Origin of the sequence: Rossellomorea sp. GCM10028870 (genome assembly GCF_042666755.1) — a bacterium.
Taxonomy (GTDB): Bacteria; Bacillota; Bacilli; order Bacillales; family Bacillaceae_B; genus Rossellomorea.
The window spans coordinates 57,672-168,347 of the sequence record NZ_JBHTGN010000003.1 but is presented as its reverse complement, the minus strand read 5'-3'; the positions used below and the strand labels follow the sequence as shown (position 1 = coordinate 168,347).

The following is a 110,676-nucleotide window of genomic DNA, read 5'->3' as shown; positions in this document are numbered from 1 at the left end:
CTTCATTTGGATTGTGTATTTACGATCATATCAGAGGGGTGGGCCCTTGTGTATCCACCTGCCTTTTCAAAAGAGGATCTTGAGAAGATCAAGTTGCATTACAATATCATCACTGTAACGGATGATGAACAATTTCAAATGGGACCCAATGTATTAGCAATCGGTGATGGGAAAATCATCAGTCTTACTCTAAATCAAGATTTGAATGAACGAATCAGATCAAAAGGTTTTGACGTGATTGAACTGGATTTATCCGAAATCATCAAGTCTGGGGGCTCATTCCGTTGTTGTACGCTTCCCCTGATTAGAGAATAGAAGTCTTATTGACTATGAACTGAATAGATTCATTAATGAAAAACAGGTGGCTTTATACCTGTTTTTCTTCATTTTACAGAAGCTTTACACTCCTGTAGTCCTTTTGCAAATGGTTCTTCATATTTCCCCTTTATTCTACATATGTAGTCGAACTTATAGGAGGTAGGGTAAATGAAGAAATCAATGAAGAAGATTCTTCCGTTAGCGGTTGTGTCAACATTAGCTCTTGGAAGTGTAATAGGAATGAATCAAGACAACACAGAAGCACAAGCGAAGGAATCCAAGAACGGCAAAGCCAAAAACGTCATCTTTATGATCGGTGATGGAATGGGCGTTCCTTATACAACGGCACTTCGCTATATGAATGACAATCCTGAAACAGTTGAGATGGAAAAAACGGCATTCGATCCTTACCTTGTCGGATTACAATCCACTTATCCAGAGGATGAGAAAGAAAACGTGACAGATTCAGCAGCTGCTGCGACAGCAATGAGCGGCGGAGTCAAAACTTACAATAATGCGATAGCAGTCGATAATGATAAAACAGATGTTAAAACGGTATTAGAGCAGGCGAAAGAAAACGGCATGTCTACAGGAATCGTAGCAACATCAGAAATCACCCATGCCACTCCGGCATCTTATGGTGCGCATGAAGAGCAGCGTAAAAGCGAAAATGCGATTGCGGATGACTACTATGATGAAATGATTAATGGAGAACATAAGATAGACGTCATGTTAGGTGGGGGGACGGACTTCTTCGAACGTGATGACCGTAACCTTGCTGAGGAGTTCCAAAAGGATGGCTACAGCTATGTAAAATCCGCCGAAGAACTGAAAAATGACGACAACAAACAAGTTCTTGGTCTTTTCTCTGAAGTGGGAATGGACAAGATGATCGACCGTGATAAAGAACAGCCAAGCTTAGCGGATATGACGACATCTGCACTCGACCGTTTAAAAGGGGACGAGGACGGATTCTTCCTTATGGTGGAAGGCAGCCAAATCGACTGGGCTGGTCACGATAATGATGTGGTCGGGGCTATGAGTGAAATGAGAGACTTTGAGAAGGCACTTGAAGCAGTAAGGGATTTTGCAAAAGAAAATGGTGAAACATTGGTAGTTGTTACAGCAGACCATTCTACAGGGGGAATCTCGATCGGGGCAGACGGTGAATATAATTGGGATCCGGCACCGATTCAAGCTGCAAAGAAAACACCAGACTTCATGGCTGAACAAATTGTGAACGGTGCTTCAGTGGAAGAAACATTAGCCGAAAACATCGACCTTGAGTTAACGGAAGAGGAAATCGCTTCTGTGAAAAAAGCAGCAGAAAAAGGCGATCAAACCGAAATCGATAATGCCATCGAGAAAATCTTCGACAAACGTTCAGGTACTGGCTGGACAACGGATGGACATACAGGAGATGACGTTCCTGTGTATGCATTTGGTCCTCAAAAAGAGAAGTTCTCGGGCATGATCGATAACACAGATCAAGCAAAAATGATTTTTGACCTTCTTAAAAACAAAGGGAAAATCAAAGACGATAAATAAGCTTAAGACAGATGATGAGACCATGCTTCTCCTTCCTTTTTGGGAGGGCTGCATGGTCTTTTCTACGATTATGCTTCTTCTAAATCTGAAACACTTACTTCGGAACGTTCTTCTAATGGTCCGCGAAGATGAACAACGGCTGTTTGACCGTCTTCATTAACAGAGTCGATCCAGACAGATGCATCTTTATATTTTACTTCAATATCAGCTGAAGAAGATAATATCTGTTTTGCACGATTATAATCCATTCTTCATTTCCTCCTTATAGTCTATTTTCATTGGTTAGTTTGTCCTTTTTTTAGAGAAAAATGAGCGTATATTTCATTTTGAATCCGATACGCTAATAGTGAAAGGGTGATGACATGAAGAAACAGGATGAAAGAACATCGACTACAGAAGCAAATATGGAATTGAATGAAAGATTTTATGGAAGTAATGAAAAAGAAGCTGATCCGGCGCCGCCCACTTATATTCAAAATAATACAGCCGCGGTAAAGATTACCGGTGATGATGAGTAAGAGTACCAGCTGAATCCTTTACCTATAAATAACAAAAACCTGCCCGATTTTCCATCGGACAGGTTTTTGTTAATTCGTTTTGTTACGCTGATCTTTATTATGTTTATTTCCCTTACTGTTGTCTCCACTCGTGATTTCAGTAGCAAACTCTGTTGTGCCACGCTTGGGTGAATTTTGATTTTCACTGCCTTTGTTGACCTTTTTCGTCATATGAATCCCCTCCAATCTATTCAATTCATCTTTAGTTTTTGAAGAATAACTTTAGGTTATGCAGAATTGAAATGTTAAAGAAAGATTAAAAATAATTTAGCATAGTTTTTTGGGACAAGAATAAGGTATAATGTAAAGCGAAATGATTACGATTAATAAATGCAGTCTAAAGAAAGGAAACGTAAACGAATGAATTCTTTGAGGAGCTTTAGTCAAGAGATGACAGGGATACTATTATTTTTGTTATTCATTGTTCTTTTTTTAGCGGGAGATTGGGTGAAAGTCTATGTCCCGGAAGAGTTTCTTACCTCTTCGATGGCGAATGTCATTACCATATTCTTGAGTATCCTCTTAGAAGCGATCCCTTTTATCTTAATCGGTGTCTTCGCATCAGCACTTATTCAAGTATTTGTGTCTGAGAGGTTATTACAAAAAATCATTCCGAAGAGGTTCCCCTACCTGGCTTTGTTTCCTGCAGCTGTAGTAGGGGCATTGCTTCCTGTATGTGAATGTGCGATTGTACCGGTGGCCAGGAGGTTAATTAAAAAAGGGATGCCTGCCCATCTTGCGATTGTCGTCATGGTTACAGCCCCTATTTTAAATCCGATTGTCTTCGCATCTACTTACTATGCGTTCCAAAATAATATGACGGTTGTCTGGGGGAGGATGGGTATTGCTTTAATAGCTGCCTTAATCATTGGGGCTCTATTGTACAGGTTTTATGGAAAGAGAAACCCGCTAATACAGAAAGCGCGTGTCCAAGAGCATCATCACGATCACTCATCCAATAAACTAATGCAGACAATTGTACATGCCAGTGATGAATTTTTTGACATGGGCAAATTCCTTATCATCGGAGCATTTGTTGCAGCGGGATTTCAGACATATCTTGATAGAGAATTGTTAGTGGGGATTGGGACGAATGAGGTTCTTGCACCGGCTGTTATGATGGGGTTTGCCTATATTATTTCACTATGTTCAGAAGCAGATGCATTCGTGGCTTCGTCTTTCGGCAGTATCTTTTCTGCATCATCCCTTTTGGCATTTTTAGTGTATGGGCCGATGATTGATTTCAAGAATACATTATTGATGCTTGCTTACTTTAATAAAAAATTCGTGTTGATCTTTATTGGAATCGTGACAATCGTAGTATATATTTGCACGCTTGTATTCCAAGTATTTGTGTAAAGGAGGCTAGAGGAGTGAAACAATCCATCCAATTCCATACATTCATCAGAGGGATCATCTTAATTGGTTATGCTCTCTTGGTATTGAAACTATTTTTAACGTTTAATTTGCAAAACTTTGTCGCACCCAAAATGCATGGTTATATGTATTTTGCTCTGGGGGTCTTCATTCTCCTGGGGGCGATTCAAATCATCCGGGGTACATCTTCAGCCTCTGCAAAAGAACACCATTGTGGTTGCGAAGGTCATGAACTGCCTAAAGGGTTCATCAGGTCCAGCATGGTATATGCTCTATTTATTTTTCCAATTGTGGTGGGATTCCTCCTGCCAGATAACTTATTGGATAGTTCCGTTGCGGCTAAGAGAGGGGTGAAAGTGGGGAATAGTCTATTCTCAACACCCCCATCCAGTGAACAAAACGGAGTAAATCAAGGTGAGAGTGCAGAAAAAAATTCGTTTGCAACTGAGCCTACCCTCGGACCGTATGATGAGTTTCCTGTGGAAAAGGATTTCGACAAGTTGAAAGAGATAGTAAATAAAAAAGAAAAAATATTCGTAAGAGATGAACAATATATTCAAACATTAAGTATTGTGGATGAAAATCTTGACAACTTCGTCGGTAAAGAAATTCAGCTTACAGGTTTTGTTTATAAAGATGAAGGATTTGCAGAGGAAGAATTGGTCATTTCCCGTTTCACCGTTACATGCTGCGTAGCCGATGCCTCGGTTTATGGTTTATTGGCACGTGATTCAGAACTGAGTAAACTGGAACCAGATACATGGATTAATGTGAGTGGCGTGATTGATAAGGTAGATTTTAATGGTCAGGAAATGCCTGTAATAAAGAATCCGGTGTTTGAAGTAATCGACCCGCCTGCTAATCCTTATGTAGAAGAGTTTTTTATTAAAATTGAATAAACGAAAGAATCCTTACTTTTATGTAAGTAAGGATTCTCTCATAATCAATAAATCGTAATTATTTCGTTTTAATAGGCATAATCAGGTGGTGAGAATATGTATGAATGGATCATAATCGGTGGAGGTATCCATGGATGCACCGTGGCTACGTATCTTGTGAAAAAGAAAAAGGTGCCAATTCATAAGATATGTGTAATTGATCCTTACCCAGGGCCATTATTTAAATGGAAAAGGCTGACTGGTTTAATTGACATGCCGTATTTGCGTTCACCTTTTGTCCACCATTTGGATACACATCCATTTAGTCTGAAATCCTTTAAGAAGGGTGGAGGAGAAAATTTCTACGGACCATATAAGCGGCCGGCTCTTACTCTATTCAATCAGCATAGTAACGCTGTCTTGGAAGGAATAAAAATATCTAAAGCCTGGTTTCAGGGAAAGGTGGACCACGTTGAGAAAGGAGATAACGGTTGGATAGTAAGAACCAGTAGTTTGGACCATTTTCATGGGAATAACATTGTGATTGCAACGGGAATGAATAATAAATTGGCTTATCCCTCTTGGGGAAGTGCTCTTGTTGCGTCACGCCCAAAACAAGTTGGACATTTATTTGCTGAGTCCCTTCTGAGAATAGAGCCACCAATCGTCGTGATAGGTGGAGGGATCTCCGCTGCCCACATGGTGGTTAAGCTAAGCAAACAATTCCCCGGACATGTATATCAAATAGCCCGTCACCCTTATAGAGTAAACGATTTTGATAGTGATCCAGGCTGGCTTGGACCTAAATACATGAATGGATTTGTAAATATTCACAGGTACGAACACAGAAGAGAGGTCATTGATCATGCCCGTCATAAAGGGTCTATGCCAAGTGAATTAGCTAATAAGTTGAGAAATTTGAAACGAAGCAACACGTTCACCTTTATCCAAGATGAAATCCAATCATGGGATGTATTAGGCGATGAGATTATACTGCATTTAACGAAGGCAGAGTCGAGTGTAAAAGCAAAGACGATACTATTTGCCACCGGATTTTCAAGAGAGGTCATGAAAGTGGACTGGCTGCAAAAACTCATTCAAAAAGAAAAGTTAGCGTGTGCGAAATGTGGTTTTCCGATAGTGAAAGAGGACTTGTCATGGTGTAATCATTTATTTGTTACGGGACCACTGGCTGAGTTAGAAATCGGGCCGCCCTCGCGTAATATTTCAGGTGCAAGGAAAGCAGCAGAAAGAATAGTGAACCATACAACTTAAATCGTAATGATTTCGAATTTAAAAGGAGATGAATGTTTATTATGAAAGTACCAGTAACAGTATTAAGCGGTTATTTAGGATCAGGCAAGACGACATTATTAAATCATATTTTACATAATCGGGAAGATAAGCGAATAGCGGTTATTGTGAATGATATGAGTGAAGTGAATATCGATGCGTCCCTCGTGAAGAGTGGCGGATTCACTAGAACAGAAGAAAAACTAGTCGAGCTTCAAAATGGTTGTATTTGCTGCACCTTAAGGGAAGATTTAATGATAGAAGTCCAGCGATTGGTCGATCAGGGGAATATCGATTATATTGTGATCGAGTCTACCGGGATCTCGGAACCGATTCCTGTAGCTCAAACATTCACATATATGGATGAGGAGATGGACATTGATTTAACAAGAAACACAAGACTGGATACAATGGTGACGGTTGTGGATGCCAATCGATTCTGGCATGATTTTGCAAGTGGTGAAACGTTGCTGGATTGCTCTGAGGCAACAGACGAAGGGGATACAAGGGAAGTAGTGGATTTGCTGATTGATCAAATAGAGTTTGCGAATGTGATTGTGTTAAATAAAATAGACTTAGTGGAAGAAGTGGATGTAATAGAATTAAAAGCTGTTCTTCATAAGTTGAACCCGGAAGCGAGAATCATCGAAACCTCACATTCTAAGATTTCATTAGATTACGTACTGAACACCCGACTATTCGATTTTGAAAAAGCAAGCCAGGCAGCCGGGTGGATAAAAGAATTACAAGAAGAACATACACCCGAGACTGAGGAATATGGAATTTCTTCTTTTGTCTATCGCCGTAACAAGCCTTTTCACCCAGAACGTTTCATGGCTTGGATGGAGGATTGGCCGGTAGACATCGTGCGTGCAAAGGGCTTCTTTTGGCTGCCGACCCGTAACGACATGACGGGCTTATTGTCCCAGGCAGGCCCATCGATCATCATCCAGGGAGCAGGGGAATGGGTAGCTGCTTATCCTGAAGATGAGAGAAAAGAAATCCTTGCTGAAGAAGTGGAATTAGCAGAGAAATGGGACCCTGTTTATGGGGATCGAATGAATGAAATCGTGTTTATCGGTCTTGAGATGAACAGGGAAGAAATCGAGCAGTCATTGGATAGCTGCTTGCTAACAGAAAAAGAAATGACAGAGGATTGGACTGGATTTAAAGACCCGATCCCTGCTTTTACAGTGGAAGTTTAATAGATGGAAAAATCCAGGCGCATGAACGCGCCTGGATTTTTTTTAGTTTATCGTATTGATGACAAATTATGAAACTGGACTTCTGGATAAGATGCACTGCGAACATGGAGCTTGTATCTATATGCCTATATTTAACATTCCTGCTGATATTTTGATTCTTCTAAACGATAATGAAGATAGGAATCTAGAGGGAGGTAATAGAATTGCATGAGAAAATGGAAGGGATGAAGAATGCGTCTGGAATACCGGGCAGGTGGTTTGTGGATGAAATGGCAGAAGGGTCGGAGGGCTATCCGATTTTATTTATTCATGGAATTCATGCCTCATCAGACACGTGGATTAGAGAAAACGATCTACAGGAATTCACACGGAAATATGGGCACCAAGCCGTTTTCATTGATTTGCATCCAGACGAAGATATGTGGAAAAATGGGCAGATTTTAGAGGGGAAGCTTCGTGAGATTTACGACTATTTTAAGAGGAAGGTAGTGGTTGTGGGGCATAGTAAGGGAGGGATCGATGTTCAAACCGCATTGGTTCATTATGGTGCCGGACCCTATGTAGAGAGAGTCATCACTCTTTCGTCTCCTCATCATGGATCAGAGCTTGCAGACCTTGCCTATAGTAAATGGGCCGGCTGGTTAACGGATGCTTTAAAGAGTAAAAATAATGCCGTGTTCTCCTTGCAAACGGGATATATGAAATCTTTTCGTTCCCAGACGGACGAACTTGATCTCGCCAAAGCCACCCCATTCTATACATTCGGTGGTACAGGATGGGGAGGGGTGAATTCTGAATTGTTTTGGGGCGGGTTATACTTAAGCCGATTTGGACAAAGTGATGGAGCGGTTCTGGTAACAAGTTCACGCCTTCCGTATGGGGGTGAGGTGCAGGTCCGGGATTGGTCTCATACGACGATAAAAGAGGGCGGGGAGATCTTCCCTTATTTAAAGGATCTCTTAACAGAAGAGGTGCAAGAGATATCCTATGCTGCCGTGAGCGAGCATGCAAAAGAGGGAGAAACATCGGTCCTCCATAGAGGCGGGGCATTTATGGGTATTGGAGTGGAGAAATTTTCTGTCGAGGAAGAGGTAGAGAAAATCTCGGTGGACTGGATCAGTGATCAACAGTTTACGCTCTATGAGCTCATTAGTCCGAACGGGCAAGTGTATAAACAGTTCATGATTACGGAAGATGCGACAGGCTTTTTCCCAGGCGCTTATCATCATTCCATTATCATTTCCAAGCCCCTTTTGGGACAGTGGGAAATGAGGGCACATAATAGTCAAAGTGAAAAATACATGCTGACCATTCTGTTTCAGAAAGGGGTTAGTAAAGGAGGGAATCAATTGACGGGTGATGGAGAATCTTTAATGGGTTCATGGAATATACTCGACAAACCTGTGAAGAAAACATATACCATTCACCATATCCCAATGAAGAGCGGAAACAAAAAGCAAACCACCCTCATTACAACTGAAGATCTATCTTCTTTGCCTTTAGCTGAATTTGAAGAAGGAGTCCATAACATCACCATCGATATAGAAGGAGAAACCCAGGAGGGAAACAAATTTCAGAGAACGATTATTCAAACCGTTTATGTAGATGGAAAGGGGAATATCAATTAATGGTTTGAGGTGACTTAAATGAAAGGTCCGTCCCTCTGCATAAACGGGGACGGACCTCTGGATTATAGTGCGCCAAGGAATTCTGTTACCTGTTCTGGTGTTTTGGCGTTGGCGCTGTGCAGGTGAGCGATTTTTTCGCCGTTTTTGTAAACCAGCAGGCTGGGGATGCCCATGACGTCATATTTTTCGGCGATTTCAGGAAATTCGTCTTTATTAATGTCGTACCATTTATATTGACCGAACTCTTCCATGATCTCATCAATGAACATATCCATACGACGGCAGTCAGGACACCAGTCTGCATGGAATTTCACGATCACCGGCTCTGCCGAAGTGATTAAATCTTCAAAGGTTTCTTTGTTTTTGATTGATTGCATGTTGTTAACCTCCCTTTCTACATTATTTTATACAAACAAACAATCAATTGTAAAACGAATCATTTTTCGTCTGAACTTGTACATGATAATATGGGAATACATTTTGAAAGAAAAAGGTGACATTATGCAACCGATCAAAGTTGGATTAGTAGGATACGGTTTTTCAGGACAAAGTTTTCATCGCCCGTTACTCTCACATTTGGAGGAGTTTCATATTGAAGCGGTGCTTTCATCTGATGAAGAGAAAGTGTTGAAAGACATTGAGGGTACAACAGTGGTGTCGTCCCTTGAAGATTTACTTCAACAAGACATCGAATTAGTGGTGATCACAACGCCGAACCATCTTCACTATGCCATGATTAAGCAGGCTTTACTAGCTGATAAACATGTCGTGGTAGAGAAGCCATTTGTGACGAATAGTGTCGAAGGAAAAGAGCTGATAGCTTTAGCGAAAGAGAGAGGCTTGCATCTTTCTGTCTTCCATAACCGACGATGGGATGCCGACTTTTTAACCATCCAAAAATTACTCCAAGAAGAAGCTCTAGGACAAATCTATACATATGAAGCCCACTTCGACCGTTTCCGCCCGACTATTAAAGACCGTTGGAAAGAAAATAAAATCGAGGGAGCCGGTGTGCTATATGACTTGGGCTCACACCTCCTGGATCAAGCACTGGCCCTGTTTGGTACACCACATTGGGTGCAGGCAGATGTGTTTCCACAAAGAAATCCGGAAAAAGCGGAAGATTATTTCCACATTACACTCGGGTATGACGTATTGAGGGTGCAGTTGTACTCTCGTTCTATCGTCCTTGATCCAGGACCGCGATATCAGGTTCATGGAGTAAAAGGAAGCTTCGTGAAGCACGGAATGGATCGTCAGGAAGATGATTTAAAAGCTGAGAAAAATCCTCTTATTGAAGATTGGGGTATGGAAGATGAAGAAAACTGGGGTACGTTGACAACCATTTCTGATGACGAAGTGACCTCAGAAGTCATTCCTTCTGAAAAGGGAGATTATACTCAATACTACAAAGGGATATATAAGACATTAAGAGAGAGCAAATCTCTTCCTGTAAAACCTGAAGATGCTTTAGGCGTGATAGAATTGATTGAAGCATGTAAAGATAGCGCGGAAAGTAAACGTGTTATTTATCTGAGTTAAAAAAGAAAGGCTCCCGCCCAGGGGAGCCTTTCTCTTGCTATTATTCCACAGTACCGGCCTCTAATATCTTTACATTTGCCTCCACATTGAATTTCACCCTGGGGTAGATGCTTCCTTCCCATTCCTTAATATCGAAGCCACGTACTCCATGTTTTTGATTTTGTCCGATGCCTACAGGGTCGATGCCTAATTCCTGAAACTCCTTCAGCATGGCTAAGCACGTTTCTTCTATATCCTTTTCCATTTTTTTCTCAACTTCTCCCACTTTATCAGGTGTCAATTTTTTTCCGGTATACTCTCTGACAATTCCCCTAACCTTGATTCTCATTGTCACTTCAACAGGATCAGCTTTATGTTTAATCATAATTTTGTGCTTAGTGATTAGACTCGTTACAGAAGCCTCAACCGTTTTTTCGGTAGCGCCAGGCTTTTTCCCCATTTTGATGACATGGCTTCCTTCAGCAAGTTTATCCACTAATAATTTAAAGAAGAACATTTCCTCAGCGGGAATCTTTTTGACCATTTTGTCTTTATCGAAGAGGGCAACACCTGTAATGGCTACACTTTCATTCGTTAGCTTCTTTAATATGGGGAGATACGGTGTCTGTCCTTCTTGAAAATAGTCGAATAGAAATAAATGTAGATTTGTTTCCGGCAATTCCCTTCGGGTGATATTGTGGGTGATCAAGTTAGAAAGATACGTTCCATTTCCTCTTAAGCCATAGTTCCCTTTGATGAGTTCCCCTGCTTCGCCTTCGGTTACCGTTATATATACCCTTGCCCCAACACTGGCGTCTCTTTGCAGGGAGTCTCCAATATCGATAATGCCTTTTTTGGCCAGTTTTTCTCCTATCAACACGACATCCAAGCTTCCTCTTACAAGGGGCTGTTGCGCCCTTCTTTCTAATTTCTCCAACACTTCCCGAGTGGATGATGCTTCTGCAGACAGCGTTCCGTTTTGGATGGATTTATCGGATAAATAAATGGGGAACAGGGCTGTCCCTCTTATTTTATTCTCTCCTCCATAATCATAGGCTTTTCCGGTTTCAACATATAAATCGTCAAGAATTTCCTTTTCTACACATCCAGATAGGAACATAGAACAAATGAGTAATATGATCAAGGAAAGTTGTTTCATTGTTTTTGTCTCACCTTCTTCATGATAGTCACCAGTACTAAGAGAGCAGGTATGTAAAAAAAGTTGAAATAAAAACCGATTTGTCCTGAAACCGTATTCAAGAAATTAACCTGTTTTCTGTCAGTGATAAAAGTTAAGACGCATAGACAGAGGATACAAATAATGATCAGTGCATGACGATGTCTCAAAGGAGTCATTCGCTTAATGATCCTGCTGGCACACCAGAGAGAGATGCACACGTTGGGCAGAATCACTAAGCACCAATTGGCGATACCGATATATTCAAAACGTTCAACAAAGGGCATTTCAACGATCTTCCACATGGAAAGGGTGGCCCAGACAGTCTTTTCTAATTGCTTTTGACTGAAAAATGCAAAAGAAATAATGGCAATCAGGGTGTATATTATCGTTGTTGTAATTAACCCCCAATGAGCATATTTTTGAGACTTTTTCGCATCTTTAATATAGGGATAGAGCATCAGTATGGATTCGTATCCCAGATAGGTAAGTGACATATTTTTTGTGGAAATCAATATATCTTTGATGGTGTGATCAAATACTGGTAAAATATTTCGGAAATCTGCGTATTTAAACGTAAACGCAAAGGTTAAAATCAGATAACTGGGCAGCACAGTTCCAAAAAATGCTGTACCTGCAATGGTACGGACTCCCCCATTCACAATATAGTAGACAAGAATCAAGAAGAACAACGCAAACATAAACGTACTTAATCGGGGATACATCCATACTTGCAACACCTCGATATACGTCCTCATAATCGTTATGACCAGCAGGCTAAAATAGAGAGCGAATAATAAATTAAATATATTACCAATCCACTTCCCGAAAACCAAAGTATGAGCAGATACAAGGTCCCCTCCAGATTTACCTAAAATAAGGTACATAAGGAACATGAGAACATGAGTAAGGATACCTGCCAGGATAACAGAAATCCATCCATCATACCCCGCATTCATGGAAATGATTCGTTGGAACCCAAGAACCCCTGCCCCGACTTGAATGGAATGAATGAGAAAGAAAACAAGGAAAGGGGATATTTTTCTTCTATCTGGAATGGTTTGCATCTGATCACCTCCGACCTTTATTCATCTATATCTAGCTTTTTCTTTCCTTCCGATGGACGGAACCTGTATGGTTTTTTTGTTCTTAAATATTCTGGACGACCTGCTTGTTTACTAAAAGGGAACCGGATCAGAGCGTCTTTCAGATCCTTCATTCTCGGTGGATAGAGTGGCTCCAGGAACGGTCTGCCCAGGGAGGTTAATTGTAAGAGATGTCCCATAAGCAAGCAGAAGCAGAAAACGATTCCTAATAATCCCCAAAGTTGTGCGAACAACAAGAAGGGGAATCGGAGCAAGCGGATCGTATTGCCCATGCGGTACACGGGAGTCGTAAAGGAAGCAAGCGCAGCAAGGGCAACTAAAATGAGCAGGACGTTACTCGTGATCCCTGCCTCAACGGATGCAGTCCCGATCACGATCCCCCCAACGATACCGATGGTTTGACCAACTTTGGTTGGAAGGCGCGCTCCTGCCTCGCGCAATAATTCAATCGTTAATTCGAGAAATAACGCCTCTAATATAGGAGGCAAAGGAATTTCTTGTCTGGATGTGACAAGAGTGGCCATTAAATCCTTTGGGATAAGTTCATAATGATACGTCAACGCAGCAACATATACGGGTGTAATCAATATCGAGAATGCTACTGCGAAAACACGCACTAGACGGAGGAATGAAGCAATCGAGAAATTCAGGAAGTAATCCTCATAGGCATTAAAGAACTCAACAAGGGTCGTGGGTCCAATCAATGCGTGAGGCGATCCATCCACCATCACGGCCACCTTCCCTTCCACCAGTACAGAAGCGACTCGATCTGGTCGTTCTGAATCCAATAACTGGGGGAAAGGGGAATTGCTATTATCGGCAATGAGCTGTTCAATAAATGAACTATCCATGATTTGATCAAAATCCACGGATCGCAAACGTTGACGCAACGTATTCACATTCGCTTCATCTACTAATCCATCAAGATAGACTAAAGCGACTCTCGTGTGTGTCAGTTTTCCAATGTTGAATTCTTCCACTAACAGCTCTTTAATCGGGAGACGTTTGCGGAGCAGGTTAAGGTTGTCACTGAGAGATTCAACAAAGGCTTCTTTCGGACCAACCACACTGAATTCCACTTCTGGTTGAGAAACTTTTCTACCCATTTCATTTTTCGTTGCAATGAAGGCAAATTTCCGGTTGGAGGCATCCATCGTTAATAATGTGTACCCATTAAAAAGCTTCTGTTCGATATCCGCTTCATCTTTTGAAATTTGAATATCCAATACAGGAACCAAGGTTTTTAGGTCATCAAAGGAGTGAAAATCTTTTGAAAGCAGGGAGGGGAGAACATCCTCCTGCAGAATCTTTCCATCAATCAGAGTGGTAATGAAATGCAAACTGAATTTGGTCCCTGTATAAGGGTTTTGATAAAAGGCTTGTTTATAGTCAGCCGATTTCTCAGCTTCTTGCTTAAAGTTTTCGTAGGTCTGTTTTTTCTTCGTGTTATCGGCGTTTTTCTTGTTCTTAAAGAATGGAAACATACTAATCCCTCATGTTCGATGTATGGTCTATCCTGTAGTGTTTCCGAAAATAGGAGAATTATGAAAAAGGATGGGGGAAGTGGGAAAAAAAGTTAAGGTCTGCTGGATATGAAAGGCGTTTTCGTAGACTTCGTTGCTTTTAAAAGGAAAGTGCTGGTTGATTTCCGCTCCAGGTGCTCGCTTTCCGCGGGGCGTGAGTTGAGCCTCCTCGGGCTTTGCCCTGTGGGGTCTCAACTTTCCCGCTATTCCCGCAGGAGTCGAGCACCTGCAGCGAGAATCAACACTATGCATGAGTTTCTTAATGAAGATAAATATACATACCTACACATTTTAACGGGAGCAGTTCCACTTCTCCTCACCATCCAGCGCATACTGGTTGACAGAGCTTTGGCAGCTTCTGTTTTTATAACAACAATCTCTGCGAAAGAACCATTAAAAAAGGTCAAAAAAAGACTGGAAAAGGAATGTCTCTTTTCCAGTCTCATTTGGTTATTCCTGCTCCAGGAAAAACTTCTCGATATCATCAAGCATGGCATTCGCTGCCATAACGCCACCTGCAGTGTTCCAAATAGCATCGCTTACTTCATACACTTTATCTTGTTTTGCTACTTCAAGGTTTTGGAATAGAGGATCGTTCAGCCACTCTTCAGCAAGCTTGTTCGCTTCCCCATCACCCGTTTCATATGTGAAGTAGAATAACACATCTCCATCCATCGCAGGGATTCGCTCTTTCGTCACACCTTTTTCAGCAAAGTCATCAACATCCTGACCTTCAGGACGGGCAAATCCTAATTGATCCAGGATCACACCTGAGAATGAATCTTTATGGTAGATACGTACGTCACCTGCTAAAAAGCGTACCATAGATACTTCCTGGTTAAGTTTATCTCCAAGTTTTCCTTTAAGATCTTCAATTCGTTGGTCATACTCGGCTAAGACTTCTTGACCTTTTTCTTCTTTGTTTACTGCTTTAGCGTATAATTCAAAGTTTTCTTTCCAGTTACCGCGAAGTGTTTCCGCCATGACCGTTGGAGCGATGTCCTTCAACTGATTGTATTGTTCCTCTTGACGCATTTTGTTCCCGATAATCAGGTCCGGTTGAAGTTTTGCAATGGCTTCCATATTTAATTCGCTTTCAGTTCCGACGACTTCAACATTTTTCATATCGTCGGCAATATGATCGTACCAAGGATCGCCTGTCCAGGATTGTACTGCACCAACAGGTGTCACGCCCATAGAGAGAAGAGCCTCTGTTCCTTCATTTGTAAGGATGACAACTTTCTTAGGAGTTCCTTCGATTTCAGTCGTACCCATTGCGTGTTCTACTGTATAGGTTTCTTCTTTCTTATCATCGTTACTTGCAGATTCTTCTTTTTCCTCTTCCTTATTCCCGCAAGCTGCTAAAAGTAGAAGGGAAGCGATGAGTAATAAAGACATAAAACTTCTTAATTTCATATGTATAAATCCTCCTGAAAAATAATTTGTGGTTGATAATGATTATCATTTATACTTTTTATATTAGTTGAGAAGGTTTTCATTGTCAACATCTAAATGATAATGATTTTCAAAGTCATTGACGGTTGTTTCATTCTTCTTTAAAATAGTAAAAGAAGAAAAGAACGTGAGCATTAATAGATTTTCCTTTCCTTATTGAATTTCAATAAGGGATAGAGAGGTTAACACATAATGAAAATTCAAAAACAATTTATTCTGTTTATAGGAACCATTCTATTTCTCGTATTGTGTATAGGAGTCAGCATTGTCTTCGGGTATACGGATACGTCATGGAGAGTAGCGTTTGAAGCGTTTATCAACCCGGATGGATCGACTGAGCATATTGTGCTCCAGACAATCCGCTTACCGCGGGCACTTATCGCTGCGACAGTAGGGGCATCCCTCGCAATTTCAGGAGTCCTGATGCAGACCTTGACGAAGAATCCGTTAGCATCTCCCGGTATTTTCGGGATCAATGCCGGTGGTGCCTTTATGGTGGTAGTGGCGGTTACGTTATTTGGGGTAACCAATCTTCAATCCTTTACGTGGCTGGCGTTTTTAGGGGCTGGTTTAGCCGCTGTCGGAGTGTATGTCATCAGCTCAGTCGGGAATAAAGGCTTGACTCCCATGAAGCTGACGTTAGCAGGAGCAGCCATCACTGCGATGTTTTCGTCATTCACACAAGGTTTGCTTGTACTGAATGAAGCAGCCTTAGAGCAGGTATTATTCTGGCTTGCAGGCTCTGTTCAAGGGAGAAGCCTTGATATTTTATCCGGAGTATTTCCTTATATTGTGGCAGGCTGGATCCTTGCGCTCATGTTAGCAGGTAAAATGAATATACTTGCCATGGGAGAAGATGTTGCCAAAGGGTTGGGCCTTAAAACAGCCTTGATTAAATTTATCGCATTACTTGTTGTCGTACTGCTGGCTGGAGGTTCTGTTGCCGTTGCCGGTCCAATAGGCTTTATCGGAATTGTCATCCCTCATCTTGCCAGGAAAATCATTGGTGTAGATCATCGCTGGTTAATCCCTTACTCAGGATTACTCGGAGCGATTTTACTATTAGCCGCTGACATTGGAGCCCGTTACATCATCATGCCCCAGGAGGTGCCGGTTGGTGTTATGACAGCCATTATTGGTGCACCATTCTTCGTGTACGTTGCAAGGAAGGGGTTTTAACCGATGAATAGATTTATAGGAAAACGTTGGCTTCAGGACCGGGTTTCTATGCTCGTTGATTTATCAGCCATGAAAAAAATCATGATATTAGGGGTCATCACTTTACTCGTCCTGATAATGAGTACTGGAATAGGCGATTTGAAAATAGCACCTTGGAAGGTCGTTAGCGTCTTCTTTGGAGGCGGAACAAGTTTAGAACAGCTTGTTGTTACGTCTTTTCGACTTCCAAGGATTATCATTGCCCTGCTGGCCGGGATGGCATTGGCCGTGGCAGGGGGGATTTTACAGGGGATGATCCGAAACCCTTTGGCATCTCCCGACATTATCGGGATAACTGGAGGGGCAGGAGCAGCTGTCGTCGCTTTTCTGACCGTTTTCAGCAATGATGATAATACATTGATGGTCAGTATTAAATGGCTTCCTGTTGCTGCTTTTATAGGGGCGGCAGTCATTGCCTTTTTAGTTTATTTCTTGGCATGGAGAAAAGGTGTATCTCCTGTCAGGCTCGTGTTGATCGGAATCGGGATATCAGCTCTGACACAAGCATTGACAACACTTCTTATGATACTTGGCCCTATTTATAGGGCAAGCCAGGCAAACATTTGGATTACAGGTACCGTGAACGGGTCGGATTGGCAGGACGTATGGATTCTGCTTCCGTGGAGCCTGGTCTTTATCCTGTTAAGCTTCTTTATAACCCGTCAATTGAATATCCAGGAACTTGGGGAAGAAATTGCTACAAGTGTTGGAGGGAACGTTCAGCGACAACGCTTTTTGCTTCTATTGATGTCAACGGCTTTAGTAGGGGGGGCGGTTGCCTTTGCAGGAGGAATTGGCTTTGTAGGCTTGATGGCTCCTCATATGGCAAGAAGAATGGTTGGATCTTCTTTCGGTGCGTTACTTCCGACTGCTGCCTTTATCGGTGGAATCCTCGTGATGGTAGCAGATCTGATAGGCAGAACTCTATTCCTGCCGCTGGAAGTTCCAGCCGGAGTATTTACAGCAGCAATCGGAGCACCATATTTTATCTATCTTTTATTTAAAACAAGAAATTCTTAAAGGAGTTGGCCATTAATGAGTGACATTTTACAAACGAAGGATTTGACTCTATCTTACGGGGAACGAACGATTATTGATGAATTGAATATTGACATTCCAAAAGGGGAGATTTCGGTCTTTATCGGTGGAAATGGCTGCGGGAAATCCACTCTTCTTCGTTCCATTGCCAGATTGCTTAAGCCGAAACAAGGATCGGTTCTGTTAGATGGGGAAGCAATCTCTCGTTTATCAACCAAAGAAGTCGCTCGTAAAATGGCCATTCTCCCTCAATCGCCAACGGCTCCTGAGGGGTTGACCGTCCTGCAGCTGGTAAAGCAAGGTCGTTATCCTCACCAAACCTGGCTGAAGCAGTGGTCCCATAAGGATGAAGAAATTGTCCAGGATGCACTGAAGGCAACGAAGATGGAAGAGCTGCAGCACCGGAAAGTGGATGAACTTTCAGGGGGACAGAGACAGCGTGCCTGGATCGCCCTGACATTAGCGCAAGACACAGACATCATTTTGTTGGATGAACCGACTACCTATCTCGATATGACCCATCAAATTGAAATTCTTGATTTACTATTCGAACTCAACGAGAAAGAACAGCGAACAATTGTCATGGTACTGCACGATCTGAATTTAGCCTGTCGCTATGCTCATAATATTGTTGCCATCCGTGATAAGCAAATTTATGCCCAAGGGAAGCCTGAAGATGTGATTAGTTGTGAGCTGGTGAAGAATGTGTTTGATATGGATTGTCAGGTATCCCGAGATCCTTTGTTTGGAACCCCGCTATGCATCCCATTTGGTAAAGGCCGTTGCATTCTGAATGCCGTGGGTGAGACGGGATGAATGCTCTCACCCAAGAACAGTGGGAGACCCTTAAGAAATATCGTTTTCATAAAGAGTGGTCACCTGCTTTTAAAGGGAAAGAAGCAAGCTCATTTTTAGATGAGGAAGGGATGAAGGCTTACCTTTCTGAAAGGGTTGCATTAATTGGAACAGAGGATCTCAAAGTAGCGGCTTCCTTATTCATGAAACGATATGCTTTCGTAGCGGCAATGGGCTTGATGGCGATGACATATTGGAATAAGAAATTAAACCTTAAACCGGAAAATCTTATTCTCATAGATGGAGACAAGAATGGTTTATGGATGCCCCAGTTTTATATAAAAGACGCATCCGTTACTGAATTTACTTCTCATAAGGAAAAAGAGGCATTTATTCAGTCGGTTTTTCGGGAGCATCTTGATAAAGTGATTCAGGTGTTAAAGAAAACGACGAAGCTATCTAATCTCATACTGTGGGAAAACATCGCCGTATATGTTTTCTGGATATACGAGAATGATGCCTTCCTTTTAAGTGAAGGAATGAGAAAGCAGAGGGATGAACAATTCCGTCAGTTGCTTTTGGATGAACACAGCCAATGGTTCGGTCGCTATCACAGAAATCCACTAGCCCGTTACTATAGTAGTAAAGTAAATGTAGAAGGTGTAACGGAAAACGTTCGTGTTCGCAAAACGTGCTGCTTCTCCTATAGACTGGAAAATGGAGAACAGTATCGCTGTAAAACATGTCCGCAAACCTGTCGAGTGAAAAGGACATAGCTCAATATTCACAAGGAGGTTTAAGATAATGAAAGAATTTCCTGAACAATTTGATGCATTGATTGAAAAGTACACTGAGCTATTAGTAGGTGAGACCGATTCGGACAAGAAAGAAATGGTCACCCAGTACGCTCTTTATTCATTCATCGCGAAAAACATGCCTGCTCTCGTGAAGCATTGGAATTCTTTATATCCTGAGGGGAAAGATGAGATGAAACGGATTGTTGGAGAGATAAAAGTGATGAATGAAGCTCATCGCGCTGAAATGAATAGGAAAAAGAATGAAGAGTAAAAATTTTAATGTGGAAGTACCCTTCCTTGTATAAGAGGGTGCTTTTTTATTTTATTTTGATCGGGACAGGGAGGCAGAGGGAGGTTTTAAACGAGTTTGTGGGATCTATTATTGACATTTGCTCGCTTATTATCGACTTTCAAACTTTTATTTTCAAAACTTTACTTTTATTTTCAATTTGCCAAAAATGCCCCGTCTCATCCCGATAAGCTACTAACTCGTAGCTATACCAGCCTCACCCCAAACGCACTTCCCAACAAAAAAGGCAGACCAGCGTCTGCCTTCTGCATTATTGAACCTGACCGCCATACCCATAGGGAAATTGAGAAGAATACTGCTGGTGCTGTTGATACGATTGTTGAATCTTTTGACTGTCGGCAGCCTCGAGCTTGTACCAGCCTTTGCGGAACATTTCATTGTAAAGCTCGCGTTGAGCATTTTGTGTTTCATTAAAAATTGTAAGTAGGTCTTGATATAGTGCTTGATGACTCGCTTCGTTCAGAGCTGTACAATAAGAAGCCGTCATATATTTCTCGTGAGACAGGACATCGGTGATGAAGTCACGATCATTCATCTGTGGTGTAGCCGGTACTTGAGTCTGGGGATTTTGGATTTTTTGCTGATTTTGTTGATTCATATAAGAGAACTCCTTTCTACATCATGTTTTGGTTTTGGTTAGTCGTGTTCAAATGTGCTAGTAGTTGTTGATAGTGACGCTGATGCATCTGCCCGCACTTATCCAGCTCAGCTTTAATCTCAGCATCCTGACAATGAGCTGCGGCGAAATGACACTTTTTCATAGCATTTAAATTCCAAGCAAGCATGTCATTTAAATATAATGAATCCTTTGTGGTAAGCATCTGTGGCGGCTCCGTATAGGCTTGTTGCTGGCTTCCTTGTTGAGGTTGTTGTTGCATATTCTTTTCCTCCTTTTCATTCCTTCAATTGACTTTCTTAATATGATCAATAGGTAATATTACCCTGTATACGACCCCTTAAGAAAGTTTTATAATCATAGGGCAAAGGTTATTTTTCCTAATGCTCAACATGATTATTCACGTGTATACAAATTTCGATAATATTCTACTAAGAACGTATTGAAAGTATATTCAAAACGCTTAAAAGGTGATAAAATGTTGGTAGATATATTATAGTACGAACATTTTCTTTTTTAGCAAAAAGAAAACGGTTTCATAGTATGATGTATATGTTTTTTCAGGGGGTAAGCAACATGGAGCAAGCAATGCGTAATTTCTTTTTATTCCTTTCAAAAAATAAGCCGATGACAAAGCTCGCTAAGAAATATGGCCTGCGTTTTGGAGCCGGCCGATTCGTTGCAGGGTCTTCGATTCTGCAGGCAGTTGAGGTTATTCGCGAACTGAATAGTCAGAATCTTGTTGTAACGATCGACTATTTAGGAGAGTTTGTGGACAATGAGCGTGAAGCAAACGAAATGGCACTAGAATGTGTAGAGGCTGTTCGTGCAATCGGGAGAGAAAACCTGAAATCTCAGCTGTCCCTAAAGATGACATCAATGGGGCTGGATATTTCCGAAGAGGTTGTCATGAAGAATATGCGATTGATTCTTGATGAAGCAACCAAGCATAATGTATTCGTGACCATTGATATGGAGGACTACTCCCGTTGTGGGAAGACCATTGATATCTTCAAGCGGTTAAAGTCTGAGTATGATAACATCGGCACGGTTATACAAGCCTATTTATATAGAACAGAAAAGGATATGGATGATCTGAATGCGTATTCCCCCAATCTGCGTCTAGTAAAAGGGGCCTATAAAGAGTCACCTGAAGTTGCGTTTCCCGAAAAGAAGGATGTAGACGATAATTTCAAAAAAATTATTAAAACTCATCTATTAAACGGCAATTATACAGCCATTGCCACACACGATGATGAGATGATCGAATATACGAAAAGACTCGTGGAAGAGTACAATATCCCACGTGATCAATTCGAGTTTCAAATGCTGTTTGGTATCCGTGTGGAACGGCAGCATGAACTGGTCAAAGAAGGCTACAAAATGCGCGTATACGTTCCGTACGGTACTGACTGGTATGGATACTTTATGAGAAGACTGGCTGAAAGACCAGCCAACGTCGCCTTTGTTTTAAAAGGTGTCATGAAGAAATAATTGCAATTAGTGATAAGACTCTGTGGATGTTCATGGAGTCTTATTTTTGTTTATAGGCGAAGCCAGCCATCCCTAGTTAAGAAGAGAAGGTATCCCTAAACGACTAATGGGAATATTATTGCTGAATAGAAGAGAGAAGAGGCTTTTTAATTGTTACGGTATTCACAATATAATATAATAAAAGTGAATAATCTTCATGAATAAGAGGCGATAAAATGGAAATCACCATTGATAATTTGACTTTACTGCTTGGCCTCTTGCTTTTAGTCGGTGTCATAACCGCCAAGTTCTCCACCAGATTAGGCGTCCCCTCACTTATATTATTTATCATCGTAGGTATGGTACTAAATACATATTTCTTCTTCGATAATGCTCCAATGACACAATTCATCGGAACACTTGCTTTAATCATCATTTTGTTTGAAGGTGGACTTCAGACAAAATGGAGCAATGTGAAAAGTGTCTATAAACCTTCATTATCACTGGCAACCATTGGAGTCATTGTGACCACACTTTCGATTGGGGTGGCAGCAAAGTTCATCCTCGATGTAAGCTGGCTGGAAGGGATGTTATTTGGGGCAATCGTTGGTTCGACGGACGCTGCAGCGGTTTTCTCCGTTTTAGGCAACAAAAACATCAAACCGAAAATTTCTTCTACACTGGAAGCTGAATCAGGCAGTAACGATCCGATGGCAATCTTTTTGACGGTAGCTTTTTTGCAATTGATCCAATTTCCCGGATTAAATCCTGCTACCTTGATTTTAAGCTTTTTTTGGCAAATGGGTATGGGCCTGGTACTTGGGCTGGCGCTTGGATGGGCATCTGTGTGGATCATTAATCGGATCAATCTTGATTCATCCGGTTTGTATCCTGTTCTGTCCATTTCACTGGCTATCTTCACTTACGCATTTACCAGCATTCTTGAAGCGAGTGGTCTATTAGCTGTCTATATCATGGCGATCGTAGTAGGGAATCAGGAATTGACCTATCGACATTCCATTGTCCGTTTTAATGAAGGGTTTGCGTGGATGATGCAAATCGTCATGTTTATCCTGCTCGGATTATTGGTTTTCCCTCAGCATTTGCCAAGCATTGCGTGGCAAGGGATCGTCCTATCGATTCTATTGATTGTAGTAGCGAGACCACTGGGAGTGTATCTAAGTCTTGCCCTGGCAAAGAGTTTCTCCATTAAAGAAAAGTTCTTCATCTCATGGGCAGGTTTGAAGGGCGCGGTACCAATCGTATTGGCAACGTATCCAATGGTTGCCAATATCGAAAACAATGAAGTCATCTTCAACGTCGTGTTTTTCGTTGTTCTTCTATCCGCTCTGATACAAGGAACGACCATCTCACCTTTAGCCAACTATCTGAATCTTGCTGGGGAAGAAAAACCGCCAATCGCTCACAGCATAGAACTCGTTTCAATCGGTAAAACAAACAATGAAATGCTCGAAGTTCTCATCAACGACGATGCCTATATTACAAACAAGGCGATCAAGGACATCAATCTGCCTGAGAAAACATTGATTTCAGCGGTTATCCGCAACAATGAACTGATCACTCCAATGGGTGACACTGTCATCAAAGCAAATGATACACTTTATGTGCTTGCAAATAAGAGCCAGAGAAAGCGTATCAATGAGCTCTTGAATTCTAAAGGGGGATTAAGTTCCACGTAAACAGAACAATTGGTGCCGGGCACGAGCCACCCTTCATTCAGGATGAGCCAAAATATATCAATAATAAAAAAGCAATCTTCCACTTGGAAGATTGCTTTTTTATTATTGATTAGTCAGCAGAGACGGCTGCTTTACCCAATGATTTTCTTTCAAAGAGCTGTTCGAACATTGGGAAGCTATATTGAACCACGAATCCTAATAGGAGCGTAACAATGATCGTACCGATTCCGATATCTCCCTTAAACAGGAATGCCAGTGACAGGGCAAATCCTTCACTGATGATTCGCGAATTACGAAGATTTAATCCGAAACGCGTATGGATGGCCACCATAAGTGTATCCATAGGGCTAGCAGGGAATTTAGCCTGTAAGTAAATCGCAATTCCAAGTCCCATTGTCAAAATACCTGAAGCAAGGGTGAACACCTGATTCATCAGCATCTCGGGAGCGTAATCATTAAAGACGACCAGTAACCAAAAATCAATCAAAAGGCCAATCACAAGAATGGACCCCGCAGCCAATACATCAGGCTTCTTCTTCATAATAAGAGCATTAAGGCCGATCAGTACAATCCCATTTATGAAAACAGCGGTTCCAACCGTAATCCCAAACATATTCGATTCCCCAACGGCCAGGGCATCCCAGGCAGAGGCACCTAAACCAGATTTAATAATCAGGGCAACACCCATTGTCAAAATAAAAAGTCCAATCGTAAAAAACAAAAGTCTGCGTTTCATTCACATAGTCTCCTTTACTGTAAACGTTATCATTACTGTACTTTAAAAAACAGACGAGCTACCTTAGGTTGTGATAGATAAAGTAGGAGGTCTGACAACTTAGAATTTATATTCTTAGTTTACTGTAAAAGTGGGGACAAGGCAAAGTTAATTTTTGTATGGGGAAGGGAAAAGTTTGGGGATTAGTGTGTGGTTAGGAAGGGAGGGGAATAGTGTTTGTGTTTAGCGGAATTTGTCGAACGGTCGATAATTCCGGATAACGGTTGATATATCGAAATTACGGTCGATAAATTTCCCAAAGCCTTTTAAATCCCCAACGAATCGCCAATCACACACCCCGATCCCATCAACCCACGAAAAAAAGCACCTGATCAGCAAAATCAGGCGCTATTTTTCCTAAAACACATTATGGTTGCTTCTTAAATTGGTTGTTTTGACTGTTTCTTTTTCCGCCGCCGTCCATATCAACGGTAGGACCAGCGTCCCCCTTCACACTTGCTGCACTCACTCCAGCCTTGGAAGGATTTTTCTTATGCTTAGCCATGTCGAACACCTCCATTACTAAGATTCCCGGATCTTTTAAATTTTATGATGTTCTATATGCAGAAGAGGGACGGACCTGCACGGAGGTCCGTCCCTCTTAATCGACAATAACCTTCCAATTGTGATTACAGGCAGCTTTTATCGTTTTATATTTGAGGAAGTGGTCAGCAATCAGCTCGGTCATGTCGATTTGTATTTCTTTGATAATCGGTTTGTTCTTGAACATGGTGTATTCCCCGCCGCCACCTGCCCGGTAATTGTTCATGACGACTTGGTAATGTTTATTTTCTTGCAGGGGCTCCCCGTTGAAAAGCAGGGAAGTAACCCGCTTTCCTATTGGATGGCTGATATTCAACACGTAGTCAATCCCTTCCCACATATCATAGTTATAATGCTGAGGTTTAGGAGTGGTGAAATTCGGATTCACACTAAGCGATCCTGCTTGGTTCACAGCGAAATAAGATGCCGAACGCTCAAGGGCAAGACGTATGTCTCTCCCTGTAATTTCAAGAACGGTTAACGTATTTGGATAGATATAATTAGACACGATATCCCTCATTGTGACCATATTCGGCAGCCCCCGTTGAGATTCACTGAATAGTGCGGTTGCTGAAATGGAAACATCAGCTGCCTCCATTTGTACGCGGTGAATGAACTCAATGAATGGATGTTCCCTGATACGAGCCTCGAATGTATCTTCTATCAGCATATTTCCTTCAATCGTACCTATGGGTTGGTCAAGCCAGGACTGTGTTTTGCTTTCAATCTCCCAGGCTAAGGAAAGGACATTTTTATCGGCCTCGATTCCCTCCATGGAAACGATCTGAGTCTCCTTGTTTAACACAGTCCATCCTTGCTTGTTTCGTTGTAACTCAATGGTTACTTGTCCGATAGTCCCACCATACATTCCCGGCTGTACGATTGAAATCCCATTGATGGTGCCGGCAAGTTTTCGGTGTTGATGACCAGTGAGCAGCACATCGATTCCTTTTACTTCCTGACAAATTTTATAGCCTTGGTTTTCACCAGTTTGTCTCTCAGTCGTTAAACCCGTTTGAATATCTCTTTCGAAACCTCCATGATACGACACAATCATCACATCAGGTTTTTCTACTTTGTGTATGTAGGAAATCCAACTCTGAGTTGAGGTAAAGGCATCTTTAAATTCCAGATCTGCTATGTGAGAGGGCTTTTCCCAGTTTGGAATATAATGTGTCGTCACGCCAAGCACGGCTGCTTTTACCCCGTTAGGTAGTACTTTGATGAAGTAAGGGAGCCCAAAGTAAGGTTTCTTCGTCCTATTATCAAGGATATTTGCTGATAAAAAAGGAAACTCTGCATCTTGTTGCGCTTTACGTAAGGGTTCCATCCCATAATTGAATTCATGGTTGCCAATCACGGCTGCATCATAATTCATTTCATGTAAAATTGAAACAAAAGGGTTTGGCAAATGACGAGCTTGTTTCATATAATAATAAGTAAGGGGAGTGCCTTGATAGAGATCTCCATTATCAATGACTAGAACATTCCCGGTTTGTTTTCGTACACTTTTAATAAAGGTTGCCAGTTTACCTAAACCAACAGTTGCCTTCTCCTTCGTTCCATATAAGTAAGGGAATATATGTCCATGAATATCACTGGTTTCAAGTATCGTTATAGATGTTGTATGGTTTTTCATTCGAACCTCCATATCCTGAAAAAGGCATTATAGTTTTATCAAGTCTACATTATGGAGGAAGAAGATGACAAAGTAAAAACATCAAAGTTTTTGTAAAATTTATCATTTTTAGTCTTTTAAATATTGCGATATTTTAGAAAATCAGATATATTAGATGTAACAGGAACTCATTCGAGTCTTTTTTTTGAGTAAAAAATGAATGAGTATTCATTCAAAGTGTGTAAAAGGGGGAAATACCATTGGTTCGTAGAATTCAGAAAGCCGCAGTGTTAGGATCAGGAGTCATGGGTTCAGGAATTGCCGCTCACCTTGCAAATATCGGCATCCCGACAATGTTATTAGATATCGTACCAAGAGAATTAACCGACGAACATAAAGCAAAGGGACTGACAGAAGAGAGCAAGGCGTTTCGCAATCAATTTAGTGAAAACGCTTTAAAAAAGCTCTTTAAACAAAAACCGGCGCCATTGACTTCAAAGCAAAACGCTTCACTCATTACAGCAGGCAACTTCGAGGATGACCTTCAAAATATCGGGGATTGTGACTGGGTCATTGAGGTAGTCGTTGAGAATTTAGATATCAAGAAAAAAGTGTTCGAACAAGTGGAACGATACCGTAAACCGGGAAGCATCATAAGTTCAAATACATCCGGGATTTCAATCGAGGCTATGTCAGAAGGGCGAAGCGATGATTTCCAAAAGAATTTCTTAGGCACGCATTTCTTCAATCCGCCTCGTTATTTAAAGCTTCTTGAAGTGATTCCGACGAAGAACACGGATCCGGAAGTAGTCAGCTTCATGAAGACATTTGGAGAAGATGTGCTCGGTAAGGGTGTCGTGATGGCGAAAGATACACCAAACTTCATTGCAAATCGCATCGGAACCTATGGATTGCTCATCACTGTTCAAGAAATGCTGAAAGGCGGCTACTCTGTAGGAGAAGTTGATTCCATCACGGGTCCAACGATCGGAAGACCGAAAAGTGCCACTTTCCGTACACTTGATGTGGTCGGACTTGATACATTCGCTCATGTTGCGAAGAATGTGTACGACCAAGTGGAAGGGGAAGAGCAGAAGGTGTTTGAAGTACCGGCCTTCATGCAGAAGATGCTTGAAAATGGCTGGCTTGGGAGCAAGAGCGGCCAGGGATTTTTCCTGAAACAAGGAAAAGAGATCCTGGAGCTTAATCCTGAAACGATGGATTATCAACCACGTCAAAAGCTGAAAACCGCTTCTCTTGAAATGGCGAAGAATGAAAAAGGATTAAAGAATAAAATAAAATCACTTGTCTATGCGAAAGATCAAGCAGGCATGCTCCTATGGAATATCGTGTCCCCGGTGTTAAATTATTCAGCCCGGCTGCATGGTGAAATCGCTGATGATATCGTAGGCATCGACCAGGCCATGAAATGGGGCTTCGGATGGGAAATGGGCCCATTTGAAACATGGGATGCAATCGGTGTTGAAAAATCTGTGACCCGCATGAAGGAAGAAGGCCTAAAGGTACCTGAGTGGGTAGAAACGATGCTCGCTGAAGGTCACTCCACTTTCTATAAAGAAGAAGATGGAGAGCGTTACTTCTATCACAATGGAGACTACCAACTTGTAGAGCGAAACCCGAAGGCACTCGACTTAAAGGCTCTTAAGAAGCAAGGAAAGCTGATCAAAAAGAATTCCGGAGCAAGCTTAATAGATATCGGAGATGGAATCGCGCTTCTTGAGTTCCATTCTCCAAATAACGCGATCGGATTAGACATAACGCAAATGATCAATTTTGCAGTGGATGAAGTAGAGAAGAATTATAAAGGACTCGTCATCGGAAACCAGGGCAAGAACTTCTGTGTAGGAGCAAATCTTGCCATGATCCTGATGGAAGCACAGGATGACAACGTATTTGAAATCGATATGGTCGTCAGGCACTTCCAGCAGGCGATGATGAAGATCAAATATTCATCCAAGCCAGTGGTAGCCGCACCATTCGGCATGACATTAGGCGGCGGGAGCGAAGTTTGCTTACCGGCTGCTCACATCCAGGCTTCCATGGAAACGTACATGGGCTTAGTCGAAGTCGGTGTTGGATTAATCCCTGGAGGCGGCGGAAACAAAGAACTTTATATGAAGCACTTAGCGAACCTTCCAAATGGAGTGGAATTCGATCTTCAAAAAGTAGCCAATAAAGTATTCGAATCAATTGCTATGGCGAAGGTTTCCACATCTGGTGATGAAGCAAGAGACAACAACTTCTTAAATAATGCGGATGGAGTAAGTGTAAACAATGATCATCTGTTATACGATGCAAAACAGGCTGCACTAAGCCTATACGAAGGTGGATACTCAGCTCCGATCCGCAAGAAGGTACCCGTTGTAGGTGAAACAGGATATGCAACCCTTCTTCTTGGAGCTCAATCCATGCTCCAATCAGGCTTCATTTCAGAACATGATCTGATGATCGCGAAAAAGCTTGCTTACGTGATCGCAGGCGGAAAAGTACCATATGGAACAGAAGTAGACGAACAGTACTTGTTGGATCTTGAAAGAGAAGCATTCCTGAGTCTTGTTGCTCAGCCTAAATCACAGCAAAGAATGCAGCACATGCTTGTAAAAGGAAAACCATTACGCAATTAATCAGCGTTTATATCATATTAGAAAGCGGGGGAATTTCATGCGCGAAGCAGTCATTGTTGCTGGTGCAAGAACACCAGTCGGAAAGTCAAGAAAAGGATCATTAGCACAGGTGCGGCCAGATGATCTTGGGGCACTTGTAGTTAAAGAAACCCTCAAACGTGCAGGAAACTATGAAGGCAACATCGATGATCTGATCATCGGATGCGCGATGCCTGAAGCAGAACAAGGGTTAAACATGGCTAGAAATATCGGTGGTCTTGCGGGCCTGCCTGATTCAGTACCGGCAATCACGATTAACCGATATTGTTCATCCGGGTTGCAATCCATTGCTTATGCTGCAGAAAAAATCATGCTTGGGCACTCTGATACAGCGATTGCAGGTGGAGCTGAATCCATGAGTCTTGTTCCGATGATGGGTCACGTAGTCCGCCCGAATGCCAAGCTTGCTGAAAATGCGCCTCAATACTATATGAGTATGGGGCATACAGCTGAGCAGGTGGCAAGAAAGTTCGGAGTATCCCGTGAAGATCAGGATGCATTTGCGGTAAGAAGTCACCAAAAAGCGGCAAAAGCTATTGCTGAAGGGAAATTCGACGATGAAATCGTACCGGTTGATGTGCTTCATCGTTCAGTAAGCAATGAAAATAAACTGGTGGAGAAATCATTCCAATTTTCAAAAGACGAAGGGGTACGTGCTGAAACAAGCTCGGAAGTTCTGGCTAAGTTACGCCCGGCTTTCAATGTGAAGGGCTCTGTAACGGCAGGGAACTCATCCCAGACGAGTGACGGAGCAGCTGCTGTCATGGTGATGGATAGAGAAAAGGCTGGTTCATTAGGACTGCAACCAATGGCGAAGTTCAGAAGCTTTGCAGTAGCCGGAGTTCCGCCGGAAATCATGGGAATCGGTCCAGTCGAGGCGATTCCACGGGCTTTGAAGATGGCGGGATTGGAGCTGTCGGATATCGGACTATTTGAACTGAACGAAGCATTCGCTTCTCAGTCCATCCAAGTCATTCGTCAGCTGGGTCTGGATGAAGAAAAAGTGAACGTAAACGGTGGAGCCATCGCTCTTGGTCATCCGCTGGGCTGTACAGGTGCGAAGCTGACCCTTTCCCTCGTACACGAAATGAAACGCAGAAACCAGCAATTCGGTATCGTCACCATGTGCATCGGAGGCGGAATGGGTGCAGCCGGCGTCTTTGAATTAATAGGTTAATAGGAGGGACGGACCTCGAATGCCGAGGCCCACTGCTCCTTCAAAATAATAATTTTTAGGGGGATTCGAAATGGCGAATCAAACAGAAAAGCTGATCAAGGGTGGAAGTTTTTTAATTGAAGATGTAAGCTGTGAGCAAGTTTTCACACCGGAGGAATACTCTGATGAACAAAAAATGATTGCCAAAACAACCGAGGATTATGTGTTGAATGAAGTTGTACCTGTCATCGATAATCTGGAAAACCATGAATTTGACCACTCCGTTCGCCTGTTAAAAGAAGCGGGGGATCTTGGCCTTTTGGGTGCTGACGTTCCTGAAGAGTACGGCGGATTGGGCCTGGATAAAGTGAGCTCGGCACTGATTGCTGAAAAAATGTCACGTGCAGGCGGATTCTCCATCTCTCACGGTGCACACGTTGGAATCGGGTCACTGCCAATCGTTCTGTTCGGAAACGAAGAACAAAAGCAAAAATACCTTCCTCCATTGGCGACTGGTGAAAAACTGGCAGCATACGCATTAACGGAGCCGGGTTCAGGTTCAGATGCACTGGGTGCTAAAACGACAGCTAAATTGAATGCAGAAGGTACTCACTACATTTTAAATGGTGAGAAGCAGTGGATCACAAACTCTGCATTTGCTGATGTATTCGTTGTGTATGCGAAAATCGATGGGGAGCATTTCTCGGCGTTCATCGTAGAAAAAGAGTTCCCAGGCGTTTCAACTGGGCCGGAAGAGAAGAAAATGGGTATCAAAAGCTCATCCACCCGTACATTAATCCTGGAAGATGCTGAAATTCCAGTGGAAAACCTTCTTGGTGATGCAGGGAAAGGCCATATCATTGCTTTCAATATCTTAAACATCGGCCGTTATAAATTAGGGGTAGGAGCTGTCGGAGCGAGTAAACGTGCATTAGAGGTAACGGTACAATACACGAATCAACGTCAGCAATTTAAAACCCCAATTTCTGCTTTCAACCTGACAAAAGAAAAACTGGCAACAATGGCGTCTAAATTATATGCAGCAGAAAGCTCCGTTTACCGTACAGTAGGATTGTTCGAGGATCGCATGAGCAAGCTTACGGATGAAGAAGTGAAGAACGGAACAGAAGTGGCAAAATCAATTGCAGAATACGCGATTGAGTGTTCACTGAATAAATTCTTCGCAACAGAAGTACTGGATTATGTAGTCGATGAAGGTGTTCAACTTCACGGAGGATACGGATTCATGCAGGAATATGAAATTGAAAGAATGTACCGTGACTCCCGTATCAACCGCATTTTTGAGGGAACAAACGAAATCAACCGCCTTCTGGTTCCTGGCACGTACCTTCGTAAAGCAATGAAAGGTGAACTTCCATTACTTCAAAAGGCACAGGCCCTTCAAGAGGAATTGATGATGCTTATGCCTGAAGAAGTAGGAGATGAGCCACTGGCTCAAGAAAAATACCTTGTGAAAAACGCGAAGAAAATCGGCTTGATGCTATCTGGTTTAGCGGCTCAAAAGTTCGGTAAAGCCCTTGAAAAAGAACAGGAAATTCTTGTGAACATTGCCGATATCGTTTCGAACGCATACGCGATGGAATCCGTTGTTCTTAGAACAGAAAAAGCCATTCAAAAAGGTGGAGTAGAGAAAGCTCAGCAAAAACTTCTTTACACACAAATCTTCTGTCAAGAAGCATTCAATGAAATCGAACAACATGCAAAAGAAACGCTGGTAGCAACTGAAACGGGTGACACACTGCGCATGATGCTATCCGCACTCCGTAAATTCACCCGCCATACACCGATCAACGTGATCGCAGTCAAACGAGCGGCATCTGAAAAGCTGATAGACGCACAAAAATATACAGTTTAATTAAGTAGTTTAAGGGACGGACCTCTGAAATGGAGGTCCGTCCCTTAATTTTGTTCATAACTTGACATCTACAACTCAATTAATTATTATATGTTTAAACACTTAAACGTTTAAGTGTTTAAACATTAAAGATAAGGTGGTAATCATAGATGAATAAAACAGTATTAATTACAGGGGCTTCAAGTGGTATAGGCTTGCACTTTAGTCATAAATTTGCAGGTTCAGGTCATGATGTGATTCTTGTAGCAAGAAGTGAGGAGAAGCTTCGTATTCTATCAAAAGAAATTAAAAGTAAGTACGGTGTGAAAGCATATGTCATACCATCAGACCTTTCCAAACCAGGAGCATCGGAAACGTTATATGAGGAAGTCAAAGCAAAAGGGATCCAGGTGGATTTCCTAATCAATAATGCAGGATTCGGATTGTTTGGGGAGTTTGAACGAACTGAACTATCCAAAGAACTGGACATGATTCAAGTGAATATCACTGCCCTTACAGAGCTAAGTAAGTATTTTGGAAAAGAAATGGTGGGCAGAAATAGTGGACAAATTCTGAATGTAGCATCAACAGCAGCATTCCAGCCGGGTCCGTTAATGGCCGTTTACTATGCAACAAAAGCGTATGTCCTTTCATTTTCAGAAGCCTTGGCGAATGAATGGGCACCGCACGGAGTGAAAGTAACCGCTTTGTGCCCAGGAGCTACCCAAACGGGGTTCAGTGATGCAGCTGACCTGAAGTCTTCAAAACTATTTCAGTCTGGTGTGATGAGTGTGGAAGAAGTGGTAGATGAGGGATATAACCAAATGATGACGAAGAACAAAACAGTTATCATCCCAGGTTTCAAAAATAGAATGCTGACCCAGTCCATCCGTTTTATGCCGAGGAAAATGGTCACAAATATTGTTCGCAAGGTGCAAGAACGGGTATAATTGAATGTGAATGAGTTTGAAGGGAGAAGACTATGGGTCAAAAAGCAATTGATACATTTCGTGCTTGCATTCCATTATTTCAAGCGCTAAGTGATCCTTATCGTCAGGACATAATATTACTTCTTGCCGAACAAGAACCTCTTACGGTTAATCAGATAACTGAAAATCTAACTTTATCCCGCCCTGCTGTTTCTCATCACTTAAAGATCCTGAGAGATCAACAATTAGTTTCTTTAGAGCAAAAAGGAACCCAGCGCTTCTATTCTCTTGAATTGGATAATGCAACTGTCCTACTAAAGGAACTGGTTGAAACGGTTGAAAAACAATGTGAGTAATGTTTCACAAAAGAAGGATAATAAAGAATATTGTCGAATGTAGAGATAGATTCGAGCAATGTGTATTCTGGATGGGGACTCCCCATCCAGATAAATGAAAGGTGGTGGAATGATGTCGTTGTCTTTTTATTCATATCCGAAGTGTGGTACGTGCCGGAAAGCAAAGAAGTGGCTGGAAGAAGAAAACATAGCATTTAATGAAATACATATCGTTGAAACCCCCCCTACAAAAGACGAGCTTAAAAACCTACATGAAAAGAGCGGATTACCTCTTAAGAAGTTCTTTAATACAAGTGGTAAAAAGTATCGGGAATTAGGCTTGAAAGATAAAGTAAACTCGGCTTCCGATGAGGAATTATTAGAAATACTTTCCACGGACGGGATGCTGATCAAGCGTCCAATCACTACGGATGGAAGTAAGGTGACAGTTGGTTTCAAGGAAGAAACCTTTGAAGAAACCTGGAAGTAAAAAGAGGTCTGGGATTACCAAATCATGGACAATGAAAAAGTTTCATTATTCATGCTAGGTTTTCTTGCTTTTTTAATGAAAAGTGTGTCAATATTAGGTTGTATAACTAGCATTTGGAGGGATAGAGAATGAGTACACCGAAAGAACTTCGTTATTCTGAAGAACATGAGTGGGTCAAAGTTGAAGGGGAAAATGTACGAGTGGGAATCACATCATTTGCACAATCTGAACTGGGCGATATCGTATTCGTTGAGTTACCAGAGGTTGGAGATGAGATCAAAGCGGACGAGCCGTTCGGTAGTGTTGAATCGGTTAAAACCGTTTCTGAGCTATATGCACCTGTATCCGGTAAGGTGGTAGAAGTGAATGAAGAGCTGTCTGATAGCCCTGAGTTCGTGAACGAATCACCTTATGAAAAAGCTTGGATGATCGTTGTTGAACCTTCAGACGTTGGAGAAGTAGACAAGCTTATGACAGCTGAACAGTATGACGAAATGATTAATGAAGGATAATTTCTACCATGCACCTTGAGAATTTCTCAAGGTGTTTTGTTTTTTATTTTGGGCACCATATGAGTAGACGTTTTTTATAAGAAAGCTCTTTTCGCAACAATTGTTGTTCTTAATATATAGACTGCCAGTGCTGTGTGATTCAGTGTGAACTAGGTGGTGAGGGGAAGTTCTCCTCTTTCAGCTAGTATTCGAACGAGCAACCCAGCTTAGCAGAACGGGGCCTCATGCTTAGAAGGTTGATTGGAGCGGAAGGTGCTCGACTCCTGCGGGAATAGCGGGAAAGTTGAGACCCCACAGGGCAAAGCCCGAGGAGGCTCAACTCACGCCCCGCGGAAAGCGAGCACCTGGAGCGGAAATCAACCACTGCACGCTTTATTAAAACAACAAAGTTTACGAAAAATGCCTTCTAAAAAGAAAGGATGAATACGTATGGTGCTCAAGCCTAAGAAATTAGATGTAACCAACAGGGTGACAGGAAAACTGAAAAATGGTGAAGTAGAACTATATTTGGATAATCAGCCAATCGGCAGAATGGCTTTACCTCTTGATGGATTAAGCATGGAGCCAAACTTTGAAGCAAAAGAAAATAAAATTTATCAAAGCTACACTTCCACGGAAGGCGATCAAGCAAGATACACAGATTGTGATGAGGGTGGCTGGTGTTAGAAATGCTCATGGTGCCAGATTCGACAATGAATCTGGCACCATTTGTATAAGCAGATAGGCAAACCACTTGCGCATTTTTTTATAAACATGAGAAAATATAAGTAGAAAGTGGACATCATCTCTTGTTATTTGAATATACTATCGTAATCTTATTTCTGAAAGATAAGGTGATGATCATGATGGAACTTGACGAAAAAGTAATCATTGTCGAAGGAACAACTGACAAACGAAAAGTGAAAGATATCATCAAAGAACCGATTGAAATTATTTGTACAAACGGGACCATTAGCATTACGAAAATGGACGAACTCATTGATGCATTATTGGAAAGGGATGTCTATATCCTCGTAGATGCTGATGATGCAGGTGAAAAATTACGAAAGCAATTTAAACGTGAGTTTCCTGAAGCTGAACATTTGTACATTGATCGTATGTACAAGGAAGTGGCAGCAGCTCCCGAGTATCACCTGGCGTCTGTCCTGATTGGAGCCAATATAGACGTTCATAAAGAATATTTAGGAAAAAGGATGATCTAGTTTTGATTGAGGTAAGTAATACCGAAGCATTAAACGATCTGATTGAAGGCCATACGCTTGAAGCCGTTTACCTTTATACACCGATGTGTGGCACCTGTCAGGTGGCAAGTAAAATGATTGACGTAGTGGAAAAGCTTCCGCAATCTTTTCATTTTGTGAAGGCCAACTTGAATTATTTGCCCCAATTTGCAGAAGAACAATCCATCGAAAGTGTACCCTGCTTGCTTTTATTTAAGGATGGAGTCGAGTGGGAGAGGATTTATGCCTTCCAATCCGTGCCATTTCTATATGAAACCTTAAACAAGATCACTGATCGTTAGAGGGATAAGAGACCTTTTGGGAGAAGGTCTTTTTTATATGTCTCTTTCTAAACGATTTTCTTTCTACAAACGAAGACATATTTCTCGGGAAATATTGCGAATGGCATCATTTTTTGACTAGTATCCATCCAAATTCTTACTGTTCGACAAATTAGATGAATACGTTCAAAACATGTCGAGAAAGTATAAAAGGGAAAAATACCTAAAAGTGGAATTGTAATAATATAGAAGTTTCACTGGGAGGGTATTCATGCGAATATATTTAGAGGAATTAGTAGATCAGTGTCATTCAAGATATCACTTACGACTCTTATTTCCAGACAGCCCATTTGTTCTTCATTTTGATTGTGGAAAAGATTTGTACGGTATTTCTATTTCGAGCAAGGGATGCGATGTATTAGATGATTTGAGTGAAGACGCTCATTTCGTAATTGAAGGAATGGAGGAAAAAGTGGTTTCCCTACTCACAGGGGAAGAACGGTTGTCTCAACTGATCGAAGCCGGGGTACTTGAAATCAGAGGAGGGTATCGACCGCTTCTATTTGTTGAATCTGTCCTTTGGCTTACGAGGTCAAGGGGAAAAGAGCCGGTAAAAGTTTAAAAAATAATTGACACACTCTATAACCGATGATAGAATCTCTCTTGTAGCAAATTTTCAGAGTCTTTAACTATTTAAAAAAATTTAATAATCGATACTTTACTCTTATTAAGAGAGGTGGAGGGACGTGCCCTATGAAGCCCGGCAACCGTCAATGAAAATTGAAATGGTGCCAATTCACTCAAAGCATATGCTTTGAAAGATGAGAGAAAGGATAGTCCTATATGATTATGCCTTTCTGCTTATCGCAGAGAGGCATTTTTTAATGATTTAGAAAAAGATGACGGGAAAATGCCAGCTATGTGCAACCATAATCTTGATTAAACAGGTCGTTTTACTCCGAAAGAAGGTGGAATACAACATGATTACCATTTCAGATGTGAAAAAAATCTATCAATCCAAATCGGGTCCAATTTCAGCCGTTGATGGCGTCAATATCGAGATTGCCCAAGGAGAAATTTTTGGAGTGATTGGCTATAGTGGAGCAGGTAAGAGTACGCTGATCCGCATGCTCAATGGTCTCGAAGTTCCTACAGAAGGAATAGTGGACGTGAATGGTCAAATCGTTTCCCGGGTAAAGGGTAAAAAACTGCGGGAAGCAAGACAGTCGATAGGCATGATTTTTCAACACTTTAATCTCCTCTGGTCTCGTACAGTATTAGAAAATATACAGTTCCCATTAGAAATTGCTGGAGTACCAAAGAAAGAGAGACTCCATAGAGCCAATGAATTATTGAAGCTTGTAGGATTGGAAGGCAGGGGAGATGCCTATCCTTCTCAACTGAGCGGCGGACAGAAACAACGAGTGGGGATTGCAAGATCCCTTGCTAACAATCCCGATGTCCTTCTATGTGATGAAGCTACTTCCGCTCTAGATCCACAAACAACTGATTCCATTCTTGATTTATTGGTGGATATTAATAAACGCTTAGGGCTGACGATTGTCCTGATCACTCATGAAATGCACGTGATTCAGAAGATCTGTCACCGTGTCGCAGTCATGGAACAAGGAAAAGTCGTGGAACTCGGGGATGTATTGGAAGTGTTCCGAAATCCACAAGAGCAAGTGACAAAGCGTTTCGTGAGAGAAGTCTCGCAAGTAAAAGAAACGGGTGAAACCATTGATCACCTATTGATGCAATATCCTAATGGGAAAGTGTTGAAATTTACTTTTGTCGGTGAATCAACTGAGCAACCGCTTATCACCACTCTGATAAGGAAGTTTGACTTAGACGTAAACATCCTTCAAGGACAAATCTCCCAAACTCAAAAAGGTGCCTATGGAACGTTATTTGTTCACCTTGATGGGGATGAACGGACCATTAAAGATGCATTGACGTTTGTTCAAACGCAACTGGTTCAAGTGGAGGTGTTAAGAGGATGATTGAAAATTTATTTCCAAATGTAGATTGGGAGAAGATGTGGGAAGCAACCCTCGAAACCCTGTATATGACCGGGATGTCTGTAGTGATTACCTTTGTACTCGGAATGATCCTTGGGATTTTGCTCTTCCTCACCTCTAAGGAAAATCTATGGGATAACAAACTGACATACACGATTACAAGTGCAGTCGTAAATGTGTTCAGATCGATTCCATTCATTATATTGATCGTGTTGTTAATTCCGTTCACCAAGTTTTTATTGGACACAATCCGTGGAGCGAATGCAGCTTTGCCGGCACTGATCATTGGAGCTGCTCCGTTTTACGCCCGTATGGTAGAAATTGCTTTAAGAGAAGTGAACAAAGGCGTCATCGAGGCCGCGAAAGCGATGGGGGCGAAAACGAGCACAATTATCTGGAAAGTCCTGATCCCGGAATCCATGCCGGCTTTGATTTCAGGAATTACAGTAACAGCGATTGCTCTCGTTGGATATACGGCAATGGCCGGGGTCATCGGAGCAGGCGGTTTAGGAAACCTGGCCTATTTAGATGGCTTTCAACGAAGCAGGGAAGACGTGACGCTCGCCGCAACCATTATGATCTTACTCATTGTGTTTGCGATTCAAATATTAGGTGATTTCTTTACAAATAAATTAGATAAACGGTAAAAGGAGAGAAATATCATGAAAAAATGGGTAGCAGGAGTTATTGCAGCAACAAGCATTTTTGGATTGGCAGCATGTGGGAGTAATTCAGAATCAGGAGGAGGCAGCGACGAGAAAGAATTAGTGGTTGGAGCTTCCAATATTCCTCACGCTGAAATTCTTGAACAAGTGAAGCCTTTATTAGAGGAGAAAGGTATCAATTTAGAAATTGAAACGTACCAAGACTATATCTTGCCAAATAAAGATCTGGATAATGGGGATATTGACGCAAACTATTTCCAACATGTACCGTACTTAGAATCTCAAAAAGCGGAACACGGTTATGATTTTGAAAATGCTGGCGGCATTCACATTGAGCCGATTGGCGTTTATTCTAAAAAGTACAAATCCCTTGAAGAGCTGCCTGAAGGTGCAACGATTCTAATGAGTAATTCTGTAGCAGATCACGGACGTATTCTTACGTTATTAGAAGAAAAAGGTCTTATTACATTGAATGATGGAGTAGACAAGACAAAAGCAACGCTGGAAGACATTAAAGAAAATCCAAAGAAACTAAAATTCGATTACGAATATGAAGCAGCTCTTCTTCCACAATTGTATGAAAATGAAGAGGGAGATGCTGTTCTGATCAATTCCAACTATGCGATCGATGCAGGTTTGAATCCTTTGGAAGATTCGATCGCCATTGAAGACAGTAATTCTCCATATGTGAATGTGATTGCTGTGAATAAAGGTGACGAAAACAAAGAGGAAGTGAAGGCGCTTGTTGAAGCTCTTCGTTCAAAAGAAATCCAGGACTTTATTAAAGAGGAATGGGACGGGGCAGTTGTTCCGGTGACCGAATAATTTCATATAGCGTAAATAAGAAACCCGATTCTGATTGATCAAAATCGGGTTTCTTTTCTGGATAAGTACTTACCGTATTTTTTTTAAACATAATCATTTCCATTATAGCTCATACTATTTTCGATGAATCTATTTCAGAAATGGAGCTGAATGAAATGCAGATAGAACCAAGAAATACAACAGAAGCTGCCCTTCATGATTATAAAATGGGACTTGGAATCTTCACTGAAAAAATGCCTGAGCTTGCCGAGCAGTATAATACGTTTACCGAGCACTGCTTTAGAGAAGGAGTTCTTTCAAAAAAAGAAAAGCAGTTGATCGCGTTAGGAATAAGTCTTTATTCCCAGGATGAATATTGCATCATCTATCACACAAAAGGATGCCTGGATCAGGGGTGTTCAGAAGAAGAAATCCTTGAAGCAATAGGAGTAACGGCTGCATTTGGCGGCGGAGCGGTCATGAGTCAGGCTGTGACTTTAGTACAGCAATCGATTCAGGACTTGAATCAATTGAAGCAATAAGTGAGTGATGATCGAGGGGGAGAAATCCTCCTTGATCTTTTTTGTTGAATTAGTGATCAAAAAATGTTTTTTACACAACTACATAAGACCTTCCTGGGCTTTGTCAATTAGTGGGTCTGGATGGAGAGGGGAACTACTTTGCTTGCAGCATCAAGCGTTTGGCAAGCCTACTCAACCTATACGGAACGCACTCTTGGCATACACGTAGTTTTGCAAGAGTCTAGGCAGTTTCCCTCACTATAAAGAAATTCCCTGAATACTAATATGCAGCCATAAAGTAGTAGCACAGAGTGGATTGTAGCAGAAGGCACTTGACTCCTGCGGGAAATAGAGGAAAAGTAGAAAAGCGGATGCGGCTCGCTCAGCCCCGACAAGCATAAGATGAATGGGCCTAAGAAGGCGTTCTTTGCCTTCTTGGACCATTTAGCTTATGACCTCGAGGGGCTAGCCGCCGGAGCTAGAAAGGTCGAGACCCCGCAGGGCAAAGCCCGAGGAGGCTCGACTTCCTCCCCGCGGAAAGCAAGTGCCTGGAACGAAAAGGAACGGTCTGTGTTTTTATGTACGTCTCTTCAGTGAAAGTGATCACCAAGCATTAAATACTTATTCAATAAAATGAATATATATTAAAAAAGCTATTAATTGGCAGTATAATGGCGGAATTTTGTGAAAACTTAATGGTAGCCCCTCGGAGTCAGGTTGAAAAGATGAATTTAAGAAAAAATGACCCTATACTGGTTTTGTCTTGTGAACGAGGGGGTAGTATAGTTGTAAAGTAATTAAAAACCTGAAAGGAATGATTCATTATCGACTCTCTTGAGAGTATCTCGTACACAAGTGAAATGGAAAAGGCAATGCATGGAGCCCATGGGATTGGTTATGAGGTGTACAAACGAAAGCATGATGTCAGAATGCAAGTAGAGAAAAGAAGAGAGCAGGACTATAAGGAAAGCAGAAGAATGATTGCTGCACTTGATCGTAAGGTGCACTCTAATATATAATAAGGAAGAAAAAAGGAAACCAGTGTAGACGATGCACTGGTTTTTTTATTGTTATGAATACAACGCCAAGTCTAATAACGGAAGAACAAAGCGGACGGTTTCATAGGTTTCAAATTATATCAGTATCGATATGTTCACCATGACAGGAAGCTGTATAAGAAACCCCTACATTTTTCCTGTATTTTAAGTTAACAATAGAAAAGGATTATCTTGTCAAGTTTACACTATCTGTATAGTTGAAAAAGTTGATAATAGCTTTTATTTGTTATAAGATTGTAATGAGAATAAATTGAGAATGATTAAAGAATTTAATTCTTAAATTCATTATAAAGTCACGGAGGTAAATACACATGGCAGGTTCTACTTTAACAATTAAAGATCTTCATGTTGAGATTGAAGGAAAGGAAATCCTGAAAGGGGTTAACCTTGAAATTAAAGGTGGAGAAATCCACGCAGTAATGGGACCAAATGGTACAGGTAAATCTACTTTATCTTCTGCTATCATGGGTCATCCAAAGTATGAAGTGACAAAAGGAAGCATTCACTTCGACGGTGAAGATGTGCTTGAAATGGAAGTTGATGAGCGTGCTCGCGTAGGTCTATTCCTTGCAATGCAGTATCCTAGTGAAATCAACGGTGTTACGAATGCGGACTTCTTACGTTCAGCAATCAACAGCCGTCGCGAAGAGGGCGAAGAAATTTCTCTAATGAAATTCATCCGCAAAATGGATTCTGAAATGGAATACCTGGAAATGGATCCAGATATGGCACAGCGTTACTTAAACGAAGGGTTCTCTGGTGGAGAGAAGAAGCGTAATGAAATCCTTCAATTAATGATGTTACAACCTAAGATCGCCATCCTGGACGAGATTGACTCTGGTCTTGATATCGATGCCCTTAAAGTTGTATCAAAGGGAATCAATAAAATGCGCGGTGAAGATTTTGGTTGCTTAATCATCACTCACTATCAGCGTCTTCTTAACTACATCACTCCTGATCATGTTCACGTCATGATGCAAGGACGCATTGTGAAATCTGGCGGAGAGGAATTAGCACAACGCCTGGAAGCTGAAGGATATGACTGGATTAAAGAAGAGTTAGGAATCAAAGACGAAACTGTTGGCCAAGAAGCGTAAGTGTTAGGGGGATGAAAATGACTGTAGAAACGAAACTACCAGTAGATCAGGACTATGTCAGCTCCTACTCAAAACAACTTGGAGAGCCAGAATGGTTAACAACCCTTCGTACAGATGCCTTTGATAAAGTAAAGGATCTAAGCCTTCCAGTTGCTGATAAAACAAAAATCACGAATTGGAATTTTACTCAATTCCAGAAGCATACTGTGGAAAGTGATGCGTTTTCATCATTGAGTGAGCTGCCGGATGAAGCTAAAGCATTAGTGGATTTGGAAAGCACAGACCAAAGTTTATATATTCAACGTAATAATACACCTGCTTTTCTTTCTCTTTCGAACGAATTAAAGGATAACGGTGTTATTTTCACGGATATTTTTACAGCAGTGAAGGATCATAGTGAACTTGTTCAAAAGTACTTCATGACTGAAGGCGTTAAAACGGATGAGCATAAGCTAACAGCACTTCATGCAGCGTTAATGAATGGAGGGGCATTCCTTTACATTCCGAAAAACGTAGAATTAACCCAACCGATTCAAGCGGTATACGTCCATGACAATGCTGAAGTGGCGATGTTTAACCACGTATTGGTTGTTGCTGAAGACAATAGCTCTGTCACGTATGTTGAAAACTATATTTCTACTACAGATGTAGAAGATGGCGTATACAACATCGTAACGGAAGTTGTGGCAAATAATAATGCGAAAGTGGCGTACGGTGCGGTGGATAATCTAGCAAGCGGATTAACGACTTACGTTAACCGTCGTGGAGTTGCACAAAGAGATGCACGCATCGAGTGGGCTCTTGGATTGATGAACGATGGAGACACCGTTTCTGAAAACGTAACAAACCTAATGGGCGATGGCTCATACGGAGATACAAAAACGGTTGTTGTTGGACGCGGAAAACAGAAACAAAACTTCACGACAAAGGTTGTTCACTTCGGTAAAAACTCTGAAGGATACATCCTTAAGCATGGAGTAATGAAAGACGAAGCATCTTCCATCTTTAATGGTATCGGTAAAATTGAACACGGTGCGTCTAAGTCGAATGCAGAGCAAGAGTCTCGCGTCTTGATGCTTAGCGAAAAAGCACGTGGAGATGCAAACCCGATTCTTCTTATCGATGAAGATGACGTAACGGCAGGTCATGCTGCGTCTGTGGGTCGAGTGGATCCATTGCAACTATACTACCTGATGAGTCGTGGTATCCCGCAGCATGAAGCGGAACGTCTGGTTATTCATGGTTTCTTGGCTCCAGTGGTGAAACAATTACCGATTGAAGGAGTTAAGAAACAACTTGTTGAGGTTATCGAAAGGAAAGTAAACTAATGGATGTAAAAGAGATTCGTAAACAATTTCCGATTCTCGACCAGGAAGTAAATGGCCATCCACTTGTTTATCTTGACAGTGCCGCAACATCACAAAAGCCAGTTTCAGTTATCGAAGCGATGAATGATTATTATCGTGGATATAACTCTAATGTTCACAGGGGTGTTCACACTCTTGGGACGAGAGCGACAGATGGATATGAAGGTGCCCGCGAAAAGGTCCGTAATTTCATTAACGCTTCCTCGACTCAAGAAGTAATCTTTACCCGTGGGACGACAACAGCAATCAACACAGTTGCAGCAAGCTACGGTCGCGCCAACCTTACCGAGGGTGACGAAATTGTGATTACTCACATGGAGCATCACAGTAATATCATTCCTTGGCAGCAGTTAGCCAAAGAAACCGGAGCGACTTTAAAATATGTACCTCTTCAAGAAGATGGAACGATAGCGATTGAAGATGTCAGAGCGACCGTCTCATCTCAAACGAAAATTGTTTCGATCATGATGGTTTCAAACGTGCTTGGTACGATGAACCCAATTAAGGAAATCACCAAGATTGCTCATGAAAATGGTGCAGTCATGGTCGTTGACGGAGCACAGGCCGCTCCACATATGAAGATCGACGTACAAGACTTGGACTGTGATTTCTTTGCCTTTTCAGGTCATAAAATGGTAGGTCCCACAGGAATCGGAGTGCTTTATGGTAAGAAAAAACACCTGAACAAAATGGAACCGGTCGAATTTGGTGGAGAAATGATTGACTTTGTCGGACTTCAAGAATCCACCTGGAAAGAGCTTCCGTGGAAGTTTGAAGGTGGTACACCGATCATTGCAGGTGCCATTGGACTTGGAGCTGCGATTGATTTCCTTGAAGAAGTAGGACTTCATAACATTGAAGAACATGAACATAAGCTTGCGGCTTATGCATTGGAGAAAATGAATGAAGTTGAAGGCATGAAAATTTTCGGACCAAGTGATCCCGGAAAACGCGCAGGTCTTGTTACGTTTAACATTGATGATGTTCATCCGCATGATGTGGCAACCGTACTTGATGCTGAAGGGATTGCCGTTCGCGCGGGTCATCACTGTGCACAACCTCTGATGAAGTGGTTGAACGTATCCGCAACAGCACGTGCCAGCTTCTACCTCTATAATACGGAAGAAGATATTGATAAACTTGTTGCAGGCCTATTGAAGACAAAGGAGTTTTTCAGCGATGTCTTTTAATAATTTAGATCAGTTATATCGACAAGTCATCATGGATCATTATAAGAATCCACGAAATAAAGGTTCTTTAGAAGATGGAAGCTTTACCATCGATATGAATAACCCTACTTGTGGAGATCGCATACACCTGACTTTAAAGGTGGAAGATGGTATCGTTCAGGATGCGAAGTTCGATGGAGAAGGTTGTTCGATCTCCATGGCTTCTGCTTCAATGATGACACAAGCGGTTAAAGGGAAAGAGATTGAGAAAGCATTGAAGCTTTCCAAGATCTTCTCTGATATGATGCAAGGCAATGACTATGACGACGATGTGGATTTAGGAGATATTGAAGCATTACAAGGAGTCGCGAAATTTCCTGCCCGTATCAAATGTGCGACATTGGCATGGAAAGCGATGGAAAAAGGAGTGTCAGAGGAAGAGCAGGAATAATGCTCTCCTTCGGCACTACCAAAGAATGGAGGAATCAACATGGCTAAGAAAGCGCCTGAGATTGGAGATTATAAATATGGATTCAGCGACAAAGACGTCTCAATTTTTCGTTCCAAACGTGGTTTGACGCGTGAAATCGTAGAAGAAATCTCCCGCATGAAAGAAGAACCTCAATGGATGCTTGATTTCCGTTTGAAGTCACTTGAGCATTTTTATAATATGTCTATGCCTCAATGGGGCGGTGACATGCAGGAACTGAACTTTGATGAGATCACTTACTATGTGAAGCCTTCTGAAAAGTCAGAACGCAGCTGGGATGAAGTACCTGAAGAAATCAAGCAGACGTTTGATAAATTAGGTATTCCGGAAGCAGAGCAAAAGTATCTTGCAGGGGTTTCTGCTCAATATGAGTCAGAAGTTGTATACCACAACATGCAATCAGATCTTGAAGACATGGGGATCGTTTTTAAAGATACAGATTCTGCTCTTAAAGAGAATGAAGAACTTTTCCGCGAGCACTGGGCAAAGGTTATTCCTCCAACGGATAACAAGTTCGCTGCCCTTAACTCAGCGGTATGGTCCGGTGGATCTTTTATCTATGTTCCTAAAGGAATCAAGGTGGATACACCACTTCAAGCCTATTTCCGCATTAACTCAGAGAACATGGGTCAATTCGAGCGTACACTGATCATCGTGGATGAAGGCGCAAGTGTTCACTATGTTGAGGGTTGTACAGCACCGGTTTACACAACGAATTCACTTCACTCTGCAGTCGTTGAAATCATCATCAAGAAAGATGCGTACTGCCGATATACGACGATTCAAAACTGGGCGAACAACGTGTTCAACCTGGTTACCAAGCGTGCTGTATGTGAAGCGAACGCAACGATGGAATGGGTGGATGGAAACATCGGTTCTAAATTAACGATGAAATACCCGGCGGTTATCCTTAAAGGTGAAGGCGCTCGAGGTATGACACTATCCATCGCATTGGCAGGTAAAGGCCAGCATCAGGATGCCGGAGCGAAAATGATTCACTTGGCACCAAATACTTCTTCTACAATCGTTTCTAAATCCATCTCCAAGCATGGTGGTAAAGTAACGTACCGTGGAATTGTACACTTTGGCCGTAAAGCGGAAGGCGCACGTTCAAATATTGAGTGTGATACGCTGATCATGGATAACCAATCAACTTCCGATACGATCCCTTACAACGAAATTCTTAACGATAACATCTCGTTAGAACACGAAGCGAAGGTATCAAAAGTGTCTGAAGAACAATTATTCTATCTTATGAGCCGCGGTATTTCAGAGGAAGAAGCAACAGAGATGATCGTAATGGGCTTCATCGAGCCATTCACGAAAGAACTTCCAATGGAATACGCAGTCGAAATGAACCGCCTGATCAAGTTCGAAATGGAAGGTTCAATCGGATAATCTTTTAAACCAAACTCCCTTGATGTCTCATCAGGGGAGTTTTTTCTGGTTCCAATAATCACTACGATTCTTCCTCAATCCATTCAAACATAAGAATTTCCATTCCCCTTATGATAAAATGGACATGTTCATAATAAAGCAGGTGAATGAAGATGATATACATAGGTGTAACAGGCTGGGGAGATCATGATACCCTTTATGAAAATGTTTCCCCTAGAGACAAACTAAAAGAATACGGTGCTCATTTCCCCATCGTCGAGGTGGATACAACGTTCTACGCTGTCCAGCCTATTCGAAATGCTGAAAAATGGGTAAGGGAAACACCCCGGGACTTTAAGTTTATAGTAAAAGCGTATCAGGGTATGACGGGACATCAGCGGGGAGAAATCCCTTTCGAAACAAAGGAAGAGATGTTTAGGGCCTTTAAAGAATCCCTTGCTCCATACGTAGATTCAGGTAAGTTAGCGATGGTACTGCTTCAATTTCCCCCTTGGTACGATTGTAATAAGGAACATGTTGACTATATCCGGTACTGCCGGGAACAATTAAAAGGGTTCCCCCTGTCGCTTGAGTTCCGTCATCAAAGCTGGTTCAGACCACAGTTTCGGGATAAGACGTTAACGTTTATGAAAAAGGAAGGGTGGATCCATAGCATTTGCGATGAACCTCAGGCAGGAGAAGGATCTGTACCGCGGGTCTTGGAAGCCACTCATAAAGATGCGACTCTTATTCGGTTTCACGGCAGGAATCTGTATGGCTGGAATAAACCGAATGGAGGAGATTGGCGGGAGGTTCGTTATTTATATCGCTATAATCGTGCTGAATTAGAGGAGTGGATTCCGCATATTTATCAGCTGCACAAAACCTCTAACGATCTTTATATTCTTTTCAATAATAATTCCGGTGGAGATGCCGCTGATAACGCGAAAGAGCTCATTGAATTATTAGGCATTGAATATGGAGGACTTGCACCAAAGCAACTGGATTTATTTTAGCTGACAGGAGATGAAAGACAGATGGAATGGATTGTTCTTCTATCAATCGGACTTTTAGCAGGAGCAATAGGATCCCTCGTCGGATTGGGCGGAGGAGTCATCATTGTTCCTGCCCTCATTTATTTCGGTACATATACAAGCTTGATAGAAGAAATGAACCCTCAGACAGCAGTAGGAACATCATTGGTCATTATGATTTTTACAGGGTTATCATCCACCCTGGCCTATCTAAAGCACAAGACCGTAGATTATAAAAGCGGTTTAATCTTCTTTGCAGGCAGTGGGCCGGGTTCAATACTGGGAGCGTGGGTAAACAAGGGATTGAACATGGAAAGCTTTAATTTATACTTCGGCATTTTCATGATACTGATCGCCACTATTCTCATGGTCCGAAACAAGTTAAAGCCTATTGAGAAATTCAAGGATGCTTCCTTTCAACGGAAGTTTACGGATCCCGCTGGAAAGACCTTTCGTTATGGGTATCCTCCTTTATTAGGAGGGGCTATTGCTTTTGTAGTTGGATTTACGTCAGGTTTATTTGGCATTGGTGGCGGATCATTAATGGTACCTGCCATGATCTTAGTATTTCTTTTTCCTCCCCATGTAGCCGTTGCCACATCCATGTTCATGATTTTTCTATCTGCGTTGGTTGGCTCAGGTACACATATCATGTTAGGCAATGTAAAGTGGTTGTATGCTCTTGCCCTTATTCCTGGGGCCTGGATTGGAGCTAAGTCCGGGGCCTATTTAAATACGAAACTTGAATCGAAAGTATTAGTGAGTATTTTACGCATTATTTTAATTTTAATTGGAATTCGATTGATTTACCAAGGCATTACAGGATAACATACCTCCAATAGGAGTGAGCAAATAGTGAGAGAAACCATTCATATTTATCATACAAACGACCTTCACAGTCATTTTGAACATTGGTCAAGGATTCGGGATTTTTTGAAAATGAGAAAACAATGGCATCTTGATGAAGGGGATCCTGTTTATCTATTTGATATCGGAGATCATGTGGACCGCTGGCATCCATTAAGTGAAGCGACTTTAGGAAAAGGAAACATCGAATTTCTAAATGAAGTCGGCTTTGATGCTGTAACGATCGGGAACAATGAAGGTATTACACTGGACTATGTAGATTTAAACAGCCTTTATGATCATGCCGATTTTCACGTGATTGTAGGCAATCTATTAGATCAGTCTGGACAACATCCAAGCTGGTTAAAGCCTTATCATATTTTTCGAACGGATAGTGGAATGAAGATAGGGGTCATTGGATTGACAGCCTATTTCAAACCATTTTACGAAGCTCTCGGCTGGAATATTACATCTCCAATGGATGAACTGCAGAAGTTGGTTCAAGAGCTTCATCCACAGGTGGATATGATAATCCTTCTTTCACATTTAGGGATAAGGGATGACGAGGTGATTGCAGAACAATTTCCTGAGATTGACGTTATCCTCGGAGCTCATACCCATCATGTACTTCATCAAGGAAAAGAAATTAAGGGAACGATGCTTGGCGCAGCAGGAAAGTTTGGTCATTATGTTGGGCATATGATGATTGAGGTTGATATAACCAATAAAACCATCATAGGGAAAAAAGCACAGCTCTATGAACAGCACGAGCTTCCCTCTGTCGAAAAGGAAGAACAGGAAAGCCTGGAGTGGTATCAGGCAGGAGAGGATTTGTTAAGAAAAGAAGTATCATCTCTTACGAAATCCTTATCCGTGGATTGGTTCAATCCATCCCCGCTTCCGAACGTTTTATGTGATGCCCTTGCTGAATGGTGCCGGGCTGATTGTGCCTTTCTTAATTCAGGCTTGCTCATCGATGGACTGAGTGAGGGATCGGTGACGAAACAGGATTTGCATCGCATCCTGCCTCATCCGATCAATCCCTGCCTGATTAAGGTGAAGGGGGCGGAGCTTAAGGAAATCATTAAACAAACATTTAATGAGGAATGGCCGCATCTTCAAGTGAAAGGGTTAGGGTTCAGAGGCAAAGTGATGGGACGATTTGTATACACGAATGTTCAATTCGGAGACCATGAAATCTTAATCGATAACAAGCCGATCGATTCTCAGAAAGTGTACAAGCTTGCCTTACCTGATATGTTCACGTTTGGACACTTCTTTCCTGACCTTCAAAGACTAGAAAAAAAATACTTTATGCCTGAGTTTTTACGAGATGTTCTTGAATGGAAATTAAAGCAGTAAATGTTTCACCGTTTCCTTTTCCGCGTCATACATATGAGTGAAAGGAGCGATGAAACATGATGAATGTATTTCCGATTACCATTCAGGGACATACCTTTTTAGCGATTTCTGTTGAACTGCCCAAAACCAATCTCCTCGTTGTGACGAGTGATATAGGATATATAATGTGTGGAGCACTGGACGTAGCGTTACTAAATGAGAAGTTAAAAGACAGAGGAATCATTGCAGGAAGAGCCGTCGGTGTAAAAACAATCGATCAGCTACTTGATGCCCCTCTTGAATCCATCACCATCGAAGCAGAAAATCGCGGCATCACACCGGGCATGATCGGCCGGGATGCATTGTTAAAAATGATATAAGTGTCAAGAAGGACCAGTTGCTCTTTTGAGGGCGCTGGTTTTTGTTTTGGTGTCGGAGGACACCATCAATATTCTTTCATGAATAATTAACAATATACAAGGAAATACACCTTGCAAGAACGTTTTTATCCTTTATAATGGAGATACTAGGAAATTTTGTCGAAAAATGAAAGAATTACATAGGAGAATTCTATGAGGCTTATATCAACTAGGGCTTTGAAACCGGGCATGGTTCTAGCTACAACCGTATATAATATGAGAGGTCAAGCTTTAATTCATGATAACGTTCCGATAACAGAACGCATGATTTATAGATTGCAGGAGCTTAGTATTCAGTATGTCTATATTGAAGACTCGCTTTCGAGCGGAATCCATGTAAATGGGACCGTTTCGAATAAAGTGAGACAGCAAGCTGTAAACAATATTGAAATGGCCTTTAATCAATTAAGCGCATCGAAAACGGCGCCAAGTGCGCTCATGATTGAAGATAGTGCTAAGCAATTGAAGCAGGTGATTGATGTAGTCTTGTCTGAAGTAAAGGCAAATCATGATCTCCTAACCATTTTGACAGATGTTTTCACATATGATTCCTATATTTTTCATCATTCATTTAATGTTACATTGTATACGCTCTCAATTGGTCTTGAACTTAAGCTCTCTGCTAAACAGCTCGAGCAGTTAGGGGTGGGAGCGATTTTGCATGATATCGGTAAGATGCTGGTACCAGAGGAGATTCTATTGAAGCCAGGTAAGCTGACAGAAGGCGAGTTCTCTGAAATTAAGAAGCATTCTGAACACGGCTTTGAGATTCTGAGACAGCTTCATTCTGTGTCTTTGATCATTGCTCATTGCGCTTATCAGCATCATGAGAGGCTTGATGGATCCGGTTATCCACGGGGAATCAAAGGCGAGGATATTCATCCGTTTGCAAAAATCATTGCAGTGGCGGATGTATTTGACGCCATGACGTCTAATCGTGTGTATCGGAAAGCCATGCTTCCACATCAAGCGTTGGAGGTATTATATGCAGGCAGCGGCACCCTGTTTGATACAAATGTAATCGAAGCCTTCAGGTCTTCTGTTGCCATCTATCCAAATGGGATGGTTGTGGAGCTGAATGATGGCCGAAAAGGAATAGTGACAGATCAAAATAAAGGGGTAACGGATCGACCGGTGATTCGGATCATCGAAGAAGACGGACAGGAATTACAAACCCCTTATCCCATTGATTTAAGCACGGAATTAGATAAGGTGATTACCGGGTTTGACCCGGATTATGAACCCCAATCTCTAAAAATTAAATAATTTTTTTGCGTTAAACCCCTCTTACTGTGCATACAAATAGCTTGTAAGGGGGGATTTTTTTGTCAAAGTTTAAAACATACAAACCCCGAAGAGGAGGGCCGCTACCTTTTCGATATGTGATGATCATTACGATTCTATTCTTTATGATATCTACTGGATTCGGGTTGTGGATCATTAATAAAGGTTTAAAACCGACACTTCTTGCTTATGCTGAGACCCAGACCAGCAGGATCGGTACGTTAGTTATCAATAAAGCAATTAACAAAAAAATTGCCGATGTTCTTGATATTTCGGATATAACGGAAGAAGTGAAGAATACAGAAGGCGATATTGTCTCATTTAAATACAATACTCAGACAATCAACCGGGTTCAGGCAGAAATCACAAACTTAGTACAGCAAAACCTGCAGGAAGCAGAGGAAGGAAATTTAGAAAACCTGGAATTTATTACCGAAGTGGAAATCGATGAAGGGAAATCTAAAGCAGCGAAGGGCATCACTTACTCGGTGCCTCTTGGTCAGGCGACCAACAACGTGTTACTCGGTAATCTGGGTCCAAAAGTGCCCATTCGCTTTCATTCGATCGGGGATGTCCGTTCCGATATTAAAACGACAGTAGAGCAATTTGGGATCAATAATGCTGTTGTAAAAGTGTTTGTCGAGCTTGAAGTCAATGTCCAGATCATCATTCCATTTGCAACGAAAACGGAAACCATCAAGCAGGATATCCTGGTTGCCATGGGTACCGTTCACCTGGATGTACCACAGTTTTATAACAATGGTGGAGGGGAATCCAGCCCATCCATTGAAATTCCCACAAATTAGTCAGGAAAAAAAGTTGTCAAAAGAATGATAGTTTGTTATATTAATAAAGAAAATTTAATAACACACCACATCATCAGTCCGATGGGGTAGAGGCGCAGGGTTCAAGAGTATGCTGTTTGAGGATGACAACTGGGAGAACAGATGAAAGGGAACTTTTGCCGAAGTAAATATGCATGTCGAAGGTGTATTTGCTGGGGTTATCTTGAAGAAGGATAACACTGTCATTATAGGGGAATCTCTATAATGGGGAGCTACAGATCGTGATGGAGCACTTAAATTACTTACTAAGGTAATGATAGTTTCTCTATCGTTGCCTTTTTTTATTATCCTCTGTCATGCTACGATGGTTCCCCCCTATCAAATAGGAGGAGGACACTATGGAAAACACGATTTACTCACTATTACCACCCCTTTTAGCCATTCTTATGGTTATACTTACGAGACGGGTTCTACTTTCACTCGGAGTAGGAATCGTTGCGTCTGCCTTTCTGTTAGCAGATTTCTCAATTACAAAAACATTCAGCTTTATGTGGGACGCCTTTAAAGGCATCTTTGTCGCAGATGGAGCACTCAACACCTGGAATGTCTATATTATTTTCTTCTTACTTATTCTTGGTGTGATCACGGCGTTTGTGAACATTTCCGGCGGTAGCCGCGCATTTGGTGAATGGGCGATGAAACGTGTGAAAACGAGAAAAGGGGCACAGCTTCTTGCAGCCGTTTTAGGTATCATAATTTTTATTGATGACTATTTTAACGCCCTTGCTGTTGGACAGGTTTCGAGACCCATTACGGATCGCCACAAAATTTCACGTGCAAAACTAGCCTATATCATTGACTCCACATCGGCACCGATTTGTGTCGTTTCACCAATCTCAAGCTGGGGAGCGTACATTATCGGGATTATCGGTTCGATTCTTGCTGCACACAGCATCACTGAATACACAGCATTTTCAGCATTCGTTCAAATGATTCCAATGAACCTTTACGTCTGGGCAGCTGTCCTTCTTGTGATCATGGTTGCTGCTAAAGGCTTGGACTTCGGAAAAATGAAAGAGCATGAAGTAAGAGCCCTTGAAACAGGAGCCCTTTATGACCCTGAAAAAGAGATTCCAGGCGAATTGAAAAATGATCTGCCTGTAAGCTCGAAAGGATCAGTAGGAGATCTTGTCTGGCCAATCGTGGCTCTGGTCATCGGTACAATCGGAATGATGCTCTGGACAGGGTATCAAGCCGTCGGATCATTTGACATCCTGCCGATATTTGAAAATACAGATGTAACGAAATCTTTATTATATGGTGGATTATTCGGTCTCCTTGTTGCGCTGATCTTCTTCCTTCGTCAAGTCAGCTTGAAAGGAATTGAAGGCAAAGCCGTTGGAGTAGCAGTAGTGGAAGGAATCAAATCCATGCTGCCAGCCGTTTACATTCTTATCTTCGCATGGACGATCGTAACATTGATCGATCAATTGCAAACAGGTACGTATCTTGCGGGTCTGGTTGAACAATCCAGCTTACCGATGCAGGCACTTCCGGTCATCTTGTTCTTAGTTGCCGGAATCATGGCGTTCTCCACAGGGACATCCTGGGGATCGTTTGGTATCTTACTGCCGATCGCCGGGGAAATTGCAGCAGCGACAGATGTAAGTATCTTATTGCCTGCTATGGCAGCCGTTTTAGCTGGATCCGTATTGGGAGATCACTGTTCTCCAATCTCAGATACGACGATCCTTTCCTCAACTGGAGCAGGAAGCAATCATATCGATCACGTTCTCACACAGCTTCCATATGCATTGATCGGAGCGGTTGCTGCTTCAATTGGATACCTTGTACTGGGATTCACTGGTAGCACGTTACTTGGTTTAGGAGTTGTGATTATTTTAATCCTGGCATTCGCTTTTCTGTTTGGTGAAAAAGCAAAACCGGCTGTATCAGAACAATAATGAAATGAAGAACCAGGAGCTCATCGGCTCCTGGTTTTTTTATGCAATTTTCACTTGATGTCAGGGTATTTATTAAAACCCATGGTGGTATCAAGAAATCCCCCTCGACCTTTCCAATCATTAATCCTTCATGTTTCGACAAAATTCATATAGTGAAATAGTACCTGTCCCAATTTGAAAAAATCTCTCTGTAGGCTTAAAAATAGCTTTGACAATTGTCCTGGAACTAGCTATACTGACTTTAGATTATAAATAATCTGAAAATATAAAAATTTCAAATACCTTAATATGGTAGTTGAAAAGAACTAGGGGGGACCAATATGGAGAATCGTGCCCAGTTTGGAACACGAGCAGGATTTATTCTAGCTGCCGTCGGGTCAGCAATCGGTTTGGGAAACATTTGGCGTTTTCCGGCAGTAGCGTATGAAAATGGTGGAGGAGCATTCTTTATTCCTTATTTATTCGCTCTTCTAACAGCGGGAATTCCATTATTAGTACTTGAATTTACATTAGGTCATAAGTACCGTGGCTCAGCACCGCTATCTTATTTCCGTCTTAATAGGAAATCAGAGTGGCTTGGCTGGTGGCAGGTGTTAATTGCATTTGTTATTTCTACCTATTATGCCGTCATTATCGCGTGGGCAATGTCCTACAGTGTATTTTCTTTCAATCTAGGTTGGGGCAAGGATACAGAGTCATTCTTATTCAATGACTATTTAAAGCTTACGGTTGATCCTGGTCAAACGGGCAGTATCGTTCCTGGAGTATTCATTCCACTTGTATTGGTCTGGGTGATTACATTAGGAATTCTTTTCAAAGGTGTAAAGAAAGGAATCGAAGTAGCGAATAAGATCTTTATTCCGGCACTAGTTATTTTATTTTTAATCATTGTTGTTCGCGCTTTAACATTACCTGGAGCATTGGATGGTCTGGACGCTTTCTTCAAACCGGATTTCAGCAAAATTGCTGATCCAAGTGTATGGGTAGCAGCATACGGACAGATTTTCTTCAGTTTATCAATCGCTTTTGCAATCATGATTACGTATTCGAGTTATCTTCCGAAGAAATCGGATATTACAAATAACGCGTTCATCACAGGATTCAGTAACTCGGGCTTTGAATTATTAGCAGGTATTGGAGTATTTGCTGCTTTAGGTTTCATGGCTCAATCTCAAGGTGTAGGTGTTCAGGAAGTAGTAAGCGGGGGAGTTGGATTGGCGTTTGTGGTATTCCCGCAAATCATTAATGAATTCCCGGCCCTTAACGGATTATTCGGATTCTTGTTCTTCGCTTCCCTGGTATTAGCAGGGCTGTCATCACTTATCTCGATTACAGAGACGTATGTAGCAGGTGTTTCTGAGAAGTTCGGGGTTTCCCGTACAAAAGCCGTCCTATTCGGTGGAGGACTTTCTGCGATCATCTCTATCTTATTTGCGACTCAAGGTGGATTACTGTTCCTGGATGCGGCAGACTACTTTATCAATCAGTTTGGTGTAGCATTCGCCGGATTAGTTGAAGTTGTAGTAATTGCCTGGTTCTTACGCAAGTTAGGTGCATTTCAATCCCACGCCAATGGAATCTCTGATATCCAGCTTGGTGCATGGTGGAAGATATGCTTAGGTGTCATCACACCAATCGTCCTTGGATGGATGATGTTCGGTTTATTCAAAATGAACCTACTAAAAGAATTTGAAACTGAAACTGGAAACTACGGTGGTTACTCGGATGCCTTCATTCTTTACAGTGGTTGGTTTGTTGCAGGATTCGCGATCCTCGCCGGTGTTGCTTTCTCCTTTAAACGCTGGCATGCAAAAACAGAAGCTGAGAGCTATAAGGAGGTAAGCTAATATGACTGGTAGCGCTATTGCAATGATGGTTGTAGGAATGGTCATCATCTGGGGTGGATTAGCAGCTAGTATCATGAACGCTGTTTCCAAATCCAAATCCAAAAAACAGGTATAAAAAGATGAAGCAGACGATGGGATAACCATTGTCTGCTTTTTTAACGATTTTTGCTTTTGATTCTGTCTTGTCGTTCCCACATTCGTAAGTGAGGGTATGGATCAAAGGACCACTCCGTCAAGCCGTTATCCTTATACATCCCATAGTGCAAATGGGGAGGGAATTTTCCAGATGTTCCAGGAGGTCCATATCCCGAGCTCCCAACACCGCCTATGACCATACCGGGTTCAACCACTTGTCCTACGTGAAGATCTTTAGAGAAACCACTAAGGTGAGCAAAGTAATGATACGTATTATTAATGTCACGTATCCCGATCCGCCAGCCTCCATATCGGTTCCATCCTTTCATCTCAATGATTCCATACGATGTCGCTCTTACAGGTACACCATAATCAGCAAAGAGGTCCGTCCCTTCGTGAATTCGTCTTCCTCCCCAACCACGGGCATCACCCCAAGTGTTTCGATAACTGTAGTTGAACCTGAGGGGAAGGGGAAAGGCTTTCTGGTTTAAATGGATTGTACCGTATTGCTTATAAATTTTTGCATTTCCCATGATGATACTGACCGTTTTATCACGTTTGTAATAGTCCCACAGAGCAAGTTTGAAATTATCCCGGTCAATTCCATACCGCAATATTACCTCTGTCAAAGCTGCCAATATATCTTCATCACTCTTCAGGCTCGCTTTACCGTCGAAGTCTCCATCCCGGCCCACTCCATTGAATAGAGCGATTGTTTCGGGATTGTCATCATCCGCATTAGGGTTTAGAGGGCCGACCCACTTTTCTGGCTCCATATAAATCGATATAAGAGAAGAGGGCTTTTCCCGATCTTTACGGGCAAACCGAAGACTCCTCTCGTACTGATCAATGGCAGCGAGATAGTACCAGGGAATTTGAGTAAGTGCCTCGCTTTTCTGGAATAACTCCATTCTCTTTGTGTGGATCTGTTCATCTGTCAGCTTTTCTGCTGCAAAGGTTTGACAAGGACTAATGAACATGCAAAAAGCCACAAAGGTAAAGACCAATCGTTTGTACAAAATAATCCCTCCATTTTTAGGGGCCTACTTCTAGTTTGTATCGTTCACCGGGATTCATAATCATCAATAAATGGTAATAGGGTATCACATGCTTGTTTTCGCTTTTTTAGTATGATAAAGTGACAAAAGAAGTATATTGATGATGGCTTTTTATACATAAGATGAACGATCTAGAAAGCGTTTCACTCTTTGCCTAAGTCAGAATTATTTAGGATTGGAGATGAGGGGTATGAGCAAGAAAGATGAACATATTCGGAAACCGGATTGGCTTAAAATTAAGCTGAATACGAACGATAATTATATGGGCTTGAAGAAAATGATGCGTGAAAACAATCTTCACACGGTATGTGAAGAGGCTCGTTGTCCTAATATTCATGAATGTTGGGGAACTAGAAGAACAGCTACATTCATGATTCTTGGAGATATTTGTACAAGAGCATGCCGATTCTGCGCAGTAAAAACAGGCCTTCCAACTGAATTAGATCTGAAAGAACCAGAACGCGTTGCAGATTCTGTTCAATTAATGAATCTGAAGCATGTAGTTATCACAGCTGTTGCCCGTGATGACCTGAAAGATGGTGGATCACAAGTCTTTGCTGAAACAGTTCGTGCAATTCGTCGGAAAAGTCCATTCACTTCAATTGAAGTATTACCTTCTGATATGGGTGGAGTATTCGATAACATCAAAACACTGATGGATGCAAAACCAGACATTATGAATTACAATGTCGAAACCGTTCGTCGCTTGACTCCAAGAGTTCGTGCCCGTGCTACATATGACCGCACATTGGAATTTTTGCGTCGTGCTAAAGAATTAAACCCGGATATCCCAACAAAATCAAGTATCATGGTCGGTCTTGGGGAAACAAAGGAAGAAATCCTTGAAACAATGGATGACCTTCGTGCAAACCATGTTGATATTGTGACATTAGGTCAATACCTGCAGCCATCTAAGAAACACTTGAAAGTACAGAAATATTATCACCCGGATGAGTTTGCTGAACTACGTGAAGCAGCGATGCAAAAAGGCTTCAGTCACTGTGAAGCAGGTCCACTTGTTCGTTCTTCATACCATGCAGATGAGCAAGTTAACGCAGCTGCCAAAGCAAGACAAGCAGCCGGAGAGCAAGAAGTTCAAAAGGCATAATCATTTATATATAAAAGGACTGACCTGAAGGAGAAAATCTCTGACAGTCAGTCCTTTTTGTAGCTAAGTAGAGGATGACAAGGGATGCATTTAAGCATTTACGCCATAATGCTTCGCCTCTGGTCAGCCTCCTCCAATCTTATTTTTAATCGACCATGTTGTCTGTGTTGTCTTTTCGTTTTTGGCGATCTTTGTTAATTTTATGGACGTCGTCGTCCTGCATTTCGTATTTCTCAGATGTCATTTCACCATTTGGATTTTCACCTGCGTCTACATTTCTTCCCTGAGGAGAATCCTGCAGCATTAGGTTAATGGTATCATCGATAGCTGTGTTGGCGTTACGGCTATCACTATCCATCTTGGCAAGGTTCTCTACATTCCGCATCAGGCTCTTGTCATCAGTCACATAGACGTGGTACCAGCGGGGAATAACAGACATGGCTGTTTTCTTTACCTGATCGGCTACTTCAAAGCGACCATCTTTATCCTTTTTGTCGGTCACATATGAAATCAATACTTCTTCGTCTGTGACAAGAGTGGAACAATCTTTCACGTCAGGAAGAGCCACACTCATTTTGCTGATCGTGTCGGCTACTTGTTCACGATTGATGCTGTACATATCCTTGGTGGAAATGGTTTGACCACCTGTAGGACTTTTCTGTTGGCGAACATAACCGAAGTCCTCACCGCGGTGGGCTCCTTTTTTGGTCCAGCTATTTTCGTTGTACAGGTCTTCCCGGTCATTCACGTTTATGGTGTTTCCATTGTCGTGAAACATTTCCTCATTGGCCGTGTCGATTCCATCACAGGCAGTTCCGATTAGCGCAATACTTAAAACAGTTGTACCCAGAATGAATTTATTCAACTTAAACACCCCCTATTTGATAGGGTGACCATCTCTTATGACAATTTTTCATAGTAATTAATGGACAATCCGTTATAATTTAAGATAAGGAAATGAAAGTGGGTGGACGAAATGATTTGTGTGCAGAATACATGCTACGAAATCGTTGAGGAATTTAGAGACGGATTCAACGAGGAAGCATTTAAGGAAAGATATAGCGATATCTTAAGCAAATACGACTATATCCTTGGGGATTGGGGATATGGCCAGCTTCGTTTAAAGGGATTTTTCGATGACCACAATCAAAAAGCGTCATTTGACACAAAGGTGAGTACACATAAGGATTACTTGTACGAATATTGTAATTTTGGCTGCGCTTATTTTCTTTTGAAGAAAGTCAATAAATAATGGTGAAAGGAACAAACCGTCTGGTTTGTTCCTTTTGTATTTTTACTTATTTTCAGTATATGGAGGTTCTTCATTCACATCGGGGTCTGCATGAACAGGATGAGACCCAGGCTCCTGACGTGGAATATCCTGATGAAGTGATTTGTTTTCATAGTTGAAGGCACTGTAATACCGTTGTCCTTCTTCCCATGGAGTGCTTTTGTTCTCGACTGGAGTATGCTTTCCCCGCGGAGATCCGTAAGGTCCTTCAGGAAGTGTTTCTGGAACGATAAAATTGCGATACGTTTCAACATTAGAGAAGTCACTATATACTTCTTCTTCTTTGTCTCTAGGTTCTTTACTCATTTTATCTCCCACCTTTCATACTTGTAGTATGTGAGAGTGGGGTGGACTTCATTCTTCAGTGCACATTTTACAAAATGATTTCCCCTAAGAAGTCCCTCAATTCATCGGCTTCTTCCAGAGTTAACTTGAATACACTTTCTACATATCCGGGTTCATCAAGATCATCTCTGCCAACGATCGCAAATCGACTGCCTTGAAGGTCTAGTACCAAAGATTTACCATAATATCGATCTGTCTGGGTAATAGCTAAGTCGTACCGCTGATTTTCCCCCATAAAGCTCACAAATCGTGTTTTTGTATTTTCTGTATCATCGTATAAATAAAATCGTTCACTCATGACGATGTCCTCCTCTTTTTCTGCTTATTTCATCATAACAAACTGAAGTGAGTTTTGCAGGATGTACCTGTATGGTGATGGTGAAATTATGTTAGAATAAAGTGTGATGATATCGTTCAGGAAGAGGTGGCACCATGTATTTCGTAGATAGAGAAAAGATTGAAGTGATATTGCTTTATATGAGTGAGCAGTTAACCATCGTTCGTTCCAATGATCAATGGAACTCCATAGTAGAAAAACTAGCCCTGGAGCGAATGGCTCATACGATCATTGAATCCGTACTTGATGTAGGGAACAGCATGATCGATGGGTTCATTATGAGAGACCCTGGAAGCTATGAAGACATCATTGACATTCTTTTGGATGAAAAGGTGATCGATGACAAGATGAGTAGAGACCTCAAGCTCCTTGTAGGCAATCGTAAGATACTTGTTCAGGAGTATACAGCCGTCAACCATGATCAATTACATAAGGTTTTAAACGAGGTATTCTACTCGTTAGAGAAGTTTCCTCAACAGGTTCGCAGCTACCTTGAAAATGAACTGGGACCTGTATCCGCATTTAAAAATTAATGAGATATGACAGCGCTTTCTGACCAGGAAGCGTTTTGTTTTATTTAAAGCTGCATTTTATCGTAAATAGAACAGACTTTAAGGTGTTTGGGCATACTAAAACAATCATATGGAGGTAAACAATGAAAGAATATAAAGGATACTTAATCGATTTAGATGGCACGATGTATAAAGGGAAAGAAAAGATCGAGGAAGCGGGAGTATTCGTTAAACGTCTTCAGGAGAAGGGATTACCCTATCTGTTTGTAACAAACAATTCTTCAAGAAGACCTGAGCAGGTTGCAGAAAAGTTGCAGTCCTTTGCCATTCCTGCCACGAAGGAACAGATATTCACAACATCAATGGCGACAGCTCAGTATATAGCAAAGAAAAAACCAAATGGAACCGCATATGTCATCGGGGAAGAAGGAATTCGTTCGGCACTGGAAGATAGCGGGATTACTCTTAGGGATGAGAAACCGGATTTCGTAGTAGTGGGGATAGACCGTGACATTAATTACGAAAAATTGTCTCTCGCTTGCCTGGGTGTTAGAAATGGTGCTACTTTTATTTCAACCAATGGAGATATCGCCATTCCGACTGAAAGAGGATTGCTTCCTGGGAATGGTTCCCTGACGTCAGTTATCACCGTCTCCACACAAACAGAACCGACCTTTATCGGAAAGCCCGAATCGATCATTATGGAGCAAGCCCTATCTGTATTAGGGGTCCCGAAGGAAGACACGTTAATGGTTGGGGATAACTATGATACCGATATTTTGGCTGGAATCAACGCCGGACTCGATACGCTGCTTGTTCACACTGGAGTCACAACCAAAGAGGCTTTAAGTTCGAAGGATATTCAGCCGACCTACACAATTGATACATTAGACGAATGGGATATATAATAATAAAAAAGTGGAGGCTGTTTTTACAGTCTCCACCTTATAAGCCCTTCTGAATACAAAAATAGAAAAATGTCTTAAATTAGTAACACATTCATAATAGACAACCCTCGTTCGTATAAGTAAAATAGAACTAGTGTTAAAAGAAGTAATCAAAATACTATTTATACTTAAGGACCTACGTAATTGGTCCTTTTTGCTAATATCTATGCCTCTATAGATACTGTAGCAAGTAAAATAATAGCAGGAACGAGAATTATACTCCTAAAGTATTATATGGTTTTTCCTCTAACTAACTTTTCCATTACACATATTTGAGTACTCAGAAGGACTAGGAAGACAGGATCTGAAAAACAATAAGAATATTTTAAAAAAATATTACGAAATTAAGTGTAAAGGTATTAATCTAGGGTAAACATCAAAGGTAGTAGGGGACTATTAGCATTGATACCTTTTCAATTTCTAACTATTCTTTACGAATGCAAACAACTTTAAGAATGAAAGTCACTGTTTCATAATTGATTTTCGAAACATTCCACGTCATTTCTAAAGAATTTTTAAAAGGGTAGTGAGGTAATGAGTATTACAGTTACAGGACTTGTCGGAAAGAAAATAAGGTACCACAGAAGAGCAAAAGAAATCACCATACAAGAATTAAGTCACAAATGTGGATTGACGGTTAATTATATTTCGTTGATTGAAAAGGGAGAGGCAAACCCGTCCCTGAACAAGTTGAATGCCATTGTATGTGCTCTTGACGTTCAGTGGGAAGACATCATGCCGACTTGTGAAGAACACGAAGACATCTACAATCAAACGATTCTTTAATGAACTAATTTTCTCTTTTTAATTTCTTATTCGATCAGAATGATAAAATCATTACTGAGTTTTAACTGTTTTGCTTCCTTGTATGCAGCGATAAGGGCTAGGTCACTAAGGAGTTGGATGTGATTTCACCTTGTTTATTTTCTGTGTGAAACCGTCTAATCCCGTTTAAGTGATGGCCTTTATTTGCTGTGTATTCGTTTAGAAGTCCTTGATACAACTATATTTATGGTAATTACAACTATAATTGTAATTATATAAAACTATTCATTGATGTGCAATAATAAAGTTAGTGAAAAGGAACTATTTATGTTTTATGTGATTTTTAGGGGATACAGTATGATTTATTTTGTCAGTTTTTAGGACACTTCTTCTTTCACTAAAAAAATCAGACGACGCCTGTCGTCTGATTTGGATACGTATTTTATTCCGTCTAGGCTTATTCTGCGCATTTAGCCCGGTGTGCCAGTCTACTTGATGCAGCTGCTGCAATTGCACCTACAATATCGTCCAAGAAGGTATGACACATACCAGATGATTTATCATTCAACCTCTCCAGGATTCCCGGCTTTTGTTTATCGATATAGCCGTAGTTTGTAAATCCAATCGATCCATATACATTAACAATTGAAAAGGCTAGAATTTCATCCACACCATATAAACCTTCATCTACTTCAATTATCGCCTGAAGTGGTTCTTCCAGCATTTTTTTCTCAGCTAATATATCAAGTTGAATACCCGTTAGTATCGCATTTTGCACTTCCCGCTTCGTTAACACACGTTCAACGTTATAGACACATTCCTTTAGTTCAAGATCAGGATGGTACTTTTGTTGAAGGTACATGACCAATTGAGCAATATCTTCAATCTCTACTCCTCTTTCATGCAGCCATTTACGTGCCGTTTTCTCTAATAAATCCATTGATTCTTTATCCTTCATCCTATTCACCTTTTCTTTGAAAGATTATAAAACCCCTATTTCGATTAGACGAAGCCTTGTTTTACACATATGATTCCCATTTGAAAAATAGACATAATAATAGCTTCTATTCTCATTCTTGCCCATCTCCAGTTTTAGATATTCATAATTGTCTATAAAGGTTGTTTTCATATAAAGTGCGTGAGTGGTAATGAAGTGATTTTGAAAGGAATTGACATTATGAAAAAGGACTTGTTTGACACGGATCACCCTGTGAAAAAAGATGGTTACTTTAGATAGGAGAGATCAATATGTCTCAAGAAATATTAATCAATCATTTTGGATTGCATCCAGAGCGGGCATTTTTTGATGGAATGATGGATCGATATATGGTCGGGGGATTAGTATATAGTATTGTGGGCGTATCGAATATGGAACAAGAAACCTTAGTGGAACTCTACAAATTGGCAGAACACCTAAAAAGTCAGGGAGATCGGCATGTTTCAACCTTCGTCCAGAGCAACGAAGGAAGATTCCTTGTGGTAGAAAAGGATAAAGATTATGTGGTGCTGCGAAATGAAAGCATCCAATCTCCCCCTGATAAAAAGATGGGCAGAAAGTTAAGCAAATTCCATTTCAGGGGACGGACCTTTGAAGAAAAAGTAGAGAAAATAAATCGTATGGGACAGTGGAAAAGTCTGTGGGAAAAGAGGCTTGCTCAGTTAGAGAAGGCTTATTATCAGGTTATTCAGGACCAGCCGGCTGACGAGTTTGAACGCCGCTTTGTTGAGAGCTACCCTTATTACAGTGCTTTGGCAGAAAACGCCATCCAGTACCTGGTTGACACGGAGCTTGATGAGGATCCGAAGCCAGAGGATGCGGGAACGGTTTGCCATGAGCGTTTTCTTCAATCCACATGGGGGACGGAAGTGTTCATTCATTTTCCATTCCAATGGGTGTTCGATCACTGCAGCCGGGACATAGCAGAGTGGGTGAGAGAACGCTATTTCATGAGAAGCCAAACGTTTCATCCTGAGCTCCAGGAATTCATCAGAGAGTATGAATCCATTACCCCACTCTCACCATTCTCTTGGAGACTGCTGTATTCACGTCTCTTGTTTCCCCTTCACTATTTCGAGTGCATAGAGGAGTATTATATTTCACAATCAGAACAGAAGAAGAAGGTAGTTGAAGATAAGCTGGAGCGCTATCTGAAAAATTCCCACCAATATGAAGCATTCCTGTCTGACTTTTATCATATGTCTGAAGTTCCCGTTAAAAAATGGGGAATTCCTCTTGTTGCATGGCTGTAACATCGACGACCCTCCCAATCGGAACGGCCTTCACTTTTATGCTAAACTGTAGAAAAAGAGTGAAGGTAGGGACTACATATGAAGCCATCCATCTATATTACAAGAAAATTGCCGGAATCAATCATTGCACCCTTGCAGAAAGAATTTGAAGTTGACATGTGGGAGCATGAAGATGTTTCTGTACCAAGAGACGTTCTTCTCCATAAAGCAGAGAGTGCCTCTGCTTTACTTACGATGTTATCGGACAAGATAGATCGGGAGCTGTTACAGAGATCTCCTTCATTAAGAGTCGTGGCAAATCTGGCTGTCGGCCATGACAATATAGATCTTGAAGCGGCAAAAGAATTAGGCATAACCATATGCAATACGCCTGATGTTCTAACGGAAACAACGGCTGATTTAACCTTTGCATTATTAATGGCAACGGCAAGACGAATCGTCGAGGCAGACCGTTATGTGAAAGAAGGAAAGTGGAAAAGCTGGTCACCCCTTTTATTAGCTGGCTTAGATATTCATCACAAAACCATTGGCATTCTCGGAATGGGAAGCATAGGTGAAGCTGTGGCAAGAAGAGCGAAGGGATTCAATATGAATGTTCTATATCATAATCGTTCCAGAAAATATGCAGTGGAACAAGACCTTGGTGTTCAATATGCAACTTTGGAGAAACTCCTCACTCAATCGGATTTTGTCGTGGTTCTTGCTCCCTTAAACGAAGACACAGAAGGTATGTTTCAAGAAGAACAATTCTTATTGATGAAAAATACAGCGATTTTCATCAATGCAGCCCGTGGCCCGATCGTAAGTGAAGAAGCTTTAGAACAAGCGTTAAAGAGGGGAGATATTGCAGGGGCAGGATTAGATGTATTCGAAGCGGAGCCGATCGATGCAGACCATCCTCTTCTCAAGTTACATCAAGTGGTCGCACTTCCTCATATCGGCAGTTCCTCTAAAGAAACACGTTATGGGATGATGGCTTTATGTGTAGAGAATATTCATGCCGTATTAAAGGGAAAGAAACCGAGCACATCCCTATAGTCAAAAAGAAACAGGCTGAATCCAATGAAGGATTCAGCCTGTTTCATTAATGGTGTATTAGAATACTTGCTCTACTTCAACGATACCAGGAACTTCTTCCACTAATGCGCGTTCGATTCCTGCTTTTAATGTGATGGTTGAACTTGGGCAGCTTCCACAAGCACCTAGAAGGCGTAATTTTACAATACCATCTTCAACGTCCACTAGTTCACAGTCTCCACCATCGCGAAGTAGGAACGGACGTAATTTATCTAATACTTCCTGAACAGGTGCGATCATTTCGTTTTCAGCCATATTTATCTACTCCTTTCCTTACTCTCTATTATAATGACATATTCACAAAAAATCTATCAACCTGCAAACTATTGGGAATTTCTTTTTTGGAAATGGTTCTTTAATGAATTGTGGTGTAATATTATGGACCGTTCCTTTCCGCTACACTCTGTGCCACTAATTTTCATGCATTTTGAATCTCGCCAAACTTCACATTGCATAAGAAATTTTCAAAATGCAATTCCCAGTACAGAATTTACATATAATCGTTCCAACCCGGCTGTTTTTTTTGTAAAATAAACAAGAGAGGGAAACAAAGGGGAGAGAGTGACATGGAGAGAAAACCTGTTGAACTTTACGTGTATGGGGCAGAAATACTGTGTCCAAGCTGTGTAAACTTACCATCATCGAAAGAAACGTACGAATGGCTTGAGGCTGCTGTTAGTCGTAAGTATCCAAACCAGCCATTCGTGATTAAATATGTTGATATCCACAATCCTCCTGAAGATGAATTCGTTAAGCAGTTTGCTTCAAGAGTGATCGAAGAGGATATGTTTTATCCGATTGTTCTGTTAGAAGGGAATATTATCGGAGAAGGGAATCCCCGCTTAAAGACGATCTATTCTGAGCTTGAGAAATTTGGGTATAAAGCGGTTTGATTGATTGGGGTATTAGGGCTGTCCTTATTGGGAGAGTCCTTTTTAATGAAAGAAATAAAGCTGTACCTAAAAAAGAACCGCACATTGCGGTTCTTTTTTTCCATCATCCATTATGATATTTATACATCCATAACACACCGGATTTCAACAATCGAGCGACGCGACCTGTGATGGAGCGCTCGTTTACCAGACCGAAACCATGTTTCTTTCCGAGTGAGCCGAGAATTCCTTTTAGCTTAATCTTAGGTAATTCTGCCGGCAGCGGTTCATTCTTCCAACGTTTAAGTAAGACTGTCACGATTTGTTCCGCTTGTCCCTCAGCAAGCTGGGCACTTGGAGCTTGAGGAAGGCTTGCGCAGTCACCAACCACGTAAACATTCTCATCCTGAGGCAGGTTATGATACTTTGTCAGAATAACGCGACCGCTTGCATCTTTTTCAACATCCATATCTCGGACGACTTTGCTTGGTTGAATTCCTGCTGTCCATACGATGGCATCGCAAAAAATTTGTTCTTCATGGTTATGAAGGGTGTTTGGTTCCACTTTTGTGATGTTCGAGCCGTTGACGATGTCTACATCATTCTCGTCGAACCAACTGTGAACATAAGAACTTAACCGTTCAGGGAAGGCATTAAGAATACGCGGACCACGATCGAATAGCTTAATTTTCAAATCAGAACGGCTTTCACGAAGCTCACTCGCAAGCTCGATCCCGCTTAAGCCGGCTCCAACAATTCCTACGATCGAACCAGCTGGAAGATTACATAAGGTTTGGTATGTTTTACGGGATTTTTCAATTGTTTGAATGGAGTAAGTATGTTCGTCAGCACCGGGAACATTATGATATTTATCCTCACAACCGAGTCCAATCACAAGGTCGTCATAAGGAACTGGATCTTGATCTTTCATATTTACGAGTTTGTTTTCCATGTCCACTCCGGAAATATCTCCGTACACATAGGATAAACGGGCATGTTCCGGGAATGATACGCGTACATGTTGATCTGAAATCGTACCAGCAGCTAATGCGTAGTATTCAGTTTTAAGACAGTGGTAAGGATTTCGGTCAATCAGGGTAATCGATACATATTCAGGTAATTGGTTGGGTAATAAGCGAAGAAGAACTCGCATATTACCGTATCCTCCACCAAGCAGCACTAATTGTTTCATGAAAAATTTCCCCTTTTTTGCACTCTACATTATTGTTGAAATAGTGTGTTTGTATATGATTTATATCCCTATAGTTGTATGGGACAGGATTCAAAGGACATTCACGTTAAAACGGGTCCTGAAAAAGTAAGCATTTTCAATATGAAGCATAATTCGAGCAATTATCACATTAATAAACCTATTAACATTAAAAGTATATCGAAATAGTGGCGTTTTCACAACAGAAATAAGCGAAAATGTTCACAATCTGTTATACCATTACATGGAACTCAAATGATTGACGATATTGATAAAAAAAGGTAGCATAACAAAGAGTAGTGAGGTGATAGAATTGAAACCTATTATAGAATTTTGTATAAGCAATCTTGCTAGTGGTGCGCAAAAAGCGCTTGAGATATTAGAAAGGGACCCCAACCTTGATGTCATTGAGTACGGATGCCTGGGTTACTGCGGAAAATGCGCACAATCCTTTTATGCTCTCGTCAATGGTGAAGTCGTAACAGGGGACACACCTGAAGAACTGGTGGATCATATCTATCAGTTCCTGGAAGATAATCCGATGTTCTAAAGAAAAGCTGGTCTTGTGACTGGCTTATTTTTTTTGTCTTATTGAATTCTTTTTCCTCTAAAGTAGCAACAAACATGATCAAAAGAGCCCAATAAAAAGTTTTCTTACATTCATTCACCAAAGCTCCTTTGGTTGAGTAGTAAAATAGAAAGGAGTATACTAAGTAGTAAGAAATGAAAAGGTTGGGGGTGTAGTAAATGAGTGAAGTTGTCATTCTAACAGAAGCCGCTGCCCTTCAGATTAAAGATATGATGAAGGAACATGACGAAACAGATGCCATGTTGCGAGTAGCGGTAAAAGGGGGAGGCTGCAGCGGCCTTTCTTACGGTATGGGATTTGAACATGAGCTTCAAGATGGAGATACAACACTGGAACAACATGGAATAAAGCTTGTTGTAGCTAAAAATGATGCTGCTATCTTGAACGGTACTAAAATAGATTACAAGCAGTCCATGATGGGCGGCGGGTTCACCATCGACAATCCGAACGCCATCGCTTCATGCGGATGCGGATCATCATTCGTGACGGCGACGAATAAGGGTACGCCGGAGAACTGCTAGGTTTTTCTCCCGGGCAATGAGCGCAAAGTTAATCGGTGGGGATGACGTATTTACTCCAATCGGGGTTACGTATTCCACCCTCCGATAAAATTTAATCGAGTCATTATATTAACGCTTCTTAACGTATTTAAACGTACGTTAGGGGGCGTTTTTATTTTGTCTGAAGGAAGAAGTATCCGTCAAAGAAGGGCCAAGGTAGATAACCGCGCATTTCCTACCAGCGATATTCAGCCGATGTTACTCGAATCAGCCTGGAACTACTTTATCACCGCAAAGATAGGCGAGGGGATTCGCGATAGAACTAAAACGGACTATTCTAACACCTGGCGATATTTCAGTGCATGGCTAGACGAGGAGAATCTCGGAATTCAATACGTACATGAGATAACGACGGAAATCTGCCGGAATTACATTCACTATTTAACGGTAGATGCGCCGAGATTTAAAGGTCATAAGTACATCCTGAGCGATCACGGCAAAGGCTTAGCGTCTGCCACGATTAATATGAGGATAAGGTCGCTGAAGGTTGCATTTAACTTTTGGTGTAAGGAAGGATTCGCACGTAAGAGTCCGATGGATAATATTCGCACTCAAAAAGTCGACGAGGATAAAATCGAATCATTTACAGATGAACAGGTCGAAGCATTACTTGGGGCTTGCGATCAAAGGAAGTACGTTGGTTTTAGGGATTACGTGTTCCAATGGCTGTTACTTGATTCCGCGATGAGGATGAACGAGGCTCTTTCGTTAAGACCTGGCGATATAGATATGAAGACTCGCTCGATTGAGCTTGCGGCAAGGTTTAACAAGAATAGGCGGTCGAGGGTGGTACCATTGTCTGCCGATACGGTTAAGTTGTTACTGGAATTAATTGATGAGAACAAGACCCACTTTCCTCACGCAGATAAGGTTTTTCTTTCGTGTTACGGCGAGGAAGTGACCGATACACAAATGAATAAGCGTCTGAAGTATTACGGTGATATAACGGGAGTTGGTAAGGAGATAAGGAGCACTGCCCACACATGGCGCCATACTGCAGCAAGAAATTACATTTTAAACGGTGGGGACCCGTACACGCTTATGCGGTTGCTTGGTCATAGTTCTATTCACATGACCCGGCGTTATGTACAAATGACAGGCGATGATGTTCGAGTTAAGCACGAGCAGTTTTCGCCGATTAAGAAGTTTCGCACTAAACTACGATAAATTGGAGGAATTTAAAATGAAATTTCTATTAACGGGAGTATTATCAATCGGATTATTAGTCGGATGTCAGAGTCAGCCGGAGCAAAGTTTCGAGGATTTCGCAGATGATTTCTATGTTGAAATGTTCCGGGCGGGAGAACAGTCGGAAGAAGTAACGGAAATGTACGATCAGATGGTCGCGGAATATGATGCAGAATCAAGCGATGAGTTATATGAAGCTCTTACCGGTATGTATGAAGCGTTGGATAGTGGAGCAAGCGCGGAAGGTTATCGCCAGCAAGTAGCGTCGTTACTCGGGAATTAATTAAAAATAGACAAAATAAAAGAACGCTCTGCCGAAACAGAAGCGCCCTAACCTACCTATATTTTACTTAAAAAAATCGTTGAAGTCAAACGGTTTATTAAGTATGCCTTCTAATCGGTCGAGTTCGGAGGAGAGCCGAACCATGCAATACCTATCGGAATACCAATCGTTCCAGTCAGTCTCGGCATTAAACGAGGCTCTATATCGTCATACCTGTGACCACTATTACGAAATGTCCGACACAGACCGCAGCGTGCTTAAGCTGATCGGTCGTTTTGCCGTGAAGTATCGAGGCGCAGCACATTTAAAAGCGTCCACAATCGCCCAGACAATCGGTAAGAGTGAGAAGACTGCCCGCCGGTCGCTCGGCAAGCTACAGGCGCTTGGGATCCTCGTAAAGGTTTCAACCATGCGGAAGGTGGCCGGAGGATATGGTGCCAATATCTATCTTGTCCAGTCGCCAGTGTCCAGTCGTGAGGAAGCCGATAAGTCTATAGAATCAACGCCTGAGCCTGCGAAAATTGAATCGGAAGCTATTACTCTTTCAAGCGAAAAAGAGTTATTAAGTAATAATACGTCTTGTTCTCCGTACGTTAGATTCAAACGTTTGATTGCCGATAAGAAGCTGAGGAATCGCTTGTACGGCATATGGCTTGCTCACACGTCGTATTTGAAAACCGCCTTTGATAAGGACGTCCTGTTAAACGTGGGGATTTCCGCAGTGATGGTGACGTTCAAGGCGAATAAGGTGAAGAATCTGCCGGGCTACTTCAACAATGTGCTCGATCGGATGCTGGACCGGTTGTATTTCGCTGAAGTTTACGAGGGGTAGAACGTGCTACTTCAATCCGTTTTTAGGAAAAAAACTTCCTGAAATATTTTACAAACGCAGTCATATCAAGGGTTTCAGCGTCTTTCCCTTAAAGGAAAATAGTACGTTTTTTAGACCCTTGCGCCCTTCATTCCTTACAGTCATTACGGCCGCCATCTATTCTTTTTCGCTATCGCTCTAACTAAAGACCAGCGATAAATATATGAATAATGGCAAGGCTTTAGACTTGCAGGGGTTTTATATCTTAAGGAGGTTTTATTTTTATGAGTAGACGAAAGAAGCGTAGCAACCAACCGTCTCAGGTCCCGCCATTGGATACACGACATTACCTTGCGATTGAGCTCTTACTCGACTTCCAGGCGGGCCTTAGCCGTGAGGAAATCGCCAAGGAGTGCGGGGTGTCCCGGATGCAGTTATTTCGCTGGGAAAAACGTAAGGACTTTCAACGTGAGAAGGATAAACGGTTTAAGCAGAAGCTCGACCGCATGATTCCGAAGAAGAACCGCTCATATGCCAGTCTTGCATTAAGTGGGGATGTCAAGGCAGCCGAAACGATCCTCGGAGCTGCCGGACTGACCGGAAATGGGACGTATTAGTAAAATCGCCATGAGGCTACGGCAGGCTTACGTTTGAGGACGCCAAAGGGTAGTTACAAAACTGCACATTTCGGAACATTTTCGGTTAACATTTCTTTACGTATGAGTAGCCGTAGACAGGTCGAAAACATGCCCGAATATAAGCGGTTTAGAACGATTCTAGCAGCCGAGGGGTTGGTCCGCGTGGCCTTCCAAACGCTTTGAGAACGTAGGAGCATTACCTGGCAATCGTAACTTGTCGGTGTGTTCCGTACATATAGAGGAAACACGGTAAACCAATTAGGAATGATTACGATTTAACGGTAATGTTTCGTAAGGTTTAGGCGAATTTTATCAGCCAATCCGCGCCGGAGACAAGTGCCTCCCAAACTCGAGGGGGTCGGACGAATGTATGTTATTGTATATTTTCGTACTTACAAAACGTTGACTTTACTGGAAAGTAACGGTAAACTATACTTAACGATACAATAACGTACATTGGAGGTATGAAAATGAAGCAGGAAAAGAACGTTCAGCCGTTAAGAACGATCGACGAAATCGAGGAAATGAAGTGGGCTCTTCGCAGGCATTGCTCGGAACGTGATCGCTTTCTCTTTGTATTCGGAATCAATACCGGGCTACGTGTCAGCGATATACTTCCGTTAAGAGTGGGCGATGTGAGGGGCAAGACGCATGTGCTGAAGCGTGAGAAGAAGACGGATAAGGTAAGGCGATTCTTTATTAACGAGGGCTTACAGGCGGAAGTCCAGGCGTACACGGCCGGCATGCAAGACGAGGAGCTACTGTTCCCTAGTCGCAAAGGAGATAAGGCGATAAGCCCCACGCAAGCATACCGTGCTATGACTAAGGCTGCCGGTATGTTAGACCGTGATGACATCGGCACTCATACTATGCGTAAGACGTTCGGTTATCATTACTATCGCAGGACCAAGGACATCGCGTTCCTTCAAGAGATATTCAATCACTCAGCGCCCAGCATTACGAAGAGGTATATCGGTATTACGCAAGACGAGATAGACGAAACGCTCAAAGGTTTTACATTGTAGTCGGCGGAGTGATGCCGGCTCTTTTTTTATGCCGGGGGGCCACCTCCGAATTTTCAGTGTCGGTCAGAGCTCCGCAATTTTCTACCAGGGTTGAAAAACTCGACGGGTATTTTAAGAAGGGGGGCGGTAGGTTTCGACAAATTCTGCGCTCCTTCTGAATCTCTGGCGCGCCAATTTTGAAATCACTTTGACTTTTACGGATATAAAAATTTTTTTCTGCAGGTGGAACGAAAACGGGGGGGCTATGGAGGAATTTCAGCCGGTCCATTTTCTGCGTTTTAAGTCCGGCTATTTTCAGATCGCTTTGAGTTTCTAACTGCGAATAACTAAGGTACTAGGCGAATATAACGAGAATAGGAAGGAGTTGGAAGTCGATGAAGCTCTTATTCGTTTCGTTAATGATACTTATGGATTACCCTGGATTTGCTGAAGACTTGCCACGCGGTTTTTATCCGACTGAAGAGGTGACGGAGCTGCAGAAGTATGATCGCGGTATCTATCCGGCAGAGAGGCCGTTGGAAATTAGTCACTACTGCAATTTTAGAAGGTGATATTACGGTTGAATTTATATTTAACAAGGTTCTCTTTAAAGATATTATTGGCTCTTATCTTATAGAGTTGTATGATTATACTAATAAAAGGTTTTGGAGTGAGAATATGGGAAATTGGATTGGCAAATTCGGCATCTTTTTTATTGTAGTAGGAGTAGTCGGTGCATTTGTAGAGCTAAACGGCATCGATTGGGCAACATATGGTTCGGCAAAGAAAATGGTCAATAATAATAATTTAGAGTATATGGGTCAAGTAGCGTTATATGGAGGGATGATTAAAAACGCAATATTGTCAGTTATATCCGGCTTAGCAGTTGGGGCGTTATTTGTAGGAATAGGAACGCTAATAGATATTGGCAGAGAAAGAAATGATCTAATACGTGCAAATAACGGATATACACGTTCAGAATAAACTCCGCGCACTCTCCGCTGTATTAAGTATTTAAATGAATCGTCCAATTATTGGACAGTAATAAACCCGTCGTCATTTAACGGCGGGCTCTTTCGTTCTCCCTAAACCAGCGATTAAGCTGACTTACAGTAAGGACAATCAACGTATTTAGCGTTTCCTTCTCTTTCGACATCCGCATCAGCACGTTTTCTAGTCGTTAGATGGTCCGGAGAATTTTTATCGTGATAATCAAAAGCCTCGCTCCACGCATCAGTAGTCCTGTCCACAAGCTTCTTTGTTCCATCGCACTCTACACATCTTCTCAATTAAATCACCTCCTTAAATACCAAGCAGTTGTTTCTTTTTCGCATCGAATTCTTCTTCTGTAATAACCCCGGAATCTCTTAGCTCAGCAAAGCGTTTAATCTCATCGGCAGCACTAGACGTTTCTTGGGTAGCTGCAGCCTGTATCCTCGCTGATGACTTTCCAATCGTCGCTTTAACGTGATTGATAAAGCCTGGGATGTCGCCTTGATTGATCCATTTCATTTTCACCTTGTTACCTGACGAGAAGAAGGCGATATGGTGGCCCATCATGCTTTTACCCATTTCGATTGAACTCACGTTTTCATACGGGAAAACTTCGAGGTCATAGCCGAATGTGCGTTTGCCATAGAAAAGGATTCGCTGGTTAGTTGCTAACATTACGCCGTTTCTGACCGTATCTTTTCCCATAGTTTTAGTTTCATAGGCGCCAAATACTGCGAATGCTAATTCTTCGCCGGCGTCAAAGTGTTCTTTCGCCTTTTCGATATACTTATCTATTTTCGCCAAGTCTACCACTCCCAATAATGTATTTATTTAACATTATACAACACATCTAGGGTTTATGGCCTACTAGTCAACAATTAAATAACCCTAAAATACTGGTGATTATTAATATTTCCTTACCTATATTCTATTTTTCTAGTTAATTTGCTTGATTAACCACTTGACAAACAAATGACTAATTGACCTGAAACACAATATATGGTGTGTCGAATAATTTTTCGTACACAATATGTTGTGTTTATTTATTGATATTGTACTAGCCTTGTGTTATCTTAAAAAAGGAATTAGTAATAATGTCCAATTTAAATGGGACAGGTGGTGGTAGAATGCTTGATTTCTTAGGATTCTTGTTAGATTTAAGTAGTTTTGTAGCTGATCGATTTGAATTTTGGTTAGGGTTTACTTTTCCGTTGGTAATGCTGAAGAAAGAAGAGGAAAAAAAGGAAAATAAAAAAGAGTCATCGCCGGACAGCAAATAACTCTTTAAGTGGCCGTTAGTGTTCCAGCACTAGCGGTCGTTTTTTATTTGTTAGGTCGAGTATATCAACATGTGTGTATGTATGCAACAAAAACGAGTTGATTTTGTGTAATGAAAATTTACTATTTTGTGTCACGGTAAATCGTACTATCCCACGTCAAAAAAGTCATCAGCTTTTGCATCAGGATCCACCTTCTTCAGCGCACCCATAATCTTCTTAATAGTCGGCAGCGTTGGCGAATAATCTCTGTTACTCGCAATCTGGCTGATTGTATTACGGCTGACCTTCGACTCTTTCACGAGCCATTCCTGCGATATTCCCCTGGCGTCCAAGAATTTGCCGAGCTTAGTGCGTGGCTTTCCTCCGAATAATCCGAACATATCGATCGCTCCTTATACTTATTCTACTACCGTTATGGACAAGATTTGCGAAAAATATACAAGCCGACTGTGAAAGTTTTCACTACGGACAAGTAAAGTCGGACAATCGGTGCTGCATAACCTACAACATGAAGGCGGAAGACAGTCGGAAATGATACGGCATTCTATCAACTGTTATCGCCTAGTTAAGTAATACCCTCGGAAACCCTATCAGAACGGTAAAAACGAAATTTGTTAAGAACGAGAGGAGCGAGTGAGGGGAAGGTGGGGAGCGCGAGGGGAGGAAACCAACACGAGGAGGCAAAAATATGTTTTCATCGACAATCCTAATCGCAGGCGGGACGATACTAGCCACGGCATTGCTAGACAAGACGTGCGAGGACTACGGCTTTCACACCCTGGGTACAGTGGTCAAGATACTGCTTCCTATCGCGGCGTTTGCAGCCGGTATCTACTTTATAGAAACAAACGCTATCTTAGGATGGTTACGATGAGGTGGTGGGCGAAAATGAAAGTCCGCAAAAAGCTAATCGATACCTTTAAGTCTGGCGGAATCCATCTAACGTATGAAATGAGCGACGGAACCAAGCGCCTAATCCTTCCGAATATTCACTCGGTCGACATTACCGACCAATCTACGCAAATAACTTTCACGTTACCAAACGGGCTGGATCCGAAACTGCTTCAAAAACACTTCTACGTATTTCAGCAATACTTTGGCCGGTCGATTGAGATCGAAGGCGACTATAAGCGATTCACACTCACGGTTTATAACGGATCAATGCCGGCAGAGCTTCCGTATAAGTTCAAAGACATAACGGAGCATATCGGCCGTCACAAGCTGCCTATTATCGCTGGAAAGGACCGGCAGGGTCGGTATGTAGCGTTTGACCTGCTGAAGCAACCTCATATCCTTATCGCAGGAGAAACCGGTTCAGGCAAGTCGACGCAGCTCCGGTCCATCCTGACGACTCTCATTAAGATGAAGAAACCGACAGAGCTCGAGCTTTACCTCGGCGATTGTAAGAAGTCGGAGTTCCATATTTTTCGCAAAGTTGAACACGTCCAGTGCGTATTGAGTAGTGCCAGGGACATTCAGAAGATGTTGCGCCATATAAAGAAGGAACTGGACGAACGGAGCGATCTGACGGAAACATTCGAGGTGAGCCACGTTGACGAGTTGCCTGCCGAGCACCGGCGCCCTTATATCGTGGTTTGTATTGACGAGTTTGTGATGCTGAGGAAAGACGACTATATAATGGATGTTCTGACGGAGCTGGTCGCCATTGGCCGGACGCTCGGAGTGTTCGCCATTCTTTCAATGCAACGACCTAACGCCAAAGTGCTCGATACTACGATCCGGGCGAATCTGACGGTAAGCATGGGGTTTAAACTGCGGGATAAGATTGAGGCTCGAATAGTAAACACGCCAGGGGCCGATGAACTGGAAACCTCCGGTCGATTCATAATGAATAGCGATAAACTTTACGAGCTGCAGGCGCCTTATTTGAAGTTAGAGAAAGCCCGAGAGTTATTATCACCTTATACGGTGGCGAAGGAAGCAAAGGAAGTCGAACCGGAGCCAGTGCCGGAACTAACGGAAAAGGACGTGTTTAACGATGTCTTTAACTAAGCGTGATAAAGCGATTATTGCAGATTTGAAGAGATTTAGTGTGATGGATCGTGATTCGATTGCGGAGATTCACTTCGCAGGACTGAAAAATCCAACCTACTCTGCCAATAACGTACTGCTGCGGTTGCTAAGAGACGGACATATTCAGCGGTCGACAGCCTTCAGCCCTTACGTATATTTCGGCGAAGAGTCAAAGATAAAGAAGAACTCGCAGAAGATAGGTCATTTCCTCGCGATTCTCGAAGTATATAAAGAGATGAGGAAGCTGGGGCCATTGGAAGTGTTTCGCGTTGAGCCTAAGTATGGCAGTAAGGGTGGAGTAGAGCCCGACATATTCTGCCGATTCCGTTCCACCCCGTTTTTTGTAGAGGTGCAAAATTCGATTTACTCGCAGAAACAAATGGCAGATAAGATGGACCGATACATCGACCTTTATAACTCCGACATACTGGCCGACCCTAAACCTCACGTTCTGATACTCGCTGAGCAACGGTATGCTTTAGACGATACCTACCCGTTTAAGTTATTCCAAGCGCAGTCATTTACCGAGTTTATGAAGTCGCTGAAAAAGGTTCCGTCTGTTCCGGTGGATTCTGGAATTCAAATTCGTATTGGATAAAAGAACGTATGTTCGATATAATAATTAGCGAGGTGGTATTTATGAGTATTCGGGATCGTGGCCGTATCAAGTGGACTTCAATGATGCTGCCCGAACATGTGAAAGACCTGCGGAACATGTGGGGCGAATTCGAGCGAGAAAGTAAGCCGATCATCGATTCGTTTACCTTGAGCGAGAATGAGGAGCGGATCCACTACGCAATGGAGTACAACCTGTCGCTAAAGTTTAAAATCTGGCGGGAGTTTGCCGGCAAGTGCGAAACGTTTATCGGCCGTGTTCATCACATTAACGAGAAGACAAAGGGGTTAAAGGTGGAATGTGAAGACGAATCGTTTGAGACGCTCCAGTTTGACGACATTGTGACCGTGGAGGTAATCGAATAATAGAAATTTGAAACTTTTTCCCAATTAGATCGTATATAAACTAGTAACTAGATTGGAGGTCGATATTATGTCTAAACTCTCAGAGAAGTTTAATGAATACTTTTATGCCTGGGGCAATAATGACCCTAATAAAGAAGTTTTGAGATACGGTAAAATGGTATCTTTAAAAGATTGGCATGGGTACGACGATTTTAAATATTACAGGCCGCGAAGGAATGCGGCAGGAGGGCTAATCATCTTGGGTGGTGTAACTCTAATTGGTGGTGTATGTACAGGTATCCATTCAATAAACAATAAAAGAAAATCAAAAAAAGAAAGCCTCTAACCTAAAACGGGTTAGGGGTTTTCTTTTTTTGAATATTTAACGCTCTTTAATTCTTGATTTTAACAAACTCAACTACTTCTTCAACGTTGCAATCTAAATACTCACAAATTAATCCGATCACGTCTAGCGCTACATATTCACCGTTTGACATCTTCGCAAGGGTAGAAGGAGAGATACCGAGCTCATTACGAAGGTCGCTTCTCTTCTTATCGCGTTTAATCAACGTAATATCCATTGGTTTATAAGATGGCTGGATATTCTCGGGTTTGTTCCTTTTCTTAATCGCCACCAACAACACCCCTTAACTCTTTATATACAGAGTATATCATAAAGTCGAATTGAATGTTTAAGAACTCAAACTTTTTGTTCAACTTTTATTGACATATATTTTTATTAGTTATATTATAAGTACAAGAAGTCGAACAAAAAATATAAAAAAGCGAATTGGAGGAAAATAAATGGTTGCTGCGATAGGTTTTAGTATCTTAGGAGCATTCGCTTTAGGGCTATACACAGGTCTTAATAAAAGTGGTGATCTAAATTGAACATCACACTCACGCCACTAACTGAAAAGGAGATGCTTTCAGTGGGAACGAATGATTCAATGGTCCAGGTGATTCTTGAGATTGACGAGGAGACAATCGAGTATTACGACTCATACCGCATTGACAACTGGTATTACCTAACATGCGTCGACGGCCTGGCAGTTATCGGAGTAGTCGAGAAAAGCGAGAAGCATCCCGGATACTACGAAATGGTTAAGGATATCGCGACACTCAAGCTTAATGAAGAAACGGAACGATTGATTTCGGAAATCGATTCTTTCAGTGTCTCCTCGTTCCTAATGTTAGTAGAAAGATTCGGAGTGGATCCGTTATGAAAAAAGTGACCGTGCATTTTCACAACACAGATGAGCTGGTCCAGGAGCAAGCGTTTTTATTTGGCGATAATATCCTGCTCAGCGATTACGACGGCATTCTATATTTTCGAGTGGTGACGGTGGGCTTCCGGCAAGAAGATAACTTTCACCTTCGAGATTATAAAACGGTTGAACTTCCTTATAAAGTTTCGGCAGAACTTACCGAGGAAATGTCGTTATTGGATTACATCGCACTGGCAGCGAAGTAAACGAAAGGCTTGTGACAGTTCCGATGTCAATTAGGCAGGCATCGGAGCTACCACTTCACTCGGCGCGACATCTTATGGAGGGTAACGAGGCGGCAACCTCATTCCTTGTATGAGATAGCGTTACAAGACCGGGAGCGAACCTATTAATCTAAAAAATTGGAGGTTGGCAGAAATGGAATTAGCGAGATTAGTTGAGGAATCGATCGACAAGTTACCGTATAAGCTTACGTGGAGGAAAATCGCTCAGAAAACCGGCATGAGTCATTCGGTGTTCAGCCACTTTAAAGAGGGTTCGGAAATCAATTTCAAGACGCTATTCACTATTGCGCAGATGGTTCACCCGGACAACTATCACACGGTTATCGCCGATTGGTCTTATTATGTGGATGCTCCGATGAATGTAAAATTTGCGCTGGAATATATGAGTGTTAACCGGATGTTTGACCACGCGGAAGATAAAATTCAGCAGATTCACGAATCCGGAACGACTAGCAAACTCCTAATCGATTTAGCAAACGCATATACACTTCTGCTCGAACGCCAGCAATCAGAAGCTACTCCAAGCGACTTTATGAAGCGGATTAAGGGCCTGCGCTATAAGACGCCGGAAGGTAAGTTTCTCCGTCAGATGTTATTCGCCTATTATTACTCGGACGTACGTTGCTTTGCGCTCATGGATGATAACCTTTCGATCGCAGAAGCACTACTCGATAATGTCAGTAGCGAAGACCTTCGGGAACTTTATTCGCTGCGCATCAAGGAGTTAAAGGCCGTGTCGCTCCTGTTCAACCGTAATCGCAAGGAAGAAGCCCGGAAATTATGTGAGGAAATTGCGCAATCAGAAATCTTAGACAACCCTACATACAGAGCAGGCGCATATTTCCGGATGGCAACTTCGTATATGTTCTCAAGCTACGATATGACAGAGGTATTTTTCAAAAAGGCTGTCCGAATCTACCGTGAAACCGGACGAGATAGCGTGGCGGACGGGGTGGAATCAAACGAAATGGAATTTGCTCGTGTCCTTTGGAAAAAAGTTAGCGATCCGTCGGAAATCAAGGACGATTCAAACCGTGCATTTTACTACGCAAGCAATGGCATGGCCGAGGAAGCGCTTGAGGTAATCGCGTTACTCAATCAAAAGTCTCCGTTTACAAAATACTATGAAGGCCTGGCGAAGAGCGATACGAACCTCTTGCTGGAATCATTAGTTCTGTTCATTAAAGGAGGTGATATGGTTTACGCGGAACTGCCTTATATCGAGCTGCAAAAATCTCCGCAATTACGCGGTGTGGCCGACATACTAATACGTGAACTCACGATAAAAGGAGACTGATTTAATTGAAAAAACTAATCAAAACATTACTAATCGCAGCAATCTTAACGACAGGGGCGGCAGGAGCAAGTGCAGCCGAAGTTTCACCGCAACAAGTTGTCTCGGATCCCGGCGGCGGAGGAACTGGCGGAAAGTAATTAAGTAAGGCGAGGGGCCTTTAACCGGGTCCCTTGTACATAATACGGGAGGTAATTGGAGTGGAGTTCTTATCGGACATTTATCATAAGAGAATCGTAGACACGCATACGGAGGTCAGGGAAACGTATAACAAACTCGGAATGATGTTATCAGTTTTAGACACTCGCTTATCTGAAATTTACCATTCGATTGAAAAGACGGACGACCGGGAACTGGATGCCATTGCTTACACATCGCAGCTTAAATCGGTCTTGACTCGTCGCAGGGTGGTGAAGGATGAAATGGCCCGCCTTAAACCATTCGCAAGCATGGCAAAGCAAGCCTTGAACGAAATAGAAGTCCGGTACGAGGGAGCTATGAAAAAGTCGTTTGAGATTCGCCAGCAGCTTAACGTGACGATGACCCTGGACGATGTCATGACTGAAATGGGAGTAGAACCGTTAAAAGTTAGTACCAGGTCATAATCTCATTATCAATTACGAGCGGAAATCGCCTTCTAATTGAGAATGGAAAAGACACCTGTTTTCCGCACGTGCTTCTTTGGTAAAACGGAACGGATCGTCGGAGGGGTGTCGTAGTATTCGGAGAGGATTTCCGGTCATTTTCGCTCGATTGTTCGTGGGATAAAACGACATACACGCTGAAATGGCGTAGGAGAGGCTGAGAACGGCGGAAGGGTGTTTCGGTTACCTTGGTATTAAAACGCTCGTGAGACGGCTGAGAGACGCTTGTATGACGTTCTGAGCCGTTGTTTGTCGTTCTGATGTAGAAGGATACGAGTTTCATTCCGGCTTACGCCTACATTCAAGCTCGTTTATTAAAGTTGCCTCACCTTTTTCAGCTTCCAGTCTAATTTTTAGCCCTCCTCTTCTGGTGAGAGGGCGTAAAAAGTTAGCCTTCCAGCTAAAAAAGCTTCGGCGATTATCGGGCAGGGTTAGTGATTAAGGAGGTTTTAACGGTATGAGGACGAAAAAAGGACGCATTTTACACGATTTTATTAAAAAATAAGTCTAAAGACCTATCTTTTAAAAAGTTCTTGCTTTTTGTGTTCGGTTATGTTACCCTTTTGAATCTTTTAAGTTCTTAAGGTCTTTAAGTGCTTAAGATCTTAAGATCTAGTAATTCCGCCACTAACGTGTCGGCATCAATTAAAAATCCTTATCGCAAAGCACTTTTAAAAGAATATGCGAAAAATGAGTAAGTGATAGCTGAGCAAGTTCTTTGTGCGAAGCAATGTTTTGAATCACGAGTGTGTTTTTAGTGTATTTTACCTCTTTCGCCGAATGGGGGGGTTCAGTTTAAAGCCAGGATAGCCTCAGAAGCGCTCAGATTGGCCTGTAAGGGGTTTTAAATCGTTTTGAAGGGTAAGACAGCCGAGACACCTAAAAACGGCTATTTTCGTGCTTAAAATTAAAATTCGGAATTTGCTGCGCCGAATGGGCTTTTTCATCGTATTTATTAAAAAGGGGGTAATATCGGAGTTATTTATAACGATTCTAATTAACTCACTTAGCACCTGGTACTAAGTTTATGTATTCTTCTATTATATCATAGCGAAAATTGAACGAGCAGTCAAACGAGGGAGGAATTAAGGATGGCGGAAATTAAAATAATCGATTCTATTATGGGCAGCGGTAAAACATCTTGGGCGATTCAGTATATGAACGAAGCGTCTGCCGCAGAAAAGTTCATCTATATTACTCCGTTTCTAACGGAAGTCGAGCGAGTGAAAATATCGGTGACTGATCGGAACTTCATCGAACCTAACAACGCAAATGCCGAGAAACGAAAGATGCGCAGCTTGAAGGACTTAATCGTCAAAGGGGCCGACATTGTATCGACGCACTCGCTCTTTCAAGCTGCTGACGATGAGCTGGTCGAACTCCTTACCGATGCAGGCTATACGCTAATACTGGACGAGGTAATGGACGTAATCGAGCCGGTGAATGTAAACGCCAGCGATATAAAGAAGCTCGAGAGCAGTGGTGACATAGAAATCGAAGGTAATAAGGTTACGTGGAAGGGCGACCCGCACGACGATAGCCGATACCGAGACATTCGAGTCCTGGCACAAGCGGGCAACCTCTTTTATCATCGCGGGAAGTTTTTGATTTGGTCATTTCCGCCGAGGGTGTTCCGGGCATTTGAAAACGTGAAGGTGCTGACGTATCTGTTTGACGGTCAGTTGCAGCGATACTACTACGACATGTTCAAATTCAACTACGAGTATTCCGCCGTAAAGCGTGAAGGTGATCGCTTTGAACTGACGGACTATGACAAGCAGGCAGAACGCCGGGACGAGGTTTATAGATTGATTGATTTATATGAAGGAAAGCTGAACGAAGTTGGTAAGCGGAACAACGCCTTGAGCTCAACTTATCTTCGCAGGGCTGATGTTGGCGTGCTGAAGCAACTCCGAAACAACCTTTATAACTACTTTATGAATATCGCCGGTGTTAAGAAGGAGCAAATGTATTGGTCGACGCTGAAGGAAATTGAGCGTTCAATCACACCAAAAGGCTACCGTAATCGAGCGATTCCAGTCAATGCGCGGGCGACTAACGAATATAGGGAAGTCGAGGCAATCGCGTATGTCTTCAATCGCTATCCTAACCCGCATGAACGAGCGTTCTTTGAGGACAACGGGGTTTCCGTGAATGTTGAAGCGCTGGCAGTGTCGGATTTGTTGCAGTGGATATGGCGGTCGAGGATCCGTGAGGGACAGGCGATTAAATTGTACCTGCCGTCTAGTCGCATGAGGAAACTATTGAGGGAGTGGGCTGAGTATGGGATTTAAGTGCATATTGTCGCTGAAGGTCGCCAGGTCTTTGTTATCGAAGGGCTTCCGACTTGTAGACCTTGAGCCGTCGCGCAAGTTTTCCGGGCAGTTAGTTTTTATATTCGAAGATTCGCAGGAACTACAAAACGAACTGAAAAGGGGAAGATAATCTATGAAACCTCCGAAAAATAACGACTCAAACAAACCTAAATTTAAAGAACCAGGCGAAGGGGCTATCTTATTCGCGGCGCAATTTACGGAAGGGATAATGATGACGGATGCCATGCCGGTGATCCAGCGTTTGATGAAAGGTGAACTTCATGATTCTGACGACAAGCGTGTGAAGAACTGCGATTGGTGCGGTTATCTATTCCGTGACAAGTCCCGCCCGAATATTGCAAAGACCTGTTGTAAGCCGTGCAAGTTCGCGAAGGATAATTTCGCCAAGAAGAAAAAGAAAGCTGAACAGGAGCTGGTAAATCCGAGGAAAAAGCCACGCAAAGGCGTTGAGACTTATTACGCAAGTGAGTTGGAATATCCTTTCTTCATAAATGAGAAGTACATGCTTCGCTATCATGAAAGGTATGAAAAGCCATTCTCTCCGAATAAAATTTCGCATATTAAAGCAGCGAGAGATCGGAATAATGGAAATAGAAGAAAACCGAAATTCACACTGACGGACGGCAGCGATAGAGTTAATCTTCGCGGTATAAGACACGGACACAACTACGGACCTGTCACAGTGTCGCGAATGAAACCGGAAGAGGTGGAGCAATATCTTATTGAAAAGTACGGCGAAAGACACTTGAAGCATGAACGGGATAGGGTGGAAAGATTTAAGTGCAGTAAAAAAGTGCATATATAAGAGAGGGCGTTTTAGCCCGATATTTATTTTGAAGATAAAGTAATAAAAGGAGGTATTATGATGACCGGAGAAAAGTTTCAAGCGCTGCGTCACTATCTGAATTTTACCCAAGTGGAATTCGCTAAAGAATTAGGTGTTTCTCTTCCGACGATCGGACGTATCGAAACGGGTAGTCTGCAAGTAACTCCGCGAGTAAAGGCGAAGCTGGCACGTTTGAATTATGACGAAACGTCCTTTTTTGTGTTCTACGAAAATTTACGCAGATTATCCTAATTATATCTTACCTAAAAAGTTAGTAGACGTCAAGGGGAGGGATCAAAAATGAGTGAAATCAGCATCACCTATTTCGACGACGATCATACGGATTACCTGGTTTCATGGCCCGGTGCCAAACGGAAATTCCGGTACACCATGCCGCATACAGACTTCGACGCCATTCAGTTCTCACTACTGACGCTTGCCTATGAACAAACACTGGACGAAGTTAACCACAAAATACTAGCGAAAATGGATTCAGTAAAGGTATATAAGTTAGTCGAACGTTTCGCCACGGAGTTCTGTTATTCACATTCGCCAAAGTCAGGCTGCGGGCTAGAGAAGCGATATATTCGCCAGGTGATTTTGCAAGCTTTGCATGAGGTACAAGGCACTCGATGAAGGCTAGTCCGGAGAGTCGCTACATATTGATGAAGGGAGGATGACGGATGAATGAGCAAAACAGAACGCAATTGCTGATTAATTACCTACAAGCACTCAGTCACTTGAAACACACTGATTACTTTTGTAATAAGGAAATCAGCGATGTGATGAAGTCGATTGAAAAAGAATTGAACCTTAAATAAAACGATGGGGGATGGATGAAGGATGAGAAATGACTTAAACGCAATCGATGAGTTATTGAAAAGGTTAAACGACAAGCTGGACGTTATCACAAAGCGCGGTGAAAAGCGATGAGTGAAAAGCGCACTTGCCGTAGATGTAAGGTCGATAAGCCGGTTAATCAATTCGAGAAGGATAAGCGCTCTAAGGGCGGATCCACTAACCGTTGTCTTAAATGCAAACAAGCGAGCAACAACAAAGCATACAAGGCGTTCTATCGCATGAGGGAACTGGCTCCAAAGTATCCAATTCCGATTGAAACCACGAAGGAAGAAGTGGCGCAGCTCTTTGATGTCTTCGATAATCGATGCGGGTATTGCAACGTGGAAGAGTCAGAAGAAACCGGAACTTTTAATCTCGAGCATATTCGCCCTTTAAGTCGAGGAAAAGCAAGGCACCACGTCTCAAACCTGTTTATCTCATGTAAGAGCTGCAACTCAAGAAAGGGAGATAAACCGGTCCTAACCTTTTACCGTGAGCACGGAAAACTCGAATACGACTACATGCCTTTCTTAGTTAAATACATTGCTCGCTTCAGTAAACGGTCAATCAAAGACGTGGAGGCAGAGTTGGTCGACGAGGAAAGGGACTATCATGAATCGAGAGATAAGGCTGCGGTATGAAAAAGCAAATATATTCGGTTCAACCTTACGAGATTCACAAGCTCATACATGACAACAGGTACTCGCTAATTGCAGAAGTATATAAAGACGACGGTCGGCTATTTGCTGGCCTTTTTGAATTGGAGGAGATTTTATGTCGGGAATGCCCGCGTATGAATTCACGCTGAAAAGAAACGGAAAATTGCAAGAAGCACTCGTTAATTATGAAGGTCAGGAATTCAGCTTTAAATTCGGTCCTTACGTCTCTGCGAAACGAATCTCCGAACTGCTACCACGATTGGTTATGGACAACGCAAAGAAATCACGCCGGAAGGGGGCTAAGTAATGGAATGTGTGTATCGGGTGAATGAGTTCGCTCACGGTTTAATTACTAAGTCGTATTTTGAGCGAGAAGGCAATCGACCAATATTTGACGGATCAGTCGCCCATATTGGCTATAACGTTACGGAACTTTCTTCCGGGTATTCGCTGGAATATGAGGTGCTAACGGAGTCCGGGGAACAAGTTGCGTTCAGGCGCTGGGAAACAGATGTGAAGTTAAAAGAAAAGGCTGAAATAGAGGCGTTAGAGGGAGCGATTTATGCAGTTGATAGGTGCGCAAGTGCCGAGTGCATGGTCGACGGGAAGCCTGCTCGGGATATTGTAAGGAGGTTGGTGTTAGCTTGCGAAAAAATAACAGACGAAGAAAGCCGAAAAGAAGAAAACCAATAGCGATGAGTTACTTGATTAGTGAAGTTTTATCAAATGAAGCAGTAAATAAATTAAATCAAATCAAGGGGGCTAATTAATATGGAACGAGTAGAGGTTTTTATGTTAAAGAATGGCGAGGACAAAGGCAGTGCATACACAGGAGGATATATTTACTCAGTGGATAAGCATGTCGCAGAAAGTTTTGAGAAAGAGGGGATCGGCAGAGAAATCAGGTATCAATCTCTTCAATCGCATAAAGACAACGTAAACAAATCGATCGAGGAAATGAAGGAGAAAATCGCAGGCATTGAGGCGAACGATCGACTGACTCCCGATGCAAAGTTCTTCGATACACAAGAAGTCATTCAACAGTACGAAGAGAAGATAAACGAACTCCAGGATAGATATTCTTACGACCTCCAAGTTTTACAGGATGCGGCTGCCAGAAGGGCGTCTGAAATCACGATGGAAAACGATTTTGATTCGGATAAGGTGCGCCAAAAAGCCGGCATAATTCGCTCGGAAGTAGAAATGGCAATGTCGTTAAATGTGGCAGCCAATGCGATTCAGAACGAAGCGAAAATCATCGACAAGGGAACGGCCAGGGAACTTCTCTCGCAGTTTACTGAGATAAAGAAAACGTTAGAGGAAAAAGGAAAGTCGGCACATCTGAGCGATAGGCTTATCCGAATGACTGTACGCAATGTATATGACGACCTTAAAAAAGCGTCTGAAGACTCCGAACAATCAGCCGCCAGTGCTGAATACCGAATGCTGAGTGCGATTAAGGAACATCGAAAAGATATTACAGGACCGTTACAAGTGTTTAAAAGAAGAAGAAGGAATTAACACCATATCAAGGCTGCCCTTAACCGGGCGGTCTTTTTTTATTTTATCGGAGGAGGAGGAGACGGAATGACTTACACGCTAAATATGAAAGAACATAGACACGTTTATACAATCGCAACACTCACAGACGAAGCTGGCAACGTGCAAGAATTCAAAGACCGGACGAAGCGACTTGCCCTGCGAAAAGTGGTCGCTTATCTCGGTTCAGAAAAGGCGTTAATTTACACGGACGAATTTCAAGTGCTAAAGGCAAGCCAGGCGAGGGAGATTCCGCGGAACATTAACGTCAGGCTCGAGGTGGCGCGCCGATGATTAAAATACTCGGCCAAGACCGGAAACCACTCGCATTTCTACAGAACGCATTTAATATCGGCTACGAGAAGCATCTGAATGAACTTTGGACTGCTTCTTTTTCTTTGCCGTTAAACGATGAAAAAAACCAATACTGCTCGGAATTTAATTACTGCGAGATTGTCGACGATATGTCCGACGAATCTATCGGGCTGTTTCGCATCGTGCCTTCTTTGACGACAAAGAACGAATCTGCTGACGTAGTTGAGTACCGGATGCAACACGTTCTCGCCACGCTCCTTGACGACGTGCTTTTCCAATATCACCAAACGACCAACTGGACTACTCGCCAAAATATCCAATATATTCTCGATCAGCAAGAAACGAAGCATTGGAAGCTTGGAACGGTGGATTTTACGAGGTACTTCCATTATAAGTACGAGAATGAGAACGGATTACTCGGCCCATTATTAGCGATACCTCAGCCGTTTGATGAAGATTATCATTGGACATTTGATACGAAGTCCTACCCGTGGACGCTGAACCTAGTAAGGCCTTCATCTGTTCCAACCTGTGAAATCAGATACGCTAAAAACATCATAGAAATTCAGCGAGAGATTGATCCGTATAACATAGTGAACCGCATCTATCCGTTAGGTGCTGGCGAAGGTGTGAATCAGCTCGATGTTCGAGATGTGAATAATGGCGTTCCTTACCTGGAAGACTCGGCCTCTATCGCCAAGTACGGTAAGAAAAAGTACGTCTGGATTGATCGTCGTTTCGAGGACCCTCAGTCGCTGAAAGACAATGCCGAAGCTCTGCTGAAAAAGTGGAGCGTCCCGAAGGTTGTTTACAAGGTGAAGGCGGCAGACCTAAGCGTGTTAACTGGCGAATCAGTTGACAGGTTTAAAGAAGGCGCGATTGTTCGTATTATTGATCCGGACTTAGGAACGATTGAACAGCGTATTCATAAAGAAGCGAAGCCTGACATTACCGGAGCTCCTGGTGACATTCAGCTTGAAATCGGTAGCTTGTCGGAGGACATCGGAACGGTAAACGCAGACATCGAGCGAAAGCAACAGGTTAATGAAGCATATACGCAAGGGTCAACAAATATCGATTCCCATAACTACAATGATAACTGCGATGCTTCTCATCCAGCGATAATCCGATTCTACTTGCCGAGCGACTTGGTTAATGTGAATACGATGTCTCTAAGCTACGAAACGGATTCTTTCCGGGCTTATTCTGCCGCAACAAAAGGTGGAGGCAGTACGACTAAAACAACAACATCAGGCGGAGGAACAACAGCGACAAGTAGCTCGGGCGGTGGAACTACGGCAACCTCAAGCTCAGGCGGTGGGGTTAGTACATCGACGTCAAGTGGCGGCGGTACAACTCAATCGAGTGCAGCCGGGGGAGATCATCGTCATTTAATGTTCACTGCGACCGGATTCCAAACGGCATCAAATCCGAACAGCTCTGTCATATTGAGGGCAGCAAGCGGTAATACAATCGCAGTAGATAGTGATACGGCTGCTGGGGTTTCTTACTATACGGAAGGTTCGTCGGGTAATCATTCGCATTCCGTATCTATTCCATCGCATACTCACGACTTTAATGTGCCTAATCACTCTCATAGTGTAACAATTCCGAGCCATACTCACTCGGTAACGATTCCTAATCACTCACATGACGTTACATTGCCGGACCATACTCACGACATCCAGCACGGAATTTACGAGCTTTCAACAAAACCGAGCGCAGTTACGGTCAGAGTCGACGGCACAACGATTCCGGGCAATGCGACAAAAGGGAACGACATTGACATCGTACCTTACCTCGCGAAGGACTCAGGCGGTAAGATTCAGCGCGGAACATGGCACGAGGTAACGCTTACTCCAAACGGTCTTGGGCGAATTAATGCGAATATAATCAGTCGCCTGTTTATTTCGTCGCACATTGGCGGGAATTATTAAGTCAAATGGGGTACTTTCAAAAAGTTTCACGAGTTGTACAAAAAGGGAATATATAGTAATATAAGTATACGTATAAGTATTAAATAGAGGATTGATGCGTATATTGATTAATAAAAATCAAAGGGTGATAATATATGCGCAGACCCTCAAAGGAGGAGATTATAAAAATGATTGCAACTCCTGTAAAACCAATTAAACCAATTAAAGTTGAGTTTCAGAACGAACAAGAATATCAAAAATTCACTAAATATGCTCAAAGAGAAACGAAGTCAGAATCCAAAGAAATGGTAGAGTTTAGGAGAAAATTCTACAATCACATTAAAAAAACAAGCGATTTCAAGTCAAAGTAGATGCTAAGAGCTGAAAAATTAGATTCAAAACATTATGATCGAGTGATTCAATTTCAGTGTTCGGATCAAGAAGAGGTAGAATCGTTTCTGAAAAAAGAGTCATTCAAATTGGAACTCCTCAATATCGCAAAAACAACAGTTTTTTTAGATGACGACGATAACCTAATTGGATACTTTACATTATTCAATGATAGTACTACCGTTTCTAATACAAAGTTAAAGAAGATGGATTTTAAACCAAATAATTTTTCGCTTTATCCATCCGTAAGAATACATTTTTTTGGTGTAGACTCTAACTATCGTAAAAAAGGCTACGGAAGTTTTATATTGTTTGAAGCACTTAACCGTATTCTTGAAATTTCTAAAATGACAGGTTGTGTTTTTGCTACCGTTGAAGCTCTCCCGGGTTCTAATTCATTTTACAGTAAACATCTATTCGTGTCGTTAGGTCGCAAAAAAGACGATCCACGACTCGAGATATTTGTGTTTAAGATCAAAGAGCTAGATATTGAAGTCATGGACTCTGATTTGCTTGAAGGTGAAGATAAAGAATTTGATACAGGCGCCTAAAAAAGCCCTCCGGTGGTCAGTCGCTACCGTTGGGCTTACTTTTTTCTTTCGAGTATACATATGCAGTGAACGCAGCAAGTATCGGATCCTTGTCTTGGATTATCACATCGAAGTTTGATTCCGCCTCATACTCATTCAAACCGTCTTGTTTAACCGTCACGCTAATGTCAGGATCGGCCCCGTCTCCAGGCACTAGTAACATCGCAAATTTTCCTCTCATCATTTATACGTCACCCCCTCCGTGTAAGTAATTCGACCTATTTCCGCAAATTTCCTGCTTGAGAATCGACCTACAACGAAATTAGTTTAAGTTCCACTTGTAACCGTCTTAATCAGTCGCTATAATAAGAGTTAACAATACACGTTACGATAAATACGTAAGTGCGAAAATATATACGACTCTTTAAAAACGCTCAATGCCCGGTAAAGTTAGCGATGGGGCGACGTTCCTTATAACCGTTAATTCACCATCGATAATCCGAACGCCATCGCTTCATGCGGGTGCGGATCATCGTTCGTGACGGCGACGAATAAGGGTACGCCGGAGAACTGCTAATGATTAAAAGGGACGGACCTCCAAAGTGGAGGTCCGTCCCTTTTCAAGTATCAATGAATATTCTTTAACGCTTCTTCGACAGGTGTGTCACCGCTTAAGATCTCGAATACTTTGTGATTGGTTTCTTCGATGGTTAAGGCGTCGACAAGTACTTTCGCGACATCTTCACGGGAAATGTCTCTGCTTTTGTTTTCAATGGAAGTGGCTGCTTCAATTTTTCCAGTTGCATCATCAAATGAAAGGGAGCCAGGGCGGACGATCGTGTAGTTTAGGCCGCTTTCCTTCAAGTGGGAATCCGCTGCACCTTTTGCTTTTAAGTAGAATTGCAATTCATCCGGGCCGCTTGACGGGTTATCGGCACCCATTGAGCTAAGCATCACAAAACGCTCAATTCCCATCTTCTTCGCATAATCCACCGCTTTTTTTGCACCCTCCTGGTCAATGGCAAGAGTTTTATCGTCACCGGTCGATCCGCCACTACCAGCTGCAAATATAACGGCATTTACATTCTCAAGAGCGTATGAAAAGTCCTGCTCCAGGTCTGCAACAATCGGTCTTGCCCCTAAATCTTCCATATCCTTGGCTTGTTCTGTTTTTCGAATCATGGCTCTCACGAAATGCTGACTGCTATTTGAAAGTTCTTTCACTATGTGACGGCCAGTGTGACCATTTGCTCCAATAACTAATACATTCATTCTCTCCATCATCCTTTATCTAAGTTTTTGTCTTATTATTGGTCTACCCATTCATTGCTAAAATAAACAAATCAATGGGTGATGATGGAAATCACTCGTATACGTGGATGTTTGATGCATATCAGGTCACGTTGCTTCTTCGATTGGATATTCCGTTTCATAAGAGCTGCCATCTTTTTGCTGTTTTCCTTTGGGTGTTGTCTCCTCCAAATGAAAAAGAGGCTTAGGAATACATATCCTAAAACCTCCCTAATAATAGTCTTTAATCTGTAAACATGGATGTACTGTGCATCGGTTGGACTCTTGCCTTAGGGTCCATATATGCTTTGGCATTGTTAACAGCTGTCGGTGCCTCACCAAATCCGCTTACAATAAGCTTCACTTTACCGTCGTACGTACTAATATCACCTGCTGCGTATATACCTGGAATATTCGTTTCCATTCTTGAGTTGACAACGATCGAATTCTTTTCAATCTCAAGGCCCCAGTCCTTAATCGGACCAAGAGAAGAAACAAATCCAAAGTTTACGATTAACTCATCAAGATCAATAATTTCCTTCTCATCACCCTTAGTTTCTTCTAAAATCAATTGATTGATTTTGTTATCATCCACAACCAGTTCTGAAGGGACATAAGGTGTCTTAAGTTCAACCGTAGAATTGTGCAGGTTTTCCACACTATGCTCATGTGCCCTGAATTTATCTCTTCTGTGGACGAGGTAGACTTTTTCTGCAATCGGCTCAAGCATAAGCGCCCAGTCAACGGCAGAATCACCACCACCACAAATGACAACTTTCTTGCCTCTGAAATGTTCCAGGTTATCAACAAAGTAATGAAGATTCTTACCTTCAAATTCAGACGCATGCTCTAGTTCCAGGCGTCGAGGCTGGAAAGCACCGTTCCCTGCTGTGATGATGATCGTTCTGGAAAAATGAATCTCTTTATCGGTTGTGAGCTTAAACATGCCATCAGCCTGTTTTTCTACACCTTCCACAGCTTGCTCCAAACAGATCGTCGTCTCAAACTTTGCCATCTGCTCTTTTAAATTATTGACAAGATCCTGGGCTTTCACTTTAGGAAAACCGGCAACATCATATATGTATTTCTCAGGATATAGAGTAGCCAGCTGGCCCCCGAGTTGTGGTAAACTTTCAATAATCTTAACTGATGCTTTTCTCATGCCGCCATAGAACGCCGTAAACAATCCAGTAGGACCGCCGCCTATGATCGTAATATCATACACTTTTTGATCTTCCTTCAACTAGATCCCTCCAACAATTAAGATGTATTTCACTTTAATTTATTCTATCATAGAGCGATCGATTCTTCACAATAATTGAAATTATAATTGGGAATAATCAGTCTTTTTGAGGAGTGGAGTTTCAGACTTTTGGGGGAGATAAATGATCATCCGTTTTCGGGTTGTCCAGCTCCAGGACTAGAGCCGCCTTCGCTTTTCGGAATATTCTTAAGTTTTCAATTTCCTATATATATCTTGAAAATGCATGGTAAAAAGAATATTATGTAATGTAGGCATAATGTTAAGAATTTATGACAATTCTCGCATAAGTATGTAGTAGTTCGTGAAATACGTCACATACTTTCTTGTTTATCGTTTTTATTTATTTTTTATACAATCCTTTCCTCTTAATTGAAGGAAAACTTCTCGTTTGATTTGTTTCAGTTTCTTTCCTATAGGGAAAAAGGTAATAGCATCAGATTGAACGGGATAAAAAAGCATGATGTGGAGGACTCTAAGAGTATCCAAAGCAAATTTATCAAAAAAGGTGGATGTGATTCAGTTGAGAAAGCCAAGAATCGTTGTATTAGGTGCAGGTTATGGTGGATTAATGACGGTAACTCGTCTTCAAAAGCAATTAGGTACAAATGAAGCAGAAATTATTTTAGTTAATAAAAATGATTATCACTACGAAACCACTTGGTTACACGAAGCTTCTGCAGGTACACTTCATCATGATCGTGTACGTTACAACATTAAAGATGTTGTCAATACAAGCAAAGTAAACTTCTTACAAGCTACTGTTGAAGATATTAAAGTAGAAGAAAAGAAAGTCATCACAAGTGACGGTGAAGTAGAATTCGATTACCTGGTCGTTGCATTAGGTGCAGAATCTGAGACTTTCGGTATCCAGGGTCTTCATGAGCATGCTTTCATGATTTCGAACATCAACTCTGCCCGTCAAATCCGTGAGCATATCGAATTACAATTTGCTACGTATAAAAACGAAGAAGAGAAAAACGATGACCGCCTTACAATCGTTGTAGGTGGAGCAGGCTTCACTGGTATCGAATTCTTAGGTGAATTAGGAAACCGTGTACCTGAACTTTGTCACGAATATGATATCGATCGTAAGAAAGTACGTATTGTGTGCGTGGAAGCTGCACCAATGATCCTTCCTGGATTCGATCCTGAGCTAGTGAAGTATGCTCGTGCCAAGCTTGAGAAAAAAGGTGTAGAATTCCACATCGGAACTCCACTTAAACAAGCGACAGCGGACAGCGTATTAATCGCTAAAGGTGAAGATGAAGTAGAAGAAATCAAGGCTGGTACGATCGTATGGGCTGCAGGTGTACGCGGTAACTCCATCATCGAAAGAGCGGGAATAGAAAATATGCGTGCCCGTGTGAAAATCAACAAAGATCTTCGCGCGCCAGGTCATGATAACATCTTCATCATCGGTGACTGTTCACTAATGATCAATGAAGAGACAGAGCGTCCGTACCCTCCGACTGCACAAATTGCGATGCAACAAGGGGAAGTATGTGCCCGTAACATTGCTTCTTTACTACACGGGAAAGATCATATGGAAGAATTCACTCCAGACATTAAAGGAACAGTATGTTCACTGGGTGAAGACGATGCAATCGGTGTCGTTTACGGTAAGAAAATCACTGGGACAAAAGCTTCCTTCATGAAGAAAGTAGTCGACAACCGCGCTCTTTACATGGTTGGTGGACCATCACTTGTCTTCAAAAAAGGTAAGTTCAAGTTCTTTTAATTCTTAAATCATGTAGTGAAAAGCAGGGTGGTTTCCACTCTGCTTTTTGTTATGGGGAGATGTTGATGGGGGTGTTTGCAGTGAAAAGAGGGAAAGTTTGGCTGGCGGTTGCCGGACTGGTCATTGATGAAAGTGGTAAATGGCTTGTGGTGAAAAAGAAATACAGCGGATTAAAAGGTATGTGGTCTTTCCCAGCAGGCTTCGTCAATGCAGGAGAAACAGTAGACGAAGCGGTTATTAGAGAAGTGAGAGAGGAAACAGGTTTACAAACGTCGGTCAAAGGAATCATCGGAGTAAGATCAGGAGTCATCCAGAATGACATTAGTGACAACATGGTGATCTTTCTGTTGGAAAATAAGAAAACTTCTTCTATCCTTATCGAAGAAAAAGAATTGTGGGATGTTGGGTGGAAGTCGCCTCAAGAATTATTAGAGGATGATAAAACATCCGTGATGGTGCATGAGATGATAAAAGCAATGACATTCCAACATAAGTTAAATCCGATTGAAGGGATAAACCCAGGAAATCAGTTCGGATACACTCAATACAAATTATTTTTATAAAATTCTGTAAACTTTAAGAAAAAAAGAGATAATGAAAGAAAAACATAAATGTATTCGCTTTCTTAGAGGTACATCCCTTCTAATGTCCCTTTTCTTTATTCTGGATAGATGATATATTATCAGAAAATTAAGAAATTAAAGAAAAGGGAGAGGGAATGATGAGAGCTACTGCAAGTACTAAAACAAAATACTGTCTTTACTGTTCAGGAAAAGGATACTTTCAGTTAGTATTAGGTGGTTCTGAAACGTGTCCGTGCTGCGGAGGCAGCGGGAAGCAAAAATAAGCTCTAAAAGTTAGATGGCAAAAGCAGGCCTAATGAAGGTTGATACTTCGTTTATGAAGTATGAATACTGACATTGGGTCTGTTTTTTATGTCTGCATGATAAATAAGTTTATTTTGTGAATAAGCCACAAAACTTCCTTGAAAATATTGACGCTTTCATTTCACTCGGGGTACACTATTATTTAGTGTTTATGGAGGTGTAAACGGTACAATGCCTATACATGTAATGATTATTTCGATGCTTTTATTTTTTGTTCTATTTTTCGGAATAGGTTTTTTGTTAAATATGTTATTGCGTATGACGTGGATTATGGCTATCATTTATCCAATTGTTGTTATTTTTATCGTAGACGATGTTCGTTTTATAGATTATTTTCGAAATGCAGGCGGGTCGTTTTCTGAGTTAGGTACGAAAATCAGCCACTTGGCTGTAGCCGATCTTGTGATTTTGGGAAGTGGATTGGCAGGAGCGATTCTGGCAGGAGTCGTGATGAGGATTTTAAGAGCAAAAGGATATCGCATGTTTTAACCGCATCCGTTTAACCGAGACATCTTTCTCGAGTTGAACGGTTTTTTATTATGACTTTTTATAAAAATTGTACATACTAATTGAAGTAGGAAATATCATCGTCAGCCCCTGTAAAGTCGCATATGGCCGCATATGGGCGTTGAAATTCCTCTATAAGGGACTCTCGAAACTACCACCCTAATAATTTCCAAATATTGAAACTATTCGATTATTTTCTCAATTTATGCATATATCCCCTCCTGGTTGGGAAGTAATAATGGTGGGAGGAGTGAATACATGAATTTGTTTAAAACATGGACGAAGAGATTCGTTATGGCCAGTTTGTTTGTCCTTGCACTGGGAACTACGTTTCAATCAGTTTCGGGAGTAGAGGCCGAAACCTTTAAAACCTGGTTGATGGACAAGGGTGAACATGATCAAGCCGGTTTGAATTATAAAGAGCATCAGACAAATCGTTTAGGATTGTCATTTAAATTTCTTAAGAGGCTGGCAGGTTTTGAGACTCAGATTTCTGCGAGTACACCTGTTGAACCGAGGACGTTGGAAGAGTCGGTTGATTGGGATCAGTATACGAAGCATAAGGTTGTAGCGACAGGCTATACAGCCGGGATTGAATCGACCGGGAAAAACCCTGGGCATCCCCTCTATGGAATTACATACTCTGGAGTGAAAGTGAAACGTGATTTATATTCTACGATTGCAGCCGATCTTTCCGTTTATCCTATTGGTACCATTCTTTTTATCCCCCATTATGGATATGGGGTAGTAGCCGATAAAGGGAGCGCTATTAAGGGGAATAGACTGGACCTCTATTACGAGACAGTGGACGATGTGTATAATGAATGGGGTAAACAGACGCTGGATGTATATGTAATCCAGATGGGTTCAGGTGAGTTATCTGAACAGCAATTAGTGGATCTTAATGAAAATAAATCCATGCAAGTGTTTAGACAGCAGATATTATCACCAAAAGAAGAATAGAATAGAGCTCGCAGTTCAACTTGAACTGCGAGCTTTTTATCATCACTGGACCTCTTTATACAATTCAGGATGAAGAACTCCTGCAAGCTTGACAGCACCTTTCAACAGAAGGGGTGATGGCCTGCAATAGAGAGCTTCTTCCAGAACGAAAATCCGGTCATTTTGAATAGCCTTCATTTCGTTCCAACCAGGGCGCTTCTTCACGATTTCGGGGTTAACCCGTTTCTGCTGAACGCCGACCCAGGCAAGACAGATATAGTCTGGATCACGTTTCAGTACATCTTCCCAATCCGTTTGAACACTTGCCAGATCCACATCATCAAATAGATTTCGAGCACCGATCATCTCGCTCAACTCGGTTAACCAGTTGATCTTACCAGGGGTGAAAACGGGCTTTGGCCACCATTCCCAGTATAGAGATGGTGGATTTTGAACCCCGGAACTGATCGTTTTTAAGCGTTTTACGGTCTGCAAAAATTCTTGTTGTCGGATCATGGCATGTTCTTCTATTCCACAAGCTTTCCCAACCGTTAAAAGGTCTTCTGCTATGTCAGAGAAGCTCTGTGGATTTAAAGTGATGTGGGGGATGTTCCGCTTTTCCAGTTCTTCTATGTTTTTTTCCATACCAGGTACACTTAATGAAGAAAACACCAAATCAGGTTTCAAGGACTCTACCTTATCCATGTTAATAGAGAGATCCGGTCCAAGCCGGGGAAGGGACTCGACCTCTTTAGGATAATCGGAGTAATCATCCACTCCTACAAGATTCGGTGTTAATCCAAGATAATCGATTATTTCTGTATTACTGGGGCAGATTGAAACAATTCTCATCGTGACACTCCTAAGCATAAAAGAAATAATGAAGCAGAAGGGTTAGAATAATCCCCGAAAGTCCCCCAAAGAACACTTCAATGGGTTTGTGACCGAGTAATTCTTTTAGCTCCTTGCGCTTTTCTTGTTCAGGCTTGTTCTGCCAGCCTTTTGCTTCTGACATAAACCTCTGGAAATCCACCATCAACCGATTCAGAACAATCGCTTGTTCTCCTGCCTGCCTTCTGACACCCGTTGCGTCGAACATCGTGATGATGGCAAACATGGCGGATACAGCGAAGATTGGTGAATCCACGCCCACTTCCAGGGCCACTCCAGTAGATAATGCCGTTACGGCCGCTGAATGGGAACTCGGCATCCCGCCTGTTGAGGTAATCAATGACCAATTTAATTCCCTCGTAGCGATAAACTGTATGGGAACCTTTACAAACTGAGCAAAAAAGATCGAAAATAAAGATGCCCATAATGGAAAATTAAAAAATACTTCCATGCTGTTAAATGCCACCCTTTCAATTGTTTGAATAAAAATAATGTTCTCATTATATCATACCCTATTAACCACTGAATTAACTTTGTGGATTGGTTTGGTAGAAAGTCGAAATAATGGGACATCTTCGCTATAATAGAGAGCGGAGGTGTCGGTTAAAATGAAATTTTCGATTAATCAAAATGAAGTAAGAACGGCAAATCAAGAGTGCCTGGTCGTTGGGGTTTACAATCAGCCAACATTCGAAAGAGAGCTGAAAGAACTTGATCGCACGTTTGAAGGCTATCTTACGCAACTTGTAAAAGACGGAGACATTTCTTCGGAAGCAAAGAAAGTGTCAAAAATACATACATTTGGAAAACTGGAAACAAAGCGGTTATTATTTGTAGGTCTTGGAAAACAAAAAGAGCTTACGTTTGATTCTTTAAAAGAATCGTTAGGCGTAGCATCAAAGGCTTTAAAAGAGATGAAAATGTCTTCTTTTTCAGTAGCATTGGATACATTTGTTTCTGAAGAAATGACAGCAACAGATGCAGCTCATGCCTTTACAGAAGCCTTTACGATGTCTACATATGAATTCCACGGATACAAGAAGAAATCAAATCGACCAGAGGTACAGGTAGAGTCGATCGAGTTCTTTACAAGCTCAGATTCTAAGGAAGTAGAGATGGCTTTACATATCGGCTCTGCCTTTGGTAACGGAGTCAATTCAGCCCGTACGCTGGTGAACACCCCCGGTAATCTATTAACCTCGACGAAATTAGCAGAATACGCCCTTGAATTAGCTGAGCGATACAACTTTGAAGTTGAGATTTTAGATAAAGAAGAGATGGAGCATCTGGGAATGGGCGCACTGCTCGCAGTAAATCAGGGATCTGTCGAACCACCGAAAATGATTGTTCTTAAATACAGCGGAAAAGATGAATGGAAGGATGTCATCGGTTTAGTCGGAAAAGGAATCACCTTTGATACAGGCGGTTACTCGATTAAGCCTAAAGATGGAATCGTCGGAATGAAAACCGATATGGGAGGAGCTGCTGCAGTTCTTGGTGCCATGGAAATCATCGGTGAAATCAAACCGGAACAGAACGTCGTTGCCGTCATTCCTTCAACAGACAATATGGTGAGCGGCTCTGCATTCAAGCCTGACGATGTGATTACCTCTATGAGCGGTAAAACCATTGAAGTATTGAATACAGACGCTGAGGGCCGTCTTGCGCTTGCTGACGGTATGACCTATGCAAAGCATCAAGGGGCAAATTATTTAGTGGACGTTGCAACCTTAACAGGGGGAGTCATCATTGCTCTGGGTGAAGACAAAACAGGTGCTCTCACGAATAATGAAGCTTTCTTCGAGCAAGTGCTGGAAGCGTCAGGTGAATCGGGCGAATACATTTGGCAGCTTCCATATACGGAAAACGATAAGAAACGTGTTCGTGGCAGTGATATTGCCGACTTGAACAATTCACCAGGACGGGCTGGTCACGCCATCATGGGTGGCGCATTTGTCGGAGAGTTCGCTGAAGGTCTACCTTGGGTGCACCTTGATATCGCCGGTACGGCTACCACCAAAGGCAGTTATGAACTGGGGCCTGCTGGTGGAACGGGTGTCATGGCAAGGACGCTTGCACTATTAGTTGAGCGTTTTGTGCCTTTAGAGAAATAATGTGATGGATCGAAGAGTCTTTTTTCAGTGCATGAGCATTCCAGCACTGAAAGAAGGCTTTTTTTGTTGGAATTCCTTATTTGTAATGTATAGGATAGCTTAATTTGTGGATGAAACCGGGATCCGGTTTAGGATAGCAGCTAATCCAGCCGTTTTGCTTTAAAATCCGGCCGAAATAGGGGGAAATCCAGCCACTTTTCTTCAAAATCCGGCCGAAAAAGTAGAAAATCCAGCCGTTTTCGACCAGAATCCAGCCGATGAACATTTAATGGGAATTAATTCAACTCACCCGGAATCACTAAGACCCAACCAGACCCAACAGTCCACATGAACCCACCGTTTTTCCTGAAAAATCCCCCATGCCATCTTTCACCCTGCTAAAGTGTTGACAAACTCTCTTTATCTTGTTAAAGTTGAAATCGTGATTTTATTACTCTACCAATTTAGCGAACTAAAGGAAAACGATATATCGTTGTATGGAGAATTTTGAGGAGGAAGTAGTTATGAACGCAGTTGTTATAGCGGTTCTTGTCATGCTTGTACTAAGCTTGGTACGTGTGAATGTTGTATTCGCTCTGATCACTGGTGCGTTAGTCGGAGGATTGACTGGTGGATTGGGATTAGACAAGACGATTGCCGTATTTTCTGATGGAATCAGCGGCGGGGCAAATATCGCGTTAAGTTATGCATTACTGGGTGGATTCGCAGTGGCGATTTCCTACACGGGAATCCCGAATCTGCTTGTTGACTGGGTACTGAAGGTTGTTGGGAAAAAAGGCGATTCTAGAAAAACAGCCCTTTCGAAAGCACTTATTGTTTTATCTATTTTAATTATGGCTTGTTTTTCACAGAATGTAATTCCGATTCATATTGCTTTTATTCCTATTTTGATTCCACCTTTATTAAAGGTGATGACAGAGTTACGTATAGACAGACGTTTAATTGCATCCGTGATTACGTTTGGATTAACGGCTCCCTATATTCTTTTACCAGTAGGATTTGGCTTGCAGTTCCATGAGATTATTGCACAAAACATGGGTACAAGCGGCATGGAGATTGCATTAGGTGATATTCCAAAAGCGATGCTTCTTCCAGTAGGGGGCATGGTCATCGGGTTACTCATCGCCGTATTTGTGAGCTACCGTAAACCAAGGGACTACAATGAAGCAGAAGAAGTGATCGCTGAAGAGAAGGTCGTTTATAATAAAAGAGCGATGATTTTCGCCCTTGTTTCCATCGTTGTCGCTTTATACGTTCAGCTTCAGCTGGAATCAATGATCTTTGGTGCATTAGCCGGTATTGCTGTTCTTTATATTTCTGGATCAGTTAAATGGAAAGAGGCAGACGGGTTACTGAATGAAGGTATGAAAATGATGGCGTTCATTGGCTTTGTGATGATTACTGCATCAGGTTTTGCTGAAGTGGTAAAAGCCACAGGCGATGTCGAAACATTGGTTGAAGCGACTGCTGACGTAATCGGCGGAAACCAGGCATTAGCTGCTCTTATCATGTTGATTGTAGGGCTTCTAGTGACAATGGGAATTGGATCTTCATTTGCTACGATTCCGATCATTGCAGCCATTTTCGTACCACTTGCCATGGAGCTTGGATTCAGCCCTCTCGCAACGATCGCGATTGTAGGAACAGCAGGTGCACTTGGTGACGCTGGTTCTCCGGCATCAGACAGTACGCTTGGACCGACAGCAGGATTAAATGCAGATGGACAGCATAATCATATTTGGGATACTTGTGTACCAACATTCTTACATTACAATATTCCACTGATCCTGTTCGGTTGGATTGCAGCAATCATTTTATAAATGGAAAAAGCAAGGGATGTGTTCCCTTGCTTTTTTTTATTGAATAGGTAACCATCGTCGATAATTATGCCTTCCCTACATCCACCGAACAATTACGATCAAATGACAGCAATCCACCTGGCCAAGCTTCTCATCGAAGACTAAACGCACACCGTCAGGATTAAATGAGACTACGGGTTGTACTCTTGTGCCGATGGTTTGAAGTAGTTTATGAACTTCAGGGAGGTTTGATTGCTGTGCAGCATTCATAAACTTCGATGAAAAATCTTTAGAACTGTTAATTCTGCGCAGTACCTTTTGGGCGTCATCCATCAGGCTCAGGGTTTTACCCGCTGATGACATAAATGTTTTGGTTTCAACAGGGGGATAGTTGCGGTTGTAAGAAGGCTGTGCCCTTGAATAAATAGGAGGATAGGGGCGTTGAGTGGGCGGATAAAAAGGATGGTACCGATACATAACATAACCCCTTTCTTAGGAATGCTCTAAGGATATGTATGAAAATGAAGAGGGAATTATTCATGAAACAAAAGGTGGATGGGGAGAGAGGGCAAGCCCTTTGAGGCAAAATAAAGGATTTTCACAGCCACTATAGAACAGATAATAGAGAAGAAAATATTATGAGGTGATTCACATGAACATGGAAAATACATTAATCAGCGCGTTAGGAATTGAGTTTGTCGAACTGGGAAAAGGAAAAGTAATTGCGACGATGCCCGTAAATGAAAACACGAGACAGCCATTCGGGTTCCTCCATGGAGGAGCATCAGTGGCACTTGCAGAAACGGTTGCGAGTGTCGGGGCGGTGCAATTAATTGATCTGGATAAGGAGATTTGCTTCGGTTTGGAGATCAACGCCAATCATATTAAAGCAAAGCGTGAAGGTCTTGTCACTGCGACAGGAACGGTGATGCACCAAGGGAGAACCACAATGGTTTGGGAGATTAAGATCACGGATGAGGACGATCAATTGATCTGTGTTTCAAGATGTACGATGGCAGTTGTTCCAAAACGCTAAACTGAATTCTTACATATCCATACGTTTAAAAAGTGAATAAATGGGAAATCAATTACTAACCATTTAAATAGGAGGCAATATTTAATGAGTTGGACAAAAAATGATTATCCGGATTCACTCAAAAACCTGCCTGCGGACGTTCGACACAAAGCCATTGAGATTGCCAATGCTCTTCTCGATGAAGGGTATGAGGAAGGAAGAGCGATTGCGATTGCCACTGACCAGGCCCATAAATCTGAAGAAGGGAACGCTTCGGATAAAACGGAATATCATGTCACCCCACATGATGACGGCTGGCAATTAAAGAAAGCAGACGGACAACGTGCCATCCTGGTAGAAGAGACAAAGGATAAGCTATTGTCAAAGGCAAAGGACTATGTGACGGATCATTCCGGCACGCTTGTTGTACACAAACAGGATGGAAGTGTAGAGGATCACTTGTATCAACGATAAGAAAAAGGCTTGACCAACCGAGGAGATCCTCGTGGGGTCAAGCCTTTTTGTATGCTGCTTACTGATTGTTTTGACGATCGTATTCTTTTTTATTTTTCAGGTCATCCCGAACACTTTTGTCCCAGAGCTTAACCCCGGAATTATAAGCAGCTCTTGAGATGAGGTGTCCAGCAACCGGTGCCGTCACAAAGATGAAGACGATTGTCAGAATCAGTCTCGAATTAAAGTGTCCATGCTCCAAATAAAAGTAAAGGAATGTTGCCAAAAGAATCGACATCACGCCCAGTGTCGCACTTTTAGAAGCCGCATGATTTCTCGTATATACATCCGGGAGCCTCAGCAAACCAAAGGCAGTGACCAGGCTGAGAAACCCTCCTACTACTAAAAAGAATCCGATGAAAAATCTAATGATCTCGCTCACGTTCGATGATCTCCCCTTTCTCTAAGAACTTTGAAAAGGCAACGGTTCCTAAGAAAGCCAGAATCCCAAGAAGGAGAATAACTTCCAGAAAGGCGTAAGTATCGAGCATAATGGATACGAGGGCGATGATGGCAATCAGATTAATACCGATTGCATCCAGGGCTACCACACGGTCGGGAGTGGTTGGCCCTTTCACAACCCTGTATACAAGTCCCAGCATGGATAGGGAGACGCATAGCAGTGTGATTTGAAAAATCGTGTGTAACATTAGCGGCTCACCTCCATAATGGCTTTTTCAAAGGAATTTTTTATCTCATCAATGGCTTGATCCACATCCGGGATATCGATGGCATGGACATAAAGGATCTTATTATCATACGATACATCCATCACGAGGGTCCCGGGTGTTAAGGTAATGAGATTAGCTAATAGGGTAATCTCCCAATCTGTTTTTAAATCAGTCGGTAAAGCAAAGATTCCCGGTTGGAAATCAAGCTTGGGTCTTAGAATCGTTTTTAAGACCGAGATGTTAGCAAGGATAAGTTCTTTTAAGAACAAGAACAATAAGTTGATCACGGCAGTCACGCGCAATAAATAAAACCGTGAGCTGAAAAACCTTCTGAATGCAAAAATCACAAGCAATCCTAGCAAATAGCCAATTATGAATGACTGAGAAGTAAAGGATACCGAAAGAAACATCCAGACAAAGGCCATGAAAAAGTTTAATAAAATTTGAAAAGCCATTCTACATTACTCCTTTAACACTGCGTCTATATAGAGATTCGGATTCACCAGTACTTCCGCTGCTTGTGAGAATAAAGGACGGATCGCTTCGGCACCAAAGCCGTAACATACAGCTAACACGACGAGTATCGCTGAGGTCATCCATAAGTAACGAGCGTGTCCTTTTGAAACTCCTTTGTATTCTTTCGGGTTACCCCATATACCGTTCAGGAAGATTTTAATAACAGAATACAGTACTAAGAGACTTGATGCCAGAACCACTCCTGCACCTACATAGGCTTCTGCAGCAAAGCTTCCTCTTAGAATTAATAGTTTTCCAATAAATCCACTCAAAGGAGGGATACCTGCCAAGGAGAATGCAGCGACCAGGAATGTCCAGCCGAGCCACGGGTACTCCTTGATGAGACCTCCCATCTTCTTAAGGTTAGTCGTTCCCGTTATCGCGATCATCACCCCGACAAGAAGGAAGAGGGCGGCTTTAATGAACATGTCGTGAACTAGATAGTAAATAGCTCCTTCTAATGCTTCAGGGTTCATGGTCGACACCCCGAACAATATCACACCAACTGCAATGATGATGTTGTAGATAATGATTTTCTTAACATCCCAATACGCGATGGCGCCGATACAGCCAAGCACGATTGTCAGGATGGCTAACATGCTCAGGATTTCATGTGTATACCCGATATCATGGTAGAAGAATAATGTGTACGTTCGTAAAATCGAATAAACCCCTACCTTTGTAAGCAAGGCTCCGAATAAAGCAAGCACCGGTGTTGGTGGAGCGTAGTATGAGCCTGGTAACCAAAAGTAAAGAGGGAAGATCGCACCCTTAAGTCCGAAGACTAAGAGAAACATGATGGCGATCGCTGTAAGAATTCCCGGCTGATTCACATCAGCAATCTTTCTCGAAATATCTGCCATATTCAGTGTCCCCACTACGGAATACAAGTACGCCACGGCAATAACGAATAAAGCAGAGGAGATGACATTGACAAGGATGTATTTAATTCCTTCACGCAACTGAGCCTTTGTCCCGCCAAGAACGAGCAGAACATACGAACTCATCAGCATTACTTCGAAAAAGACGAAGAGGTTAAAGATATCCCCGGTTGTAAATGCCCCGTTCACTCCCACCAATAGGAACTGAACAACAGGGTAGTAGTAGAATCGTTCTCTGTCGGCTCCTATCGACTTGAAGGAGTAAAGTAGCACAACCAATGTGATGATGCTTGTCGTCGTCACCAGTAAAGCAGAGAGCATGTCAGAAACGAGTGTAATCCCAAAAGGAGCCACCCAGCTTCCTAAGTTAATCGTTTGTATTCCATCATTGTAGATGGTGTTGATGAGTACAAGGGATGCTGCAATGGTAGCCAGAGTCGATAGGCTTGAAATCCCGCGTTGTAGTTTCACATATTTGCTGATAAACATTAAGATAATCGCCGTAAATAACGGGATTAAAATGGGTAGTATTAATAAGTTAGTCATTTCCTTCGTTACCTCTCATCTGATCCATATTATCCGTTCCAAGCTCTTGATATGCCCGATAAGCAAGAACAAGGAAGAAAGCTGTCACTCCAAAGCTAATAACAATCGCTGTTAAAATCAATGCTTGTGGTAACGGATCGACATAAGATTTTGCGTGTTCTCCAAGAAGAGGTGCAGCTCCTCCTTTTAGACCACTAATGGAAAGAAGTAAAAGATGTGCACCGTGACTCAACAATGCCGTCCCGATAATGATTCGGAGCAAGCTTTTGGATAACATTAAGTACACGGCGATGGTAATAAGAATTCCGACAACAATGGCCATTAATATTTCCATTATTCGCTCACCCCAATCGTTTGAATAATGGTCATTGTGACACCGATCACAACCAGATACACTCCTGTATCAAATAAAACGGCTGTATGCAGGGATGTCTTTCCTAACAATGGAAGATGGAAATAATCGTACGCATGAGTCAGGAAAGGAACATCAAACAGAAGTGCCCCCGCAGAAGTCGCCACAGCCAGAAGTAAACCAATCGCAGTAATGATTTTATAATCCACTGGCAGGATAGTAGCTACTGTTTTGATATCATACGCCAACAACAGTAACACAATCGCAGCCGAAGTCATCAAGCCTCCAATAAAGCCTCCACCCGGGGTGTAGTGCCCGGCGAAGAAAAGTCTCAGAGAAAACAGGATAATGATGAATGCGACAACGTTCGTTACGGTTTGTAAAATGACGTCATTCGTTTTTGTTTTCATCCTTCTTTCCCCCTTGTCAGACGCAATTTAATCATGGAGAAAATACCAAGTGCGGCTATCGCCAACACACAAATTTCAAATAATGTATCAAATCCACGGAAGTCAACGAGTATGACGTTGACCATGTTCTTACCGCCGGCTTCTTCATACACATTCTCGATGTAATAGCTTGAAATTGAGTCATAAAGCTTTGTGCTGTAAGCAGAAATCGCAAATAAGGTAACGACCACGCCGACTCCAATGGAAATCAACGCATTACCAAGTTTAAAGCTCATTCGTTCTTCATGCCTGCTTAATGGAGGCAGGTGATAGAAGCAAAGTAAGAATAGAGCAACGGACACGGTCTCGATTACAAGCTGTGTAAGAGCAAGGTCCGGAGCGCGGAATAATACAAAGAATAAAGAAACCGTATATCCGGCAGCCCCCAGCGAAATGATGGACGTTAATCGAGACTTTGCAAACAAGATGGTAACCGAGCTGATAATAAGTAAAAGCGCTATGGCCACCTCATAGACCCCAATCGGAGCCAAATCATCCGTATTGATCGCAAATGCTCCCTTAAACCACAAACTAAACAGTAATACGGCAATTAAGAAGGAGAATATATATACAAGATACGTACGGATAAAACCTGTCATATAACCTTTTGTAAAGTTGTAAGCTCCGCGTTCGGTTCCGATTAATCCACCATCATAAAATGAATTCAATGTGAAACGATCAGGGATCCATGAGTACACTTTTCTCCATTTTGGAAGGAGGAGATATAACAGGATTCCAAATAGAATGACCCCGAAAGTCATAAACAGTTCAGGCGTAAATCCATGCCAGAATGAAATATGAGTTTCGACAGCATGTCCTTCCTGAATCAGGCTAGGAGTAATGGCAGCCACTGCCGGAGCGATGATTCGTTCTGACAGGATATTTGGAAAGAAACCAAAAATAATCACAAGTGAAGCCAAAATGATTGGTGGAATCAACATTCCAAGTGGAGCTTCATGTGGCTTCTTTTCAAGTTTCTCCGGTTGGTGTTCACCTGTGAAGGTTTTAAACACAAGAATCATGCTGTAAATAAATGTGAACACACTGCCTACCCAAGCAAGGATTGGGAAAATCATGCCCAGTGTATCCAAGTTGAAAATATCCATTTCAAGGACCCTTACCATTCCTGTAAAGAACATCTCTTTACTTAAGAATCCATTAAATGGAGGAAGTCCAGCCATGGAGAAGGCTCCGATAATCGCAATGGTGAAAGTGATCGGCATAAAGTTCATCAACCCACCAAGCTTACGAATATCCCTCGTGCCTGTTTCATGGTCAATGATACCGACAACCATGAACAAGCTTCCCTTAAAGGTCGCATGGTTAATTAAATGGAAGACGGCTGCAAGGGTAGCCACCATATAAATATTATCTTCCAATTGACTATAGTGAAGAGCCGCTGCTCCGACTCCCAATAAAGACATGATAAGACCAAGTTGACTGACGGTTGAAAATGCAAGTATTCCTTTAAGATCCGTTTGTTTCACCGCATTAAAGGAACCCCAGAATAGTGTAAAGATACCGAATCCGCCCACAAGCCACAGCCATACACTTGATTCTGCAAATACCGGGCTCATGCGGGCAACAAGATAAATACCGGCTTTGACCATTGTGGCAGAGTGCAGGTAAGCACTGACCGGTGTCGGTGCCTCCATGGCATCAGGTAACCAAATGTGGAACGGGAATTGAGCTGACTTCGTGAATGCGCCTAATAGGACAAGCAATAATGCTGGAAGGAACAGTGCTTCAGTCATGAGCTGATCTGCTTGCATGACTAATTCCCTGATGCTGAAGGTCCCACCCATAAGATAGAGAAGTAAAAATCCTCCTAGCATGCTCAGTCCACCAAATACGGTAATGAGCATGGATTTCTGAGCACCGTATCTCGAACGTTCACGATGATACCAGTAACCGATTAATAAGAATGAGGAGATGGAAGTGAACTCCCAGAACATATAAAGAACGATTAGGTTATCAGAAAGGACAACTCCCAACATCGCTCCCATAAACATCATTAGATACACATAAAAGTTATGTAGTTGTTCTTTCTTCTTATCTAAGTAATAAATCGAGTACAGGACAACCAGTGAACCAATCCCTGTGATGAGAAGGGAGAAAAGTAATCCAAGGCCGTCAACATAGGCGATGAAGTTGATCCCGAAGGACGGCATCCACTCCAAGGTTTCCTTGACGGTGTCTCCATTTTTGGTAATGGAGATGAATTGAAAAAAGTAAGTAAATAAAGCGACTGGCAGCAGTAATACGAACCAACCGGTATGTACATTCCGAAATGCCTTATAAAGGAATGGAATGAGTATGGCAAATAAAAAAGGCGATACAATAGCCCAATGTAACAAAGTCATATAAAACCCCCCTCATGTAAAATTCATTTATTCTAAAGCATGGTCTAATGTCTTTCCAGTTTTTAAACAAGCATCTTCTTTCAAAAACCTCGACCGAAGCTGAACCTCAAAGAGCATTATAACGTAAAAAATAAATGCTTGCATTACTGAGGATTCCGTTGGTATCAGATTGTTCATGAAGTATTAAATATGAAGACAGACGGAAAATACACCTGAAAAATTGTTAGATTTTTTCTGAATTCCTCGAGCTCAAGAATAGTTTCGGTCTAATTGGAGAATCCTATCCATAAGGTGGTGAAGTTATGAAAAAGAAAACTGTAGCGGTTACGACCATATTCTTTACTTTTTTTGGCTTTGCGTGGTTAATTGAATCACAAGATCGGTTTAATAGAGGAATCATTGAAATTGAAGACCCTGCCAGTATGAATATCAGGCCGGTTCAATATGGTGAAACAGAAGAAGTGGAAGAAGAAGTAACGAGAGATCCCATTTCTCAAAGACAACCATTTGGATCGCGGGAATATATTCGAGTCGTGCCGCATTCTGGCCATGAGACCCAACAATAAGGATCTGTCCTTTCTGCAATGATTGAAGGGGCAGTCTTTTTGTCATTTTCACGAAATGAATGATAGGTATATAGTCATTGTTCCTTCTGTTTCTATACCCTTTTCAAGATACTCATAAACGATTATGATGAGAGTGGTTGAAGAATCGTTATGGGAGAGTTTTGATTGAAAAATACATACTTAACAAGTTACTTGCCTCTTTTTTCTATATTGTTATTTAGCCTTACGTTTTCCGTATATGGTGTGGAAGTGTTTGTGGACATCTTCAAGAAAATTGGTGTCTATCCCGGAATGAGGGAGTTT

General features: G+C 42.0%; 134 protein-coding genes, 1 pseudogene and 2 riboswitches (2 of these 137 running past the window's edge). Of the genes and pseudogenes, 98 read left to right on the top strand and 37 right to left on the bottom strand.

Annotated features, from left to right (window positions below):
* Together ACFQWC_RS14755 and ACFQWC_RS14750 are read left to right on the top strand one after the other, a co-directional pair.
* Nucleotides 1-315: the 3' end of a dimethylarginine dimethylaminohydrolase family protein gene (locus ACFQWC_RS14755; protein ID WP_299743539.1), read on the top strand. It extends 543 nt beyond the left edge of the window; the window shows 315 of its 858 coding nt (coding positions 544-858); its start codon lies off the left edge, out of view; it ends in the stop codon at nt 313-315.
* Nucleotides 316-486: 171 nt separating this feature from the next.
* On the top strand, nt 487-1,866 hold the full coding sequence (locus ACFQWC_RS14750; protein ID WP_377108192.1) for an alkaline phosphatase: 1,380 nt from the start codon (nt 487-489) through the stop codon (nt 1,864-1,866).
* Nucleotides 1,867-1,934: 68 nt separating this feature from the next.
* Here ACFQWC_RS14750 and ACFQWC_RS14745 read toward each other — a convergent pair whose 3' ends face one another.
* Nucleotides 1,935-2,114, bottom strand: a complete 180-nt coding sequence (locus tag ACFQWC_RS14745; protein ID WP_299743545.1) for an H-type small acid-soluble spore protein — start codon at nt 2,112-2,114, stop codon at nt 1,935-1,937.
* Nucleotides 2,115-2,228: 114 nt separating this feature from the next.
* Here ACFQWC_RS14745 and ACFQWC_RS14740 point away from each other — a divergent pair, with 114 nt between their 5' ends.
* Nucleotides 2,229-2,384, top strand: a complete 156-nt coding sequence (locus ACFQWC_RS14740; protein WP_341356908.1) for a hypothetical protein — start codon at nt 2,229-2,231, stop codon at nt 2,382-2,384.
* A 69-nt stretch (nt 2,385-2,453) separates the two neighbouring features.
* On the opposite strand, the gene ACFQWC_RS14735 is transcribed toward ACFQWC_RS14740, so the two are convergent.
* Nucleotides 2,454-2,594: a hypothetical protein gene (locus ACFQWC_RS14735; RefSeq protein WP_377108190.1), complete on the bottom strand. Its 141-nt coding sequence runs from the start codon at nt 2,592-2,594 to the stop codon at nt 2,454-2,456.
* A 189-nt stretch (nt 2,595-2,783) separates the two neighbouring features.
* On the opposite strand from ACFQWC_RS14735, the gene ACFQWC_RS14730 reads away from it, so the two are divergent.
* The 5 genes from ACFQWC_RS14730 to ACFQWC_RS14710 all read left to right on the top strand — a co-directional run bounded on the left by ACFQWC_RS14730 (nt 2,784) and on the right by ACFQWC_RS14710 (nt 8,804).
* The gene (locus tag ACFQWC_RS14730; protein ID WP_299743553.1) at nt 2,784-3,782 is read left to right on the top strand and encodes a permease; all 999 of its coding nucleotides are present in this window, start codon (nt 2,784-2,786) and stop codon (nt 3,780-3,782) included.
* A 14-nt stretch (nt 3,783-3,796) separates the two neighbouring features.
* Nucleotides 3,797-4,699 (top strand): TIGR03943 family putative permease subunit, encoded by a 903-nt coding sequence (locus ACFQWC_RS14725; protein ID WP_299743556.1) that lies wholly within the window; start codon nt 3,797-3,799, stop codon nt 4,697-4,699.
* A gap of 96 nt (nt 4,700-4,795) precedes the next feature.
* The gene (locus tag ACFQWC_RS14720) at nt 4,796-5,953 is read left to right on the top strand and encodes an FAD/NAD(P)-binding protein (RefSeq protein ID WP_341356906.1); all 1,158 of its coding nucleotides are present in this window, start codon (nt 4,796-4,798) and stop codon (nt 5,951-5,953) included.
* A gap of 41 nt (nt 5,954-5,994) precedes the next feature.
* Complete coding sequence (locus tag ACFQWC_RS14715) at nt 5,995-7,176, top strand: GTP-binding protein (protein ID WP_377108187.1); 1,182 nt, start codon at nt 5,995-5,997, stop codon at nt 7,174-7,176.
* A 203-nt stretch (nt 7,177-7,379) separates the two neighbouring features.
* Nucleotides 7,380-8,804, top strand: coding sequence for an esterase/lipase family protein (locus tag ACFQWC_RS14710; protein ID WP_341356905.1), 1,425 nt, complete (start codon nt 7,380-7,382; stop codon nt 8,802-8,804).
* 62 nt (nt 8,805-8,866) lie between these two features.
* Here the strand turns inward: ACFQWC_RS14710 and ACFQWC_RS14705 are convergent, their stop codons facing one another.
* The gene (locus ACFQWC_RS14705; RefSeq protein WP_299743568.1) at nt 8,867-9,181 is read right to left on the bottom strand and encodes a thioredoxin family protein; all 315 of its coding nucleotides are present in this window, start codon (nt 9,179-9,181) and stop codon (nt 8,867-8,869) included.
* 124 nt (nt 9,182-9,305) lie between these two features.
* Here ACFQWC_RS14705 and ACFQWC_RS14700 point away from each other — a divergent pair, with 124 nt between their 5' ends.
* Complete coding sequence (locus ACFQWC_RS14700) at nt 9,306-10,346, top strand: oxidoreductase (protein ID WP_341358026.1); 1,041 nt, start codon at nt 9,306-9,308, stop codon at nt 10,344-10,346.
* A gap of 40 nt (nt 10,347-10,386) precedes the next feature.
* Here the strand turns inward: ACFQWC_RS14700 and ACFQWC_RS14695 are convergent, their stop codons facing one another.
* The 4 genes from ACFQWC_RS14695 to ACFQWC_RS14680 form a co-directional block, all read right to left on the bottom strand.
* The gene (locus tag ACFQWC_RS14695; RefSeq protein WP_377108184.1) at nt 10,387-11,484 is read right to left on the bottom strand and encodes a Ger(x)C family spore germination protein; all 1,098 of its coding nucleotides are present in this window, start codon (nt 11,482-11,484) and stop codon (nt 10,387-10,389) included.
* On the bottom strand, nt 11,481-12,569 hold the full coding sequence (locus ACFQWC_RS14690) for a GerAB/ArcD/ProY family transporter (RefSeq protein ID WP_341356904.1): 1,089 nt from the start codon (nt 12,567-12,569) through the stop codon (nt 11,481-11,483). Before ACFQWC_RS14690 ends, ACFQWC_RS14695 begins: the two co-directional genes overlap by 4 nt.
* Nucleotides 12,570-12,586: 17 nt before the next feature.
* A complete protein-coding gene (locus tag ACFQWC_RS14685; protein WP_299743579.1) occupies nt 12,587-14,092 on the bottom strand; it encodes a spore germination protein in 1,506 nt (501 codons plus the stop codon).
* A gap of 489 nt (nt 14,093-14,581) precedes the next feature.
* Nucleotides 14,582-15,547 (bottom strand): ABC transporter substrate-binding protein, encoded by a 966-nt coding sequence (locus ACFQWC_RS14680; protein WP_341356903.1) that lies wholly within the window; start codon nt 15,545-15,547, stop codon nt 14,582-14,584.
* Between the two features lie 231 nt (nt 15,548-15,778).
* On the opposite strand from ACFQWC_RS14680, the gene ACFQWC_RS14675 reads away from it, so the two are divergent.
* From ACFQWC_RS14675 to ACFQWC_RS14655, 5 genes are read left to right on the top strand one after another with little or no spacing between them, the layout of a single operon-like run.
* Nucleotides 15,779-16,765 (top strand): FecCD family ABC transporter permease, encoded by a 987-nt coding sequence (locus ACFQWC_RS14675; RefSeq protein WP_299743585.1) that lies wholly within the window; start codon nt 15,779-15,781, stop codon nt 16,763-16,765.
* A 3-nt stretch (nt 16,766-16,768) separates the two neighbouring features.
* Nucleotides 16,769-17,824, top strand: coding sequence for a FecCD family ABC transporter permease (locus ACFQWC_RS14670; protein WP_299743587.1), 1,056 nt, complete (start codon nt 16,769-16,771; stop codon nt 17,822-17,824).
* Between the two features lie 15 nt (nt 17,825-17,839).
* Nucleotides 17,840-18,658 (top strand): ABC transporter ATP-binding protein, encoded by an 819-nt coding sequence (locus tag ACFQWC_RS14665; protein ID WP_044338193.1) that lies wholly within the window; start codon nt 17,840-17,842, stop codon nt 18,656-18,658.
* Entirely contained in the window at nt 18,655-19,413 is a 759-nt protein-coding gene (gene fhuF, locus ACFQWC_RS14660) for a siderophore-iron reductase FhuF (protein ID WP_341356902.1), read from the top strand. Before ACFQWC_RS14665 ends, fhuF begins: the two co-directional genes overlap by 4 nt.
* 25 nt (nt 19,414-19,438) lie before the next feature.
* A complete protein-coding gene (locus ACFQWC_RS14655) occupies nt 19,439-19,705 on the top strand; it encodes a DUF2573 family protein (RefSeq protein ID WP_299744014.1) in 267 nt (88 codons plus the stop codon).
* A gap of 289 nt (nt 19,706-19,994) precedes the next feature.
* Here the strand turns inward: ACFQWC_RS14655 and ACFQWC_RS14650 are convergent, their stop codons facing one another.
* On the bottom strand, nt 19,995-20,342 hold the full coding sequence (locus tag ACFQWC_RS14650; RefSeq protein WP_341356901.1) for a spore coat protein: 348 nt from the start codon (nt 20,340-20,342) through the stop codon (nt 19,995-19,997).
* A 16-nt stretch (nt 20,343-20,358) separates the two neighbouring features.
* On the bottom strand, nt 20,359-20,622 hold the full coding sequence (locus tag ACFQWC_RS14645) for a hypothetical protein (protein WP_299743599.1): 264 nt from the start codon (nt 20,620-20,622) through the stop codon (nt 20,359-20,361).
* Between the two features lie 314 nt (nt 20,623-20,936).
* Between ACFQWC_RS14645 and ACFQWC_RS14640 the strand changes: the two genes are divergently transcribed.
* Complete coding sequence (locus ACFQWC_RS14640; protein WP_299743602.1) at nt 20,937-21,854, top strand: proline dehydrogenase; 918 nt, start codon at nt 20,937-20,939, stop codon at nt 21,852-21,854.
* A 215-nt stretch (nt 21,855-22,069) separates the two neighbouring features.
* The gene (locus tag ACFQWC_RS14635) at nt 22,070-23,533 is read left to right on the top strand and encodes a potassium/proton antiporter (RefSeq protein ID WP_341356900.1); all 1,464 of its coding nucleotides are present in this window, start codon (nt 22,070-22,072) and stop codon (nt 23,531-23,533) included.
* A 109-nt stretch (nt 23,534-23,642) separates the two neighbouring features.
* Here the strand turns inward: ACFQWC_RS14635 and ACFQWC_RS14630 are convergent, their stop codons facing one another.
* The 3 genes from ACFQWC_RS14630 to ACFQWC_RS14620 form a co-directional block, all read right to left on the bottom strand.
* Nucleotides 23,643-24,269, bottom strand: coding sequence for a YczE/YyaS/YitT family protein (locus tag ACFQWC_RS14630; RefSeq protein ID WP_299743608.1), 627 nt, complete (start codon nt 24,267-24,269; stop codon nt 23,643-23,645).
* A 406-nt stretch (nt 24,270-24,675) separates the two neighbouring features.
* On the bottom strand, nt 24,676-24,813 hold the full coding sequence (locus tag ACFQWC_RS14625) for a YuzL family protein (protein WP_113969033.1): 138 nt from the start codon (nt 24,811-24,813) through the stop codon (nt 24,676-24,678).
* A 96-nt stretch (nt 24,814-24,909) separates the two neighbouring features.
* A complete protein-coding gene (locus tag ACFQWC_RS14620) occupies nt 24,910-26,490 on the bottom strand; it encodes a bifunctional metallophosphatase/5'-nucleotidase (protein WP_377108178.1) in 1,581 nt (526 codons plus the stop codon).
* Nucleotides 26,491-26,729: 239 nt separating this feature from the next.
* Between ACFQWC_RS14620 and ACFQWC_RS14615 the strand changes: the two genes are divergently transcribed.
* The 30 genes from ACFQWC_RS14615 (at nt 26,730) to ACFQWC_RS14470 (ending at nt 56,135) form a co-directional block, all read left to right on the top strand.
* Complete coding sequence (locus tag ACFQWC_RS14615; RefSeq protein ID WP_377108176.1) at nt 26,730-29,114, top strand: 3-hydroxyacyl-CoA dehydrogenase/enoyl-CoA hydratase family protein; 2,385 nt, start codon at nt 26,730-26,732, stop codon at nt 29,112-29,114.
* A 37-nt stretch (nt 29,115-29,151) separates the two neighbouring features.
* Complete coding sequence (locus tag ACFQWC_RS14610) at nt 29,152-30,330, top strand: acetyl-CoA C-acetyltransferase (RefSeq protein ID WP_148970072.1); 1,179 nt, start codon at nt 29,152-29,154, stop codon at nt 30,328-30,330.
* Nucleotides 30,331-30,400: 70 nt separating this feature from the next.
* The gene (locus ACFQWC_RS14605; RefSeq protein ID WP_299743621.1) at nt 30,401-32,185 is read left to right on the top strand and encodes an acyl-CoA dehydrogenase family protein; all 1,785 of its coding nucleotides are present in this window, start codon (nt 30,401-30,403) and stop codon (nt 32,183-32,185) included.
* Nucleotides 32,186-32,334: 149 nt separating this feature from the next.
* The gene (locus ACFQWC_RS14600) at nt 32,335-33,114 is read left to right on the top strand and encodes an SDR family NAD(P)-dependent oxidoreductase (protein WP_341356896.1); all 780 of its coding nucleotides are present in this window, start codon (nt 32,335-32,337) and stop codon (nt 33,112-33,114) included.
* A 32-nt stretch (nt 33,115-33,146) separates the two neighbouring features.
* Nucleotides 33,147-33,449, top strand: coding sequence for an ArsR/SmtB family transcription factor (locus ACFQWC_RS14595; RefSeq protein ID WP_044338179.1), 303 nt, complete (start codon nt 33,147-33,149; stop codon nt 33,447-33,449).
* A 112-nt stretch (nt 33,450-33,561) separates the two neighbouring features.
* Nucleotides 33,562-33,918 (top strand): arsenate reductase family protein, encoded by a 357-nt coding sequence (locus tag ACFQWC_RS14590; protein WP_377108173.1) that lies wholly within the window; start codon nt 33,562-33,564, stop codon nt 33,916-33,918.
* A 128-nt stretch (nt 33,919-34,046) separates the two neighbouring features.
* The gene (gene gcvH / locus ACFQWC_RS14585) at nt 34,047-34,430 is read left to right on the top strand and encodes a glycine cleavage system protein GcvH (RefSeq protein ID WP_377108171.1); all 384 of its coding nucleotides are present in this window, start codon (nt 34,047-34,049) and stop codon (nt 34,428-34,430) included.
* A gap of 429 nt (nt 34,431-34,859) precedes the next feature.
* Nucleotides 34,860-35,096, top strand: a complete 237-nt coding sequence (locus ACFQWC_RS14580; protein ID WP_299743636.1) for a YusG family protein — start codon at nt 34,860-34,862, stop codon at nt 35,094-35,096.
* A 176-nt stretch (nt 35,097-35,272) separates the two neighbouring features.
* Entirely contained in the window at nt 35,273-35,632 is a 360-nt protein-coding gene (locus ACFQWC_RS14575) for a toprim domain-containing protein (RefSeq protein WP_044338481.1), read from the top strand.
* A gap of 5 nt (nt 35,633-35,637) precedes the next feature.
* Nucleotides 35,638-35,952: a thioredoxin family protein gene (locus ACFQWC_RS14570; protein WP_377108514.1), complete on the top strand. Its 315-nt coding sequence runs from the start codon at nt 35,638-35,640 to the stop codon at nt 35,950-35,952.
* A 250-nt stretch (nt 35,953-36,202) separates the two neighbouring features.
* Nucleotides 36,203-36,553, top strand: coding sequence for an SCP2 sterol-binding domain-containing protein (locus tag ACFQWC_RS14565; RefSeq protein ID WP_377108168.1), 351 nt, complete (start codon nt 36,203-36,205; stop codon nt 36,551-36,553).
* A 99-nt stretch (nt 36,554-36,652) separates the two neighbouring features.
* Nucleotides 36,653-36,759: riboswitch (SAM riboswitch) on the top strand.
* Nucleotides 36,760-36,911: 152 nt separating this feature from the next.
* On the top strand, nt 36,912-37,934 hold the full coding sequence (locus ACFQWC_RS14560) for a methionine ABC transporter ATP-binding protein (RefSeq protein WP_299743648.1): 1,023 nt from the start codon (nt 36,912-36,914) through the stop codon (nt 37,932-37,934).
* Nucleotides 37,931-38,599: a methionine ABC transporter permease gene (locus ACFQWC_RS14555; protein ID WP_341356894.1), complete on the top strand. Its 669-nt coding sequence runs from the start codon at nt 37,931-37,933 to the stop codon at nt 38,597-38,599. Before ACFQWC_RS14560 ends, ACFQWC_RS14555 begins: the two co-directional genes overlap by 4 nt.
* A 15-nt stretch (nt 38,600-38,614) precedes the next feature.
* Nucleotides 38,615-39,442, top strand: coding sequence for a MetQ/NlpA family ABC transporter substrate-binding protein (locus tag ACFQWC_RS14550; RefSeq protein ID WP_299743653.1), 828 nt, complete (start codon nt 38,615-38,617; stop codon nt 39,440-39,442).
* Between the two features lie 155 nt (nt 39,443-39,597).
* The gene (locus ACFQWC_RS14545; RefSeq protein WP_299743656.1) at nt 39,598-39,963 is read left to right on the top strand and encodes a carboxymuconolactone decarboxylase family protein; all 366 of its coding nucleotides are present in this window, start codon (nt 39,598-39,600) and stop codon (nt 39,961-39,963) included.
* An 851-nt stretch (nt 39,964-40,814) separates the two neighbouring features.
* Nucleotides 40,815-40,961, top strand: a complete 147-nt coding sequence (locus tag ACFQWC_RS14540; RefSeq protein ID WP_377108164.1) for a YuzK family famiily protein — start codon at nt 40,815-40,817, stop codon at nt 40,959-40,961.
* Nucleotides 40,962-41,311: 350 nt separating this feature from the next.
* On the top strand, nt 41,312-42,097 hold the full coding sequence (gene sufC / locus ACFQWC_RS14535) for a Fe-S cluster assembly ATPase SufC (protein WP_044338171.1): 786 nt from the start codon (nt 41,312-41,314) through the stop codon (nt 42,095-42,097).
* Between the two features lie 17 nt (nt 42,098-42,114).
* On the top strand, nt 42,115-43,425 hold the full coding sequence (gene sufD, locus ACFQWC_RS14530; protein ID WP_377108162.1) for a Fe-S cluster assembly protein SufD: 1,311 nt from the start codon (nt 42,115-42,117) through the stop codon (nt 43,423-43,425).
* Nucleotides 43,425-44,654 carry a cysteine desulfurase gene (locus tag ACFQWC_RS14525; RefSeq protein ID WP_299743667.1) on the top strand — a complete coding sequence of 410 codons (1,230 nt, stop codon included), beginning with the start codon at nt 43,425-43,427 and terminating at the stop codon, nt 44,652-44,654. The genes sufD and ACFQWC_RS14525 overlap by 1 nt, the downstream gene beginning before the upstream one ends.
* Complete coding sequence (gene sufU, locus ACFQWC_RS14520; RefSeq protein ID WP_044338168.1) at nt 44,644-45,084, top strand: Fe-S cluster assembly sulfur transfer protein SufU; 441 nt, start codon at nt 44,644-44,646, stop codon at nt 45,082-45,084. Before ACFQWC_RS14525 ends, sufU begins: the two co-directional genes overlap by 11 nt.
* 39 nt (nt 45,085-45,123) lie before the next feature.
* Nucleotides 45,124-46,521, top strand: a complete 1,398-nt coding sequence (sufB, locus tag ACFQWC_RS14515; RefSeq protein ID WP_148970815.1) for a Fe-S cluster assembly protein SufB — start codon at nt 45,124-45,126, stop codon at nt 46,519-46,521.
* A gap of 152 nt (nt 46,522-46,673) precedes the next feature.
* A complete protein-coding gene (locus ACFQWC_RS14510; protein ID WP_299743677.1) occupies nt 46,674-47,516 on the top strand; it encodes a DUF72 domain-containing protein in 843 nt (280 codons plus the stop codon).
* 21 nt (nt 47,517-47,537) lie between these two features.
* Entirely contained in the window at nt 47,538-48,362 is an 825-nt protein-coding gene (locus ACFQWC_RS14505) for a sulfite exporter TauE/SafE family protein (RefSeq protein WP_377108158.1), read from the top strand.
* Nucleotides 48,363-48,389: 27 nt separating this feature from the next.
* Nucleotides 48,390-49,742, top strand: a complete 1,353-nt coding sequence (locus ACFQWC_RS14500) for a bifunctional metallophosphatase/5'-nucleotidase (protein WP_299743683.1) — start codon at nt 48,390-48,392, stop codon at nt 49,740-49,742.
* Between the two features lie 56 nt (nt 49,743-49,798).
* Nucleotides 49,799-50,101: a YunC family protein gene (locus ACFQWC_RS14495; RefSeq protein WP_299743686.1), complete on the top strand. Its 303-nt coding sequence runs from the start codon at nt 49,799-49,801 to the stop codon at nt 50,099-50,101.
* Between the two features lie 192 nt (nt 50,102-50,293).
* On the top strand, nt 50,294-51,406 hold the full coding sequence (locus ACFQWC_RS14490; RefSeq protein ID WP_299743689.1) for an HD-GYP domain-containing protein: 1,113 nt from the start codon (nt 50,294-50,296) through the stop codon (nt 51,404-51,406).
* Nucleotides 51,407-51,465: 59 nt separating this feature from the next.
* Nucleotides 51,466-52,230: a sporulation protein YunB gene (gene yunB, locus ACFQWC_RS14485; RefSeq protein ID WP_148970790.1), complete on the top strand. Its 765-nt coding sequence runs from the start codon at nt 51,466-51,468 to the stop codon at nt 52,228-52,230.
* Between the two features lie 79 nt (nt 52,231-52,309).
* Nucleotides 52,310-52,492, top strand: a riboswitch (Lysine riboswitch).
* Nucleotides 52,493-52,607: 115 nt separating this feature from the next.
* Nucleotides 52,608-54,173 carry a Na+/H+ antiporter NhaC family protein gene (locus ACFQWC_RS14480; protein ID WP_341356890.1) on the top strand — a complete coding sequence of 522 codons (1,566 nt, stop codon included), beginning with the start codon at nt 52,608-52,610 and terminating at the stop codon, nt 54,171-54,173.
* Between the two features lie 320 nt (nt 54,174-54,493).
* Nucleotides 54,494-56,020 carry a sodium-dependent transporter gene (locus ACFQWC_RS14475; RefSeq protein ID WP_299743697.1) on the top strand — a complete coding sequence of 509 codons (1,527 nt, stop codon included), beginning with the start codon at nt 54,494-54,496 and terminating at the stop codon, nt 56,018-56,020.
* 1 nt (nt 56,021) lies between these two features.
* On the top strand, nt 56,022-56,135 hold the full coding sequence (locus ACFQWC_RS14470) for a methionine/alanine import family NSS transporter small subunit (protein WP_299743700.1): 114 nt from the start codon (nt 56,022-56,024) through the stop codon (nt 56,133-56,135).
* Between the two features lie 40 nt (nt 56,136-56,175).
* On the opposite strand, the gene ACFQWC_RS14465 is transcribed toward ACFQWC_RS14470, so the two are convergent.
* Nucleotides 56,176-57,135, bottom strand: coding sequence for a M23 family metallopeptidase (locus ACFQWC_RS14465; protein WP_377108512.1), 960 nt, complete (start codon nt 57,133-57,135; stop codon nt 56,176-56,178).
* A 268-nt stretch (nt 57,136-57,403) separates the two neighbouring features.
* Between ACFQWC_RS14465 and lipA the strand changes: the two genes are divergently transcribed.
* Nucleotides 57,404-58,321 (top strand): lipoyl synthase, encoded by a 918-nt coding sequence (lipA, locus tag ACFQWC_RS14460; protein WP_299743703.1) that lies wholly within the window; start codon nt 57,404-57,406, stop codon nt 58,319-58,321.
* A 145-nt stretch (nt 58,322-58,466) separates the two neighbouring features.
* Here lipA and ACFQWC_RS14455 read toward each other — a convergent pair whose 3' ends face one another.
* Nucleotides 58,467-59,186, bottom strand: a complete 720-nt coding sequence (locus ACFQWC_RS14455) for a YhcN/YlaJ family sporulation lipoprotein (protein WP_377108153.1) — start codon at nt 59,184-59,186, stop codon at nt 58,467-58,469.
* A 111-nt stretch (nt 59,187-59,297) separates the two neighbouring features.
* Between ACFQWC_RS14455 and ACFQWC_RS14450 the strand changes: the two genes are divergently transcribed.
* Nucleotides 59,298-59,573 (top strand): YutD family protein, encoded by a 276-nt coding sequence (locus tag ACFQWC_RS14450; protein ID WP_299744023.1) that lies wholly within the window; start codon nt 59,298-59,300, stop codon nt 59,571-59,573.
* Nucleotides 59,574-59,615: 42 nt separating this feature from the next.
* Here the strand turns inward: ACFQWC_RS14450 and ACFQWC_RS14445 are convergent, their stop codons facing one another.
* Together ACFQWC_RS14445 and ACFQWC_RS14440 are read right to left on the bottom strand one after the other, a co-directional pair.
* Nucleotides 59,616-59,918 carry a hypothetical protein gene (locus ACFQWC_RS14445; protein WP_044338153.1) on the bottom strand — a complete coding sequence of 101 codons (303 nt, stop codon included), beginning with the start codon at nt 59,916-59,918 and terminating at the stop codon, nt 59,616-59,618.
* Nucleotides 59,919-59,985: 67 nt separating this feature from the next.
* Entirely contained in the window at nt 59,986-60,255 is a 270-nt protein-coding gene (locus ACFQWC_RS14440; RefSeq protein ID WP_299743716.1) for a DUF3055 domain-containing protein, read from the bottom strand.
* A gap of 134 nt (nt 60,256-60,389) precedes the next feature.
* Here ACFQWC_RS14440 and ACFQWC_RS14435 point away from each other — a divergent pair, with 134 nt between their 5' ends.
* The 3 genes from ACFQWC_RS14435 to ACFQWC_RS14425 all read left to right on the top strand — a co-directional run bounded on the left by ACFQWC_RS14435 (nt 60,390) and on the right by ACFQWC_RS14425 (nt 62,539).
* Nucleotides 60,390-60,827 (top strand): DUF86 domain-containing protein, encoded by a 438-nt coding sequence (locus tag ACFQWC_RS14435; protein WP_377108151.1) that lies wholly within the window; start codon nt 60,390-60,392, stop codon nt 60,825-60,827.
* A 122-nt stretch (nt 60,828-60,949) separates the two neighbouring features.
* Nucleotides 60,950-61,714: a TIGR01457 family HAD-type hydrolase gene (locus ACFQWC_RS14430; protein ID WP_299743721.1), complete on the top strand. Its 765-nt coding sequence runs from the start codon at nt 60,950-60,952 to the stop codon at nt 61,712-61,714.
* A 573-nt stretch (nt 61,715-62,287) separates the two neighbouring features.
* Nucleotides 62,288-62,539 (top strand): helix-turn-helix domain-containing protein, encoded by a 252-nt coding sequence (locus ACFQWC_RS14425; protein WP_299743724.1) that lies wholly within the window; start codon nt 62,288-62,290, stop codon nt 62,537-62,539.
* A gap of 26 nt (nt 62,540-62,565) precedes the next feature.
* Here the strand turns inward: ACFQWC_RS14425 and sda are convergent, their stop codons facing one another.
* Nucleotides 62,566-62,658 carry a sporulation histidine kinase inhibitor Sda gene (gene sda, locus ACFQWC_RS14420; protein WP_377108510.1) on the bottom strand — a complete coding sequence of 31 codons (93 nt, stop codon included), beginning with the start codon at nt 62,656-62,658 and terminating at the stop codon, nt 62,566-62,568.
* A gap of 317 nt (nt 62,659-62,975) precedes the next feature.
* Nucleotides 62,976-63,476, bottom strand: a complete 501-nt coding sequence (locus tag ACFQWC_RS14415; RefSeq protein ID WP_113968983.1) for a phosphatidylglycerophosphatase A family protein — start codon at nt 63,474-63,476, stop codon at nt 62,976-62,978.
* Between the two features lie 290 nt (nt 63,477-63,766).
* Here ACFQWC_RS14415 and yutH point away from each other — a divergent pair, with 290 nt between their 5' ends.
* Nucleotides 63,767-64,768 (top strand): spore coat putative kinase YutH, encoded by a 1,002-nt coding sequence (yutH, locus tag ACFQWC_RS14410; protein ID WP_341356887.1) that lies wholly within the window; start codon nt 63,767-63,769, stop codon nt 64,766-64,768.
* Between the two features lie 78 nt (nt 64,769-64,846).
* A complete protein-coding gene (locus ACFQWC_RS14405) occupies nt 64,847-65,806 on the top strand; it encodes a 2-hydroxyacid dehydrogenase (RefSeq protein ID WP_377108147.1) in 960 nt (319 codons plus the stop codon).
* Between the two features lie 57 nt (nt 65,807-65,863).
* Here the strand turns inward: ACFQWC_RS14405 and ACFQWC_RS14400 are convergent, their stop codons facing one another.
* On the bottom strand, nt 65,864-66,100 hold the full coding sequence (locus ACFQWC_RS14400; protein ID WP_034763763.1) for a NifU family protein: 237 nt from the start codon (nt 66,098-66,100) through the stop codon (nt 65,864-65,866).
* A 311-nt stretch (nt 66,101-66,411) separates the two neighbouring features.
* Here ACFQWC_RS14400 and ACFQWC_RS14395 point away from each other — a divergent pair, with 311 nt between their 5' ends.
* Nucleotides 66,412-66,738: a YuzD family protein gene (locus ACFQWC_RS14395; RefSeq protein ID WP_299743742.1), complete on the top strand. Its 327-nt coding sequence runs from the start codon at nt 66,412-66,414 to the stop codon at nt 66,736-66,738.
* Nucleotides 66,739-66,841: 103 nt separating this feature from the next.
* Here ACFQWC_RS14395 and ACFQWC_RS14390 read toward each other — a convergent pair whose 3' ends face one another.
* Nucleotides 66,842-67,909 carry an NAD(P)/FAD-dependent oxidoreductase gene (locus ACFQWC_RS14390; protein ID WP_377108144.1) on the bottom strand — a complete coding sequence of 356 codons (1,068 nt, stop codon included), beginning with the start codon at nt 67,907-67,909 and terminating at the stop codon, nt 66,842-66,844.
* A 331-nt stretch (nt 67,910-68,240) separates the two neighbouring features.
* Between ACFQWC_RS14390 and ACFQWC_RS14385 the strand changes: the two genes are divergently transcribed.
* The 9 genes from ACFQWC_RS14385 (at nt 68,241) to ACFQWC_RS14345 (ending at nt 73,984) form a co-directional block, all read left to right on the top strand.
* Nucleotides 68,241-68,477, top strand: coding sequence for a YuzB family protein (locus tag ACFQWC_RS14385; protein WP_258549604.1), 237 nt, complete (start codon nt 68,241-68,243; stop codon nt 68,475-68,477).
* Nucleotides 68,478-68,674: 197 nt separating this feature from the next.
* Nucleotides 68,675-69,037, top strand: a complete 363-nt coding sequence (locus ACFQWC_RS14380; RefSeq protein WP_299743748.1) for a HesB/IscA family protein — start codon at nt 68,675-68,677, stop codon at nt 69,035-69,037.
* Nucleotides 69,038-69,193: 156 nt separating this feature from the next.
* Nucleotides 69,194-70,243: a tyrosine-type recombinase/integrase gene (locus ACFQWC_RS14375; protein WP_377108142.1), complete on the top strand. Its 1,050-nt coding sequence runs from the start codon at nt 69,194-69,196 to the stop codon at nt 70,241-70,243.
* A gap of 16 nt (nt 70,244-70,259) precedes the next feature.
* Nucleotides 70,260-70,547, top strand: a complete 288-nt coding sequence (locus ACFQWC_RS14370) for a hypothetical protein (protein ID WP_377108140.1) — start codon at nt 70,260-70,262, stop codon at nt 70,545-70,547.
* A gap of 103 nt (nt 70,548-70,650) precedes the next feature.
* Entirely contained in the window at nt 70,651-71,379 is a 729-nt protein-coding gene (locus ACFQWC_RS14365) for a helix-turn-helix domain-containing protein (RefSeq protein WP_377108138.1), read from the top strand.
* 263 nt (nt 71,380-71,642) lie between these two features.
* Nucleotides 71,643-71,975, top strand: a complete 333-nt coding sequence (locus tag ACFQWC_RS14360) for a phBC6A51 family helix-turn-helix protein (RefSeq protein WP_377108136.1) — start codon at nt 71,643-71,645, stop codon at nt 71,973-71,975.
* Between the two features lie 491 nt (nt 71,976-72,466).
* Complete coding sequence (locus ACFQWC_RS14355; RefSeq protein ID WP_377108134.1) at nt 72,467-73,021, top strand: site-specific integrase; 555 nt, start codon at nt 72,467-72,469, stop codon at nt 73,019-73,021.
* Nucleotides 73,022-73,395: 374 nt separating this feature from the next.
* The gene (locus ACFQWC_RS14350; protein ID WP_377108132.1) at nt 73,396-73,572 is read left to right on the top strand and encodes a hypothetical protein; all 177 of its coding nucleotides are present in this window, start codon (nt 73,396-73,398) and stop codon (nt 73,570-73,572) included.
* Nucleotides 73,505-73,984: a hypothetical protein gene (locus ACFQWC_RS14345; RefSeq protein WP_377108130.1), complete on the top strand. Its 480-nt coding sequence runs from the start codon at nt 73,505-73,507 to the stop codon at nt 73,982-73,984. Before ACFQWC_RS14350 ends, ACFQWC_RS14345 begins: the two co-directional genes overlap by 68 nt.
* 113 nt (nt 73,985-74,097) lie before the next feature.
* On the opposite strand, the gene ACFQWC_RS14340 is transcribed toward ACFQWC_RS14345, so the two are convergent.
* Together ACFQWC_RS14340 and ACFQWC_RS14335 are read right to left on the bottom strand one after the other, a co-directional pair.
* Nucleotides 74,098-74,289, bottom strand: coding sequence for a hypothetical protein (locus tag ACFQWC_RS14340; RefSeq protein WP_377108128.1), 192 nt, complete (start codon nt 74,287-74,289; stop codon nt 74,098-74,100).
* 13 nt (nt 74,290-74,302) lie between these two features.
* Nucleotides 74,303-74,806: a PH domain-containing protein gene (locus ACFQWC_RS14335; protein WP_377108508.1), complete on the bottom strand. Its 504-nt coding sequence runs from the start codon at nt 74,804-74,806 to the stop codon at nt 74,303-74,305.
* Between the two features lie 281 nt (nt 74,807-75,087).
* Here ACFQWC_RS14335 and ACFQWC_RS14330 point away from each other — a divergent pair, with 281 nt between their 5' ends.
* Nucleotides 75,088-75,273, top strand: a complete 186-nt coding sequence (locus ACFQWC_RS14330; protein ID WP_377108126.1) for a hypothetical protein — start codon at nt 75,088-75,090, stop codon at nt 75,271-75,273.
* A gap of 146 nt (nt 75,274-75,419) precedes the next feature.
* Here the strand turns inward: ACFQWC_RS14330 and ACFQWC_RS14325 are convergent, their stop codons facing one another.
* Nucleotides 75,420-75,653: a helix-turn-helix transcriptional regulator gene (locus tag ACFQWC_RS14325; protein WP_377108124.1), complete on the bottom strand. Its 234-nt coding sequence runs from the start codon at nt 75,651-75,653 to the stop codon at nt 75,420-75,422.
* Between the two features lie 508 nt (nt 75,654-76,161).
* On the opposite strand from ACFQWC_RS14325, the gene ACFQWC_RS14320 reads away from it, so the two are divergent.
* The 4 genes from ACFQWC_RS14320 to ACFQWC_RS14305 all read left to right on the top strand — a co-directional run bounded on the left by ACFQWC_RS14320 (nt 76,162) and on the right by ACFQWC_RS14305 (nt 78,613).
* Nucleotides 76,162-77,286, top strand: a complete 1,125-nt coding sequence (locus ACFQWC_RS14320) for an FtsK/SpoIIIE domain-containing protein (protein ID WP_377108122.1) — start codon at nt 76,162-76,164, stop codon at nt 77,284-77,286.
* Nucleotides 77,273-77,905, top strand: a complete 633-nt coding sequence (locus tag ACFQWC_RS14315; protein WP_377108120.1) for a replication-relaxation family protein — start codon at nt 77,273-77,275, stop codon at nt 77,903-77,905. The genes ACFQWC_RS14320 and ACFQWC_RS14315 overlap by 14 nt, the downstream gene beginning before the upstream one ends.
* A 41-nt stretch (nt 77,906-77,946) precedes the next feature.
* The gene (locus ACFQWC_RS14310) at nt 77,947-78,288 is read left to right on the top strand and encodes a YolD-like family protein (protein WP_377108118.1); all 342 of its coding nucleotides are present in this window, start codon (nt 77,947-77,949) and stop codon (nt 78,286-78,288) included.
* A gap of 67 nt (nt 78,289-78,355) precedes the next feature.
* The gene (locus ACFQWC_RS14305) at nt 78,356-78,613 is read left to right on the top strand and encodes a hypothetical protein (protein ID WP_377108116.1); all 258 of its coding nucleotides are present in this window, start codon (nt 78,356-78,358) and stop codon (nt 78,611-78,613) included.
* Between the two features lie 46 nt (nt 78,614-78,659).
* On the opposite strand, the gene ACFQWC_RS14300 is transcribed toward ACFQWC_RS14305, so the two are convergent.
* On the bottom strand, nt 78,660-78,848 hold the full coding sequence (locus ACFQWC_RS14300; RefSeq protein ID WP_377108506.1) for a helix-turn-helix domain-containing protein: 189 nt from the start codon (nt 78,846-78,848) through the stop codon (nt 78,660-78,662).
* Between the two features lie 351 nt (nt 78,849-79,199).
* Between ACFQWC_RS14300 and ACFQWC_RS14295 the strand changes: the two genes are divergently transcribed.
* The 18 genes from ACFQWC_RS14295 (at nt 79,200) to ACFQWC_RS14210 (ending at nt 91,090) form a co-directional block, all read left to right on the top strand.
* Nucleotides 79,200-79,493 (top strand): hypothetical protein, encoded by a 294-nt coding sequence (locus ACFQWC_RS14295; RefSeq protein WP_377108114.1) that lies wholly within the window; start codon nt 79,200-79,202, stop codon nt 79,491-79,493.
* Complete coding sequence (locus ACFQWC_RS14290) at nt 79,490-79,741, top strand: hypothetical protein (RefSeq protein ID WP_377108112.1); 252 nt, start codon at nt 79,490-79,492, stop codon at nt 79,739-79,741. The genes ACFQWC_RS14295 and ACFQWC_RS14290 overlap by 4 nt, the downstream gene beginning before the upstream one ends.
* A gap of 172 nt (nt 79,742-79,913) precedes the next feature.
* Nucleotides 79,914-81,077: an AimR family lysis-lysogeny pheromone receptor gene (locus ACFQWC_RS14285; protein ID WP_377108110.1), complete on the top strand. Its 1,164-nt coding sequence runs from the start codon at nt 79,914-79,916 to the stop codon at nt 81,075-81,077.
* A gap of 5 nt (nt 81,078-81,082) precedes the next feature.
* A complete protein-coding gene (locus ACFQWC_RS14280) occupies nt 81,083-81,214 on the top strand; it encodes a hypothetical protein (protein WP_377108108.1) in 132 nt (43 codons plus the stop codon).
* 60 nt (nt 81,215-81,274) lie between these two features.
* Nucleotides 81,275-81,679 (top strand): hypothetical protein, encoded by a 405-nt coding sequence (locus tag ACFQWC_RS14275; protein ID WP_377108106.1) that lies wholly within the window; start codon nt 81,275-81,277, stop codon nt 81,677-81,679.
* 1,130 nt (nt 81,680-82,809) lie between these two features.
* Entirely contained in the window at nt 82,810-84,012 is a 1,203-nt protein-coding gene (locus tag ACFQWC_RS14270; RefSeq protein ID WP_377108104.1) for a hypothetical protein, read from the top strand.
* Nucleotides 84,013-84,166: 154 nt separating this feature from the next.
* Nucleotides 84,167-84,859, top strand: coding sequence for a hypothetical protein (locus tag ACFQWC_RS14265; protein ID WP_377108102.1), 693 nt, complete (start codon nt 84,167-84,169; stop codon nt 84,857-84,859).
* 60 nt (nt 84,860-84,919) lie between these two features.
* Entirely contained in the window at nt 84,920-85,132 is a 213-nt protein-coding gene (locus ACFQWC_RS14260; RefSeq protein ID WP_377108100.1) for a helix-turn-helix domain-containing protein, read from the top strand.
* 48 nt (nt 85,133-85,180) lie between these two features.
* Nucleotides 85,181-85,516 carry a hypothetical protein gene (locus tag ACFQWC_RS14255; protein WP_377108098.1) on the top strand — a complete coding sequence of 112 codons (336 nt, stop codon included), beginning with the start codon at nt 85,181-85,183 and terminating at the stop codon, nt 85,514-85,516.
* Between the two features lie 47 nt (nt 85,517-85,563).
* Nucleotides 85,564-85,701, top strand: coding sequence for a hypothetical protein (locus ACFQWC_RS14250; protein ID WP_377108096.1), 138 nt, complete (start codon nt 85,564-85,566; stop codon nt 85,699-85,701).
* 108 nt (nt 85,702-85,809) lie between these two features.
* Nucleotides 85,810-86,361 carry an HNH endonuclease gene (locus tag ACFQWC_RS14245; RefSeq protein ID WP_377108094.1) on the top strand — a complete coding sequence of 184 codons (552 nt, stop codon included), beginning with the start codon at nt 85,810-85,812 and terminating at the stop codon, nt 86,359-86,361.
* 133 nt (nt 86,362-86,494) lie between these two features.
* Complete coding sequence (locus ACFQWC_RS14240) at nt 86,495-86,686, top strand: hypothetical protein (protein WP_377108092.1); 192 nt, start codon at nt 86,495-86,497, stop codon at nt 86,684-86,686.
* Entirely contained in the window at nt 86,686-87,072 is a 387-nt protein-coding gene (locus ACFQWC_RS14235; protein ID WP_377108090.1) for a hypothetical protein, read from the top strand. Before ACFQWC_RS14240 ends, ACFQWC_RS14235 begins: the two co-directional genes overlap by 1 nt.
* A gap of 78 nt (nt 87,073-87,150) precedes the next feature.
* Entirely contained in the window at nt 87,151-87,900 is a 750-nt protein-coding gene (locus ACFQWC_RS14230) for a hypothetical protein (RefSeq protein ID WP_377108088.1), read from the top strand.
* 66 nt (nt 87,901-87,966) lie between these two features.
* The gene (locus ACFQWC_RS14225) at nt 87,967-88,212 is read left to right on the top strand and encodes a hypothetical protein (RefSeq protein WP_377108086.1); all 246 of its coding nucleotides are present in this window, start codon (nt 87,967-87,969) and stop codon (nt 88,210-88,212) included.
* The gene (locus tag ACFQWC_RS14220; protein WP_377108084.1) at nt 88,209-90,170 is read left to right on the top strand and encodes a phage tail protein; all 1,962 of its coding nucleotides are present in this window, start codon (nt 88,209-88,211) and stop codon (nt 90,168-90,170) included. The genes ACFQWC_RS14225 and ACFQWC_RS14220 overlap by 4 nt, the downstream gene beginning before the upstream one ends.
* A 167-nt stretch (nt 90,171-90,337) precedes the next feature.
* Nucleotides 90,338-90,520 (top strand): hypothetical protein, encoded by a 183-nt coding sequence (locus tag ACFQWC_RS14215; RefSeq protein WP_377108082.1) that lies wholly within the window; start codon nt 90,338-90,340, stop codon nt 90,518-90,520.
* Nucleotides 90,521-91,090 carry a GNAT family N-acetyltransferase gene (locus ACFQWC_RS14210; protein WP_377108080.1) on the top strand — a complete coding sequence of 190 codons (570 nt, stop codon included), beginning with the start codon at nt 90,521-90,523 and terminating at the stop codon, nt 91,088-91,090.
* Between the two features lie 16 nt (nt 91,091-91,106).
* On the opposite strand, the gene ACFQWC_RS14205 is transcribed toward ACFQWC_RS14210, so the two are convergent.
* Complete coding sequence (locus ACFQWC_RS14205; RefSeq protein ID WP_377108078.1) at nt 91,107-91,313, bottom strand: hypothetical protein; 207 nt, start codon at nt 91,311-91,313, stop codon at nt 91,107-91,109.
* A 240-nt stretch (nt 91,314-91,553) separates the two neighbouring features.
* On the opposite strand from ACFQWC_RS14205, the pseudogene ACFQWC_RS14200 reads away from it, so the two are divergent.
* Nucleotides 91,554-91,646, top strand: a pseudogene (locus ACFQWC_RS14200) (iron-sulfur cluster assembly accessory protein); the annotation flags it as partial.
* A gap of 50 nt (nt 91,647-91,696) precedes the next feature.
* Here ACFQWC_RS14200 and ACFQWC_RS14195 read toward each other — a convergent pair.
* Together ACFQWC_RS14195 and ACFQWC_RS14190 are read right to left on the bottom strand one after the other, a co-directional pair.
* Nucleotides 91,697-92,341 (bottom strand): SDR family oxidoreductase, encoded by a 645-nt coding sequence (locus ACFQWC_RS14195; protein WP_377108076.1) that lies wholly within the window; start codon nt 92,339-92,341, stop codon nt 91,697-91,699.
* Between the two features lie 262 nt (nt 92,342-92,603).
* A complete protein-coding gene (locus tag ACFQWC_RS14190; RefSeq protein ID WP_377108074.1) occupies nt 92,604-93,602 on the bottom strand; it encodes an NAD(P)/FAD-dependent oxidoreductase in 999 nt (332 codons plus the stop codon).
* Between the two features lie 541 nt (nt 93,603-94,143).
* Here ACFQWC_RS14190 and ACFQWC_RS14185 point away from each other — a divergent pair.
* From ACFQWC_RS14185 to ACFQWC_RS14165, 5 genes are all read left to right on the top strand, one after another.
* Nucleotides 94,144-95,361 (top strand): NAD(P)/FAD-dependent oxidoreductase, encoded by a 1,218-nt coding sequence (locus ACFQWC_RS14185; RefSeq protein ID WP_299744027.1) that lies wholly within the window; start codon nt 94,144-94,146, stop codon nt 95,359-95,361.
* 80 nt (nt 95,362-95,441) lie between these two features.
* Nucleotides 95,442-95,924: an NUDIX hydrolase gene (locus ACFQWC_RS14180; protein WP_377108072.1), complete on the top strand. Its 483-nt coding sequence runs from the start codon at nt 95,442-95,444 to the stop codon at nt 95,922-95,924.
* 158 nt (nt 95,925-96,082) lie between these two features.
* The gene (locus ACFQWC_RS14175; RefSeq protein WP_172655674.1) at nt 96,083-96,208 is read left to right on the top strand and encodes a YuiA family protein; all 126 of its coding nucleotides are present in this window, start codon (nt 96,083-96,085) and stop codon (nt 96,206-96,208) included.
* 211 nt (nt 96,209-96,419) lie between these two features.
* Nucleotides 96,420-96,737: a YuiB family protein gene (locus ACFQWC_RS14170; RefSeq protein WP_299743760.1), complete on the top strand. Its 318-nt coding sequence runs from the start codon at nt 96,420-96,422 to the stop codon at nt 96,735-96,737.
* A gap of 276 nt (nt 96,738-97,013) precedes the next feature.
* The gene (locus ACFQWC_RS14165) at nt 97,014-97,718 is read left to right on the top strand and encodes a 3D domain-containing protein (protein ID WP_341356884.1); all 705 of its coding nucleotides are present in this window, start codon (nt 97,014-97,016) and stop codon (nt 97,716-97,718) included.
* Between the two features lie 42 nt (nt 97,719-97,760).
* Here the strand turns inward: ACFQWC_RS14165 and ACFQWC_RS14160 are convergent, their stop codons facing one another.
* A complete protein-coding gene (locus ACFQWC_RS14160; RefSeq protein ID WP_377108069.1) occupies nt 97,761-98,549 on the bottom strand; it encodes a cobalamin-binding protein in 789 nt (262 codons plus the stop codon).
* Nucleotides 98,550-98,559: 10 nt separating this feature from the next.
* Complete coding sequence (locus ACFQWC_RS14155) at nt 98,560-99,039, bottom strand: divergent PAP2 family protein (protein ID WP_149157587.1); 480 nt, start codon at nt 99,037-99,039, stop codon at nt 98,560-98,562.
* Nucleotides 99,040-99,196: 157 nt separating this feature from the next.
* On the opposite strand from ACFQWC_RS14155, the gene ACFQWC_RS14150 reads away from it, so the two are divergent.
* Together ACFQWC_RS14150 and ACFQWC_RS14145 are read left to right on the top strand one after the other, a co-directional pair.
* Complete coding sequence (locus ACFQWC_RS14150; RefSeq protein ID WP_377108067.1) at nt 99,197-100,702, top strand: leucyl aminopeptidase; 1,506 nt, start codon at nt 99,197-99,199, stop codon at nt 100,700-100,702.
* A 503-nt stretch (nt 100,703-101,205) separates the two neighbouring features.
* Nucleotides 101,206-102,522: a Na+/H+ antiporter family protein gene (locus ACFQWC_RS14145; protein ID WP_299743774.1), complete on the top strand. Its 1,317-nt coding sequence runs from the start codon at nt 101,206-101,208 to the stop codon at nt 102,520-102,522.
* 75 nt (nt 102,523-102,597) lie between these two features.
* On the opposite strand, the gene ACFQWC_RS14140 is transcribed toward ACFQWC_RS14145, so the two are convergent.
* Entirely contained in the window at nt 102,598-102,978 is a 381-nt protein-coding gene (locus ACFQWC_RS14140; protein WP_299743776.1) for a YuzC family spore coat inner layer protein, read from the bottom strand.
* Nucleotides 102,979-103,153: 175 nt separating this feature from the next.
* Here ACFQWC_RS14140 and ACFQWC_RS14135 point away from each other — a divergent pair, with 175 nt between their 5' ends.
* On the top strand, nt 103,154-103,537 hold the full coding sequence (locus ACFQWC_RS14135) for a PaaI family thioesterase (RefSeq protein ID WP_299743779.1): 384 nt from the start codon (nt 103,154-103,156) through the stop codon (nt 103,535-103,537).
* An 84-nt stretch (nt 103,538-103,621) separates the two neighbouring features.
* Nucleotides 103,622-103,990, top strand: coding sequence for a DUF2188 domain-containing protein (locus ACFQWC_RS14130; RefSeq protein WP_299743782.1), 369 nt, complete (start codon nt 103,622-103,624; stop codon nt 103,988-103,990).
* A 58-nt stretch (nt 103,991-104,048) separates the two neighbouring features.
* Here ACFQWC_RS14130 and mnhG read toward each other — a convergent pair whose 3' ends face one another.
* Genes mnhG through ACFQWC_RS14095 form a run of 7 tightly spaced genes read right to left on the bottom strand, consistent with a single transcriptional unit; the run spans nt 104,049 to nt 109,807 of the window.
* Nucleotides 104,049-104,411: a monovalent cation/H(+) antiporter subunit G gene (mnhG, locus tag ACFQWC_RS14125; RefSeq protein ID WP_299743783.1), complete on the bottom strand. Its 363-nt coding sequence runs from the start codon at nt 104,409-104,411 to the stop codon at nt 104,049-104,051.
* Nucleotides 104,395-104,679, bottom strand: a complete 285-nt coding sequence (locus tag ACFQWC_RS14120; RefSeq protein WP_299743786.1) for a Na(+)/H(+) antiporter subunit F1 — start codon at nt 104,677-104,679, stop codon at nt 104,395-104,397. The genes mnhG and ACFQWC_RS14120 overlap by 17 nt, the downstream gene beginning before the upstream one ends.
* Nucleotides 104,679-105,155 (bottom strand): Na+/H+ antiporter subunit E, encoded by a 477-nt coding sequence (locus tag ACFQWC_RS14115; protein WP_299743789.1) that lies wholly within the window; start codon nt 105,153-105,155, stop codon nt 104,679-104,681. The genes ACFQWC_RS14120 and ACFQWC_RS14115 overlap by 1 nt, the downstream gene beginning before the upstream one ends.
* A 6-nt stretch (nt 105,156-105,161) precedes the next feature.
* Nucleotides 105,162-106,643 (bottom strand): Na+/H+ antiporter subunit D, encoded by a 1,482-nt coding sequence (locus ACFQWC_RS14110; protein ID WP_299743791.1) that lies wholly within the window; start codon nt 106,641-106,643, stop codon nt 105,162-105,164.
* Complete coding sequence (locus tag ACFQWC_RS14105) at nt 106,636-106,977, bottom strand: Na(+)/H(+) antiporter subunit C (protein ID WP_044338125.1); 342 nt, start codon at nt 106,975-106,977, stop codon at nt 106,636-106,638. The genes ACFQWC_RS14110 and ACFQWC_RS14105 overlap by 8 nt, the downstream gene beginning before the upstream one ends.
* Nucleotides 106,977-107,405: a Na(+)/H(+) antiporter subunit B gene (locus ACFQWC_RS14100; RefSeq protein ID WP_299743796.1), complete on the bottom strand. Its 429-nt coding sequence runs from the start codon at nt 107,403-107,405 to the stop codon at nt 106,977-106,979. Before ACFQWC_RS14100 ends, ACFQWC_RS14105 begins: the two co-directional genes overlap by 1 nt.
* The gene (locus tag ACFQWC_RS14095; RefSeq protein ID WP_299743799.1) at nt 107,402-109,807 is read right to left on the bottom strand and encodes a Na+/H+ antiporter subunit A; all 2,406 of its coding nucleotides are present in this window, start codon (nt 109,805-109,807) and stop codon (nt 107,402-107,404) included. Before ACFQWC_RS14095 ends, ACFQWC_RS14100 begins: the two co-directional genes overlap by 4 nt.
* 302 nt (nt 109,808-110,109) lie before the next feature.
* Between ACFQWC_RS14095 and ACFQWC_RS14090 the strand changes: the two genes are divergently transcribed.
* Nucleotides 110,110-110,373 (top strand): hypothetical protein, encoded by a 264-nt coding sequence (locus tag ACFQWC_RS14090; protein ID WP_377108062.1) that lies wholly within the window; start codon nt 110,110-110,112, stop codon nt 110,371-110,373.
* Nucleotides 110,374-110,538: 165 nt separating this feature from the next.
* A protein-coding gene (locus ACFQWC_RS14085; RefSeq protein ID WP_299743804.1) for a DUF5366 family protein crosses the window boundary here: on the top strand, nt 110,539-110,676 show its 5' end (the start). Its footprint extends 438 nt past the window's final position; only the first 138 of its 576 coding nucleotides appear in the window; its start codon is at nt 110,539-110,541; its stop codon lies off the right edge, out of view.

What these genes read in the sequence shown, in the direction of transcription:
- ACFQWC_RS14415 (WP_113968983.1), bottom strand. Translation starts at nt 63,476, where the DNA reads ATGAAGGATAAAGAATCAATGGATTTATTAGAGAAAACGGCACGTAAA.
- ACFQWC_RS14695 (WP_377108184.1), bottom strand. Translation starts at nt 11,484, where the DNA reads ATGAAACAACTTTCCTTGATCATATTACTCATTTGTTCTATGTTCCTA.
- ACFQWC_RS14435 (WP_377108151.1), top strand. Translation starts at nt 60,390, where the DNA reads ATGTATTTCGTAGATAGAGAAAAGATTGAAGTGATATTGCTTTATATG.
- ACFQWC_RS14175 (WP_172655674.1), top strand. Translation starts at nt 96,083, where the DNA reads ATGAGAGCTACTGCAAGTACTAAAACAAAATACTGTCTTTACTGTTCA.
- ACFQWC_RS14370 (WP_377108140.1), top strand. Translation starts at nt 70,260, where the DNA reads ATGAAATTTCTATTAACGGGAGTATTATCAATCGGATTATTAGTCGGA.
- ACFQWC_RS14610 (WP_148970072.1), top strand. Translation starts at nt 29,152, where the DNA reads ATGCGCGAAGCAGTCATTGTTGCTGGTGCAAGAACACCAGTCGGAAAG.
- ACFQWC_RS14305 (WP_377108116.1), top strand. Translation starts at nt 78,356, where the DNA reads ATGTCTAAACTCTCAGAGAAGTTTAATGAATACTTTTATGCCTGGGGC.
- ACFQWC_RS14325 (WP_377108124.1), bottom strand. Translation starts at nt 75,653, where the DNA reads ATGTTCGGATTATTCGGAGGAAAGCCACGCACTAAGCTCGGCAAATTC.
- ACFQWC_RS14255 (WP_377108098.1), top strand. Translation starts at nt 85,181, where the DNA reads ATGAGTGAAATCAGCATCACCTATTTCGACGACGATCATACGGATTAC.
- ACFQWC_RS14625 (WP_113969033.1), bottom strand. Translation starts at nt 24,813, where the DNA reads ATGGCTAAGCATAAGAAAAATCCTTCCAAGGCTGGAGTGAGTGCAGCA.
- ACFQWC_RS14395 (WP_299743742.1), top strand. Translation starts at nt 66,412, where the DNA reads ATGGAGAGAAAACCTGTTGAACTTTACGTGTATGGGGCAGAAATACTG.
- ACFQWC_RS14330 (WP_377108126.1), top strand. Translation starts at nt 75,088, where the DNA reads ATGTCCAATTTAAATGGGACAGGTGGTGGTAGAATGCTTGATTTCTTA.
- ACFQWC_RS14580 (WP_299743636.1), top strand. Translation starts at nt 34,860, where the DNA reads ATGGTGCTCAAGCCTAAGAAATTAGATGTAACCAACAGGGTGACAGGA.
- ACFQWC_RS14095 (WP_299743799.1), bottom strand. Translation starts at nt 109,807, where the DNA reads ATGACTTTGTTACATTGGGCTATTGTATCGCCTTTTTTATTTGCCATA.
- ACFQWC_RS14145 (WP_299743774.1), top strand. Translation starts at nt 101,206, where the DNA reads ATGAACGCAGTTGTTATAGCGGTTCTTGTCATGCTTGTACTAAGCTTG.
- ACFQWC_RS14390 (WP_377108144.1), bottom strand. Translation starts at nt 67,909, where the DNA reads ATGAAACAATTAGTGCTGCTTGGTGGAGGATACGGTAATATGCGAGTT.
- ACFQWC_RS14720 (WP_341356906.1), top strand. Translation starts at nt 4,796, where the DNA reads ATGTATGAATGGATCATAATCGGTGGAGGTATCCATGGATGCACCGTG.
- ACFQWC_RS14595 (WP_044338179.1), top strand. Translation starts at nt 33,147, where the DNA reads ATGGGTCAAAAAGCAATTGATACATTTCGTGCTTGCATTCCATTATTT.
- ACFQWC_RS14620 (WP_377108178.1), bottom strand. Translation starts at nt 26,490, where the DNA reads ATGAAAAACCATACAACATCTATAACGATACTTGAAACCAGTGATATT.
- ACFQWC_RS14450 (WP_299744023.1), top strand. Translation starts at nt 59,298, where the DNA reads ATGATTTGTGTGCAGAATACATGCTACGAAATCGTTGAGGAATTTAGA.
- ACFQWC_RS14355 (WP_377108134.1), top strand. Translation starts at nt 72,467, where the DNA reads ATGAAGCAGGAAAAGAACGTTCAGCCGTTAAGAACGATCGACGAAATC.
- ACFQWC_RS14105 (WP_044338125.1), bottom strand. Translation starts at nt 106,977, where the DNA reads ATGGAAATATTAATGGCCATTGTTGTCGGAATTCTTATTACCATCGCC.
- ACFQWC_RS14545 (WP_299743656.1), top strand. Translation starts at nt 39,598, where the DNA reads ATGCAGATAGAACCAAGAAATACAACAGAAGCTGCCCTTCATGATTAT.
- lipA (WP_299743703.1), top strand. Translation starts at nt 57,404, where the DNA reads ATGAGCAAGAAAGATGAACATATTCGGAAACCGGATTGGCTTAAAATT.
- ACFQWC_RS14400 (WP_034763763.1), bottom strand. Translation starts at nt 66,100, where the DNA reads ATGGCTGAAAACGAAATGATCGCACCTGTTCAGGAAGTATTAGATAAA.
- ACFQWC_RS14260 (WP_377108100.1), top strand. Translation starts at nt 84,920, where the DNA reads ATGACCGGAGAAAAGTTTCAAGCGCTGCGTCACTATCTGAATTTTACC.
- ACFQWC_RS14155 (WP_149157587.1), bottom strand. Translation starts at nt 99,039, where the DNA reads ATGGAAGTATTTTTTAATTTTCCATTATGGGCATCTTTATTTTCGATC.
- ACFQWC_RS14250 (WP_377108096.1), top strand. Translation starts at nt 85,564, where the DNA reads ATGAATGAGCAAAACAGAACGCAATTGCTGATTAATTACCTACAAGCA.
- ACFQWC_RS14100 (WP_299743796.1), bottom strand. Translation starts at nt 107,405, where the DNA reads ATGAAAACAAAAACGAATGACGTCATTTTACAAACCGTAACGAACGTT.
- ACFQWC_RS14235 (WP_377108090.1), top strand. Translation starts at nt 86,686, where the DNA reads ATGGAATGTGTGTATCGGGTGAATGAGTTCGCTCACGGTTTAATTACT.
- ACFQWC_RS14690 (WP_341356904.1), bottom strand. Translation starts at nt 12,569, where the DNA reads ATGCAAACCATTCCAGATAGAAGAAAAATATCCCCTTTCCTTGTTTTC.
- ACFQWC_RS14405 (WP_377108147.1), top strand. Translation starts at nt 64,847, where the DNA reads ATGAAGCCATCCATCTATATTACAAGAAAATTGCCGGAATCAATCATT.
- ACFQWC_RS14640 (WP_299743602.1), top strand. Translation starts at nt 20,937, where the DNA reads ATGGAGCAAGCAATGCGTAATTTCTTTTTATTCCTTTCAAAAAATAAG.
- ACFQWC_RS14265 (WP_377108102.1), top strand. Translation starts at nt 84,167, where the DNA reads ATGAAACCTCCGAAAAATAACGACTCAAACAAACCTAAATTTAAAGAA.
- sufB (WP_148970815.1), top strand. Translation starts at nt 45,124, where the DNA reads ATGGCTAAGAAAGCGCCTGAGATTGGAGATTATAAATATGGATTCAGC.
- ACFQWC_RS14470 (WP_299743700.1), top strand. Translation starts at nt 56,022, where the DNA reads ATGACTGGTAGCGCTATTGCAATGATGGTTGTAGGAATGGTCATCATC.
- ACFQWC_RS14240 (WP_377108092.1), top strand. Translation starts at nt 86,495, where the DNA reads ATGTCGGGAATGCCCGCGTATGAATTCACGCTGAAAAGAAACGGAAAA.
- ACFQWC_RS14665 (WP_044338193.1), top strand. Translation starts at nt 17,840, where the DNA reads ATGAGTGACATTTTACAAACGAAGGATTTGACTCTATCTTACGGGGAA.
- ACFQWC_RS14705 (WP_299743568.1), bottom strand. Translation starts at nt 9,181, where the DNA reads ATGCAATCAATCAAAAACAAAGAAACCTTTGAAGATTTAATCACTTCG.
- ACFQWC_RS14730 (WP_299743553.1), top strand. Translation starts at nt 2,784, where the DNA reads ATGAATTCTTTGAGGAGCTTTAGTCAAGAGATGACAGGGATACTATTA.
- ACFQWC_RS14205 (WP_377108078.1), bottom strand. Translation starts at nt 91,313, where the DNA reads ATGATGAGAGGAAAATTTGCGATGTTACTAGTGCCTGGAGACGGGGCC.
- ACFQWC_RS14635 (WP_341356900.1), top strand. Translation starts at nt 22,070, where the DNA reads ATGGAAATCACCATTGATAATTTGACTTTACTGCTTGGCCTCTTGCTT.
- ACFQWC_RS14425 (WP_299743724.1), top strand. Translation starts at nt 62,288, where the DNA reads ATGAGTATTACAGTTACAGGACTTGTCGGAAAGAAAATAAGGTACCAC.
- ACFQWC_RS14210 (WP_377108080.1), top strand. Translation starts at nt 90,521, where the DNA reads ATGCTAAGAGCTGAAAAATTAGATTCAAAACATTATGATCGAGTGATT.
- ACFQWC_RS14745 (WP_299743545.1), bottom strand. Translation starts at nt 2,114, where the DNA reads ATGGATTATAATCGTGCAAAACAGATATTATCTTCTTCAGCTGATATT.
- ACFQWC_RS14645 (WP_299743599.1), bottom strand. Translation starts at nt 20,622, where the DNA reads ATGCAACAACAACCTCAACAAGGAAGCCAGCAACAAGCCTATACGGAG.
- ACFQWC_RS14150 (WP_377108067.1), top strand. Translation starts at nt 99,197, where the DNA reads ATGAAATTTTCGATTAATCAAAATGAAGTAAGAACGGCAAATCAAGAG.
- ACFQWC_RS14360 (WP_377108136.1), top strand. Translation starts at nt 71,643, where the DNA reads ATGAGTAGACGAAAGAAGCGTAGCAACCAACCGTCTCAGGTCCCGCCA.
- ACFQWC_RS14160 (WP_377108069.1), bottom strand. Translation starts at nt 98,549, where the DNA reads ATGAGAATTGTTTCAATCTGCCCCAGTAATACAGAAATAATCGATTAT.
- ACFQWC_RS14365 (WP_377108138.1), top strand. Translation starts at nt 70,651, where the DNA reads ATGCCTTCTAATCGGTCGAGTTCGGAGGAGAGCCGAACCATGCAATAC.
- ACFQWC_RS14560 (WP_299743648.1), top strand. Translation starts at nt 36,912, where the DNA reads ATGATTACCATTTCAGATGTGAAAAAAATCTATCAATCCAAATCGGGT.
- ACFQWC_RS14490 (WP_299743689.1), top strand. Translation starts at nt 50,294, where the DNA reads ATGAGGCTTATATCAACTAGGGCTTTGAAACCGGGCATGGTTCTAGCT.
- ACFQWC_RS14445 (WP_044338153.1), bottom strand. Translation starts at nt 59,918, where the DNA reads ATGAGTAAAGAACCTAGAGACAAAGAAGAAGAAGTATATAGTGACTTC.
- ACFQWC_RS14715 (WP_377108187.1), top strand. Translation starts at nt 5,995, where the DNA reads ATGAAAGTACCAGTAACAGTATTAAGCGGTTATTTAGGATCAGGCAAG.
- sufC (WP_044338171.1), top strand. Translation starts at nt 41,312, where the DNA reads ATGGCAGGTTCTACTTTAACAATTAAAGATCTTCATGTTGAGATTGAA.
- ACFQWC_RS14575 (WP_044338481.1), top strand. Translation starts at nt 35,273, where the DNA reads ATGATGGAACTTGACGAAAAAGTAATCATTGTCGAAGGAACAACTGAC.
- ACFQWC_RS14510 (WP_299743677.1), top strand. Translation starts at nt 46,674, where the DNA reads ATGATATACATAGGTGTAACAGGCTGGGGAGATCATGATACCCTTTAT.
- ACFQWC_RS14220 (WP_377108084.1), top strand. Translation starts at nt 88,209, where the DNA reads ATGATTAAAATACTCGGCCAAGACCGGAAACCACTCGCATTTCTACAG.
- ACFQWC_RS14270 (WP_377108104.1), top strand. Translation starts at nt 82,810, where the DNA reads ATGGCGGAAATTAAAATAATCGATTCTATTATGGGCAGCGGTAAAACA.
- ACFQWC_RS14740 (WP_341356908.1), top strand. Translation starts at nt 2,229, where the DNA reads ATGAAGAAACAGGATGAAAGAACATCGACTACAGAAGCAAATATGGAA.
- ACFQWC_RS14630 (WP_299743608.1), bottom strand. Translation starts at nt 24,269, where the DNA reads ATGAAACGCAGACTTTTGTTTTTTACGATTGGACTTTTTATTTTGACA.
- sufD (WP_377108162.1), top strand. Translation starts at nt 42,115, where the DNA reads ATGACTGTAGAAACGAAACTACCAGTAGATCAGGACTATGTCAGCTCC.
- ACFQWC_RS14290 (WP_377108112.1), top strand. Translation starts at nt 79,490, where the DNA reads ATGAAAAAAGTGACCGTGCATTTTCACAACACAGATGAGCTGGTCCAG.
- ACFQWC_RS14230 (WP_377108088.1), top strand. Translation starts at nt 87,151, where the DNA reads ATGGAACGAGTAGAGGTTTTTATGTTAAAGAATGGCGAGGACAAAGGC.
- ACFQWC_RS14440 (WP_299743716.1), bottom strand. Translation starts at nt 60,255, where the DNA reads ATGAGTGAACGATTTTATTTATACGATGATACAGAAAATACAAAAACA.
- ACFQWC_RS14130 (WP_299743782.1), top strand. Translation starts at nt 103,622, where the DNA reads ATGAGTTGGACAAAAAATGATTATCCGGATTCACTCAAAAACCTGCCT.
- ACFQWC_RS14505 (WP_377108158.1), top strand. Translation starts at nt 47,538, where the DNA reads ATGGAATGGATTGTTCTTCTATCAATCGGACTTTTAGCAGGAGCAATA.
- ACFQWC_RS14170 (WP_299743760.1), top strand. Translation starts at nt 96,420, where the DNA reads ATGCCTATACATGTAATGATTATTTCGATGCTTTTATTTTTTGTTCTA.
- ACFQWC_RS14140 (WP_299743776.1), bottom strand. Translation starts at nt 102,978, where the DNA reads ATGTATCGGTACCATCCTTTTTATCCGCCCACTCAACGCCCCTATCCT.
- ACFQWC_RS14680 (WP_341356903.1), bottom strand. Translation starts at nt 15,547, where the DNA reads ATGAAATTAAGAAGTTTTATGTCTTTATTACTCATCGCTTCCCTTCTA.
- ACFQWC_RS14245 (WP_377108094.1), top strand. Translation starts at nt 85,810, where the DNA reads ATGAGTGAAAAGCGCACTTGCCGTAGATGTAAGGTCGATAAGCCGGTT.
- ACFQWC_RS14495 (WP_299743686.1), top strand. Translation starts at nt 49,799, where the DNA reads ATGATGAATGTATTTCCGATTACCATTCAGGGACATACCTTTTTAGCG.
- yutH (WP_341356887.1), top strand. Translation starts at nt 63,767, where the DNA reads ATGTCTCAAGAAATATTAATCAATCATTTTGGATTGCATCCAGAGCGG.
- ACFQWC_RS14300 (WP_377108506.1), bottom strand. Translation starts at nt 78,848, where the DNA reads ATGGATATTACGTTGATTAAACGCGATAAGAAGAGAAGCGACCTTCGT.
- ACFQWC_RS14225 (WP_377108086.1), top strand. Translation starts at nt 87,967, where the DNA reads ATGACTTACACGCTAAATATGAAAGAACATAGACACGTTTATACAATC.
- ACFQWC_RS14345 (WP_377108130.1), top strand. Translation starts at nt 73,505, where the DNA reads ATGATCGCGGTATCTATCCGGCAGAGAGGCCGTTGGAAATTAGTCACT.
- ACFQWC_RS14525 (WP_299743667.1), top strand. Translation starts at nt 43,425, where the DNA reads ATGGATGTAAAAGAGATTCGTAAACAATTTCCGATTCTCGACCAGGAA.
- ACFQWC_RS14110 (WP_299743791.1), bottom strand. Translation starts at nt 106,643, where the DNA reads ATGACTAACTTATTAATACTACCCATTTTAATCCCGTTATTTACGGCG.
- ACFQWC_RS14380 (WP_299743748.1), top strand. Translation starts at nt 68,675, where the DNA reads ATGAGTGAAGTTGTCATTCTAACAGAAGCCGCTGCCCTTCAGATTAAA.
- ACFQWC_RS14350 (WP_377108132.1), top strand. Translation starts at nt 73,396, where the DNA reads ATGAAGCTCTTATTCGTTTCGTTAATGATACTTATGGATTACCCTGGA.
- ACFQWC_RS14685 (WP_299743579.1), bottom strand. Translation starts at nt 14,092, where the DNA reads ATGTTTCCATTCTTTAAGAACAAGAAAAACGCCGATAACACGAAGAAA.
- ACFQWC_RS14735 (WP_377108190.1), bottom strand. Translation starts at nt 2,594, where the DNA reads ATGACGAAAAAGGTCAACAAAGGCAGTGAAAATCAAAATTCACCCAAG.
- ACFQWC_RS14285 (WP_377108110.1), top strand. Translation starts at nt 79,914, where the DNA reads ATGGAATTAGCGAGATTAGTTGAGGAATCGATCGACAAGTTACCGTAT.
- ACFQWC_RS14550 (WP_299743653.1), top strand. Translation starts at nt 38,615, where the DNA reads ATGAAAAAATGGGTAGCAGGAGTTATTGCAGCAACAAGCATTTTTGGA.
- ACFQWC_RS14750 (WP_377108192.1), top strand. Translation starts at nt 487, where the DNA reads ATGAAGAAATCAATGAAGAAGATTCTTCCGTTAGCGGTTGTGTCAACA.
- ACFQWC_RS14700 (WP_341358026.1), top strand. Translation starts at nt 9,306, where the DNA reads ATGCAACCGATCAAAGTTGGATTAGTAGGATACGGTTTTTCAGGACAA.
- fhuF (WP_341356902.1), top strand. Translation starts at nt 18,655, where the DNA reads ATGAATGCTCTCACCCAAGAACAGTGGGAGACCCTTAAGAAATATCGT.
- ACFQWC_RS14165 (WP_341356884.1), top strand. Translation starts at nt 97,014, where the DNA reads ATGAATTTGTTTAAAACATGGACGAAGAGATTCGTTATGGCCAGTTTG.
- ACFQWC_RS14565 (WP_377108168.1), top strand. Translation starts at nt 36,203, where the DNA reads ATGCGAATATATTTAGAGGAATTAGTAGATCAGTGTCATTCAAGATAT.
- ACFQWC_RS14310 (WP_377108118.1), top strand. Translation starts at nt 77,947, where the DNA reads ATGAGTATTCGGGATCGTGGCCGTATCAAGTGGACTTCAATGATGCTG.
- ACFQWC_RS14670 (WP_299743587.1), top strand. Translation starts at nt 16,769, where the DNA reads ATGAATAGATTTATAGGAAAACGTTGGCTTCAGGACCGGGTTTCTATG.
- ACFQWC_RS14120 (WP_299743786.1), bottom strand. Translation starts at nt 104,679, where the DNA reads ATGTTACACACGATTTTTCAAATCACACTGCTATGCGTCTCCCTATCC.
- ACFQWC_RS14195 (WP_377108076.1), bottom strand. Translation starts at nt 92,341, where the DNA reads ATGAATGTATTAGTTATTGGAGCAAATGGTCACACTGGCCGTCACATA.
- ACFQWC_RS14320 (WP_377108122.1), top strand. Translation starts at nt 76,162, where the DNA reads ATGAAAGTCCGCAAAAAGCTAATCGATACCTTTAAGTCTGGCGGAATC.
- ACFQWC_RS14590 (WP_377108173.1), top strand. Translation starts at nt 33,562, where the DNA reads ATGTCGTTGTCTTTTTATTCATATCCGAAGTGTGGTACGTGCCGGAAA.
- ACFQWC_RS14135 (WP_299743779.1), top strand. Translation starts at nt 103,154, where the DNA reads ATGAACATGGAAAATACATTAATCAGCGCGTTAGGAATTGAGTTTGTC.
- sufU (WP_044338168.1), top strand. Translation starts at nt 44,644, where the DNA reads ATGTCTTTTAATAATTTAGATCAGTTATATCGACAAGTCATCATGGAT.
- ACFQWC_RS14555 (WP_341356894.1), top strand. Translation starts at nt 37,931, where the DNA reads ATGATTGAAAATTTATTTCCAAATGTAGATTGGGAGAAGATGTGGGAA.
- ACFQWC_RS14600 (WP_341356896.1), top strand. Translation starts at nt 32,335, where the DNA reads ATGAATAAAACAGTATTAATTACAGGGGCTTCAAGTGGTATAGGCTTG.
- ACFQWC_RS14480 (WP_341356890.1), top strand. Translation starts at nt 52,608, where the DNA reads ATGGAAAACACGATTTACTCACTATTACCACCCCTTTTAGCCATTCTT.
- ACFQWC_RS14675 (WP_299743585.1), top strand. Translation starts at nt 15,779, where the DNA reads ATGAAAATTCAAAAACAATTTATTCTGTTTATAGGAACCATTCTATTT.
- ACFQWC_RS14540 (WP_377108164.1), top strand. Translation starts at nt 40,815, where the DNA reads ATGCATGGAGCCCATGGGATTGGTTATGAGGTGTACAAACGAAAGCAT.
- ACFQWC_RS14115 (WP_299743789.1), bottom strand. Translation starts at nt 105,155, where the DNA reads ATGGCTTTTCAAATTTTATTAAACTTTTTCATGGCCTTTGTCTGGATG.
- ACFQWC_RS14475 (WP_299743697.1), top strand. Translation starts at nt 54,494, where the DNA reads ATGGAGAATCGTGCCCAGTTTGGAACACGAGCAGGATTTATTCTAGCT.
- ACFQWC_RS14605 (WP_299743621.1), top strand. Translation starts at nt 30,401, where the DNA reads ATGGCGAATCAAACAGAAAAGCTGATCAAGGGTGGAAGTTTTTTAATT.
- ACFQWC_RS14650 (WP_341356901.1), bottom strand. Translation starts at nt 20,342, where the DNA reads ATGAATCAACAAAATCAGCAAAAAATCCAAAATCCCCAGACTCAAGTA.
- ACFQWC_RS14430 (WP_299743721.1), top strand. Translation starts at nt 60,950, where the DNA reads ATGAAAGAATATAAAGGATACTTAATCGATTTAGATGGCACGATGTAT.
- ACFQWC_RS14090 (WP_377108062.1), top strand. Translation starts at nt 110,110, where the DNA reads ATGAAAAAGAAAACTGTAGCGGTTACGACCATATTCTTTACTTTTTTT.
- ACFQWC_RS14315 (WP_377108120.1), top strand. Translation starts at nt 77,273, where the DNA reads ATGTCTTTAACTAAGCGTGATAAAGCGATTATTGCAGATTTGAAGAGA.
- ACFQWC_RS14215 (WP_377108082.1), top strand. Translation starts at nt 90,338, where the DNA reads ATGATTGCAACTCCTGTAAAACCAATTAAACCAATTAAAGTTGAGTTT.
- ACFQWC_RS14465 (WP_377108512.1), bottom strand. Translation starts at nt 57,135, where the DNA reads ATGTTCATTAGTCCTTGTCAAACCTTTGCAGCAGAAAAGCTGACAGAT.
- gcvH (WP_377108171.1), top strand. Translation starts at nt 34,047, where the DNA reads ATGAGTACACCGAAAGAACTTCGTTATTCTGAAGAACATGAGTGGGTC.